This is a genomic window from Polyangium sp. 15x6, assembly GCF_029960785.1.
Classification (GTDB): Bacteria; Myxococcota_A; Polyangia; order Polyangiales; family Polyangiaceae; genus Polyangium.
This window is the reverse complement of the sequence record NZ_JASBQE010000017.1, coordinates 57,672-165,575: the sequence shown is the minus strand read 5'-3', so window position 1 is coordinate 165,575 and position 107,904 is coordinate 57,672. Positions and strand designations below refer to the sequence as shown.

General features: G+C 68.5%; 102 protein-coding genes and 1 tRNA gene (1 of these 103 cut by a window edge). 46 read left to right on the top strand and 57 right to left on the bottom strand.

Features of this window, described 5'->3' with window-relative positions:
• The 3 genes from QHF83_RS15495 to QHF83_RS15485 all read left to right on the top strand — a co-directional run.
• Window positions 1-634 (top strand): FHA domain-containing protein (locus tag QHF83_RS15495; protein WP_282418603.1); only part of this gene is annotated, 634 nt, incomplete at its 5' end.
• A gap of 19 nt (window positions 635-653) precedes the next feature.
• A complete protein-coding gene (locus tag QHF83_RS15490) occupies window positions 654-1,970 on the top strand; it encodes a L,D-transpeptidase (RefSeq protein WP_282418602.1) in 1,317 nt (438 codons plus the stop codon).
• A gap of 28 nt (window positions 1,971-1,998) precedes the next feature.
• Window positions 1,999-3,717 carry an AarF/ABC1/UbiB kinase family protein gene (locus QHF83_RS15485; RefSeq protein WP_282418601.1) on the top strand — a complete coding sequence of 573 codons (1,719 nt, stop codon included), beginning with the start codon at window positions 1,999-2,001 and terminating at the stop codon, window positions 3,715-3,717.
• Window positions 3,718-3,822: 105 nt separating this feature from the next.
• On the opposite strand, the gene QHF83_RS15480 is transcribed toward QHF83_RS15485, so the two are convergent.
• The 8 genes from QHF83_RS15480 to QHF83_RS15445 form a co-directional block, all read right to left on the bottom strand.
• Window positions 3,823-4,164 (bottom strand): ATP synthase F0 subunit C, encoded by a 342-nt coding sequence (locus QHF83_RS15480; RefSeq protein ID WP_136928778.1) that lies wholly within the window; start codon window positions 4,162-4,164, stop codon window positions 3,823-3,825.
• 208 nt (window positions 4,165-4,372) lie between these two features.
• A complete protein-coding gene (gene atpB / locus QHF83_RS15475; RefSeq protein ID WP_282418600.1) occupies window positions 4,373-5,146 on the bottom strand; it encodes a F0F1 ATP synthase subunit A in 774 nt (257 codons plus the stop codon).
• A gap of 54 nt (window positions 5,147-5,200) precedes the next feature.
• Window positions 5,201-5,722 carry an ATP synthase subunit I gene (locus QHF83_RS15470; RefSeq protein ID WP_282418599.1) on the bottom strand — a complete coding sequence of 174 codons (522 nt, stop codon included), beginning with the start codon at window positions 5,720-5,722 and terminating at the stop codon, window positions 5,201-5,203.
• Entirely contained in the window at window positions 5,719-6,075 is a 357-nt protein-coding gene (locus QHF83_RS15465) for an AtpZ/AtpI family protein (RefSeq protein WP_282418598.1), read from the bottom strand. Before QHF83_RS15465 ends, QHF83_RS15470 begins: the two co-directional genes overlap by 4 nt.
• Window positions 6,072-6,737 (bottom strand): RdgB/HAM1 family non-canonical purine NTP pyrophosphatase, encoded by a 666-nt coding sequence (rdgB, locus tag QHF83_RS15460; RefSeq protein ID WP_282418597.1) that lies wholly within the window; start codon window positions 6,735-6,737, stop codon window positions 6,072-6,074. Before rdgB ends, QHF83_RS15465 begins: the two co-directional genes overlap by 4 nt.
• Window positions 6,734-7,498, bottom strand: a complete 765-nt coding sequence (gene rph, locus QHF83_RS15455) for a ribonuclease PH (protein WP_282418596.1) — start codon at window positions 7,496-7,498, stop codon at window positions 6,734-6,736. Before rph ends, rdgB begins: the two co-directional genes overlap by 4 nt.
• A gap of 96 nt (window positions 7,499-7,594) precedes the next feature.
• Window positions 7,595-8,311 (bottom strand): hypothetical protein, encoded by a 717-nt coding sequence (locus tag QHF83_RS15450; protein ID WP_282418595.1) that lies wholly within the window; start codon window positions 8,309-8,311, stop codon window positions 7,595-7,597.
• Between the two features lie 33 nt (window positions 8,312-8,344).
• Entirely contained in the window at window positions 8,345-8,899 is a 555-nt protein-coding gene (locus tag QHF83_RS15445) for a helix-hairpin-helix domain-containing protein (protein WP_282418594.1), read from the bottom strand.
• A gap of 107 nt (window positions 8,900-9,006) precedes the next feature.
• Between QHF83_RS15445 and QHF83_RS15440 the strand changes: the two genes are divergently transcribed.
• Window positions 9,007-10,158 (top strand): DUF362 domain-containing protein, encoded by a 1,152-nt coding sequence (locus QHF83_RS15440; protein ID WP_282418593.1) that lies wholly within the window; start codon window positions 9,007-9,009, stop codon window positions 10,156-10,158.
• Between the two features lie 318 nt (window positions 10,159-10,476).
• Here QHF83_RS15440 and QHF83_RS15435 read toward each other — a convergent pair whose 3' ends face one another.
• The gene (locus tag QHF83_RS15435; protein WP_282418592.1) at window positions 10,477-11,292 is read right to left on the bottom strand and encodes a hypothetical protein; all 816 of its coding nucleotides are present in this window, start codon (window positions 11,290-11,292) and stop codon (window positions 10,477-10,479) included.
• A 316-nt stretch (window positions 11,293-11,608) separates the two neighbouring features.
• Here QHF83_RS15435 and QHF83_RS15430 point away from each other — a divergent pair, with 316 nt between their 5' ends.
• On the top strand, window positions 11,609-13,177 hold the full coding sequence (locus tag QHF83_RS15430; protein ID WP_282418591.1) for a hypothetical protein: 1,569 nt from the start codon (window positions 11,609-11,611) through the stop codon (window positions 13,175-13,177).
• A 4-nt stretch (window positions 13,178-13,181) separates the two neighbouring features.
• Here the strand turns inward: QHF83_RS15430 and QHF83_RS15425 are convergent, their stop codons facing one another.
• The gene (locus QHF83_RS15425) at window positions 13,182-14,369 is read right to left on the bottom strand and encodes a hypothetical protein (protein ID WP_282418590.1); all 1,188 of its coding nucleotides are present in this window, start codon (window positions 14,367-14,369) and stop codon (window positions 13,182-13,184) included.
• 81 nt (window positions 14,370-14,450) lie between these two features.
• On the opposite strand from QHF83_RS15425, the gene QHF83_RS15420 reads away from it, so the two are divergent.
• The 7 genes from QHF83_RS15420 (at window position 14,451) to QHF83_RS15390 (ending at window position 20,211) form a co-directional block, all read left to right on the top strand.
• Entirely contained in the window at window positions 14,451-15,338 is an 888-nt protein-coding gene (locus QHF83_RS15420) for a hypothetical protein (RefSeq protein WP_282418589.1), read from the top strand.
• A 21-nt stretch (window positions 15,339-15,359) separates the two neighbouring features.
• Complete coding sequence (tssI, locus tag QHF83_RS15415) at window positions 15,360-17,435, top strand: type VI secretion system tip protein TssI/VgrG (protein ID WP_282418588.1); 2,076 nt, start codon at window positions 15,360-15,362, stop codon at window positions 17,433-17,435.
• A 3-nt stretch (window positions 17,436-17,438) separates the two neighbouring features.
• A complete protein-coding gene (locus tag QHF83_RS15410; protein ID WP_136928789.1) occupies window positions 17,439-17,807 on the top strand; it encodes a PAAR domain-containing protein in 369 nt (122 codons plus the stop codon).
• Complete coding sequence (locus tag QHF83_RS15405; protein ID WP_282418587.1) at window positions 17,804-18,646, top strand: DUF4123 domain-containing protein; 843 nt, start codon at window positions 17,804-17,806, stop codon at window positions 18,644-18,646. Before QHF83_RS15410 ends, QHF83_RS15405 begins: the two co-directional genes overlap by 4 nt.
• A gap of 4 nt (window positions 18,647-18,650) precedes the next feature.
• Entirely contained in the window at window positions 18,651-19,025 is a 375-nt protein-coding gene (locus QHF83_RS15400; protein WP_282418586.1) for a hypothetical protein, read from the top strand.
• A gap of 185 nt (window positions 19,026-19,210) precedes the next feature.
• Window positions 19,211-20,059, top strand: coding sequence for a hypothetical protein (locus QHF83_RS15395; protein ID WP_282418585.1), 849 nt, complete (start codon window positions 19,211-19,213; stop codon window positions 20,057-20,059).
• Complete coding sequence (locus tag QHF83_RS15390) at window positions 20,041-20,211, top strand: hypothetical protein (RefSeq protein WP_282418584.1); 171 nt, start codon at window positions 20,041-20,043, stop codon at window positions 20,209-20,211. The genes QHF83_RS15395 and QHF83_RS15390 overlap by 19 nt, the downstream gene beginning before the upstream one ends.
• Window positions 20,212-20,227: 16 nt before the next feature.
• Here the strand turns inward: QHF83_RS15390 and QHF83_RS15385 are convergent, their stop codons facing one another.
• Window positions 20,228-22,516 carry a DUF2169 domain-containing protein gene (locus tag QHF83_RS15385; protein ID WP_282418583.1) on the bottom strand — a complete coding sequence of 763 codons (2,289 nt, stop codon included), beginning with the start codon at window positions 22,514-22,516 and terminating at the stop codon, window positions 20,228-20,230.
• A 15-nt stretch (window positions 22,517-22,531) separates the two neighbouring features.
• Entirely contained in the window at window positions 22,532-23,860 is a 1,329-nt protein-coding gene (locus QHF83_RS15380; RefSeq protein WP_282418582.1) for a serine/threonine-protein kinase, read from the bottom strand.
• A 111-nt stretch (window positions 23,861-23,971) separates the two neighbouring features.
• On the opposite strand from QHF83_RS15380, the gene QHF83_RS15375 reads away from it, so the two are divergent.
• Both QHF83_RS15375 and QHF83_RS15370 read left to right on the top strand, forming a co-directional pair.
• On the top strand, window positions 23,972-24,850 hold the full coding sequence (locus QHF83_RS15375) for a Uma2 family endonuclease (RefSeq protein WP_282418581.1): 879 nt from the start codon (window positions 23,972-23,974) through the stop codon (window positions 24,848-24,850).
• 161 nt (window positions 24,851-25,011) lie between these two features.
• A complete protein-coding gene (locus QHF83_RS15370; RefSeq protein WP_282418580.1) occupies window positions 25,012-25,812 on the top strand; it encodes a hypothetical protein in 801 nt (266 codons plus the stop codon).
• Window positions 25,813-25,815: 3 nt separating this feature from the next.
• On the opposite strand, the gene QHF83_RS15365 is transcribed toward QHF83_RS15370, so the two are convergent.
• A complete protein-coding gene (locus QHF83_RS15365) occupies window positions 25,816-26,067 on the bottom strand; it encodes a hypothetical protein (protein WP_282418579.1) in 252 nt (83 codons plus the stop codon).
• A 233-nt stretch (window positions 26,068-26,300) separates the two neighbouring features.
• Here QHF83_RS15365 and QHF83_RS15360 point away from each other — a divergent pair, with 233 nt between their 5' ends.
• From QHF83_RS15360 to QHF83_RS15345, 4 genes are all read left to right on the top strand, one after another.
• Window positions 26,301-28,166 carry a SpoIVB peptidase S55 domain-containing protein gene (locus QHF83_RS15360; RefSeq protein WP_282418578.1) on the top strand — a complete coding sequence of 622 codons (1,866 nt, stop codon included), beginning with the start codon at window positions 26,301-26,303 and terminating at the stop codon, window positions 28,164-28,166.
• 46 nt (window positions 28,167-28,212) lie between these two features.
• On the top strand, window positions 28,213-30,282 hold the full coding sequence (locus QHF83_RS15355; protein ID WP_282418577.1) for a hypothetical protein: 2,070 nt from the start codon (window positions 28,213-28,215) through the stop codon (window positions 30,280-30,282).
• 277 nt (window positions 30,283-30,559) lie between these two features.
• Window positions 30,560-31,435, top strand: coding sequence for a hypothetical protein (locus tag QHF83_RS15350; RefSeq protein WP_282418576.1), 876 nt, complete (start codon window positions 30,560-30,562; stop codon window positions 31,433-31,435).
• Window positions 31,436-31,492: 57 nt separating this feature from the next.
• Entirely contained in the window at window positions 31,493-32,677 is a 1,185-nt protein-coding gene (locus QHF83_RS15345; protein WP_282418575.1) for a metallophosphoesterase, read from the top strand.
• On the opposite strand, the gene QHF83_RS15340 is transcribed toward QHF83_RS15345, so the two are convergent.
• A complete protein-coding gene (locus QHF83_RS15340) occupies window positions 32,640-33,383 on the bottom strand; it encodes a response regulator (RefSeq protein ID WP_282418574.1) in 744 nt (247 codons plus the stop codon). The two genes, QHF83_RS15345 and QHF83_RS15340, sit on opposite strands and share 38 nt — an antisense overlap.
• A 129-nt stretch (window positions 33,384-33,512) precedes the next feature.
• Between QHF83_RS15340 and QHF83_RS15335 the strand changes: the two genes are divergently transcribed.
• The 4 genes from QHF83_RS15335 to QHF83_RS15320 all read left to right on the top strand — a co-directional run bounded on the left by QHF83_RS15335 (window position 33,513) and on the right by QHF83_RS15320 (window position 36,427).
• Window positions 33,513-34,577 carry a thioredoxin domain-containing protein gene (locus QHF83_RS15335; protein WP_282418573.1) on the top strand — a complete coding sequence of 355 codons (1,065 nt, stop codon included), beginning with the start codon at window positions 33,513-33,515 and terminating at the stop codon, window positions 34,575-34,577.
• Window positions 34,574-35,317 carry a 3'-5' exonuclease gene (locus QHF83_RS15330; RefSeq protein ID WP_282418572.1) on the top strand — a complete coding sequence of 248 codons (744 nt, stop codon included), beginning with the start codon at window positions 34,574-34,576 and terminating at the stop codon, window positions 35,315-35,317. Before QHF83_RS15335 ends, QHF83_RS15330 begins: the two co-directional genes overlap by 4 nt.
• Complete coding sequence (locus tag QHF83_RS15325) at window positions 35,318-35,863, top strand: hypothetical protein (RefSeq protein ID WP_282418571.1); 546 nt, start codon at window positions 35,318-35,320, stop codon at window positions 35,861-35,863.
• A 150-nt stretch (window positions 35,864-36,013) separates the two neighbouring features.
• Window positions 36,014-36,427: a hypothetical protein gene (locus QHF83_RS15320; RefSeq protein ID WP_282418570.1), complete on the top strand. Its 414-nt coding sequence runs from the start codon at window positions 36,014-36,016 to the stop codon at window positions 36,425-36,427.
• A gap of 2 nt (window positions 36,428-36,429) precedes the next feature.
• Here QHF83_RS15320 and QHF83_RS15315 read toward each other — a convergent pair whose 3' ends face one another.
• Entirely contained in the window at window positions 36,430-37,644 is a 1,215-nt protein-coding gene (locus QHF83_RS15315; protein ID WP_282418569.1) for a hypothetical protein, read from the bottom strand.
• Window positions 37,645-37,841: 197 nt separating this feature from the next.
• Between QHF83_RS15315 and QHF83_RS15310 the strand changes: the two genes are divergently transcribed.
• Complete coding sequence (locus tag QHF83_RS15310; protein ID WP_282418568.1) at window positions 37,842-38,546, top strand: hypothetical protein; 705 nt, start codon at window positions 37,842-37,844, stop codon at window positions 38,544-38,546.
• A complete protein-coding gene (locus tag QHF83_RS15305; protein ID WP_282418567.1) occupies window positions 38,438-38,761 on the top strand; it encodes a helix-turn-helix domain-containing protein in 324 nt (107 codons plus the stop codon). Before QHF83_RS15310 ends, QHF83_RS15305 begins: the two co-directional genes overlap by 109 nt.
• 24 nt (window positions 38,762-38,785) lie before the next feature.
• On the opposite strand, the gene QHF83_RS15300 is transcribed toward QHF83_RS15305, so the two are convergent.
• The 5 genes from QHF83_RS15300 to QHF83_RS15280 form a co-directional block, all read right to left on the bottom strand.
• A complete protein-coding gene (locus tag QHF83_RS15300) occupies window positions 38,786-39,757 on the bottom strand; it encodes a hypothetical protein (RefSeq protein ID WP_282418566.1) in 972 nt (323 codons plus the stop codon).
• A 122-nt stretch (window positions 39,758-39,879) separates the two neighbouring features.
• Window positions 39,880-41,511 (bottom strand): multiheme c-type cytochrome, encoded by a 1,632-nt coding sequence (locus QHF83_RS15295; RefSeq protein WP_282418565.1) that lies wholly within the window; start codon window positions 41,509-41,511, stop codon window positions 39,880-39,882.
• A gap of 56 nt (window positions 41,512-41,567) precedes the next feature.
• Window positions 41,568-42,632, bottom strand: coding sequence for a hypothetical protein (locus QHF83_RS15290; protein ID WP_282418564.1), 1,065 nt, complete (start codon window positions 42,630-42,632; stop codon window positions 41,568-41,570).
• A gap of 287 nt (window positions 42,633-42,919) precedes the next feature.
• On the bottom strand, window positions 42,920-43,360 hold the full coding sequence (locus QHF83_RS15285) for a hypothetical protein (protein WP_282418563.1): 441 nt from the start codon (window positions 43,358-43,360) through the stop codon (window positions 42,920-42,922).
• Between the two features lie 180 nt (window positions 43,361-43,540).
• Window positions 43,541-45,007 (bottom strand): MlaD family protein, encoded by a 1,467-nt coding sequence (locus tag QHF83_RS15280; RefSeq protein ID WP_282418562.1) that lies wholly within the window; start codon window positions 45,005-45,007, stop codon window positions 43,541-43,543.
• A gap of 108 nt (window positions 45,008-45,115) precedes the next feature.
• Here QHF83_RS15280 and QHF83_RS15275 point away from each other — a divergent pair, with 108 nt between their 5' ends.
• Both QHF83_RS15275 and QHF83_RS15270 read left to right on the top strand, forming a co-directional pair.
• Entirely contained in the window at window positions 45,116-46,426 is a 1,311-nt protein-coding gene (locus tag QHF83_RS15275; protein WP_282418561.1) for a tetratricopeptide repeat protein, read from the top strand.
• 19 nt (window positions 46,427-46,445) lie between these two features.
• Window positions 46,446-47,654, top strand: coding sequence for a CAP domain-containing protein (locus tag QHF83_RS15270; RefSeq protein WP_282418560.1), 1,209 nt, complete (start codon window positions 46,446-46,448; stop codon window positions 47,652-47,654).
• A 3-nt stretch (window positions 47,655-47,657) separates the two neighbouring features.
• Here the strand turns inward: QHF83_RS15270 and QHF83_RS15265 are convergent, their stop codons facing one another.
• Window positions 47,658-48,749: a cation diffusion facilitator family transporter gene (locus QHF83_RS15265; RefSeq protein ID WP_282418559.1), complete on the bottom strand. Its 1,092-nt coding sequence runs from the start codon at window positions 48,747-48,749 to the stop codon at window positions 47,658-47,660.
• Between the two features lie 134 nt (window positions 48,750-48,883).
• Here QHF83_RS15265 and orn point away from each other — a divergent pair, with 134 nt between their 5' ends.
• Window positions 48,884-49,438, top strand: coding sequence for an oligoribonuclease (gene orn, locus QHF83_RS15260; RefSeq protein ID WP_282418558.1), 555 nt, complete (start codon window positions 48,884-48,886; stop codon window positions 49,436-49,438).
• Window positions 49,439-49,507: 69 nt separating this feature from the next.
• On the top strand, window positions 49,508-50,392 hold the full coding sequence (locus QHF83_RS15255) for a hypothetical protein (RefSeq protein ID WP_282418557.1): 885 nt from the start codon (window positions 49,508-49,510) through the stop codon (window positions 50,390-50,392).
• Window position 50,393: 1 nt separating this feature from the next.
• Here QHF83_RS15255 and QHF83_RS15250 read toward each other — a convergent pair whose 3' ends face one another.
• Genes QHF83_RS15250 through QHF83_RS15240 form a run of 3 tightly spaced genes read right to left on the bottom strand, consistent with a single transcriptional unit; the run spans window position 50,394 to window position 52,556 of the window.
• On the bottom strand, window positions 50,394-51,092 hold the full coding sequence (locus QHF83_RS15250) for a hypothetical protein (protein ID WP_282418556.1): 699 nt from the start codon (window positions 51,090-51,092) through the stop codon (window positions 50,394-50,396).
• Window positions 51,089-52,033 (bottom strand): ABC transporter permease subunit, encoded by a 945-nt coding sequence (locus QHF83_RS15245; RefSeq protein ID WP_282418555.1) that lies wholly within the window; start codon window positions 52,031-52,033, stop codon window positions 51,089-51,091. Before QHF83_RS15245 ends, QHF83_RS15250 begins: the two co-directional genes overlap by 4 nt.
• Before the next feature lie 31 nt (window positions 52,034-52,064).
• Window positions 52,065-52,556 (bottom strand): hypothetical protein, encoded by a 492-nt coding sequence (locus QHF83_RS15240; protein WP_282418554.1) that lies wholly within the window; start codon window positions 52,554-52,556, stop codon window positions 52,065-52,067.
• A 416-nt stretch (window positions 52,557-52,972) separates the two neighbouring features.
• On the opposite strand from QHF83_RS15240, the gene QHF83_RS15235 reads away from it, so the two are divergent.
• Window positions 52,973-53,746, top strand: a complete 774-nt coding sequence (locus tag QHF83_RS15235; protein ID WP_282418553.1) for an alpha/beta fold hydrolase — start codon at window positions 52,973-52,975, stop codon at window positions 53,744-53,746.
• The gene (locus tag QHF83_RS15230; protein WP_282418552.1) at window positions 53,743-54,621 is read left to right on the top strand and encodes a 1-acyl-sn-glycerol-3-phosphate acyltransferase; all 879 of its coding nucleotides are present in this window, start codon (window positions 53,743-53,745) and stop codon (window positions 54,619-54,621) included. Before QHF83_RS15235 ends, QHF83_RS15230 begins: the two co-directional genes overlap by 4 nt.
• Window positions 54,622-54,626: 5 nt before the next feature.
• Here QHF83_RS15230 and QHF83_RS15225 read toward each other — a convergent pair whose 3' ends face one another.
• Complete coding sequence (locus QHF83_RS15225; RefSeq protein WP_282418551.1) at window positions 54,627-55,181, bottom strand: GNAT family protein; 555 nt, start codon at window positions 55,179-55,181, stop codon at window positions 54,627-54,629.
• Window positions 55,182-55,350: 169 nt separating this feature from the next.
• On the opposite strand from QHF83_RS15225, the gene QHF83_RS15220 reads away from it, so the two are divergent.
• The gene (locus QHF83_RS15220; protein WP_282418550.1) at window positions 55,351-56,532 is read left to right on the top strand and encodes a hypothetical protein; all 1,182 of its coding nucleotides are present in this window, start codon (window positions 55,351-55,353) and stop codon (window positions 56,530-56,532) included.
• A gap of 71 nt (window positions 56,533-56,603) precedes the next feature.
• Here QHF83_RS15220 and QHF83_RS15215 read toward each other — a convergent pair whose 3' ends face one another.
• Complete coding sequence (locus QHF83_RS15215) at window positions 56,604-60,527, bottom strand: MYXO-CTERM sorting domain-containing protein (protein ID WP_282418549.1); 3,924 nt, start codon at window positions 60,525-60,527, stop codon at window positions 56,604-56,606.
• A 209-nt stretch (window positions 60,528-60,736) separates the two neighbouring features.
• Between QHF83_RS15215 and QHF83_RS15210 the strand changes: the two genes are divergently transcribed.
• Window positions 60,737-61,360 carry a histidine phosphatase family protein gene (locus tag QHF83_RS15210; protein WP_282418548.1) on the top strand — a complete coding sequence of 208 codons (624 nt, stop codon included), beginning with the start codon at window positions 60,737-60,739 and terminating at the stop codon, window positions 61,358-61,360.
• Window positions 61,361-61,425: 65 nt separating this feature from the next.
• On the opposite strand, the gene QHF83_RS15205 is transcribed toward QHF83_RS15210, so the two are convergent.
• The 3 genes from QHF83_RS15205 to QHF83_RS15195 all read right to left on the bottom strand — a co-directional run bounded on the left by QHF83_RS15205 (window position 61,426) and on the right by QHF83_RS15195 (window position 64,522).
• Complete coding sequence (locus QHF83_RS15205) at window positions 61,426-62,061, bottom strand: DUF4360 domain-containing protein (protein ID WP_282418547.1); 636 nt, start codon at window positions 62,059-62,061, stop codon at window positions 61,426-61,428.
• 292 nt (window positions 62,062-62,353) lie between these two features.
• A tRNA-Ala gene (locus tag QHF83_RS15200) sits at window positions 62,354-62,429 on the bottom strand.
• Between the two features lie 77 nt (window positions 62,430-62,506).
• On the bottom strand, window positions 62,507-64,522 hold the full coding sequence (locus tag QHF83_RS15195) for an HTTM domain-containing protein (protein WP_282418546.1): 2,016 nt from the start codon (window positions 64,520-64,522) through the stop codon (window positions 62,507-62,509).
• A gap of 118 nt (window positions 64,523-64,640) precedes the next feature.
• Between QHF83_RS15195 and QHF83_RS15190 the strand changes: the two genes are divergently transcribed.
• Window positions 64,641-64,919 carry a hypothetical protein gene (locus QHF83_RS15190; protein ID WP_282418545.1) on the top strand — a complete coding sequence of 93 codons (279 nt, stop codon included), beginning with the start codon at window positions 64,641-64,643 and terminating at the stop codon, window positions 64,917-64,919.
• A 34-nt stretch (window positions 64,920-64,953) separates the two neighbouring features.
• Here the strand turns inward: QHF83_RS15190 and QHF83_RS15185 are convergent, their stop codons facing one another.
• The 4 genes from QHF83_RS15185 to QHF83_RS15170 are packed head-to-tail and all read right to left on the bottom strand — an operon-like array spanning window position 64,954 to window position 68,084.
• A complete protein-coding gene (locus QHF83_RS15185) occupies window positions 64,954-65,487 on the bottom strand; it encodes a hypothetical protein (RefSeq protein ID WP_282418544.1) in 534 nt (177 codons plus the stop codon).
• Between the two features lie 11 nt (window positions 65,488-65,498).
• A complete protein-coding gene (locus QHF83_RS15180; protein WP_282418543.1) occupies window positions 65,499-66,629 on the bottom strand; it encodes a hypothetical protein in 1,131 nt (376 codons plus the stop codon).
• Window position 66,630: 1 nt separating this feature from the next.
• Window positions 66,631-67,290, bottom strand: coding sequence for a hypothetical protein (locus tag QHF83_RS15175; protein WP_282418542.1), 660 nt, complete (start codon window positions 67,288-67,290; stop codon window positions 66,631-66,633).
• Between the two features lie 53 nt (window positions 67,291-67,343).
• Window positions 67,344-68,084, bottom strand: a complete 741-nt coding sequence (locus tag QHF83_RS15170) for a hypothetical protein (protein WP_282418541.1) — start codon at window positions 68,082-68,084, stop codon at window positions 67,344-67,346.
• 370 nt (window positions 68,085-68,454) lie between these two features.
• Between QHF83_RS15170 and QHF83_RS15165 the strand changes: the two genes are divergently transcribed.
• The 3 genes from QHF83_RS15165 (at window position 68,455) to QHF83_RS15155 (ending at window position 70,939) form a co-directional block, all read left to right on the top strand.
• Entirely contained in the window at window positions 68,455-69,018 is a 564-nt protein-coding gene (locus QHF83_RS15165; protein WP_282418540.1) for a hypothetical protein, read from the top strand.
• A gap of 317 nt (window positions 69,019-69,335) precedes the next feature.
• Window positions 69,336-69,938, top strand: coding sequence for a hypothetical protein (locus QHF83_RS15160; RefSeq protein WP_282418539.1), 603 nt, complete (start codon window positions 69,336-69,338; stop codon window positions 69,936-69,938).
• A gap of 212 nt (window positions 69,939-70,150) precedes the next feature.
• Window positions 70,151-70,939 carry a hypothetical protein gene (locus QHF83_RS15155; protein WP_282418538.1) on the top strand — a complete coding sequence of 263 codons (789 nt, stop codon included), beginning with the start codon at window positions 70,151-70,153 and terminating at the stop codon, window positions 70,937-70,939.
• 2 nt (window positions 70,940-70,941) lie between these two features.
• Here the strand turns inward: QHF83_RS15155 and QHF83_RS15150 are convergent, their stop codons facing one another.
• Entirely contained in the window at window positions 70,942-71,229 is a 288-nt protein-coding gene (locus tag QHF83_RS15150; protein ID WP_282418537.1) for a hypothetical protein, read from the bottom strand.
• 1,479 nt (window positions 71,230-72,708) lie between these two features.
• On the opposite strand from QHF83_RS15150, the gene QHF83_RS15145 reads away from it, so the two are divergent.
• The 5 genes from QHF83_RS15145 to QHF83_RS15125 all read left to right on the top strand — a co-directional run bounded on the left by QHF83_RS15145 (window position 72,709) and on the right by QHF83_RS15125 (window position 77,170).
• Window positions 72,709-72,987 carry a hypothetical protein gene (locus tag QHF83_RS15145; protein ID WP_282418536.1) on the top strand — a complete coding sequence of 93 codons (279 nt, stop codon included), beginning with the start codon at window positions 72,709-72,711 and terminating at the stop codon, window positions 72,985-72,987.
• A 284-nt stretch (window positions 72,988-73,271) separates the two neighbouring features.
• Window positions 73,272-74,420, top strand: a complete 1,149-nt coding sequence (locus tag QHF83_RS15140; protein WP_282418535.1) for a hypothetical protein — start codon at window positions 73,272-73,274, stop codon at window positions 74,418-74,420.
• 380 nt (window positions 74,421-74,800) lie between these two features.
• The gene (locus QHF83_RS15135; RefSeq protein WP_282418534.1) at window positions 74,801-75,511 is read left to right on the top strand and encodes a hypothetical protein; all 711 of its coding nucleotides are present in this window, start codon (window positions 74,801-74,803) and stop codon (window positions 75,509-75,511) included.
• A 44-nt stretch (window positions 75,512-75,555) separates the two neighbouring features.
• Window positions 75,556-76,680 carry a sigma-70 family RNA polymerase sigma factor gene (locus QHF83_RS15130; RefSeq protein WP_282418533.1) on the top strand — a complete coding sequence of 375 codons (1,125 nt, stop codon included), beginning with the start codon at window positions 75,556-75,558 and terminating at the stop codon, window positions 76,678-76,680.
• A gap of 85 nt (window positions 76,681-76,765) precedes the next feature.
• Window positions 76,766-77,170 (top strand): hypothetical protein, encoded by a 405-nt coding sequence (locus QHF83_RS15125; RefSeq protein WP_282418532.1) that lies wholly within the window; start codon window positions 76,766-76,768, stop codon window positions 77,168-77,170.
• Window positions 77,171-77,308: 138 nt separating this feature from the next.
• Here QHF83_RS15125 and QHF83_RS15120 read toward each other — a convergent pair whose 3' ends face one another.
• The 3 genes from QHF83_RS15120 to QHF83_RS15110 all read right to left on the bottom strand — a co-directional run bounded on the left by QHF83_RS15120 (window position 77,309) and on the right by QHF83_RS15110 (window position 81,920).
• Complete coding sequence (locus tag QHF83_RS15120; RefSeq protein ID WP_282418604.1) at window positions 77,309-80,461, bottom strand: amino acid adenylation domain-containing protein; 3,153 nt, start codon at window positions 80,459-80,461, stop codon at window positions 77,309-77,311.
• Window positions 80,462-80,526: 65 nt separating this feature from the next.
• Window positions 80,527-81,474, bottom strand: coding sequence for an STAS domain-containing protein (locus QHF83_RS15115; protein WP_282418531.1), 948 nt, complete (start codon window positions 81,472-81,474; stop codon window positions 80,527-80,529).
• The gene (locus tag QHF83_RS15110) at window positions 81,471-81,920 is read right to left on the bottom strand and encodes a hypothetical protein (protein WP_282418530.1); all 450 of its coding nucleotides are present in this window, start codon (window positions 81,918-81,920) and stop codon (window positions 81,471-81,473) included. The genes QHF83_RS15115 and QHF83_RS15110 overlap by 4 nt, the downstream gene beginning before the upstream one ends.
• A gap of 867 nt (window positions 81,921-82,787) precedes the next feature.
• Here QHF83_RS15110 and QHF83_RS15105 point away from each other — a divergent pair.
• Window positions 82,788-83,867 (top strand): polysaccharide deacetylase family protein, encoded by a 1,080-nt coding sequence (locus tag QHF83_RS15105; RefSeq protein WP_282418529.1) that lies wholly within the window; start codon window positions 82,788-82,790, stop codon window positions 83,865-83,867.
• A gap of 46 nt (window positions 83,868-83,913) precedes the next feature.
• On the opposite strand, the gene QHF83_RS15100 is transcribed toward QHF83_RS15105, so the two are convergent.
• On the bottom strand, window positions 83,914-85,224 hold the full coding sequence (locus tag QHF83_RS15100) for a hypothetical protein (RefSeq protein WP_282418528.1): 1,311 nt from the start codon (window positions 85,222-85,224) through the stop codon (window positions 83,914-83,916).
• Between the two features lie 397 nt (window positions 85,225-85,621).
• Here QHF83_RS15100 and QHF83_RS15095 point away from each other — a divergent pair, with 397 nt between their 5' ends.
• Window positions 85,622-86,029 (top strand): GFA family protein, encoded by a 408-nt coding sequence (locus QHF83_RS15095; protein ID WP_282418527.1) that lies wholly within the window; start codon window positions 85,622-85,624, stop codon window positions 86,027-86,029.
• A gap of 595 nt (window positions 86,030-86,624) precedes the next feature.
• Entirely contained in the window at window positions 86,625-87,143 is a 519-nt protein-coding gene (locus tag QHF83_RS15090; protein ID WP_282418526.1) for an N-acetyltransferase, read from the top strand.
• A gap of 33 nt (window positions 87,144-87,176) precedes the next feature.
• On the opposite strand, the gene QHF83_RS15085 is transcribed toward QHF83_RS15090, so the two are convergent.
• The 8 genes from QHF83_RS15085 to QHF83_RS15050 all read right to left on the bottom strand — a co-directional run bounded on the left by QHF83_RS15085 (window position 87,177) and on the right by QHF83_RS15050 (window position 95,445).
• Window positions 87,177-87,440 (bottom strand): alpha/beta hydrolase, encoded by a 264-nt coding sequence (locus tag QHF83_RS15085; protein ID WP_282418525.1) that lies wholly within the window; start codon window positions 87,438-87,440, stop codon window positions 87,177-87,179.
• A gap of 1,048 nt (window positions 87,441-88,488) precedes the next feature.
• Window positions 88,489-88,842, bottom strand: coding sequence for a hypothetical protein (locus QHF83_RS15080; protein WP_282418524.1), 354 nt, complete (start codon window positions 88,840-88,842; stop codon window positions 88,489-88,491).
• A 484-nt stretch (window positions 88,843-89,326) separates the two neighbouring features.
• Window positions 89,327-90,121 carry an OmpA family protein gene (locus tag QHF83_RS15075; RefSeq protein WP_282418523.1) on the bottom strand — a complete coding sequence of 265 codons (795 nt, stop codon included), beginning with the start codon at window positions 90,119-90,121 and terminating at the stop codon, window positions 89,327-89,329.
• 996 nt (window positions 90,122-91,117) lie between these two features.
• Entirely contained in the window at window positions 91,118-91,660 is a 543-nt protein-coding gene (locus tag QHF83_RS15070) for a hypothetical protein (protein ID WP_282418522.1), read from the bottom strand.
• Window positions 91,657-92,241 (bottom strand): hypothetical protein, encoded by a 585-nt coding sequence (locus tag QHF83_RS15065; protein ID WP_282418521.1) that lies wholly within the window; start codon window positions 92,239-92,241, stop codon window positions 91,657-91,659. The genes QHF83_RS15070 and QHF83_RS15065 overlap by 4 nt, the downstream gene beginning before the upstream one ends.
• Window positions 92,238-94,436, bottom strand: coding sequence for a DUF3570 domain-containing protein (locus QHF83_RS15060; protein WP_282418520.1), 2,199 nt, complete (start codon window positions 94,434-94,436; stop codon window positions 92,238-92,240). The genes QHF83_RS15065 and QHF83_RS15060 overlap by 4 nt, the downstream gene beginning before the upstream one ends.
• A 74-nt stretch (window positions 94,437-94,510) precedes the next feature.
• The gene (locus QHF83_RS15055; RefSeq protein WP_282418519.1) at window positions 94,511-94,765 is read right to left on the bottom strand and encodes a DUF4266 domain-containing protein; all 255 of its coding nucleotides are present in this window, start codon (window positions 94,763-94,765) and stop codon (window positions 94,511-94,513) included.
• Window positions 94,766-94,845: 80 nt separating this feature from the next.
• The gene (locus QHF83_RS15050) at window positions 94,846-95,445 is read right to left on the bottom strand and encodes a hypothetical protein (RefSeq protein WP_282418518.1); all 600 of its coding nucleotides are present in this window, start codon (window positions 95,443-95,445) and stop codon (window positions 94,846-94,848) included.
• A 171-nt stretch (window positions 95,446-95,616) separates the two neighbouring features.
• Here QHF83_RS15050 and QHF83_RS15045 point away from each other — a divergent pair, with 171 nt between their 5' ends.
• Window positions 95,617-96,186, top strand: a complete 570-nt coding sequence (locus tag QHF83_RS15045; protein WP_282418517.1) for a TlpA disulfide reductase family protein — start codon at window positions 95,617-95,619, stop codon at window positions 96,184-96,186.
• Here the strand turns inward: QHF83_RS15045 and otsB are convergent.
• A complete protein-coding gene (gene otsB / locus QHF83_RS15040) occupies window positions 96,164-96,970 on the bottom strand; it encodes a trehalose-phosphatase (protein WP_282418516.1) in 807 nt (268 codons plus the stop codon). The genes QHF83_RS15045 and otsB overlap by 23 nt on opposite strands.
• 77 nt (window positions 96,971-97,047) lie before the next feature.
• On the opposite strand from otsB, the gene QHF83_RS15035 reads away from it, so the two are divergent.
• On the top strand, window positions 97,048-99,294 hold the full coding sequence (locus QHF83_RS15035) for a carboxypeptidase-like regulatory domain-containing protein (protein WP_282418515.1): 2,247 nt from the start codon (window positions 97,048-97,050) through the stop codon (window positions 99,292-99,294).
• Here the strand turns inward: QHF83_RS15035 and QHF83_RS15030 are convergent.
• From QHF83_RS15030 to QHF83_RS14985, 10 genes are all read right to left on the bottom strand, one after another.
• Window positions 99,281-100,624, bottom strand: coding sequence for an RCC1 domain-containing protein (locus QHF83_RS15030; protein ID WP_282418514.1), 1,344 nt, complete (start codon window positions 100,622-100,624; stop codon window positions 99,281-99,283). The genes QHF83_RS15035 and QHF83_RS15030 overlap by 14 nt on opposite strands.
• Before the next feature lie 106 nt (window positions 100,625-100,730).
• Window positions 100,731-100,880 carry a hypothetical protein gene (locus QHF83_RS15025; RefSeq protein ID WP_153823572.1) on the bottom strand — a complete coding sequence of 50 codons (150 nt, stop codon included), beginning with the start codon at window positions 100,878-100,880 and terminating at the stop codon, window positions 100,731-100,733.
• Between the two features lie 176 nt (window positions 100,881-101,056).
• On the bottom strand, window positions 101,057-101,494 hold the full coding sequence (locus QHF83_RS15020) for an NUDIX domain-containing protein (RefSeq protein WP_282418513.1): 438 nt from the start codon (window positions 101,492-101,494) through the stop codon (window positions 101,057-101,059).
• A complete protein-coding gene (locus tag QHF83_RS15015; RefSeq protein ID WP_282418512.1) occupies window positions 101,491-103,062 on the bottom strand; it encodes a transglutaminase-like domain-containing protein in 1,572 nt (523 codons plus the stop codon). The genes QHF83_RS15020 and QHF83_RS15015 overlap by 4 nt, the downstream gene beginning before the upstream one ends.
• A gap of 130 nt (window positions 103,063-103,192) precedes the next feature.
• On the bottom strand, window positions 103,193-103,648 hold the full coding sequence (locus tag QHF83_RS15010) for a nuclear transport factor 2 family protein (protein ID WP_282418511.1): 456 nt from the start codon (window positions 103,646-103,648) through the stop codon (window positions 103,193-103,195).
• Between the two features lie 47 nt (window positions 103,649-103,695).
• Window positions 103,696-105,006: a CCA tRNA nucleotidyltransferase gene (locus tag QHF83_RS15005; RefSeq protein WP_282418510.1), complete on the bottom strand. Its 1,311-nt coding sequence runs from the start codon at window positions 105,004-105,006 to the stop codon at window positions 103,696-103,698.
• A gap of 140 nt (window positions 105,007-105,146) precedes the next feature.
• Complete coding sequence (locus QHF83_RS15000; protein WP_282418509.1) at window positions 105,147-106,079, bottom strand: serine/threonine-protein kinase; 933 nt, start codon at window positions 106,077-106,079, stop codon at window positions 105,147-105,149.
• A 56-nt stretch (window positions 106,080-106,135) separates the two neighbouring features.
• Window positions 106,136-107,092 carry a tRNA glutamyl-Q(34) synthetase GluQRS gene (gene gluQRS, locus QHF83_RS14995; RefSeq protein WP_282418508.1) on the bottom strand — a complete coding sequence of 319 codons (957 nt, stop codon included), beginning with the start codon at window positions 107,090-107,092 and terminating at the stop codon, window positions 106,136-106,138.
• Between the two features lie 101 nt (window positions 107,093-107,193).
• Window positions 107,194-107,448: a hypothetical protein gene (locus tag QHF83_RS14990; protein WP_282418507.1), complete on the bottom strand. Its 255-nt coding sequence runs from the start codon at window positions 107,446-107,448 to the stop codon at window positions 107,194-107,196.
• 62 nt (window positions 107,449-107,510) lie between these two features.
• A protein-coding gene (locus QHF83_RS14985) for a hypothetical protein (RefSeq protein ID WP_282418506.1) crosses the window boundary here: on the bottom strand, window positions 107,511-107,904 show its 3' portion. 146 nt of this gene lie beyond the right edge of the window; 394 of the gene's 540 nt are visible here — the last part of the coding sequence; its start codon lies off the right edge, out of view — the gene reads right to left on this strand; it ends in the stop codon at window positions 107,511-107,513.

The window sequence follows — 107,904 nt, the reverse complement described above, 5'->3', positions numbered from 1 at the left end:
CGCGCGCTCGGTGCCGCCCCCGGCCACGCCGGTGCCTCCGATGGCCACGGGCGCCCCGCCCCCGCCGCCGGCTCCGCCGTCGCTCGGCGCGCCGCCGCCTCCGCCGCCGGGTTCGATGATGGGCGCGCCTCCGCCGCCCCCGCCGGGCCCGATGATGGGTGCGCCGCCGCCTCCGCCGCCGGGACCTCCGATGATGGGTGCGCCGCCGCCTCCGCCGCCGGGACCTCCCTCGGCGATTGGCTTCGGGGCTCCGCCGCCGCCGCCTCCGCCGCAGTACGGCAACATGGCGCCTCCGGGACCGCCTCCGGCTCCGCCTGCGCCTGCGCCCTCCGCGGCCGGCGGCATCCCGGGCGCGATCCCGCTCTTCGCGTACTACGCGGGCGAGCGGAGCGTCGTGAACAAGGACCGCTTCATCATCGGCCGCGGCAAGCAGTCGAGCGACCTGACGATCAAGGACCCGAACGTCTCGCGCCAGCACGCGATGGTCGAGTACCTGAACGGCCAGTACTACATGGTCGACATGGGCTCGACGAACGGCGTCGAGTTCAACGGCCAGCGCATCACGCGCAAGGCGATCGGCGAAGGCGACTCGTTCCGGATCTGCGACCACGAGGTCCGGTTCTCCTTCCGCTGACGCGTTGATGGGGACGGTCATGGGTGGCTCGCGTGGACAAACCCTGCGAGCCACCCGCCACGCCCCACCTTTCCTCTCCTTCACGCTCGCCGCGCTCCTCGTCACGGGACACGCCCGCGCCTCGAACGAGCCGCCCTGGGTCGCGCCCGAGACCGAGCCGTTGCCTCAGGGCATCGTCAGCGCGCGCATCCTCAAGGCCGATCAGCCGATCCTCGCCTCGCCGTGGGAAGGTGCACAGCGCCGTGGATCGGCCGCGCTCGACGTGCACCTGCCGATCTTTGCCGTCCGCCGCGGCCCGGGCTGCAAGGGACGATTCCTCTCGATCGGCCCGCTCGCGTGGGTCTGCGAGGACGCCGTCGAGCTCGCGGAGACGCCCTTCGTCAACGCCGCCTACCGCGCGATCCGCGAGACCCCGGATGGCTTGCCCTTCCGGTACTACTTCGTCGGCCCCGACGGATCGTTTGCGTACAAAAAGCTTCACGCGGTCGACATCGGCGCGCCCGACATGCAGCTCGAACCTGGGTTCGCCGTCGCGATCGTGGAGGAGCGCGTGGTCGAGGGCGCTCGTTACGGACGCAGCCACAACGAGCTCTGGATCCCGATGCGGGACCTCGGCCCCGCGCGGCCGCTCGCCTTCCGCGGCGAGGAGATCAAGCCCGACGCGCCCGCGGACGTCTTGCCCTTCGCGTGGATCCTCGTCGACAAGGCGAAGGTTTTTTCGTCGCCCAGCGCGCTCGGCAAAACGGAGTCGAGCCGCGCGCGCTTCGAACGTGTGCCCTTCTTCGAGGAGAAACACGTGGGCGGCGCGCGCTTCTCGCGCATCGGCGAGAGCGCGTGGGTCCGCTCCTCGGATCTCCGCCACCCCACGATCGCGCCGCCGCCGCCCGAGGTCGACGTCGCCGCGGGCGAGAAGTGGATCGACGTCGAGCTCGAGAGCCAGACGCTCGTGGCCTACGAAGGCAAACGGCCCGTCTTCGCGACGCTCGTCTCGACGGGCAAGGGACGTGAAGGCACGGCGACGGCGACGCCGCGCGGGACCTCGCGGATCTGGGCGAAGCTCTTCACCTCGAACATGGACAACCTCGAGGACGAGGGCGCGACGCGGTACTACCGGATGGAGGACGTGCCCTGGGTGCAGTTCTTCGCGAAGGGCGTGGGCCTGCACGGCGCGTTCTGGCATCGATCGTTCGGCACCGTGCGCAGCCACGGCTGCGTCAACCTCGCGCCGCTCGACGCGCAGAGGCTCTTCTTCTGGACCACGCCGCGCGTGCCCGCCGGATGGACCGCCGCCTTGCCGAGCACACACGACGTGGGCACGGTCGTGCGAGTACGCTAGAAGCCCTCACGCGAGAGAGCGCTCACCCATGGTCTCGATCGTCAACGCTGTCCGTGATCTCGGCCGACTACGCCAGATCTACGTCGTGCTCGTTCGTCACGGCTTCGGCGAGCTCGCGCAAAGGCTCGGCCTCGGCGGCCGCTCGCGCACGCAGGCCATGCCCGAGCTGCCCGCGGGCGTCGACGCGAGCGAAGCGCTCGTCGAGGCGCCCGAGTCCGACGCGAAGCGCGGCGAGGAGGAGCGACGTCGCATCTCGCTGCCCGAGCGCGTGCGGCTCGTGTGCATGGATCTCGGCCCCTCGTTCGTGAAGCTCGGCCAGATCGCCTCCACGCGCCCCGACGTCCTGCCGAACGACTGGATCATCGAGCTGAAGAAGCTCCAGGACGAGGTGAACCCGCTGCCGTGGAGCGACATCAAGGCCGCGGTCGAGACCTCGCTCGGCGCGCCGATCGAGGACATCTACGAGCGGTTCGAGGAAAAACCTCTCGCCGCGGCCTCGATCGGCCAGGTGCATCGCGCGGTGCTCAAGCACGCGGACGGCCCGCAAGAGGTCGTCGTGAAGGTGCAGCGGCCCGGCGTGCGCACGACCGTCGCGCGCGACCTCGAGCTCTTGCACGCGCTCGCGAAGCTCATCGAGCGCACGATCCCCGAATCGTCCTTGTACCAACCATCGGCGCTCGTCGATCAGTTCGATCGCGCGATCACGAGCGAGCTCGACTTCGGACTCGAGGCCGAGCACGCCGAGAAGTTCGCGCGCCACTTCGCGGGCCACCCGCACGCGCGTTTCCCGCGCGTCTACCGCGAAGCCTCATCGAAGACCGTGCTCACGCTGGAGCTCCTGCCCGGCGGCAAGGTCTACGACGAGATCCGCGACCACGGGCACAAGGGCCCCGCGATCGCGCAGGCCGCGGTCGGCATCGTCGTGAAGATGATCTTCGAGGACGGCTTCTTCCACGCGGACCCGCATCCCGGGAACATCTTGATCTCCGGCGATCCGGACAGCCCCACGATCGGCCTCATCGACCTCGGCATGGTCGGCCGTTTGTCGCCGGAGATGCGCGACAAGACCCTCGACCTGATGATCGCCGCGGTTCGTCAGGACCACCTCGGCGTCGCGGACGCGCTCTACGCGATCGGCACGCCGACGAAGAAGGTCGACATGCGCGCTTATCGCGCCGAGGTCAGCGTCCTGGCGGAGAAGTACCTCGGCCGTCCGCTCAAGGAGATCGACGTCGCCGCGATGATCAGCGACCTCATGCGCGGCGCGAGCAAGTACGGCATCGAGATCCCGCCGGACTTCTTGCTCGTCGGCAAGGCGATCATGACGATCGAGGGCGTCGGCAAGGAGATCGACCCGGACCTCGACGTCTTCGGCGTCGCGCGTCCGTTCTTCCTCGATCTCCTGCGCAAACGTTACTCGCCCGAGCGCGTCGGGATGGAGCTCTGGCGCGGCGTCGAGCGCCTTTCCGGCGCTGCCTACGACTTGCCGCAACAGCTCCGCGAGGTCCTCGACGACCTGCGCCTCGGGCGGCTGACCTTACGCACCGCCGATCCGACCCTCCCGCGCACGGTCGATCGCCTCGGACGGCGCCTCTTCGCGGGCCTCGTCGTGGCGACCTTCGTCTTCGCGGGGACGTGGCTGCTTCAAACGGATCGAAGGGATCCGCTCGGCATCACGCTCCTCGTCTTCGGCGTGCTCGTGATGCTCGGGCACGTCGTCCTCGACGTGCTCCGCCATCTCCGTTAACAACCGCCACGGACCGCCACTGACCACCACATGCGCAGAGCAGGGCGCCGAGCTACCTCGACGCCCTGCTTCGCGGCCCGGTGAATCCGCGCGTGGCCTGTGCGATCAGAGCTGCGGGATCTTGCCCTGGAGCAAGAACGCGATGATCAGCGCGAAGAGCACGAGCGACTCGATGAGCGCCAGGCCGAGAATCATCGGCGTCTGGATACGAGCCGCGGCGCCCGGGTTGCGCGAGATGCCCTCGAGGGCGGCCGCGGCGGCGCGGCCCTGACCGAGCGTACCGCCGAGGGCGGCGATGCCGATCGCGAGGCCGGCGGCCAGCGCGATCATGCCGCTCGTGTCGAACTTGTTCGAAGCAGCAGCATCCTGCGCGAACGCCATGCTGGGAACGAGGGCCAGCGCGGTGGCGACCAGCGTGGACAGGGTGAGCTTGCTCTTGAGAGACATCCGGTTCTGCTCCTTTCAGGCCACGCGCCCCCATGGGGGGCTGCATGCATCATTCGATACGACCCGCGGGGTTCGGGGGGACCGACTGTTGGTCCCAGCCCGCCGAGGGCTCGGGGGCTTCGCTTCGGGCGGCCCCGCTCTAATCCGAATCTACGAGTTTGGCTAGCGACTTTTTGAGGATCCCACCGCGATCTTTCGCGGAGGCGCCTCAGTGGTGTTCTGCGTGGTGGTGCTCCGTGGCGAGGCCGATGTAGATGCTGCTGAGCAGGCAGAACACCAGCGTCTGCACGACGATCACGATGAGCCCGAGCATCATCACGGGCAGCGGCAGGAAGATCGCCACGAGACCGAAGAAGACCGAGGCGATGAGGTGGTCGACCGCGATGTTGACCATCAGACGCACGCTGAGCGTGATCGGACGGACGCAGGTCGAGATGACCTCGATCGGGAAGATGAGCGGCGCGAGGTACCACTTCGGCCCCGCGAGGTGCGCGATGTAGCTCCAGCCGTTTTCCTTGATGCCCCAGATGTTGAAGGAGAGGAAAACGAGCAGCGCGCAGCCGAGCGTGACGTTCAGGCTCGACGTGGGCGGCGAGAAGCCGGGGATCAGGCCCGAGACGTTCGAGAAGAAGATGAAGCCCGCGGCGCCGCCGATCAGCGGGAAGTACCGCTTGGCGTTCTCGGCCCCCATCACGTCCTTGGCCATGTTGTAGAAGTAGCCGAAGAACGCCTCGAAGAACGTGCGCAGGTTGAGCCGATCGTCCGGAACGACCGACTCGTCGAGCCGCCGGAACTTCGAGCGCACCGACATCGCCATCGCGATGAACACCACGATGATGAGCAGGCTCGAGAAGATCGGCTCGACCGAGTGGTAGCTCATCGGCTCGTGACCGATGAAGGTGTGGCCAAGGTTCTTCGCGTTCTCACGAAGACCAGGGAGGTGGGCCAGGAGGAAGGTCAGAAAACCAGTATGCTCGGGCATGACCGTCGTCGCTCCGTCACGAGGAGCGCTCCAATCTTGAGCTCGATCTCGATCTCAGGGCTCGTTCGAGGGGTCCCCCTCGTCGGCGGGCCTCGCCTTTAGCACATCTTCACGCGGCGCGTCCTCGAAAGATCTTCGCGAAGTTTGTGAAGCAGACCCCGGCGTCCGTCGCCCGTCCCCCTCCGGGACATCCTCCGGGGGCTTCGGGCCAAACAGCGTCCCCACCGTGATCCCGATGGGCAGCGCCCCATAGCCCACGATGAGGGAGAGGCCCGACGCGATCCCGCTGCGCAGGATGAGCCAAACCCCACCCAGCAAGAGCGCGAGCTTGATCGTCGCGATGACCGCCCAGGGCGCGGTGTTTCCCCGCCGGGACAGAAACGCCTCGCCCACCTGCGCGAAGACCCAGAGGTTCACCGGCGCGAGCGCCCCGCCGATCGCCACGCCGAGCCCGAACCGCGGCCCGCCGAACGCGAACGCGCCGAGCGAAAGGACAACCCCCGTTCCGATCACCCCGAGGAGCGCCGCGCGCATCTGCGCGTCGAGCTTGGAAGGCTTCTGCGCGTCGTCGCTCATCCGCCTCCCCTCCCCTCGCCTTCATCGTCCGCCTTCGTGATCGGCGGTTCGTCCTTGCGCTCGTCGGGCGTGTCGTAACGCGGCCGCGGATTGCCTTGCTCGCGCTCCTCGCGCTCGGCCTGGGCCTTCATCTCGCGCGAGGCGCGCAGGAAGGCCTTCACCGCCGCGCCGCAGCCGAAGAAGAAGCCGAGGACCGAGAGGTACGGCTCGGTGCCGAATTTACCGTCGAGCCAGCGCCCGCCGAAGAAACCGAAGGCGATCGAGAGGACGATCTCGAGGCCGATCGTCCCGAGGCTCCCGACGCCGCGCCACTCCTCGACCTTCGGCGGCCGCTTGCGCTCCTTGGCGTTCACCGCTCGCCCGCCACGCGCGCCACCGTCGCGCGCCTGTTCTCGATCAACGCCTCGAGCACGGGCCGCATCGAGCGCGCCGCTTCGGCGCGGTGGCTGATGCGGTTCTTCTCGTCGTCGCCGAGCTCGGCCATCGTGCGGCCGTCGCCCTTGACGATGAAGAGCGGGTCGTAGCCGAAGCCGCCCGCGCCGCGCGCCTGCTGCGCGATCGTCCCCTCGCATCGGCCCTCGCAGATGACCTCGGGCTCGACCTCGTTCCACGGATCGAGCAGCACCATCGTGCAGCGGAAGCGCGCCGTGCGGTGCTCGTCGTCGATCTCCTCGAGCGCCGCGAGCAGCGCCGCGTTGTTCTCCGAGTCGGTCGCGCCTTCCTTCGCGAAGCGCGCCGAGCGCACGCCGGGCCGACCCGCGAGCGCGTCGACCTCGAGCCCCGCGTCCTCCGCGAGCGTCACCATCATCGCGGCCTCGGACGCCGTGCGTGCCTTGATGAGCGCGTTGTCCACGAACGTCGCGCCGTCCTCGATGATCGGCGGCAAGTCGGGCAGCACCTGCGAGAGCGGCAAGAGCTTGATGGGCAGGTCGGAGAAGATCGCCCCGAGCTCCGCCAGCTTGCCGCGGTTCGTCGTGGCGACGAGGATCGACAGCGGCAGGTTCGACTCGCTCACGAGAATCTCCCCGGCTGGAAGAGGGACGCGAGCTCGACGCCCGCGGACGCGAGCGCGCTTCGTTGCATCGCCACGAGCTTCGCGACGCCCACGAGGCCGACGTCGATCATGGCGTCGAGGTCGCGCCGCTCGATCGCCTCGCCTTCGGCCGTGGCTTGCACCTCGACGATCGATCCGCGCGCCGTACCCACGACGTTGAGGTCCACGCGCGCGCGGCTGTCCTCTTCGTACACGAGGTCGAGGAGCGCATCGCCGCCGAGGTGGCCCACGCTGATCGCGGCCACCTGATCGCGCAGCACCGGCGCGATCTGTCCCGCCGTGCGCAGCTTCGCGAGCGCGAGCACCGCGGCCACGAAGCCGCCGGTGATCGACGCCGTCCGCGTCCCGCCGTCGGCCTCCAGCACATCGCAGTCGATCACGATCGTGCGCTCGCCGGTCGCGTCGAGGTCGATCGCGCTGCGGAGCGCGCGCCCGATGAGCCGCTGGATCTCCTGCGTCCGACCGCTCGGCGACTTGCCGCGCCCCTCGCGCGCTTCCCTGCGCGCGGGGTTCGCGCGCGGATGCATCTGGTACTCGGCCGTCAACCAGCCTTTGCCTTTGCCTGACATCCATGCGGGTACGCCGACGTCGATCGACGCGGTGCAAAGCACGACCGTGCCGCCCGCGCGGTAGAGCACGGAGCCCTCCGCGTTGCGGTGGAAGTGCGGGACAATCTCGACGGGGCGGGGTTCGGCGGGGCTACGGCCATCGGGGCGGGACACGCCGCGTCCTTAGCACAGGCGAAGAGCCGCGCAGTGCATCCTCACACCGGACGCATGCACTCCTCGTCCGGCCTGCGCGCCCGCTGGTCGCTTCCGTCACCAGCTCACGGGATACGCCGTCGCGTAGAGCCCATCGGCCGATCCGCCTCGCGTCGAGGCGCGCTGGACGAGATAAAGCTCCTGCTTTGGTCCCTGACAGACGAACGCGCCTCCCTCGGACGCGACGTACACCTGAAGCCCGACGGTCCTCATGGTGAACGCCTCCGGCCACGTCTCGCGCTTCTTCAAGTACTCGAGCGCGGAGTTCGACCGCGGAGGCACGTCGGACCGCTCGAGGGTGCGGATGAGCCGGTCCGCCTGGGAAAACGCCGCGCCGTCCTCCTTGGCGATGTCGGCGATGCCGACTTTCGCGGGCAGCTGCCCCGGGCCCACCTCGTTCGCGGGCACGCGGCGCGACCGGACGATGGTGAACTCGTCGGTCGTCTTCGCGCCCTCGACACGGTGGCCCCGGCCGATCCATCGACCGTCGCCGGAAGGGACGACCGCGTTCCAAGGCTTGCACGAACCGAAGGCGTTCAGCACCGCGCACGGGCCGCTCTTCGCGTCGGCCGCGCACTTGAGCGTCTTCTTGAGCGCGGCGACGTCGAGATCGTCGGGCGCGGCCACAGCCTCGGGCGTCGTCGTGGGCGGCGGCGCGGCGGACGGAGGCGTGGGCGCCCCGGTGCGCACGGGGGCCGCGGAGTCCCCGGCGGGCTCCTGGGAACACGCGGCGACGGCGATCGAGACGAGGACGACGAAGGGGCGCGTTCGCATGGGCGCGCAGTCTGGCACGCCCTCGTTCGTCCGCTACGGCGGGTCGATCAGGAGCTTCGGCCGGAGCCGCCCGAGCGACTTCCGCCCGATCCCTTTCACGCGGAGGAGATCCTCCGGCCGCTTGAACCGCCCGAGCTTCGCCCGCAGCGCGAGGATCGCCTTGGCCTTCGTGGCCCCGACGCCCGGTAGCTTCCGCAGATCCTCCTCCGTCGCGAGGTTCAGGATCACGCGTCCATCCGGCGTCACCGCCGCGATCGGCGCGCCCGCATCCGCCGCTGCGCCCGCATCCGCGCCCGCTCCCGCATCCGCGCCCGCTCCCGCGTCCGCCGACGCGACCGCCGTGGGCACGGGCGCCGCCGCGCTCGTGCTCGTCGCCGGCGGACCGAGGTAAGCCCCGACGCGACGCGGCATCAAATCCGCGGCCGCCCCGGATCCCACGAACGCGAGCGCCAGGAATCCGAGCGCCCCGAGCGCGACTTTCCCCGCGAGCGGCATCCATGCCGATCCCCGCAGTCGCGCCGCGATCGACCCGAAAAACGCCCGCACGCGAGCTCCAACCTGCTTCTCGTCCTCTGCCGAACGTTCCACCGAGAGCCTCCTCGGCGGCCTCTTCGGCGATCTTCGTGCCAGCAAACGGGACGCGGGAACACGCGGGCATTTTGGGTGCAAAGGGTCCACGCGGGGGTGGCGCCGCCATGGCGGAGGGGTGGCGACGCCATCGGGACCTCTTCGCCGTCCTGCGCTACGATGCCTGCGAGCAGGTGACCATGTCCGACCCGCGTTTTTCCCCGTACCCCGAGGCCTTCTCGCGACGCACCTTCCTCGGCGCTGCCCTCACCGGCGCGGCGCTGCTCGGCGCCGATCACGCGCTCGCCGCGGGCTCGGGGCTCGCGGCCAAGCCGCCCGCGGGCTTCGTGCCCCTCTCGATCCCCGGCAAGGTCGCGAAGGTCGCGAAGTCGAACGTGATGCAGCCGAACGGCCTCTGGCCCACCGAGGGCGCCGCGAAGCTCATGCTCGAGCGCGTGATGGCCGAGCTCACGGGCAAGAGCGATCTCGGCGAGGCCTTCGCCAAGTTCGTCCACAAGGACGACAAGGTCGCCATCAAGCCGAACGGCATCGCAGGCCAGAAGGGCGCGTCGATGGCCACGAACCGCGAGCTCATCCTCGAAGTCGTGCGCGGCGTCATGGCCGCCGGCGTGCCCGCGAGCCAGATCATGATCTTCGAGCAGTACCCGAAGTTCTTGGAAGGCACGCGCATCTGGGATCGCCACAAGGGTCCGGACCCGGCACTTCCCGCGGGCATCGCGACCGCCGTGCACGAGAACGAGGACGCGACGATGCCCGAGCTCAAGGTGATGGGCATCCCGACGAAGTTCGTCCGGCCCTTCACGGAGGCGACGGCCGTGATCAACGTCGGCCTGATCAAGGATCACTCGATCTGCGGCTACACGGGTTGCCTCAAGAACATCACGCACGGCGCGACGATCAACCCGCACGCCTTCCACCAGCACAACGCGAGCCCGCAGATCGCCGAGCTCTACGCGCAGGACGTCGTGAAGAGCCGCGTGCGCTTGCACATCATCGACGGCTTCAAGCTCATCTACGACGAGGGTCCGCTCGACAAGAACAAGAAGCGCCGCGTGCTGCACGAGGCCGTCTACGCAACGACAGACCCCGTGGCGATGGACACGCTCGGCTGGGGCATCATCGAGCAGTGGCGCAAGGACAACGGCCTGCCAACGCTCAAAGACGCCGGCCGCGAACCCACGTACATCCGCATCGCAAGCGAGCTCGGGCTCGGCGTCTTCGACAAGAACCGCATCTCCTTGCGCGAAGTCACCCTCTGAGGGCGCGGAGCGGGGCTTTGCCCCGCACCCCAGCAGGGGGCTGTCCGCCCCCTGCACCCCGGACCAGCGCAAGCGCTGGACTCGGGGTCGATGAACTGCGCGATGCGCAGTTCATCGAACAGACCGTGGCAAGACCACGAGCCGACTCGCCAGTCGAGACAGCAGCACTGCCCTGCTTGCTAGCAACGCCCTCCCTGTCGACAGCGCGCATCGCGCGCTGTCGCCCTGGGTCCAGCGCTTGCGCTGGTCCGGGTGCAGGGGCGGATAGCCCCTGCTCGGGTCCGGGGTGAAACCCCGGCGCTACGCTGTGGAACCCCCTCAGGCGGGGCTCGTCGTGAGCGCCGGTGCGTCGTTCACGATGGGAGCCTGCAAGGGCTCGCCTGTCTCGGGATCCACGTCGTCGGCCGCTCGCCGCGCGCGCAGGGCGTGCCCGATGGCCTCGTTTTGCTGCACGATGGGGCCGAGCATGGCCATGCGGGAAGCTTGATCCTCCGGCGCCTCCGACGGGTATCGCCCGACGATCATGGCCACGAGTTGAAGCATTCGCCGCTGCCCCTCGGCGCGCGCGGCCTTCACCTCGAGAAACGTGATCCGCTTCGGCAAAGGCAGCTCGAGCGCGGTGCGATATTGCTTTGCCAGATCGACGAGCCGCGCGACATACCGCGAGAGCCCGAGCTCCTGCACCGTGGATACGCGCATCGGATCTTGGAGCACGCCGAGGATCCGCTCCACCTCGCAGAGCTCCTCCACGTAGGGGAGAGACGTCACGGCGAAGAGACCGCGCGGAAAGATCTCCTTCAAGAGCGCGGAGCCGCTCGTGGCGAGGGGATCGCCCTGCGCCGACGCCTCGACTTGCCGCTCGGCGGTATCACGAATCGCGACGAGCACGCCGTCGACGGCGAGATCGATCGGCTTTGCCTCGGGCGCGAACGCAGGGGCCTTTTCGTCCTGCGCCGCCCACTTCGCCTCGAGCGTGCGCAATGCCTCGTCGTGATCGATGCAGGAAGTCGCGAACACCGCGAAGTCCAGGTCGCCCGCAGCGAGCGCAGCCTTGCGCACCTGCCCAATCGCGAAAAGACGACGGCCGGGAGTGAACGTGTACAGACGGAAGAGCGTGTCGAGCGAGGTATCCATGCAGAGCCTCCTTCGGGGCATGCCGGAAGATTCGGTCGGGGCGGTAGACGCCAAACGGAGGGCTCGCCACGCAATCGGAGCAGCATTTCGGCGAAAAGGAGCGCGGACCGGATTCGCTGGGGGTCGACCCGCGGCGAAGCAGGGCGCGGACCGGATTCGCTGGGGGTCGACCCGCGGCGAAGCAGGGCGCGGACCGGGTTCGCTGGGGGTCGACCCGCGGCGAAGCAGGGCGCGGACCGGGTTCGACGAAGAGCGAGCATAGGGAGAAGGGCCGCATGCTCTTGACGCGCGTTCGAGACTCGACTCTACCGCGGCCATGAGCGGCGCGACGAACCAGGGGACTTCGGCCCCTCGGACATCCAGCCTCGGCAAGGCAGCGGTCCTCCTCGGGATCCTCGGATCGGTGAACGGCTGTGGCAGCATGCTCCGAATGGGGGGCGGCGAGACGACGGGGGCCGGCACATACGAGGGCGAGGAGTGCCGTCGCGTCTATTACGATCTCGATGACCACGACCCTGAGAGCGATTACAACCACAACGAGAAGAAGTTCCCGATTGGGGAGGACACATCCCCCGAGGCGCAGCTCCTCCTCGCGACGTGCGCGCGGCACATGAAGAAGGGGCGGCTCGGGCACGAGACCCGCCAATGGAACCGGATCAAGCCGCTCGACCCCGAGAAGGTGTACCGCTCCCTCGACGATCGCGACCTGGATATCGTCTCGGCCGCGCTCAGCGCGGTGATCATCGGGAACGACGAGGTCGCCGCGCGCTTCCAGCACGAGCGGCACTACAAGGACGCGCGGTATCAGGGCCTCGTGCTTTTTTATGCGTCGCTGATCCGTCGCGACGATCTGTCGGCCGCGCTCTCGCGTCTCGCCGTGCCCGCGGAGGTCAGGACGACGTTCCTCGCGCAATTCGACGGCGCGGCCCAGAGGGCCCGCGCGGCGGGGCTCGCGCCCGAGGAGATGACGGTGTACGTGAAGATCCCCCTCGACGTGCATGCGTCGCGGAGCAAGCACTACGAGGCGTACGCCGAGCTTTACGACGAGCTCGATGCGCTGCTCGCGAAGTCCGAGAAGGCTCGCGGCAGCGCGGAGGCGGCCGCGGCGCTCGCGCCCTCGTTCGTGGATCTCCGGAGCCGCTTCGTGGCGAAATGCGGGACGCTCGATTGCAGGGGCCGGCCGCTCTGGGCCCACACGACGCGCGAGCTTGCGCTCCTCGCGGTGGCGGAGGGCAAGAGGCTCGACGCGCACGTGGAGTCGCACATGCACGAAAGGGAAGGCAGCTACGTCGGCGGCTTCGTGCAAGCCATCACGGCGGCGCAATACGCCGAGCTCAGCCGGATGCGCGAGGCGTCCGCCAAGTACCAGAAGGCAAAGGAGAACGGCATCGACGAGCAGACGGCGCGGACCCTTTCGGGAGGTACGACCGGATTTCGCTTCAAAGACCGTGCGTTCTTCCATGTCGATTTGCGCCTGCCGGGGTACGCGAAGGCGCTCGACGGGAACGGAAGCGGATCCCCGCGCGTCGGCGCGTTCCCCGTGGGGAGCGTGCAGCCCGCCGCCGGGGGCAAGGGCGTGAAGATCACGTTCGAGAAGGACCGCCACCAATCGCAGGAGGCGTACAACTGCCGAACCACGAACCGGATCTCCCGCATTCACAGGGACGGCAGGCTCGAATACGAGGAGGTCTGCAACTGGCGGCCGGTGACCGTCGAGTCGGAGCGGCACAAGCCGGTCACGGTCCCGGCGGCGGAAGCAAAAAGCGTTCAGCGCGGCGATGTCGTCACGTTCCTCGCGCTCGGCGAGGAGGCCCGGATCATCGAGGTCAAGCGGGGCGACGTGGTGGTGCAGCTCCGCGGGGATGCCGTGCGGGAGCCGAACTGACCGCTCACGGCGGCGACAGGACGAGCGCCTGGAGCCGCCCGTTCTCGCACGCCGTGTTCGTCTCGCACTCGATCCAGTAAAGCGCCTCGTCGTCGACGGTGAAATGGAACGGCCCGGTCGGCCGCGCCACGATCTCGGCCGCCTGGGTCCCCCAGTTCGGGCCGCCCACCGGCAGCCGCGCGATCGCCTTGCCACCGTCGAACGTCGAGGCGCCGAAATAAACCCAATCGCCATTCACCTCGATCGGCGGCAGGACCGCGAGCGAGAAGTCCGTCGCCGCATTCGAGAAGATGAGCTCGCCGCTCGCCGGCACGAACGACTCCACCGCCCCGCCGGCCTTCGGGACGCGGTTCAAAAGCGCGTTGTTCTGCGCGAAGAAAAACACGTATTCATCCGAGACGTCGAGGCTCGACGCGAAATTGACGCCCTTCGCGAGCGCCTTCTCCTCCACGCCCACGCCCACCGACGGATCGATCGAGTACACCGCGCCGGTCAAGGCCTGCTCGCCGTCGTCGCACGAGTTCGGCACGTCGTCGCCCAGCGCGAAGCGCGTGAAATAGAGCCGGCCGTCGCTGTAGCGGATGTCGTAGAGCAGCGAGGCCGCCGTTCCCTCCTTGTATTCCGGGTCGATCCAGAGCGCCTCGTACGAGGTCGATCCCTTCGCCACCCGGCCCACGAGCCCGTCCGTGAGCATGTAATAGAGGTATTCGCCTCCGAGGGTGATCCCGGCGAGCTTCTCGAACTCCGGTTGCTCGCCGAGCACGGGGATCACGTCGGGATCGCAGTTCCTCGGGTCGCACCAGGAGAGATTCGACCCGAGGCAGGTCGACTCGTTGCCGCGCTGGGTCCAGGCGATGAAATCGTGCGAGACCACGGCCCATTCGACCCGCAGGCCCCCGACGTCCAGGAGCGGCGCCGAGCATCCGGGCTTCGGCAGGCGGCGAACCGAGCCGGGCGTCGCATATTGCCGGACGACGATGGACTCGGCGTCCGAGGTCAGCGACCCCATGACGACGTTCGGCTCGATGAGGAACGGCTCGCACGCCTCCCCGCTGCCTCCGCACGGAATCGAGGCGCACGCGAGGTTCGGCGGGGGCTTCGGCGCATACTCGTCGTAACCATCGTCGACGCAGCTCGACACGAGCAGGGCCGTGAGGCCCATCGAAGCGGCACGAAGCAGCGATCCATTCATGCGCGGATCTTACAACGCCCGCGAACGTGCTTGCCAGCGCCGAGGAGATCCGGTTTGCTTCTCCCCCGGAGCGAGCGTTCCATGCCCAGCGCCACCGGCACGCAGAAGTTTCTCGAACACGGGGCCCTCGAATTCACGAGGACGCGGCCCATCGTGGCGAACGCCCTCCTCACGCTGAATGACGAGAACGCCGAGCGCATGCCGGACGAGCAGCGCCACAAGATCCGGCGCAGCCGCCGCCTTCACGCGGCCAAGCTCGTCAAGACGAACAATCCCACGGTCGACCGAAACCTCGCCTACGAGCTCGTCCTCGAACGTTACGAGCCCGGGACGCCGCGCCCCGCCGACAGCTTTCTCACCTGGTACTTGCCCTGGAACCCCGGCGGCGGGCAGGTCACGATGCACATCCCCGACGGCGAGGTCCTCGACGACAGGGGCGCGAACGTCAATCCGCCCGTCTTCTTCACCGCCGAGCTCACGGGCTGCTCGGTCTTCATTCGCGGCGACCGGCGGCGACCGGAGGTCTTTCATTCGGGCGCCCATGCTGCGAGCTGGCAGGGCAGCGCCGGCACGCACTGGCGCGCGCTCTTCGCCAGGAGCCGCCCGCGGACCTTCGCGCGCGAGAGCTACGTCGAGGTCAACAAGCACCATTACATGGGCGGCGAGCTGCTCGGGCAGCCGTACGTGCCGCCGCTCGTGAAGGAATACATCCAGAAGGTCACGGACGAGGAGGCGCGGGCGGGCAGGGCCTTCGACCTCGTCGATTGCACCGGATTCGGCTGCGTGTTCGGCCTGCGCGACGAGGCCGGCCTCTGGTCGTTCTACCTGCAGGAGAACGTCCGCGTCTTTTATCGCCGCGGCCCCGGCGGCCCGCTCTTCCAGTGCGCGAACCGCACCTTGCGCGTCTCGCGGGTCTACCCCGATCGCGCGGTCCTCTCCCGCAACGAAGAACCGAAGCCGCTCCCCTGAGCGGACCGAAGAGGGACACGTATGCCGATCCTCGAACTCACGTTATCGGGCGGAGCGAAGCTCTCCGTGCACAATTTCTCCGTGCAGGAGGCTCTCTCCGAGCTCTTCCACGTGTCCGTCGTGGCGCGGGCGCAGCGGCCCGACCTCGACCTCGAGGCGATCGTCGGCAAGCCCGCCTCGCTCCACATCGTGGCCGGCTGGACCTACGTGAAAGACCAGGGCGCGCGCACCTGGAAAGGCGTCTGCAGCTACATCGAGCAATCCCAGGCGCAGACCGAGGAGACCGGGCTCTCGACCTATTACCTGCACATCGTGCCCGACCTGTGGCTGCTCACCCAGCGCACGAACCACCGCATCTTCCAGCACCTCTCCCTTCCCGACATCGCCGACGTGCTGCTCCGCGAGTGGGGCGTCGAGCCGACCTGGCAGATCGATCGAGGGCTCTACCCGAAGCTCGAATTCAAGGTCCAGTACGGCGAGAGCGATTATACCTTCCTCTGCCGCCTGCTCGAAGAGGCTGGCATCACGTTCTGGTTTTCGGACCGGGGCGGCGCGGGCTCCGTGCTCACGTTCGGCGACAAGCTGCACGCGGCGGCGCCGCGCCCGCCCATTCTTTTCGTCGACAACCCGAACCAGGCCGCGCAGCGCGAGTTTCTCTCGCTCGTCCGCCTCGGCCACGAGGTCCGGCCGGGCGCGCACGTCATGCGCGACCATGATTTCCGCAATCCCTCCTTCCCGCTCCTCGGGAGCGCCGCCCCTCCGGCGACGGGCCCCGAGAGCAAATACGAGCAATACACCTACAACCCGGGCGCGTTCCTCGTGGAGGGCACGATGGGCGGCGGGGGCACGCCGGTGGCGGACGATCAGGCCATCGCCCGGCACGACCCCAAATACGGGACCGACCTCGCCACGCGCCGCCTGCAATCGCTCCGCGCCGACAAACGCCGGGTCACGTTCAACACGAACACCCTCGATCTTTTCCCGGGCGCGGTCTTCACGATCGAGGACCATTTGCACCCGTCGCTCGGGCCGAGCCAGCGATTGCTCGTTTCGTCGTTCTCCGTGGAAGGCACGCCGGGCGACGAATGGACCATGACCGGCGCCGCGGTCTTCGCCGACCCCGCCGCGCCCTACCGCCCGCCGATCAAGACGCCGCGCCCGCGGGTCTTCGGCGTGCAGAGCGCGACCGTGGTGGGCCCGCCGGGCAAGGAGATCCATACCGACGAGTTCGGCCGCGTGCGCGTGCAATTCCCCTGGGATCGCGAGGGCAACTACGACGACCGGACCTCGTGCTGGATGCGCGTGAGCCAGGGCTGGGCCGGCACGGCGTACGGGATGATCACGATTCCGCGCGTCGGCCAGGAGGTGCTCGTCACGTTCCTCGACGGCGATCCGGATCGGCCGGTCGTGACGGGCCGCGTCTACAATGCGATCGAGCAGGTGCCCTACAAGCTCCCGGACGACATGACCGTGAGCACGTGGAAGAGCCAATCCTCTCCGGCCACGGGCGGCTACAACGAGATCAAATTCGACGACAAGGCCGGATCGGAGCGCGTCTACGTGCAGGCCGAGCGAGATTTGCACAAGCTCGTCAAGAACGACGAGGTGCTCCGCACGCAGCACGACAAGATGGAGACGGTGGACGGCGCGTCGGACCTCGTGGTGAAGGGCGTGCGCAAGCAGCTCATCGAATCGGCGGACCATTTGCACGTGTTGCTCGACCAGCGCAGCCAGGTCGACGGCGGGGTCTCGCTGACCGTGAAGATGGGCAAGCAGGAGAAGGTGGGGACCGATTACGCGCTCGACGCGGGCCAGGAGATTCACCTCAAGGCGGGCATGACGCTCGTGCTCGAAGCCGGGCTGCGGCTGACCATCAAGGGACCGGCAGGCTTCATCGATTTCCACCCGATGGGCATCGATATCGTGGGGCTCCTCGTCAACATCAACAGCGGCGGTTTTCCGGCCTTCGGCAAGGGCGCCTCCCCCGACGCGCCCGAGGACGCGATGGAGGCCGAGCCCCGCGACAGGCCGCCCGGCGCGCCGGCGGGGAATTCGAGCACGGGCACCGGCGGTACGTCCGGCCAAGGTGGGAGCTAGGCCATGCCCCTCGCTGCCCGTATCGACGACGAGCTGACGTGCGAGGTCCACGGCGCGGGCATCATCACGGAAGGGTGCCCGACGGTGATCATCGGCTTTCAGCCGGCCGCGCGGGTCGAGGACGAGATCCTTTGCCAGGAGGTGCCGAGCGAGATCGCCAAGGGTTGCGAGACGGTGTTCATCGGCGGAATGCCGGCCGCGCGCGTCGACGATGTGGCCGTGGACGGCGCGGTGATCAGCACCGGATTTGCCACGGTGAACATCGGCACGACGCCGCAGATCCAGGTGCTGCTCCTGGCCGCGGCGCTGGGTTTGCCCTTCTGCGAGGAATGCGAGCCGAGCTCGCTCGCCGGGCCGAGCGGGGAGCCATGAAAGCCGTTCTTCACATCGTCACGGGGCGATCGTCGGGGGAGCGGGTGCGGCTCCCGGTGGGGCAGCCATTTTGCGTGGGGCGCGGCGGGCGGGCGGATCTGATCCTGGCGCACGACGAGAAGATGGCCCTGGCGCATTTCGAGCTCGAATGGGACGGCGCCACGTGCCGCCTGCGCGACCGGAGCCGGCAAGGGACGGAGCTCGATGGCAAGCACGTGGACGAGGCCGAGCTGAAGAACGGCGCGTGGATCGGCGCGGGCGGGACGCGGTTTCTGTTCCGCATCCGCAGCGAGGATCTCCGGTCGGAGCTACCGCCGGCGCCGCCCGCGCCGTCGCCTTCGCCGGAACTGCTTTCGGCGCGCCGGGAGGCGCTCGTGGTGCTGTCGCGGGAGAAGCGTCTCTTCGCGATTCTGGATGCGGCCCGGGATCGGCGCGTCCGCGCCTTGCTCGCCGCATGCGACGAGGAATTTCGCTCGCTCTACGAAGGCCAGAAAGGCGAGGCCCTCGCCGAGGTGGCGCCGTACCTCGTGCAACTCCAGTCGGGTTCGCCGCTGCTCCCCGTGCTCGTGGAGGACGCGTGGGGCGAGAGCTGGGGCGTGTATCTGACGAGCGCGCGGCCCTTCAAGGAGGTCCGCCAAAGGCTGCGCCGATCGCTCATGGTGCAGGACGAGGAGACGGGCAAGCGGATGTATTTCCGCTTTTATGACCCGCGCGTCCTTCGGCTGTTCTGGCCGGCATGTACGCCGCGGCAAAAAAGCGAGATAGCCGGCACGGAGATCGAATCGTTTCTCGTCGAGGGCACCACGGGCGAGGTGCTGCGATTCGCCCGGGAGGGATGAGGCGATGCTGACGTTGCGCCGGGGGCAACGAAAGGCCTTCGAACCGCTGGTGGAGGACGCGCTCGTCGAGCGCATTTTCGTCTTCCTCCGCCAGCGTCCCGAACCCGAGATTCATCGCCTCGACGACGCGCACCTCCGCGCGGCCATCCGCGCGGGCGTGGCGCAGGGCCGGGCGTTTGGGCTCACGTGGCAATCGTCGCTCGGCGCGTTCGTGGGGCTCTCGATCGTCGTGGGGCCGAGGTTTCACGAGCACCCGGCCGTGCGCGCCATTCTGACGGACGAGACGATCCCGCCGGACGAGCGAATCGCCGCGCTCCGCGACAGGCTCACCGAGGAGGAATGGCGCGAGGCTTCGGGCCCGGAGGTGACGACGCGATGATGCCCCCCGATCCCCGGACCACCACGACCACCACGTCGACCACCACGTCGACGACCTCGACGGCGGCGACGAGCATGATCGACGCTGCCTCTGTCGCGCTCCCCTCGACGCCGCCCAGCGCGAGCGTCGCATGTGCCGCGGGCAAGGTCGCCGAGCCGTCGTCGAGCGCACCCGCGAAGAAGATAATGTCCCCCGAGGAGATCAGGGAGTACGCGGGCAAGCTCGATAAGATGGTGCAAGAGGCCGTCAACTTCCAGCAAAAAATCTTGACCGACACCGACGACATCGCGGAGCTTTATCTAGCCCTGGAAAGGATAAAGAAGGCGCCCGACCCGGATGTTTCGTCGAAGTGGACCGCGTTTTGGCGGACCTGGGGGAAGAGCGCGATCGTCCCGCTCAAGCAATTCGTCGACGCCGAGAACAACAAGCAGAACGAGCAGAACAAGCGGAACGAGCAGAAGCTGGAAAACCAGCAGAAAATGGCGAAGGGCCTCGAGTGGAAGAAGGAGCAGGACGCGGCCAAGAAGAAGGAACGGGAGAGGCTCGCTCAGAAGCACAAGCAAGAAAAGGCGGCGCTCGCGAAGGCTCACAGGCGCCACTTCAGCAATCCCGATGTGCTGAAGTCCATCAACGAAAAACTGAAGTCCGTCGTCAACGAAAAACCCAACGAAAAACCCACGCTCTGCACGGCGGTCGTCGTCGTGGAAGGCACGGAACCGACGATGGCGTTCGGGACCAGCTCCGTGGGAAACCACTCCCCCTTTCAGGCCTTCTATCGGGACAAGGACGGGATTATCCGCTGCACGAAAGCCGCGGAGGTTCATGCCAAGGTGCTCGAACCGCTGCGCGCGACGCTCGCTGGCATCCAGAAGGTCGAGGACTGGGAAGTCTACGTCTGCGCAGAGGTCGACGCGGCAGTTCAGCTCTTGCTGCGCGGAAAGCGCCTGGAGCAGATCAAGACCTACGCCACGGACTTCGATCTCAACTACAAGGAGCGCTGCGCACACTGCACCCAGTGGGCGACGGAGTTCTGAGCCGGCAATCCCGAGATGCGCGTCACGGCATCCAGCTCACCTCGATCGTGCTCGCGTTCCTGGATTCGCTGACCAGGGTCACCCAAGCAAACGCCGGCGAAGGCGACCTCTCCGCCACGGACCTGCTCAGCACGCCTCCGAACAGCCCGTGAACGGCCCCGCCGCCCGTCAACGCTCGGGCATCCGCACGACCCGCCCGAGGGCCACGGCCCGCAGCGCGATCGGGAGCTTCTCCTCGGGGTCGACCGCGAAATGCACCTCGCCGAGGATCCGCGCCGGGAATTGCCCGAAGAGCGGCAGATCGTCCGCGATGACGGCCGGCAAATAGACCACCAGCGGGTGCCGCTCGCCCGGCGCACGCAGGAGCGCGCGCAGGTGGTTTCCGCCGAGGACCCGGCGCCGCTGGTAATGCCGGCCCTCGCAGAGCGCGCGCGCGACGAGCACGTCGAGGTCGTCCCCCCCGAGCCCGTGCGCGCCCAACGCATACGCCTCGCGGATGTTCCGGGTGAAGCGCTCCGCGAGGCCCGGCGCATTCTGATAGCCCGGCGAGCCGATGAACCCTTCGGCTTCCTGGATGGCTGCGGAGAGCGCCTCCTTTCCCGCCGCGAACGGCCTCGCCGTCGCCGCCGTCGTCTTCAAGGCCTCGATGGGATCAAACGGCAGCGAGAGCTCGCCCTCGCAGACCTCGAGGGGCGGAATCGCATGGGCCTTTTTCGCCGCCCGCATCGCCGCGTCGAGCAGCCCCTCGAAGCTCACGGCCGCAGCACGACCGAGGATCGCGTGCGCCTCTGCGCGGTCCTCCATCTCGGCCGGGTCCTTGAAGAGGGCCGGATCGTCGAACTCCGGATCGATCGGCTCCTCCTCCCGCTCGTCGAGGATCTCCTGCCACGCGCGCTTGCGCACGACGCGCGGCATGGTCTTGCGATCGAGCCACACGAGCAGCAGCGCATCGCTCGGCGACATGCCCCCGTTCGCCGACGGCGCGACCGCGAAGCCCGGCGCCGCGGCGGCCGACGGCGCGGGCGACGTCGGCGACGCACCCTCGACCACGACCTCGCCGATGGTCTTTCGAGCAGCAACGATCGGCTCCGACGCCCGCGCGTGCGGCGCGGTCCCCGGCGCGTCCGGCGCGGGCGTCTGCGGCACGCCGCTCGCCCACGGGCTCGGCGCGGAGGCCGGGGAGGGCGCGGGCGTCTCGAAGATCAACGCAGGCGGCTTCATCGCCGGAGCAGCAGCGCTCTCGTTCGCCTCCGGCGGCGATGCGGCGAAGGGCAACGCCGCGGCGGGGGAGAGAAGCTCGTCGTGCTCGATTGCCAGCGTCCGCTCCAAGGGAGGCCGATCGAGCGGCGCGCGCGACGGCGGCGGCGACGCGAACGTGACGACCGCGTCCGGCGAGGCCGCCTTGAATGGCAACGTGGCCGCGGGCGGCGCGTGCTCCTCACGGACGAACACCGTCGTCCGGCTCCTCTCCTCGGGCGCATCGGACGCTTTCCCTGGAGCGTCGAGCGTGACCACCACGCGCCCCTCTTCCTTCTCGCCGCGCAGCGGAATCTGCGCCCGCCACGTCACCATGCAGACCGCGCGCTCCGTATCGATCACCAGCGTATCGGCGCGCATCGGGATCCCGCGCGGCCCCCCTTCACGACCCGACAGCACGGCCTTCGGCTCGAGCCCTGGCAGGCTCGTCACGAGGTGCGCGTGTTTCGGGTGGAGGTTGTCGAGCACGATGCGCTCGTTGCTGCGCAGAGCGTCGACCTGCTGATCGGGCGGCGCGACCTGCCAGTACGCGAGCTCCACGTCCTCCGGCGCGGGCGCGCGCGCGAGATCCGCGGGGCTCCACCGGCCTGCGTTGCGACCGAGCTTCTGCTGCCGCGAGGGCCAGCGCGCCGCGATCGGACCAAAACCTACCGGCGTGAGCAGATCCCCCGGCCCACGCACCACCTTGTCGAGCGGCTGCAAATTGGGGACGGCGACGCGGCCTTGCCGATCGCGCGCATCGGGCCGCATGCCCGCGGGGTTCCAGGTGTCCGGCCCTCCGCCGGCGCGCTCGTAACGCAAGGACATTCGCGTGATGCGCGGCCCCTCTTGCAGCGCGCCGTCGAGGGTGAAGGCCCTGTCGCAGAACACCTCGATCGATTTGTCGACGTCGCCCACGATCATCCGCGCCACGAACGAGCGCGCGGGGCGCGCCTCGGGCGCGAAGGCCATGCCCACGAGCACGACGTCGGCGCGTTGCTTGAGCGGGGCCATGTCGCTCGCGGCGCGCAGGCTGCGCGTCTCGTCGTCGTCCCAGTGCTCGTCCTGCTCGACGATCGGATCCTGCTCGGGCGCGAGCTGCGCCTCGGTGGGCACGAGCAGGAACGTCGCTTTGCAGATCACCGTGAGCGCCCACGTGCCGGGGCGCGATTGCCAAAGGAGCGAGGCGACGGGGAGCGGGCCTTGAGCGACGACGTCCATGGCCCGCCGACGGTATCACCACGCGCGCAGGGCGAGCACCGCAGCGATCACGACGAGGGCGACCACGGCCACGACGACGCCGACGAGCCCACGCGAGCTCGACTTCGGCGCCTCGACGATGGGAGCGGGAGGCATCGGCGCGGGCTTCGGAATCACCACCGTCGCGCCGTTTCGCGCGTTCGGCTCCTCGGCGAGCGCCGCGGGTGCTGCGAGCGCGTGCGCGGGGGCGGGCGGCGCGGCGGGCACCTCGGGTGGAGGCGCTTTGGCCGGTTGTCGCAACGTCGTCGCGTTGTCCGACATCGAGACCTCGCCGAAGGCTTGCCACGCGGCCTGCTCCAGGGCCGCGCCCTTTTCGGTCCCCTCGACGATCGAGGGCGGGCGCGGCGGCGGCGCGACGCCTTGCAGGCGATGAATGCGCTCCACCGAAATGCGCCCCTCCTCGGAGGCGAACGGGAGCAGGAGCCGCGCGAGATCGGCGACCGACTGCGGGCGATCGTTCGGCTTTTTTTCGAGGCATTGCAGCACGACGGCTTCGAGCCCCGCGGGGATCTCGGACCTGTGCCAGCGCGGCGGGGCGGGCGGATCACCGCCGATCATCAGGAACAGCGCGTGCGTCGCCTCGGCCTCGAAGGGCCGCTTGCCCGTGAGGATCTGGTACAGGATGACGCCGAGGGCCCAGATGTCGGTGCGCGCGTCGAGCCCTTTGAGCCCGCGGATTTGCTCGGGTGACATGTAAAACGGCGAGCCGATGATCACGTTGGCCGCGGTCAGGCTCGTGTAAAGCGCGTCGGCCCTCGCCGCCTTGGCGAGGCCAAAATCGAGCACCTTCACGAGCGGCGATCCATCGGGCCGCGTGGCGACGAAGATGTTCGCGGGCTTGAGGTCGCGATGAATGATGCCGAGCACGTGCGCCTCGGCGATGGCCTCCGACGCTTGCAGCACCGCGTCGATCGCCTGCGCGACGGGCAAGGGCCCGCGCTGCCGCACGATCTCTTGCAGATCGGCGCCGGTGAGCAGCTCCATCACCATGTACGGCAAGCCGGACTCGAGCGTGCCGAGGTCCATCACGCGCGCGACGTGCTCGCTCTGGATCGACACGACGGCGCGGGCCTCGCGGAGAAATCGCTCCACGGCATCGCCCTGCTTGGCCGCTTCGGGCAGGAGGATCTTGATGGCGACGCGCTGAGGCAGCGTCGTGTGCTGGGCCTCGACCACGAGCCCCATGCCGCCTTTCCCGATCACGCGCTCGACGCGGTACTTGCCCGCGACGACGTCCCCCAGCGCGGGCACCTTCGGCTCGGCCGAGACGCCGACGGGGCTCTTGGAAGCGCTTTCGGTGCTCATGCGGGCGGAAAACTCGCTCTTGCGACGCTAACACACCCGCCTCCTGCGACGCACCCGCGGCGCGCGGCGCGCGCCGGCGATGGGCGAGACCCGACATGCTACGTTTTCCCCATGGCGCAGCCGCTCGCGTTCACCGTGGACCCCGAGGACCCGCGCGCTCCTTCCGAGGAGATCTGGGCGTCCATGTCGGACGAGGATCGGCGGCGCGTCGTCTCCATGCTCCCGTCCGAGGTCCCCATCGACGTCATGGCGCCCGAGGGCGACCCGCACCGCGAGGCCAAGGAGCGCACGCTCGACGCGCTCGGCCGCTTCTTCCGCCGCACCGGGCGCAGGGTTTACCTCTCGTCGGAGCTCGCGACCTATTACCCCGGCCGCCCGCGCGTCGTGCCCGACGTCCTGGCCGTCCTCGACGTCGACCCGCATCCGCGGAGCAAGTGGGTCGTCGCCGACGAAGGCAAGGGGCTCGACTTCGTGCTCGAAGTGCACGTCGAAGGCGACAAGCGCAAGGATCACGAGCGCAACGTCGCGCTCTACGCCGAGCTGGGCATTCCGGAGTATTTCATCTTCGACCGTGGCCGGCTGAGCTTGCGCGGGCACCGGCTCCCGTCCTCGGGGGCGCGCGTCTATCAGCCCATCGTGCCGCAAGGGGGGCGTTACGCGTCCGCGCTGCTGGGGCTCGAATTGATGCTCGTGGAGGGTCGCCTGCGGTTCGTGGTCGGAGGCACGCCGCTGCTGGAATCGGAAGAGATCATCGGCCAGCTCGAATCGATGGTGGACGGCCTCGTGCATCGACGCGAGGAGGACGAGCGCGCGCTGGAAGAGGCCCGGCGGCAGGTCGAGGAGGAGCGCAAGCGGGCCAAGGAGGAACGCAAGCGGGCCAAGGAGGAACGCAAGCGGGCCGAGGAGGAGCGCAAGCGGGCCGACGAAGCCGAACGGCGAGCGGCTGCGCTGCAGGCGGAGCTCGATCGGCTGCGTGGTGGCAAGTCATGAGCGCGTCCGCGAGGTCGCCTCATCTCGTCTGCAAGGTCCCCTGACCACGCCCGCGACATCTTCGACCACGCCCGCGACATTCCTGACGCCGCGCGCAACCTCCCATGATCCCGCGCGCCCCCCTGCGTGCTCTCCGCGCGACCTTCGTCTACCTGCTAGCCTTGAAGCTCGTTCACCCCGAGGGGCTCGCCATGTCGCTGCCGCGTTTGCTTCCTCTCCTTGCACTTCTGCTCGCTGCCGAGGGATGCGTCTCGCAGACGAACACGCAGACGCAGGATGCACCCAGCACGCCCGATGCCCCGAGCGCCTCCGGCGCACCCAGCGCACCCCCCCGCCCCCCGAGCCCCGAGTCCGTCACCCCGAAGAACCCCGGGGGCGACGCCGACGATCCCACGTTCGCCGCGCTCATGCGCCTCGCCACCGAGCCCTGGGTCAACAAATCGGACAACGCGAATACGATCCTCGTCCCCCTCGCCGACAAGAAAAACTGGCGCGGCCTCCGCATCTTCGGCCGCCCGACACGCGCCTCTTTTCGTTACGGCGATGCGTACTACGCCGCTGGCACCGTCCTCTACACGCCGATCGAGGGGCCGAACGACCCCGAAGCCTGCCTCGCCAAGACCTTCGACGAAGCCATGCCCTTGGCCGAGGCGAACGGCGTACGGATCGGCGGCCGGCAGCGCATCCGCATGAACCAAGTCGTCGGCGCCGAGGTTCGGCCCATGGTCATCGAGCTCATCGAGGGCCGCATCGACAACCTCCTCCACCGCGACGACTACATCGGTGGCCTCGCCGCTTACCAATCCTTCCCGGGCACGTGCCTCGTCCATGGCTTCGCCGTCGTCGCCACCGAGCACCCGGAGCTCGCCGCCAAGGTCCGCAGCCGATGGATCACCGAAGCCGCCCCGAAGCTCGCCTGGGCGAACAAGGTGAAGCAAGCGCCCGAATTCAAGGACCGCTGAGCTTCACGCAAACTGCGCGACGACCCGCGCCGCCACGTACGTGACGAGCGCGGCCACCCACAACACGGCGCCTTTTCGGAAACCTTGCCGATATCCCCAGATCGGCGCGAGCGGCGGCACGAAGAGCGCGAGCGCGCCGCGCAGGCGTGACGAGCCGCGGAGAATCAGCCTCCCCGCGAGCCACACGTGCGTGGTCACGAACGAGGCGAACCCCAGAATGAGGAGGGCGACGACGGCAACGTCCTTGCCGGACACGCGGCGAGCGTAGCGCGGGCGGAGGCGACTCGCCTCGACTTCGCGGACCCGAGGCGCCCTTTCCCACGAACCCGGCGCGATTGCCACGATCGATCCACGCTCGCGGCTCTGTCCCCGCAGCATTTTCACGCTAAGCTCTGCGCGTGCCGAGAAGCTCCATCCCCGTCCGCGACGCAGTTCACCCCGCCTCTCCTCGATCTTCATTCCTCGACCGCCTCCCCGGATCTCGCGTCGTGCCCGCGGGCCTCGCCCTCGGTGTGATCACGAGCGCCCTCGTGGGCGTGGGCGTCGCCGAGGCCGTCACGGACCCGCCCGATACGTTGCCCCTCTCCGAGGTCAAACCCGGCATGAAGGGCTACGGCCTCACCGTGTTCTCCGGGACGAACCCCGAGCGCTTCGACGTGGAGGTCATCTCCACCCTCAAGAATTTCCGGCCCAACCAGGATCTCATCCTGATCAAGACGCCGAACCACCCGCGCCTCGACGTCGCCCGCACCGTCGGCGGCATGAGCGGGAGCCCCATCTATCTGAACGGCAAGATGATCGGCGCCTATGCCTACGGCTGGCTCTTCGGCGTCGAGCCCATCGCCGGCGTCACGCCCATCAAATCGATGCTCGACGAGCTCGCGCGCCCCATGCCGAAGGCGATCATGCCCATCCCCGGCAAGGGCCCCCTGCCCTCGGTCGACGACGACGGCCGCGTCAAGCGCGACAAGCACGCCCGGTTGTTCCACGGCGCGCCCGAAAGTTATGACCTCCAAGGACACGCGACGCAGCTCGCCTCCCGCGCGGCGAGCCTCCTCGCGCCGCCCGAGGGCAGCGCGCTCGCCCGCGCCTCGACGCCCATCATGCTCGGCGGGCTCTCGGGGACGTCGCTCAAGATCGCGCAGAACCTGCTCGGCCCGATGGGTATGGAGCCGCTCCAGGCCGGCGGCGGGACGTCGACGAAGCCGCCGCCCGACGCGCCCACGAAGTTCGTCGACGGCGGCGCGATCGGCGTCGAGATGATCCGCGGCGACATCTCCGCGATGGGCCTCGGCACCGTCACGCGCGTGAGCGGCGACAAGCTCGTCGCCTTCGGTCACCCCATGCTCGGCGGCGGCGTCGAGGCCCTGCCCACGGCCGTCGCGCGCGTGCACTGGATCATGGCGAGCCAGAACCGGAGTTTCAAGATTGGCGAGGCCGTGCGCTCGGTCGGCGCGCTCGTGAATGATCGACAGGCCGCGATCGTCGTCGACTCGTCCGTCAAGGCGCCCATCTTCCCGATGAAGGTCACGATCAGCGCGCCCGGCGGCGTCCCGCACCCGACGTGGAACCTCGAGGTCGCGCAGGATCAGTTCCTCTCGCCCACGTTCGTCGCGATGGCGATCGGCAACGCGTTCGAGACCTCGGCCGCCGAGCGCAACGACCTCACCTACCGCGCCACGAGCAAGCTGAAGATCGGCCGCTGGGGCACGATCACGCTCACGGACTTCGGCGCCGGCAGCGGCAATCCCCCGGGCGCCGAGGACTTCGTGCGCGGCCGGCTCGTGCGCGCGATCGGCTCGCTCCTGAACAACCCCTGGGAGCCGATCTCGATCGAAGGCATCGACACCGAGGTCAAGGTCTCCTACGAGCGCGAGGTCGTGACCTTGCGCGGCGCGAAGATCCTCGAGCCCGAGATCGACGCGGGCGCGAAGGTGCACATCCAGCTCGAATTGCAGCGCTTCCAGGGCAAGACCGAGACGAAGATCATCGAGGTCGACGTGCCCACGGAGCTCGCGGGCCGCGAGGTCGAGATCGAACTCGCGCCCGGCTACGAGGTCGAGCGCCCGCTGCCCTCGCCCGAGAACGTGGCGCAGCTCGTGGCGAACCTGCCGAACCAGACCTTCGATCCGGAGAGCATCGTGGCCTCGTTCCGGCTGCGCGAGAACGGCGCAGCCTACAAGGGCAAGATCGCCTCGCGCCTGCCCGCCGGCGCGATCGACACGCTCCGCTCGAGCGTCGACTCCGACACGCCCGAGACCTTCGTCGCGCAAGTGCAGTCTGCCGTGCCGCTCAAGCAGTTCCTGGTCGGTCGCGACACCGTGCGCGTGAAGGTTCGCAACGTCCTGCGCTGATCCCCCCAAAAGAACGATTCCTCCCCGTCCGAAGAAAGCCCCACGCATGACATCCCTCTCCCCCGGAAAGCTCGCGCGCCTCGGCATCGGCGCGCTCGTCCTCGCTGCCGCCGTCGTTCCCGCGAAGACGGCCTCCGCCGTCGGCACCCGCACCTTCCAGCTCGACACGATCGACGAGCTCAAGGGCGGCGATCTGACCGGCGTCAGCGTCGACTCGAATGGCAACGTGCGCGCAGGCCTCACGCTCGGATCGCTCCCCGTGCAGGACGCGAGCAGCGTGTGGAGCTCGGTCGTGCTGCCCGACGGCTCGGTGCTGCTCGGCACCGGCAGTGACGGCAAGATCTTCAAAGTCTCGGGCGGCAAGGCCACGCTCGTCGCGACGACGGGCGCAATGGCCGTGAGCTCGATGGTCGTCGCGTGGAACGGCGATGTCATCGCGGGGACGTTCCCCGACGGCAAGCTCTATCGTTTGCCTGCAGGCGGCGGCAACGGCGGCCCCGCGGCGGCGTTCGGCGATCTGCCGGGCGCGGAGGACGTCTGGGCGCTCGCGTTCGACGCGAAGTCGAAGTCGCTCTACGCGGCGACGGGGCCCGAGGGGAAGGTCTTCCGCGTCGATCAAGCGGGCAAGTCGCAGGTGCATTTCGACAGCGACGAGGCGCACATCGTCTCGCTTGCGGTCGCCGACGACGGCACGGTCTACGCGGGCTCGAACGGCAAGGGCTTGCTCTACAAGATCACGGGCCCGGGCCGCGCGACGGTCGCGTACGACTTCGACGCCGACGAGGTGAAGGCGATCGCGTTCGGCAAGAACGGCTCGATGTTCGTGGTGGCGAACAAGATGGGCGAGAGCTTCGCGCCGCCGAAGCGCAACCGCACGGGCCCAGCCGGCCCGCAGTCGACGCGGCCTTCGAAGCCCGGCAAGGGCATGCTCTACCGCTTCGGCAAGGACGGCATCGCCGAGCAACTCCTCACGGACAACGAGGCGCACTACGTCTCGCTCGCGATCGACGACGCGGGCGCGCCGTACGTGGGCACGGGCGCCGAAGGGCGGCTCTACACGGTCGACGAGGCGCACGTCGCGAGCCTCGTCGCCGACACGGACGAGCGTCAGATCGGCGCGGTCGTGGTGAGCGGCAAGCAGCGCTTCCTCGCGACGACCGACCCCGTGGTGTTCCGCGAGATCAAGGGCACGGGCGGCGCCGACGCGGTGTGGACGAGCAAGGTGCTCGACGCGGGCCTGCGCGCGACGTTCGGTCGTCTCGCGTGGCGCTCGGAGGGCCAGCTCGAGCTCTCCACGCGAAGCGGCAACACCGAGACGCCCGACGCGACGTGGAGCGCGTGGTCGGCGGGCCTCGGCGCGCCCGGGGACGTGCAGAGCCCGCCGGGCCGTTACGTGCAGATCCGCGCGCGATGGAGCCGCGACCCGAAGGCGGTGCTGCGCGAGGTCACGCTCTACTTCGTCACCGACAACGCGCGCGCGGTGATCACCTCGATCGACGCGACGGCGAAGAACAGCGGCAGCAAGAGCGGCAAGATGGGCATCGTCTCCTCGGGCGGCGAGTCGCCGCGGCCGTCGAGCTCGGTCAAGCTCTCGTGGCGCGTCGACAACCCCGATCAGGACGACCTGCGTTACCGCGTCTCGTACCGGCTCGAAGGTCAGAACACCTGGCGCAGCGTGCAGAAGCCGGGCGAAAAGCTCACGCGGCCCGAGCTCGACTGGGACACGACGGGCCTGCCCGAGGGGCCGTACCGCATCCTCGTCGAGGCGACGGACGAGCTTTCGAACCCGCCCGACCGCGTGCAGAAGCACTCGCTCGAGTCGGCCACGGTCCTCGTCGACAACACGCCTCCCGTCTACAAGGCGCTCGCGATGCAGGGCCGCAAGCTGAAGGGCGAGGTCGTCGACGGCCTCGGCCCGATCGCCCGCATCGAGGTCTCGATCGCCGGCTCCGACGAGTGGCGCCCGCTCTTCCCGAGCGACGGCGTGCTCGACGAGCCCTCCGAGGCCTTCGACGTCGACATCGCCTCGATCGTGCCGCCCGGGGCGCACATCGTGGCCGTCCGCGTCTACGACAGCGCCGGCAACGTGGTCACGCGCGACGTCGAGGCGAAGTAGTCCGACGATTTCCTGACGCTCTCCCTGCTCCTTCCACGGGAGCGGGGAGGGTGCGCGGTCGATGTGCCTCGACCTCGCTCCGCGACACGGGCGTCATGCCTTGGCGCTCGAGGCTCCACGCATCCAGAGGACCCGCCGCGCCGTTCGCGCCGCATCTCTCGACGGAGGTGGATCCCGACGCGTCGTTCCCTTGCGCGAGCGACCTGCGGCACGGGACGTGAATGAGGCGTGGTGATAAACTCGAGCTCTCCTTCCCGCGCTCGCACCCCTTCTTGCCATGGCCTCTACGAAGCGCTTCCTCCACTCCTTTTTCGTGCTTTCCTCGCTCGCGGCCGCGTCTGTCCTCGGCGTCGCGTGCAACATCCAGATCAACGCCTCGACCTACGAGCGTTCGACGACGTTCGATGGCGAAGATCCCGGGTCCTCGGCCGGCAGCGAAGCGACGGGGCCGACCACGACCGACGGCGCCGGCGGGACCACGGGCATCGATTTTCCCCCGCCGAACCCGCCGCCCGACGGCAACACGTCGTACACGCACCTGTGCGGCAACGGGTGCATGTCGAGCGAGAGCGCGCTCGGGTGCGGCGTCGCGATGAACCCCGACGGCACGCCGCAGGTCGCGTGTCAGATCGTGCCGACCGCGAACGGCCCGTCGGCCCAGTGTTTGACGCCGGGTACGTTCCACACCGGCGACCCGTGCACGCGCGCGAGCGACTGCGCGCCGGGGCTCGGCTGCGCGCTCACCGGGTCGAGCGTGGGCTCGTGCAGGCCTTACTGCTGCGGCGCGGTCGAGGCTTGTCCCGAGAACACGTACTGCGCGCCCGCGCCGATGGCCGACGACACGGCGAACGACACGCCGTTCATCATCCCCGTGTGCATCCCCGCGACGGAGTGCACGCTGCTCGACGACACGTCGTGCCCCGAGGGTCTCACGTGCACGCTCGTGCGCGAGGACGGCACGACGAGCTGCGTGGCGCCCGGCGCGAGCGGGCTCGACGGCCCGTGCCCGTGCGCTGCGGGTTTCCTCTGCGTGGCCGCCTTCAAGAAGTGCCTCGCGCTCTGCCACACGGGCGGCAACGACTGCCCCGATGGCATGTTCTGCCAGGGCGGGGCGAACAGCTTCCCCGACGGGATCGGCGTCTGTGTGAAGTAGTGTGATCGAGCGGCCCGGACGGAGCGCCGCGCGTCCGCGCGTGGCATTCTTCCGCCCGTGCAGCGCTCCGTCCTCCAGTACGCGATCTTTCTCGCTGTCTTCGCCCTGCTCGTCTTCGCGATCCACTTCTACCTCTGGCACCGGCTGCTGCGCGCGCCGGCGTTGCATCAGCGCGTGCAGACCTGGGGCAAGCGCGTGCTCGTCGCGCTCGGCGTCGCGCTGCCCGTGTCGATGCTGGTCATGCGCCTCCTGCCGCGCTCGGCGGGCGCGCTCGTCTCGTTCGTCGTGTACACGTGGATGGGCGTGGCGGCGCTGCTCGTCTCGACGCTACTCGTCAGCGAGCCGATGCGCGCCGCGGTGCACGCGCTCTCGAAGCTCGCCTCGCGCCCGCTCGACGACGCGCGGCGCAAGTTCCTCTCCCGCACGATCGCCGGTTCGGCCGGCGTGGTCACGTTCGGCCTCGCGGGCTCGGGCGCGGCGGAGGCGCTCGGCGAGGTCGCGGTGCGCAAGGTGAACGTGGCGCTTGGCAGGTTGCCGAAGGAGCTCTCTGGCACGCGCATCGTGCAGCTCACGGACGTGCACGTGGGCCCGACGATCGGGCGCGCATGGCTCGCGGAGATCGTCGGCCGCGTGAACGCGCTCGATCCCGACGTCGTCGTCATCACGGGCGACCTCGTCGACGGCTCGGTCGAGGCGCTGCGCGAGCACGTCGCGCCGCTCGGGGATCTGCGCACGAAGCACGGCGTCTACTTCGTCACGGGGAACCACGAGTACTACTCGGGCGCCGAGGCGTGGATCGAGGAGCTCGGCCGCATCGGCGTGCGCGTGCTGCGCAACGAGCGCGTGTCGATCGGCGAGGGCGCGGCGAGCTTCGACCTCGCGGGCGTCGACGACTGGACCGGCGGCTCGTACGTGAAGGGGCACGGCCCGAACATGGCGAATGTCGTGGCGGGCCGTGATCCGAACCGCGAGCTCGTCCTGCTCGCGCACCAGCCGCGCCAGATCTTCGAGGCCGCCGCGCACGGCGTGGGCCTGCAGATCAGCGGCCACACGCACGGCGGGCAGATCTTCCCCGCGACGATGTTCGTGCGGCTGCAGCAGCCGTTCGTCGCGGGGCTCGATCGTCTCGGCGAGACGCAGATCTACGTGAGCCGCGGGACGGGCTACTGGGGCCCGCCGATGCGCGTGGGCGCGCCCGCGGAGATCACGCTCCTCGAGCTACGGTCCGGCGCAGCAAGCTGAAGATGCGCGCGCCGAGCTCGGGCGCGCGGAAGGGCTTGACGACATAGTCGTCGGCGCCGCTCGCGAACGCCTCGACCATGTCCTGGCTCGACGCGTTCGCCGTCAAGAACAGCACGGGCAGCGCGATGTTGAGGTCGCGCCGGATCATCCGACAGAGCTCGATGCCCGTCATCTTCGGCAGGTTCCAGTCGAGCACGAGCAGATCGAAGTGCTCGCGCTGCACGGTCTCCAGCGCTTCCTCCGCGCTCGTGCGCGTCGTGACGACGAGGCCCACGGCTTCGAGCATCGCGCTCACGACGTCGCGGATGTCGGGGTCGTCGTCGACGACGAGGATCTGCGCGCCTTCACCGGCGCGCGGCGGCCACGAGCGCGACAAGCTCGGGGGCAGCTCGATCTCGGGCTGCGAGGCGCGCGCCGGCGGCCGCGACGAGGGGCGATGGAACGCCTCGATCGCCGCGAAGTCCGCGAGCCTGCGCCAGTCGCGAGGTTCGAACGCGAGGAGAGGACCCTCGGGGCCGATCGAGGCGCGCGCCGCCGCGGACGTGGCCCGTCTCTCCGGACCGACGTCGAAGATGGCGAGCACCCACTCGCCGTCTTCCACCGATTCGCCGGAAGGAAGCCCGAGCTCGAGCTCGGAATCCCCGGCCGAACCGATCATCTGCTCGAACTGCCGAGGGTCGGGAAACCGATAGCAGATGCTCCGCACGCGCACACGCTACACCCAGTCGAGCGACGGGGCTACGCTCGGCAAACCGAGCGACGCCCCAAACCCCGGTCGCGCGACGGGGCTCCGGGGCTAGCGCCCCGCGAAGGGTCCGACTAAGCTCGCGCCGCGATGTCCCTACTGCGATGGTCGCCTCTCTTCTTGGCCCTCCTCGGGAGCGGCGGCGCCTGTCATGGTTCGTCCGACCGGAGCGAATCGAAGCCCGCCCCCTCCGCGGCGCCCGATCCGAGCATCCCGGGAATCGAGCTCGGTCAGCTCACGCCGCGGGAGCGGCGCGAGTGGACGGCGCAGGTCTCGACGTTACTCGCCCCTTGCGCCGAGACGCCGGTCCCGATCACCCAGTGCATCCAGGAAAACCGGCCCTGCAAGGCGTGTTTTCCCGCGGCGCAGTTTCTGCTCAAACAGGTGCAAGCCGGGCGCAGCAAGCAAGAGCGCGAGGAAGCGTACACGGCTCGCTTCGATCCCAAGAAGGTCCGGACGCTGGTGACCGACGGCTCGCCCGAGCTCGGTCCGCCCGACGCACCCGTGACGATCGTCGAGTGGGCCGACTTCGAGTGCCCCGCGTGCCGCGCGTTTTACCCGGTGGTCGACGACCTCGTGAAGCGGTTCCCGGGTCAGGTGCGCGCCGTCTACAAGTACTACCCGCTCTCCATCCATCCCCACGGCGAGATCTCGGCACGCGCGGCGAACGCAGCCTTCAAGCAAGGCAAGTTCTGGGAGATGCACCATCTCCTGTTCGACAACCAGGATCGCCTGGAGCAGTCGGACCTCGAGCGGTACGCGAAGAAGCTCGAGCTCGACGTCGCGAAGTTCCGCGCGGACATGGGCTCGGACGACACGATCGGCCGCATCGAGAAGGACAAGAAGCAAGCCGACGGCGTGGGCCTCGACGGCACGCCCACGGTCTTCATCAACGGCCGCGAGGTCGAGCTCGGCAAACTCACCGACCTCTACGGAGACCTCGAGGAGTGGATCAAGCTCGACCTCGAGCTCGCGGGCATCAAGCCCGCGCCGGCCCCCGCGAAGCCCGAAGGTTCGGCCGTGCCCGCGGCCAGTTCGGCGGCGCCCGCGGCTGGCTCGGCGATCCCCGCAGCCGGCTCCGCGGTGCCCGCGGCCGGTTCGGCCGTGCCCGCGGCCGGTTCGGCGGCTCCCTCGGCGGGCCCCGCGAAGAAATGAAGGTCGCCGATCCCTGCGGCTGCTTCCCGACCGGGAGGCACTACCCCGGCATCGCGCACCTGCTCAAGGTGCGCGCCGTCGGCGTCGCCTCCGAGCTCGACGCGAGCGCGCCGTGGATCGATCACCCCATCGCCTTCCTCGACGTCGAGACCACGGGCCGCAACGCCCAGCAGGATCGGCTCGTCGAGGTCGCCGTCGTCATCGGCATCCGCGGCGACGTGGTCGCGCGCCACAGCTGGCTCGTGAACCCCGGCCGCCCGATCCCCGCCGAGTCCACCGCGGTGCACGGCATCCGCGACGAGGACGTCGCCGGAAAGCCCGCGTTCTCCGAGATCGCCGGCGAGTTCCTCGCGACGCTCGGGGGCGCGATCCCCGCCGCCTACAACGCCGTCTTCGACCGCGGCTTCCTCCTCGCCGAGCTCGAGCGCGCCTCGGTTCGTCCCGAAAACCCGCCGCCCGCGATGCGCCGCGAGGTCGACTGGATCGATCCGCTCACGTTCGCGCGCGAGCTCTACAAGCACGAGGGCAGCCGCGCGCTCGGCGACATGGCCGCGCTGCTCGGTATCGATCTCGTCAACGCGCACCGCGCCACCGACGACGCCGAGGCGGCGCTGCGCGTGCTCTACGCGCTCGCCAAGGATTCGCGCGTCCCGCGCGCCTACGGCAGCTTGATCCAGGAGCAACGCCGGCTCCTCCGCATCCAGGACGAGGCCCGCGCGCGCTGGCGCAGGCCGAGCTAGGTGAGCACACCCGACAAGAAGCGACGCCTCCCGCTCGTGCAAGCGGGCCCGCCGCCGGACGAGCCGGACGCCGAGGATCGGCCGCCGTGGCACTGGTCCGGGATTGGCGCGGTCGCGACGTTCCTCGTCTGGCTGCCGCTCGCGGCGATCGCGGCGAAGCTCGGCGCGCGGATCGTCGATCGGGCCGAGCTCGGCGTCCCCGCGCCCGCGGACGCCAAAACGGCGGTGCCGCTCTCCGCGCAGCTCGCGTTCATCGGCTTGCAGCTCGCGGGGTTTTTGATCGCCTCGCTCGCGGGCGGATTCCTCGTGGGTCGGTTCGGCGGCAAGGCGGGGCCGAAGGAAGGCGCGGTGGGCGGGTTCGTCGCGGCCGCCCTCGCCTGGGCGCTCGCGGCGGCGACGCCCGCGCCGGGTCCCGGCGCCACGACCTGGGCGCTTCTCCTCGTCTTGCTCGGCGGGCTCGGCGCGATCTTCGGCTTTCTCGGCGCGCGCCTCGGGTATGCGCGCCGTCATCCGGCCGAAAAGCCGGCTCCGGACCGTGACGTTTAACCCGGCCAAACGCGTTTTTTCCTCGCCGGCAGAGTGATCGTACGGTCATTCTCCATTGGGGACGGAGCCGCGGTCCTCCCACGTCGTGGCCGTGCTGTACGCGGGGAAGGGCTTTTCCGACCCGGAAAGTCCGTGGTACCATGCCCCTCCATGAATGCGAGCGCCACCCGCGCGGCCGAGGTCGCGCATGCGATGTCCCAGTGCATGAACCTCCTCTTTCTGTTCGCAGCGCCCCGCGTGTTCGCCTCCGTCCGCTCGGCGAGCCCGGAGTCGCTCGCGTCGGCGACGGAGACGCTCCGCGCGTTCGTGCGCACGGCGGAGGGCATCCGGGCGCGCAGCGGCTCGGTCTCGGGGGACGTCCGCCGCGTGGTCGAGGCGGCGACGCTCGTCGAGGAGATCTGCGACGCGCTGCCCGGCGGCGCTCCCATCGAGGAGGAATTGCCGCCCGCGGTCGTGGAGCCGGCGCGCCGCACGCTCGCCGTGCTCGGCTTCCCCGGCCCGCGTGAAGGCTGGGACGAATTCGAAGGGTTCTTCGTGCCGACGCCGCCGATGCCGAAGGCCTGAGGTCAGAAGCCTCGTTGCTCCTCGGCCTCCTCGCGAGGCCGCAAAATTCCATTTTTCAAGCAACCCGCCACGTCGATTCGCCCGTCGTTGCGGAGCGGAATCGGCACGATGCCGGCCCGCACCACGAGCCCGGAGGCGTTCACGTCGCGGCGCGGGCAGATGGCGGTGATCCGGGTGATGTCGTCCGAGAGCTCGATCGACTCGCCGGCGCGGAGCGTGATCTCGGGCAATTTCAAGGCGCCCCCGAGGCGCACGGTCCAGCGCGTCGGTAGCACGTCGTCGGCCGGCCAGCATTGAAAACGGCTCCCTTTGGGGAAACGGCGGCCCGCCGCGCGTCCGTCCCGCGCCAGCGTGAATCCCATCAGCTCGCCGTCTTCATTGAAGGAGAGCACGTCCCGCCCGTTCACCCAGGTCCCGTCGATCTCCACCTCCGATTCGAATGCGCCGCGCAGGCTCGACAAACGGCCCGAGGGGGCGAACACGAGGCTCGCCCCCGGGCGGACCGTCCTCCCGAGCAGCGGAATCGGCCCGCCGAGCACCACCTCGTGCAGCCGGTCCTCCCGGCGCGGGTCGAGGAAGCGGTCTTCATTGAAATGGAAAATGGATCCCGGCGGCAGCTCGACCTCGCCGACGTACACGGGCGAGACCGAACGGACCCGCCGGAGCCGTCCGCGCTGGTCGCGAATGGCACGGACGAGGTCGAACGCGCCCATCTGCGGCCCCAGCCAGAAATTGCGCAGCTCCGGCGGTACCGGCGTACGGGACGCGGCCGCGCGCATGGATTCGAGCGCGGTGACGAGCCGCGCGTGCAGCCGAAAGAGGCGCGGCGGGCCGAAGCTGGGCCCGAACACGTCGGATTCGTTGTCGAAGCCGGGATCGGCGTACGGCTCGCGGATGACGAGGCCGTTCGGCCCCGCCGCGTCGAGGTCGTGGTGGATGTCGATGTCCGCGTCGAGCAAGGAATGCCGCCGGTGCACGGGGACGAGCCAGAACCGGTAGAGCGTCAGGCGAATGCCATCCGGACCAATCCGGATCGAATACCGACAGCCCGCGCACACGGTGACGACGATACCGAGGACCACGAGGCCCCAGGACGCAGGCAAGAAGACGAGCCCGAAACATCCCCCGAGCACGATCGCGCCGAGGCCGCCGAAGAGCGCGCCTGTCTCGTCGAAGCCCTCACAGTGCGTCGCGCCGTTGGTTGTCCAGACGAACATCGTTCCAGGGCAAACTATAGAAGCTACGGCCCGGTTTGACAACCTCCACGTTTGTCGGCGGGCGTGTTTTTTTCGTGGAACCCCCCGCGGGCAAACCCAGGGTACGTCCGGCCGAACCCGCCCGCGGCGCATGCGCGGCTCCCGGGGGCGGGCGGGCGGGCGTGGCGCGGGCCGCGGCGTCGCGATAAGCTCGGGGCATGATGCCCCCGTGGGAGCACCCCGACTGGTACGACCTGCACGACACCACCTTCACGGCCGGGCCCGAGCGAGAGCCCGAGCACTACCGCGAGCTCGTACTTTCGCTCCCCCCGCTCGACGTCGACGATCACCTCGTCGACGTCGGCGCCGGCACGGGCAAGCTCACGCGCCTCATCGCCTCGGCCTACCCCGCGCTCGGCCGCATCACGCTGGTCGAGCCGAACGTGCAGAAGATCATCCGCGCCGAACGTGCGCTCGCCGAGGCCCTCCACCGTGGCTCGACGCGCATCAAGTCGATCACGCAGGGGCTCGGCGAAGGCGGGCTCGCGATCGCGCCGCTCGCGACGGTCGTCACGGTGGGCAGCGTGCTCATGCCCGTGATGGAGCTGCGCGGTGGGACGCTGCGCGACGGGATCGCTTGGCTCGATCGAGCGCTGGAAGAGCTATCGGCCATGCTCTCGCCGAGCGGCTCCTTGTTCCTCGTCGAGACGCTCGGCGCGCCCTGGGCCCGCGGCGGCCTCGACGGACCCGTGCGCAGGCTTCAGCTCCCGGAGCTCGAAGAACGTCTCCATGCGGCGGGGCTCTCGTCGATCGAGTGCACGTACCGCTTTCGCGACCGCGTCGTGATCCGCGCCCAGCCGGGAGACGGCGAGGGCAATGCGACGCGGGTCATGATGAACGTCGTGCTGCCCCCGCGCGGCTGAACGCGAAGGCAAACCAGCGCCGAAACTGGATTTCGTCGGCCAGGCCTCCAACGGTCGGCCATGTCGACGCAATCGAGCGGCGGCGGATCGACGAGGCGCTCGTTCGATGTGCGGGCAACCAGACATGCGCCACGGGGATATTGGGGATCTCGCGGCGGACGCTGGTCGGGAGGTTATCGGCGTACGGAATGCCGCGACTGCGGCGGAAGGGGTGACGGCGCGCGAGGCGGGAACGGCGATCAATGGCCGTTCGTCGCGGCGATCCAGGCGGCGAGGTCCTGCGGGGAGAGGTCGAGGACGGCGTCGCCCACTCGATCGGGACCGTCGGCGCGGATGCGCGCGAGCAGCGTCGCGTGCTCGGGCTCGGTCAGCGCACGGCCGAGCCGGCGCTCGAAGAGGTGAACGAGCGGCCGGAGGCCCTCGTGGATGCCCTTCTCGATGCCCTTCTCGATGCCCTTCTCGATGCCCTTCTCGATGCCCTTCTCGATGCCCTTCGAGTACCCTTCCTCCAGCCCTTCCTTGTAGATCCAGTTCTGCATCACCAGCTCCCTCGGCAACAGCGATCGTACCACGTCTCGCAATCCCCGCTCGCGTTGATCCGCTTCCGCCAGGACGGCCATGGCCGTGCCGAGCTCGTCGAACGTCGCGGGCGGGACACGCGCGCGGAGCTCGCCGAGCACGCGTGCGACGCTCCGTTCGTCCGCGTCCACGGCGAGCGGCGCGAACGCGAGCCAGAAGCTGCCCCAGGCCGCGAGCTCGGCGATCGTCCGCTGATAGACCGGCTCGATGCGGAAATGCACGCCCGAAAACGGTGCGCCTCGCGGGGAAACCCTGTAGGTGCCATAGAGGGGCCACGGTTCCTCACGACCGCCCAGGAGGACGACGATGCTTTCGATGGGCGGCACCAGCTCCGGGCCGCTCTTGTTCTCTTCCGCGACCGCGAAGCCGAGCAGCGCCTGATACTCGTAGGTTCGATACGGCATGTTGGCGGGCATCGCGGTCTGCCATTCCACGTGGAGCAGCCTCCGCTCCCCGTCGATGCGTACGTCGAGCGTGCGATCGAGCTCGCGATGACGCGAGGTGACCTGGGTCTCGAGCACGGCGGCGGTGAGAGGCCCTTCGCATCCGAGGAGACCACGCGCGAGCTCGTCCGGGAACCGCTGCGAGATGTGGCGCAGGATCAAGTCGACGCTGTCGTCTTCGGGGGACACGCGCGCCCTGTACCGGTGGGGCGGGGTTCCGTCAAGTAAAACGTTTTACCGCGGAGCGAGGCACAGCTCGGCGCTCGCCGTCCGCGACGCCCCCCGAGAGGGCCACGAAATCGGCGAACGCCTTACTTCCCGTGCCCTGGCCCGAGCACGAGGTCCATCTTCGCCACCGGATCGAAGTTCTCGACGTGCGGCGGGTGATGGCATTGCGAGACGCACGATTGCGGGTCGGGCTTCAGGATGATGAGCCCCTTCGCATCCGGCTTCCTCGCGTGGAGCGACCCCGGCCCGTGGCACTCCTCGCATTGCACGTCCTTGAGTTTGTCCACGAACGTGACCGTCGAGCCGCCGGGTTTGTCGTAGCCCGTCACGTGGCAGCTCACGCAATCGAGGTTGAACTCCTTGAAGTCCTTCTCCAGCGTCTCGTACGCCTTCGCGTGCGCCGTGCCGTCGAAAACCTTGCGCTCCTCGTCATGACAAACCGTGCACGCCTCGATGCCGATGTAGCTCGCCTTCCCGGCCGGCGCGGCGGCGGGCTTGCGATCGGCGAACGCCGTGCGGTTGTGCTCGTTCACGCGCTTGTAGTAATCGACGAGCTTGGTCGCCATCGCCGGCTCGATGCCGAGCTTCTCGCGCACCTCGACGAGCTTGTACCGGAAGAAGCTGCCCTTCGGTGAAGGCATCGGCTCCTCGAGCTTCGCCTTCTCGGCGCGCAGCTTTTCGAGGTCGGCCTTGCGCGCGGCGAGATCCTCGGCCTTCACCTTGCCGCCCTTCTCCCACGACTGAATCCGCGTCTCGAGGTCGCGAATGCGGCCCGCGAGCACGACGAGCTCCTCGGCGCGCTCGATCCCGCTCGCGTCCGCGAACGAGAGCACCTCCGCGTCCCGCGCCCGTACGTAGAGATCCACGACGCCCACGGTTTGCAGGTGGTTCGACGTCTCCACGACCAGCGTCGACCCCACGCGCATCGGCGGCTTCGGCGCGTCGTTGTTGTGGTCCGTCTCCTGGGGCTTGCCGAGCACGAGCACCGTGAGCTCCGGGATCGCGTCCGCGAGCCGCAGCGCATCGCCGCGCGGGATCGCCGCGAGCCCCACGAGCACGCGCGCGCCCTGCTTTTTCGCCTCGAGGACCCCCGCCTTCATCGCGTCGAGCGCGGGCTTCGTGGTGATCCCGTCCGGCAGTTTTCCCGCGCGATCCCGCGGTTCCGCGACACCGATGATCCCCACCTTCACGCCCGACACCTCACGCACCACGACGCCCGTCACGCCTGGCACGCCCTCGACGTTGCCCGCGAGCAGCGCCGATCCCGCCGTCGAGACGTACTTCGTCAGCGCCTCGCCGCCGGCCGCCCAGTCGTTCAAGCCGGGCGCCCACGCCACGAGCCCGAGCTCCTTCGCCGCCGCGGCGAGCGTCTCGGCCTTCCACGACTGCTGCGTCACCTCGTCGGGCCTGAGCGTCGGCTCGCCGAAGAGCATCGGACCTGCGCCGAGGACCAGGCTCGAAGGCGCGGCGGCCGACTCCGCGCGGAGGAAGGCCGCGAGGTGATCGACGCCTCCGAGCTGATCCTTCGTGCAACCGCAAGGCTCGATCGCGCCGGCGACCGTGCTCAGGAGGTAGAGGCGTACGGTCGGCTGCGCGGAGGCTGCGTCCTCCTCGGCGGTGACGGCGGGAGGCGTACGGCAACCCTGACATGCGGCCACGGTGGCTCCGAGGACGAGGGACAGAATCAGAGCCGTGCTGGGGAGCGCGCGAGGCATCGGACGGCTTGTAGCACAGCGCGCGGCCCTCCGTACCCGCCCGGCCGCCTCGCCGCCTAGCTCCGCGAGCGCCGGGACGACTTCGGCGTGGCCGCGTATTCGTGGCCGAAGACCTTGCGATCAAGCGTGCGACCCCGGGCGTCTCGCAAAGAGATACGCCATCGGACGTGGACCCGCTCGCCGAGCTCGAGCGTCGGCCCCCAGACGGTATGCTCGGCGAGCACGCGCGCGGGAAGTCGAATACGCTGGCGACCGACGGCCACCGGTCCGTCGGGGACCACGACCACCTCGCCCTCCCCGAGCACCTCGTGGCTCGTGTCTTCGAGCGCGTAATGCAGAACCGTCGGCACGTGCGCGCGCCCTTCGATCGAATAACGCACCGTCGCCGAGAGCCGCGTCCCGGCCGCGACTCCAAGAATCGATCCGTTTCCAATGCCTGAGACAGCCTGGCAACGCGCGAGCGGAAAATCCCCCAATGGACCCATCCGCACGGGCAAATGGGTCGCATGCCACCGGCGCCGCAAAATGGCCTGCGACTCGTCGAGCGCCCGCATGTCCGAGATGTACTTCGCGCCCTGGAACTCCAGATCGCCGTCGGAGGTCTGCAGCGCTTCGAGCAGCGCGCCGGTGAACCGCGCCCGCCCCGCGCCCTCCGTGCCCGCGCCGATCCGGGTCGCCCGCGCCGCCGCCACACGCAGGCCTTTGCGTGCGCGCGCGACCGCCTCGACCCATGTCGGCACGACCTCTTCATCGGGAGCGGCGCCAACCACGAGGTCGAGGACGAACAGCACCGATTGCGCCGTCACACGCTCGAAATGACGTGCGAGCGCGTCGGCGCCGATGCAGCCATCCGCGACGTGCAGCCCTTTTTCGCTGGCCCGACCCGAGAAATACAGCACGAAAAACGGCGCGCTCTCGCGCGACGCCGCGTCGAACGCATTCTTCACGGCCTTTTTCGTGGCGTCCTCGCCGACGAGACACGTCGCGACCGTCCCGGGGGGCCCGAGGGCTCCGCTGAACAGGCGGAACACGTCGCGGGCATTGGTCTCTTCGCACCCGAGCTCCGGGACGCCGGGCACTCCGAGGCAAACGACACGATGACTGGCGCTGGGCGGAGCCATGACGAGATCCCTGGCGCGCGCGAGCAGGCCCGAGCAGCACGTCCGGGCGAGGCGCGACCTGGGCCGGATACTGAACGAAGTTTCAGTCCATGTCAACGGGGCTCTCGATCCAGGTTTGGCGCAGGATCCACCGGGAAAAAACCGCTGTGGTTTCAGGCGGACGAACGGGCACAACGTTTGACAGGATACGTTGTCCTAGCCGCCTCGACCGGCGTGTACAGGGTGCGGTTGTTCAGTAGTACAGCGAAGGCTTCCGGTCGAGGCGGGCGTGAGGGGCGGGAGGCGGATCAGGCGGCCTTGCCGGGCTTCTTGGCGTGGTCGCGGCCCTTCTTGTGGCCGCCCGGCTTGAGGCCCTTCGCGAGCTTGCGGACCTCCTTGGCCTCCTCCTTCGTGACCGTGCCGTCCTGCGCGACGCGCTTGGCGGCGGCGCGGACCTCGGTGGCGCTCGCGTCGAAGGCCTTGCGGCGCGCGACGCGGTCGGCCTCGGGGAGGTTTTTCGCCTTCATGTGGCTCTCCATGCGACCGCGTGCCTTCTCGATGCGCTTTTCCATGTGCTTCGTGAACTGATCGGCCGGGATCGGGAAGGCGACGCGCTTCTTCTTGCCCGCCTCGGCCTTGGCGCCGGCCGGGGCGCTGCCCTCACCCGCGAAAGCGACCGTGGGCGCGGCGGCGAAAGCGAGGCAAAGGGCGACGGCGAGGGGGCGGAAGAACGAGGGGACGTGCGTCATGGCTGGCTCCTTGGGACAGCGCCTTGTCGCGGCGCTCGCGAGGAGGAATTGCACGGGCCATGCCGAGGTCGTTCGCGGCCCGGATCCGCGATTTGCGCGGGAAATCGGCTGCGGAGCGATCGCCGCGCCCCTCGCCTGCGGAGTGATCGGTGCGACGCGGGCTCCGCACCCTGCGCGATCTCAGAACACGGGCGGCGCGAACGGCAGGATCGTCTTCAGATCCTTGTCGTTGAAGCGGAGCTGAAGGCCGATGAAGTAATCACGGCGGTCGGCGTTCAGGATGTCGTCGACGCCGCCGAGCAGCCACAGCTTGCGAATGAACTCGTACGCGAGCGCGACGCGCCAGCGCGGGGAGATCTGCTCGCCGAAGCCGAAGAGGTCCTGCCGGAGCTCGAATCGATCGTCGAGCAGATGCAGATCGAGGCCGATGCCGCCGGTCGACTCCTTGATGCCGAATCGGCCCGTGAAGGGGCCGAAGCGCTTGGCGAACTGGAACGAGAAGCGGAACGCGTTCGTCGTGACCGTGCGGATTTCACGGTAATGCGGCGGGTCGTTCGGGTTCGTCGTGTCGACGTCGATCTGCTCGAACGTGGTGAGGCCGCGCGGGTCGTTCACGAGCTCGATGAGGTAGTATTTGTCCTCGGACGGCTGCAGGCGCAGCTCGACGTAGCTCTTGATGGTGTTCGCGAGGAAGTTGTAATCGGTCCGCAGGCCGACGATGGTCTGCAATCGGCCCATGCCGCCGACGAGCTCGCCCACGTCGCCGACGGCGCTCTCGACCTCGTTGATGAGCGTCTCGTCCTTCGTGAGCTTGCCGAGCGTCCCCTCGCCCCGATCGATCCGCGCCGCGACGTTGTCCGCATGCGAAAGCGCGCTCTCGAGCGACGTCGTCGCCTTGTCGATGCGCGCCGCCGCGCTCCGGAGCTCGCCCGCCTTGCCGTCCCCGCCGTTGGCGCTCGTCATCTTGCGGACGTCGCCCGTCACCTGCCGCAGGTTGTCGAGGATCGCGTTGATGTTCGGCTGCGAGTTCTGGGTGATCGTGTTGATGTTGTTGATCGTGTCGCGGACCGCCGTGCGGTTCTCCCGGACGGTCTCGTTCAGCGCCTCGGTGACCTCGGCGAGGTTCTTCAGGATCTTTTCGAGCTGATCCTTGCCCGTGTCGCTGCCGACGGTGCCCTTCAAGGACTCGGTCACCGTCTTGACGTCCTTCAGGATCTCGGAGACCTGCCCCTGCAAGGACTGGATCGAGGGCTCCTCGATGTAGTGCGTGATCTGTCCCTGATCCGGGATGCGTGGATAACCTTCCGTCCCGGGCGCGAGCACGATGTAGTATTCGCCGATCAGGCTCGTCGCGCGCTTGCCAATGGCCGCGTTGTCGTAGAGCGGGGCCGTCGGGAACATCTTGATGTCGACGCGCGCTTTGCCGCCGTCGAGCCAGATGCGGTCCACGGTGCCAACCTGGATGCCCTGGATCATCACGCGCGAGTGCGGCGCCACGCCGGTCACGTCGGGCAAGTACGCCCAGACGCGATAACCGTTCTCCGTGCCCGCATCGGGCGAGATGAAGCGATACGCGCCGAACGCCGCAGCCGCGAGCGCGACGGTCATCAAGCCGACCTTGGCGCCTTTATTGACCTCGATGCCCAAGCAAACCGAGCGTACCACGGAAATGCCGAAGAGACGCGCCCCTTTCTTGCAGCCGGGGCGTGGTCACCGGGGGTGTCAGGCGCGCCGAAATTTGCTACCACCTGAAGCATGCGTGGCGTAGCTCCGGCAGCGCTCGTGACGTTCGCGCTCGGCGCCACGGGCTGCGCCGGCGCCGCGCCGATGACGCCCGCCCCCACAGCCCCGGCCGCAGAAACGCCGGGGAGCGGCGATAGGCCGGCGTGGCTCCCCGCGTACACCGCGGCGCAGCGCGCCCTGCTCGCCCCGGTCGAGACGCCGATTCAGGTGCCCGCGGCGCGCGTCTATCCAGACCTGCAGCGCTTCCAGTACGCGGGCCCCGCGCGCCTCGACGATCTGCGGAGGACGGTCCGGTTCTCGACGCTGATCGTCACGGTGATCGACAAATCGCCGCGCCTGTACGCGCTCGACGACGCGGCGCCGGAGCTCGCGAACCTGGTGGCGCAGTACGGTCCGCCCGCGGCCGCAGAGCCGGACCCCTGGCAAACGGCGGAGGTGGCTCGCAAGGACCGCGCGCTCACGCTGACCACGGTAAAGCTGTCGGACGAGGCGAAGGCGTCGCTCGCGACGGCCCGATCGAAGCGCGATGCCGGCGACACGAAGGCCGCCGCCGAGGCGTTCCGCGCGGCGCTCGGGTTCACGCGGGCCGCGGGGATTGCCCTCGAGCTCGGGGAGATGCTCGTCGCGCAAAACCAGCCGAAGGAAGCACGCGAGGCGTTCGACGAGGCGATCCGCATCGACCCGACGCTCGCGACGGCGCACCTCCGGCTCGCCGAGCTCGCCGAGAAACGTAGCGATCGGGAGGAAGCGCGCCGCAAGGTCGCCGAGGCCATCGCCTTCTGGCCCGCCTCGCGCCGCGCGCTCGATCTGGCCGACCGGCTCTCGAACGGCCTCGTTTCGTCGCGCCACACACGCCTGCCCCTCTTCCGCGTCTTCCTCGACGTCGACAACGTGGGCGCGATCCACGTCGGCTCCTCGGGCGGCGATCCCGCGCGGATCTACGCCGGCTGTCGCGCCGTGATGCGCTACGAGCCCGAGATCCGCGCTCGGATCTTCGAGCAGCCCGAGGACGTGCCCTACCACCTCACGATGATGGAAGAGCTCATCTGCATGGAGTCGGCCATCGGGGCGTACGTCGCCGCGCGGATGTCCAAGGACGGCGCGGCGGTCGATCCGGCGATGGAGGCGCTGCTCGAGGTCGCCCACGAGGAAGGGCTCGGCGGGTATGTCATGACCGAGATCCTGGGCCGGCACCGTCCCGAGCGGGCGCGGAGCGCGCCACGCGAGGTGCATGAGGCCATGGTGCGTTACGTCGAACGCACGATGCTCGGCACGCCGCTCGTCGCCGACCCCGCGCAAGGGGTGTACACGGCGGCGCGTTGACCCCACCCGGAGATCGTCGATGAACGCTCATTCGCGTCGATTGCACCGAGGTCCGTCCCTCCTCCACGCGCTCGTTTGCTCGCTGCCCGCCCTCGCCGCCCTCGCGCTGCCGCTCGTCGCGTCCGCCGAGGCCGGCGCGCTGCGCGTCACCTGGAAGCCCACCGTTTCGTCCCCTCGCCCCGCCCCGAAGACCGGTCCGCGCGAGGCCCCGCTGCTCGGCCTCTGCGGGCCCGCAGACAGCGCGCTCATGGAGGTCGCGGCGATCGTGGCGCGGCGCCAGCTCGACGGGGCGAGCGCGCTCACGGCCGACGAGCTCGCCTTCTCGCTGCGCGCCGCGGGAGACCCGCACGTTTGGCCGAAGGCGTGGTCGCTCTCCGGGGTGAACCTCGACGACGCGGACACGGGGACGCGCTTCAAAGGGTGGATCGGCGGGCTTCGTTCGCTCGGCGCGCGTCGGTGCGGGGTGGCGAAGCTCGACGGCGAAGGCGGGGCGTCGGTCGCGACGGTGATCACGTTCGACGCGCTCGCGGACATGGCGCCGGTGACGACGACGGCGCGCGTGGGGCAGTGGATCACGCTGGAAGGAACGATGCTCGTGCCGGCCTCGGGCGTGCAGGTCGTGCTGCTCGGGCCACGCGCGGCGCCGCGCACGGTGCCGAGCTCGCTGTCGGGCGGGAAGATCCGGTCGACGTTCTCGGTGGACCAGCCCGGCGCGTGGCTCGTGCAGGTGCTCGCGACGGTGTCGACGGGACCGCGGCCGGTGCTGGAAACGACGATCTACGCAGGGCAAAAGCCGCCGAGCGAGTTCGTTCGAGCCGCGGTGCCGGGCGAGGAGGCCGCGGCGGGGGCGAAGGACGACGCGGACGCGATGCTGCGCATGATCAACGCGGCGCGTATCGCCGAAGGTCGCAAGCCGCTCGTGCGGGACGCGGCGCTCGACAAGGTGGCGCGGGCCCACTCCGAGGAGATGATGAAGACGCGGCTCGTGGGCCACGACGTGGGCGGGGGCGATCCACGAAAGCGCATCGAGGCAGCGGGGATCCAGGCGGCGATCGCCGGGGAAAACGTGGCGAGCGCGAGCTCGCTGCCGAACGCGCACAGAGCGCTCTGGGCGAGCCCGTCGCACCGAGGGAATTTGCTGCTGGAGAAGTTCACCCGCGTGGGGGTGGCGGTGTCGCGCGGGGCGGATGGGTCGTACTGGGTGACGGAGCTGTTCTCGGGGTCGTGACGTTCAGGCTTTCCCTTCGTTTGAGGTCGAAGGGTTTCCTTCCTGAGACTTGCGGCGAAGGGGGACGAGCTGAGGCTCGGAGGAGGGCTCGGGCTGGATGGTGCAGTGCTCGAGCCCGTGGGCCTCGCGCATGCGCGCGGCGACGGCCTGGACGACGTCGGTGCCGTGGAAGCCGCGGGCGATGACGATGTGCACCGTGAGCACGTCGAAGCCCTCCGAGATCGACCAGACGTGCAGGTCGTGGAAGCCCACGACGCCGGGGACCTTGAGGAGCGTCTCCTCCACGTGCGCGATGTCGATCTCGATGGGGCTGCCCTCCATGAGCACGTGCGAGGTGTCGCGCACGAGCTTGAAGCCGCCCCAGCAGATCAAGAGCGCGATGACGCCGCTGATGATCGGGTCGGCCCGGGTCCAGCCGAGCGAGAGGACGAGCACGCCGCCCACGATCGCGCCGACGGAGCCGAGCGCGTCGGACAGGACGTGCGCGAGCGCGGCGCGCGTGTTGATGTTGTGCCCCTTGTCGCCGAACGAGAGCACCGCCGCGGCGATGAGGTTGACGACGAGGCCGGCCGCCGCGGTCGCCGTCATGGCCGTGCCATCGATCGCGCGCGGCTCGTTGAACCGATGCACGGCCTCGCCGAAGATCCACACGGCCGTCAGCGCGAGCGCGACGCCGTTCGCGAAGGCCGCGAGCACCTCGGCGCGGCGATAGCCGTACGTGCGGGCGCGCGTGCGCTGCTGCGACGCGATGCGCTGCGCGATCATGGCGAGCGCGAGCGCGGCCGCATCCGCGAGCATGTGGCCCGCGTCCGCGAGGAGCGCGAGGCTGCCCGACAAGAAGCCGACGATCGCCTCGACGACCATGAAGCCGGCGGTGATCGTGAACGCCAGGACGAGCCGCCGGATCGGCGTGCGCCGTAGCTCGCTCAAGCCGTGCGCGTGGCCGTGGTCGTGGTCGTGGTGCGCGTGGCCCTTCGCGCGTTCGTCGTGCGCGTGGTCGTGCTCGTCGTGGTCGTGATCGTGGTCGTGATCGTGACCGTCGTGATGCGCGTGGTCGTGATGCGCGTGTTCATCGGGGTGCGCCGCACGGGCCATGGCCGGGAGGGTAGTCCATCCGGGAGCGGGCGAAGGCACCGATCGACGCGCTCGGGCGCGAGGACGCGCACGCGGGCGAGCCGAGCGGGTCAAAACTTGGCGGGGGGCGGGCTTCGTTGACTATGCTCCGCCCCATGGCCGAACCGTCGGACCGCCTCGTGTGGGTGGACCTCGAGATGACAGGGCTCGATCCACAGCGCTGCGCGATCGTCGAGATCGCGACGATCATCACGGACTGTAACCTTCGCGTCGTGGAGGAAGGGCCGAACCTCGTCATCCATCAGCCGCCCGAGGTGCTCGCCACGATGAACGACTTCGTCCGCGAGCTGCACGCGCGCTCGGGGCTGCTCGAACGGATCCCGACCTCGAAGGTCACCCTCGACGACGCCGCCGCGCAGACGCTCGCCTTCGTGCAGAAGCACGTGACGAAGGGGACGGCGCCGCTCTGCGGCAACTCCGTCTGGAAGGACCGCGAGTTCCTCGACCGCTACATGCCCGCGTTCGTGGCGCACCTGCATTACCGCATGATCGACGTGTCCACGCTGAAGGAGCTCGTGAAGCGGTGGTGTCCAGAGCGGCAGGCGCCGAAGAAAAAGGAGACGCACCGCGCGCTCGACGACATCCGCGAATCGATCGAGGAGCTCGCCCATTACCAGAAGCTGCTCTTCGCGCCCCTCGCGCGCGCCTGACGATCGCCGTGTAAGGCGAAGGCGGCGATCCCGTTCCCATGCACACGCCACGGAGAACGGATACCCGCCATGATCGCCCCGACCCGCCTCGCCTCGATAGTAGCCCCCGTCCTCGCCTCGATCGCCCTTCTCGCCGGCTGCGGCGGCGCGCCGTCGCCCGTGGCCGAGCCCCAGGCCTACGCCGCCGCGCGGCCCGAAATGGTCGCGCCCACCGCGCCCGCGCTCCAGCGCTCGTACTTCACGAAGGACGTGACCGGCGCGCTCACCGAGCAGGACCTGCAAACCGTGCTCGAAGCGCCGATCGATCTGCAGCTCCCGGCGCGCATTGGCGTGATTCCCCTGGCCGAACCCTTTGATCCCAAAGGATCGCCGTCCCTCGGCCTCCGCAACACGGCGTCGCACCATTTCGCCAAGGCGCTCGCGGGAAATCCGCATTTCTCGCAGGTCACGGACATCTCGACGGACCTGCCGAACGTGGGCGGAATCGAGGGGCTGCGCGTGATCGCCGCCCGCTACCGGCTGCGGTATCTCGTGCTTTATTCGGAGCGCTTCGAGGACAGCACGCACCTGAACGGCTGGGCGTGGCTCTATCCGACCGTGCTCGGCATGTTCTTCGCGCCGGGCGTGACCGTCGAGAGCCAGGGGATCGCCCAGGCCGATTTCCTCGACGTACGCACGGGGACGATCCTGTTTTCGGTGACCGAGCCGCTGCGCGTGTCGAAGAAGGAGCAGATGATCGGCGCGGCGCGCTCGCACAAGGAGGAGCAAGGGAAGATCGCCGCCGATGGGGCGCGCTCGCTCGCCAAGCGCGTGCACGTGCAGACGAACGCGCTCGTGGCCTTCGCCGACGCCACGCACGGCGCGCAGCCGCGGCCGAAGCTCCTGCCCTCGCCCGTCGTCGCGTCCTCGCCCGTGACGGGCGCGCCCGCGGAGATAAGCCTCGCCAAACCCTGAATCAAGCGCGCCAGAGCGCGAGCACCCACAAGAGCACGCCGGCCAGCGCGACGAACACGCCCGCCCGCGCCCGCGCGAGGTCGATGCCGTCCGGAGAGGCGCTCGAACGGCGCACGGCCCACGCCGCGCCGCCCGCCCACGCGACGAACGCGACGAGCAGGAGGACGACCCACGGCGTGCGCGGAGCCTCGTCACGGAGCAGCGCCGCGAGCTGCTTTTCTTCGATGCGCTGCGGCGGCTCGGTCCGCGTGCCCGGCGGACGCGGCGCCGCGGCCTCGATCCGCGCGATGGCCAGGTTCGCGCGGTCGAGGTCCTCCTTGTGCGGCACGAGCAGCCAGCGCGTCTCGATCGCCGCCGTGCGGACGCCGCGCCAGGCGAGGAGCGCGAGATCCCGATCGCCGAGACCTTCCGCCGTCGTGGCAATCGACGCGAGCCGCTCGTAGGCGACCCGCACGTGCGGCGCGCCCGGCGCATACCAGCCCGCGGCCCTCCGCGCCCGCACCGTGGCCTCGTACGCATCGCCGCGCCGCAAAGCCGCCGTGCTCTCGGCGATCTCCGACTCGCCCGACCACACGACGCGCGCCGTCACCGCGCCGACGAGGAGCCCGACGATCGCCGCGGCCCCGAGCGCGCGCACGACGCGCGTGACGAAGCGCGCGCGCTCGGGAGAAATCGAAGTCGTGGGGGCCGCGTCGCTCACAGGAAATCACGCTCGTTGAAGACGAGCGCAGCCACGGCCAAAAGCCCCACCGACCAGCCGAGCGACGTGAGCGAGGCCATGCCGAGGTACGAAGACAACTTCACGTCGATCGCCGCGCCCACGAGCAGCGGCCGCGGCGGCACGAAGATTTGCAGGTTCGGGACGATCTTCGAAAGCACGACACCCATGTCGTGTATTTGCTGTCCGAATTGCTTCACGGGCAGCCTCGAAAGGCTGTCGGCCTGCCGGCCCACGATCCACACGCCGAGCGTCAAGAGCGCCGACAGAAACGGCGTGGAGAACGAGGCGAAGAGCGTGGCCGCCGCGGCGACGATGGCGATCTCGAGGAGCGTGAGCACGCTCGACGCGAGCACGACGCGCCGCTCGTCCGGCGCGACACCCGAGAGGACCACGCCGAGCACGAGCATGCCCGCGGCCCACGGAATCACGCCGTAGGTGCGCATCTCCGGGATTCGCCATCCGACGAGGCCCATGAGCACGAGCCAGCCGAGCCCGCCGCCCGCGATGCGAGAGAGGTGCGCGGCCGAGTCGCCCGCGCCGAGGCCCGCGCTGAGCAGGAGCACGAGGCCCGCGTCGGCCATGACGAAGACCGCGATCGTGAGCAGCGTGCCGAGGTATTTGCCGACGAGGTACTCGCTGCGGCGGATCGGCCGGGCCAGGATCGGAAAGAGCGTCTTCTGTTCGAGCTCGCGGTAGAGCGAGGTCGCGCCGATGACGATCGCCACGAGCAAGCTGAAGATCGAGATCGACGCCGCGCCGAGGTCACTCACGACGCGCGGCGCGTTCTTCAGCGTGAAGGCGCCGACCACGAGCGAGTAGAGCGACACGAAGAAGGCCACGACCGCGAGCCCGAGCAGGATGCGCGCGCGCACCGACTCGCGGTACGTGTTCAGGGCGATGACGCCGATCCGGCCGAACATGGCGCGGAACGTATCACGAAGCGATCGGTTGTCAGACCTTGCGCACGCAGCCGCCGCCCACGTCGAGGAAGCGACCACGCTGCAGCGCCGACTCGAGCGCGGCGTCGAGGCCCGTCAAGATCGAGCCGCCACGCTGCAAACGCGCAAAGGAGAGACCCGTGTTCGACGCCGCCCAGTACGCGGCGAAGCGCAAGGCCGCGTCACGATCGGTCGGCTCGCGGTCGAGCGCGTTCATCAGGCAGAGCGTCCAATCCTCGGACGAATAGTCCTTCGCATCGGGACGAATGGCCCGGATCTGGCCGCGCTTCGGCCGATCGAAGCGCCCCGCGCGCAGGCCGTTGTCGATCGCCCGCTCCACGGCGACGCGCGCTTTGGCCTTCTTCGCTTCGTCTTCCTCGTCGGCGAGGCCGAGCAAGACGAGCCCGTCGAGCACCTGCCCGACCGCATCGTCCCTGTCGAGCGCGCCCTTGCCGAACAGGATCTCGAAGACCCAATCGACCTGCGCGTCGCGGCTAGCGAGCACGAAGCCCGGCTCGCCGTGGTTTTCCGATTCCACCCGAGGAGAGGCCAACCGTCGGCGATTTCGAGGAGGTGTCATCTTGCCCGTTCCAGCCCCGGATCGAGGCCGAGCGAGCGGCGTATGTACTTCCATGTGGCCGCGCCGTCGAGCCCCCACGTGCATCCTCGAAAAAGCTTTCCTTCGTGTGCTTGCGTGATGTGGGCAATATTTCACGGGTTCGGCGCGGCGCGTGACCCGACCCGGACGCGTCATGCCGAATGGTTTCGCTCGACGTCGCCCGGCTCGTCAGTACCCTCCGCCCCGTGGTCGTAACGGGTGGTCAGGGTCAGGGGCGTTCGCAGTCGTTTCCGTTCCCTACGCGCTTCGCCGCGCTCCGGCGTGGGAGCGTCGCTTACTTCGACGCAGGAGAGGGAGAAGGCGTGGTGTTCGTCCACGGACTCGTGGGTGATTTCACGCACTTCGAGCATGTCGTGAAGCCCTTCGAGGGGCGATTTCGCCTCGCTGGGCTCGATCTTCCGGGCTGCGGGCTCTCGTACAAACCGACGACGCGGAACACGATCGACGGCTACGCCGACACGCTCCTGGAATGGCTGGATGAGCGTGGGATGCGCCGGGTGACGCTCGTCGGGCACTCGGCCGGGGGGCAGGTCGTGGCGCAGGCGGCGCTCCGTGCGCCCGATCGGGTCGAGCGGCTCGTCCTCATCGGCTCGGCGGGGATGCGCAGGTACCCGTCGTTCACCCCGTGGCTCGCCGAGACGCTGCTTCAGCCGTGGCTCCTGTCGCGCACGCTCGACCGCCTGGCGATGCCGATGCTCGAACACGTGTTCGTCGCTCGAAACACGTATACCGAGAAATTCGTGAGGGACTCTCTCGACCGGCCCATTCAACCGACCATGGACGAAATGGCGAAGGTGTTTCACGACCTGGCGAGAGATCTGGTGTCCCCGACGATCCTGGAAAATGCGCATCTCTTCCGTATGCCAGTCCTGGTCGTATGGGGAGAGCGAGACCGATTGATTCCGCGGGAGAGCGCGGCCGAGGTGGCAGCCAAGCTACCGAGGGTTATAATGAGAGTCATTCCTGGGTGCGGCCACTTGCCCATGATCGAATGCCCGGACGAGGTCGTCCGGACGATCGAGGGTTTCTTCGGCTCCGTGATCGTGCCCGAGGTGACCAGGACGATTCCCGCATGAAATCCGAAGTCGCGCAGCATTCGAGCGCGCCCCGCACCTCCCGAAAATACGGCCATACCGTTCCCGAGATCCGGACCGAGGTCGTCCAGCGCTCGCACCGCATCATCTCGCGGATCGTGAAATCGTATTTCCGTAGCGAGATTCGAGGCGCCGAGCGACTCCCGTCGTCCCAGACGATCATCGTCTCCCATCACGATGGCGGCGTGCTGCCGATCAATGGTCTCTGCCTCGGGGTCCACTGGTACGACCATTTCGGTTTCGACCGTCCGCTCTACGTCCTCACGCACGATCTCCTGCATAGCCTGTGGGATCCGTTCTCCAAGCTGCTCGCGGATTCGGGGCTGCTCCGCGCCGACCGCAAGGCCATGGACGCCGTGCTCGAGCGCGGGCAATCCGTCCTGATTTTCCCCGGCGCCGCCCGCGAGTCGTTCCGCCCCTTCTGGCACCGCGCGAACATCGACCTCGGCGGACGCAAAGGCTTCATCGCGCAGGCAATCCGCTGGAACCTGCCCATCACGCCCGTGGTCTCCGCCGGCTCGCACGAGACCGTCGTCGTCCTCTCCGGCGGACACGAGTTCGCGAAGGCGATCGGAATCCCGAAGATCGTGCGCTCCGCCGACATCTGGCCGATCCTCGCGGGGCTGCCGTGGGGCATCTGGGCGCTGCCGTTCCTGCCGCAAATCCCGCTGCCCGCGAAGATCACGACCGAGGTCCTGCCCCCGATCCACCTCTCCGAGGCGCTTGGAAGGGATCTCTCGCCGCACCATGCCTCCGATCCGGAGATCGTGCAGGCCGGCTTCGACCTCGTCGTCGGCCGCATGCGCAAGCGCCTCGGCGAGCTCTACGACGAGCGCAAGTACCCCGTCATCGGCTGACGAGCTCAGCGCTTGCGCGGCGAACTCCACTCGCGGCGGAGCAGGCCGTACACGCACTGATCCACGCGGCGGCCGTGGATCATGAAATGCTCGCGCAGCGTGCCCTCGAGTACGAAGCCGAGCTTCTCCGCGAGCCTGCGCGAGGGGCGGTTCGGCTCGCTGATGTAGGCGTAGAGCCGCGCGAGGTCGGTCTGCTCGAAGACACGATCGACGAGCGCCGCCACCGCCTGCGTGGCGATTCCTCGGCGATGGTAGGCCTGCGCGACGTGGTAGCTGAGCTCGGCGTGGCCGAGGCGGAAGCTCGGCCGCAGGATCGAGACGATCCCCACGCACTCTTCCTGCCACTGCACCATCCAGCGGTGCTCCTGCTTCTCCGGGTCCGAGAGGTCCGGCGTCGATGCGACGAGGCGGCGGCGCAGCGCGTCGACCGACCAGGGCTCGATCGGCATGTGCCTTTGGGCGTGCGCCTCGCTACGCCAGCCGAACCAGAGCTGCGCATGAGCCGCGCGAGGCGGCACGAGCTGGACCTGGAAAGGACGCGGAACCGCAGACAAGGCCATCGTCATCGAGAAAAAAACGCGCGGGGGGTCCGCGAGGCCCGCGATGCTAAGGGCAGTCGTCCCCTCGCGCAATGGATGCAGTAGGGCGCGCGACGATCCTTCTCGAATCCCACGTTTCACGGTATCTCTCGGGGTCGTTCGAATCCTTCGGAAACCCGGGAGCTTAACCATGTTCACCCGCGTTCGGCCTCGTCGCACATTGCGTCTCTCCATCGTCGCCTCCACCGCCCTCGCAGGCGGCGCGCTCACCCTGCTCGGCGCCTCGCTCTTCGGATGCGGCACCGATACGTCCGACGTGTTCCAGACCGGCGGGAGCGCCGGCGCAGGGAACACCACGAACGCGGGCCCCGGCGGCTCCGGCGGACCAGGCGGCGGCGGACCAGGCGGCGGCGGACCAGGCGGCGGCGGACAAGGCGGCGCGGGCGCCGGGATGAGCGGGACCGAGGACTGCCTCGACGGCGCGGACAACGACGGCGACGGCGATGTCGACTGCGCGGACGCCGATTGCACGGAGGGTTTTACCTGCGTGGATGACGCACCGGCGGGGTGGTCGTACGCGTGGACCGCGGAAGGAGACGCGACGCCCGCGTCCTGCGAACCCGGCTTCGTGCCCGAGGAGCTCTTCACGGATCCCGCGGGCGCGGCCGAGTGTTCGGCGTGTACGTGCGGGGATCTGCAAGGCGCGGCGTGCTCGACGCCGGGGCTGCAGTGTCATCCGAACTCGACCGGTTGCTTCGGCGGCGGCCAGAACTGGACCGGCGCGTTCCAGAACGGGGCCTGCGCCAAACCGACGGACCTGCTCGGCTTCGCCATCAACCTCTCGTGCCGCCTGAACGGGTCCGCGATGGTGACCGAGCCCGGGAGTTGTCCGCCCTCCGTGAGCGAGTTCCAGAACAAGGAGCCCTTCGCCGGCAAGATCACGGTGTGCGACGCCAAGACCTCGAACGGCGGCTGCGGCGCCGGCTCGGCGTGCGCGCCGAAGCCCACGTCCACGGAGAGCCTCTGCCTCCGTCAGGAGGGCGAGCACGCATGCCCCGCCGGCTTCACGCAGGTCGTGAGTTACAAGAGCGCCACGGACACGCGCGCGTGCTCTGCGTGCGCGTGCGAGCCCGACACGACGTGCATGGGCGGGCAATACCGCTTCTTCGACTACGACGAGTGCATGGCCGGCGGCGACAATCCGATCGCCGTGGACAGCGGCACGTGCAGGAACGTGAGCGCGCCGCTCGACTCGAGCACGTGGTCGATCCAGCAAGTCGCGGCCACGCCGAGCGGCTCCTGCGCCCCGACGGGCGGCGCGCCGACAGGAGAGCTCACGCCCGAAGGCGCGGTGACCTTCTGCTGCAAGTGAGCTCGGGTTTGGAGAGATGAACGGGGGAAGGAGGGGCTCGGCGCGAAAGGCCGAGCCCCTTTTTCATGGCCTCAAGCGCGCCGGCGGCGGCGGCCGAAGGCGAGGAGCGCCGCGCCGAGCGCCGCGAGCAGGCCACGCGAGGCGTCGTCATCGGTCGCGACCGTGCATCCCGCGCAACCACCGCTGAGCGCGATGCCGTCGGCCGTGTCGCTGCCGCCCGCGCCGCCCGCCGCACCGCCGCCGCCGCCTGCGCCACCCTCACCGCCTGCGCCGCCCACGCCCGTCGGATCGACGCACTGCCCGATGCTGCTGTCCATCGAGGTGCACTCGAGCCCCGTCGGGCAACCGTTGCCGCCGCTGCCGCGGCAACCCTCGACGCAAGCGTTGCTCTCGTTGCAGACCATGCCGCTCGTCGAGCCGCCGCAATCGGCGTCCGTGTTGCACTCGACGTCGTCGCTCGGGTTCGTTGGATCGGTCTCGCCGGCATCGACCGCGCCGTTGCCGTTCGCGTCCTCGACGCCGTCGGGGATGCCGCCGTTGTCCGTATCCGCATCGATCGGGCTCGTCGTCGTGGCGCCGCCGTCCGCGTCGGGCTTGCAGATGTTCGCCGCCGCATCCGTCGCCGGGTTCGAGCAGTCGAGACCGAGCTCGAGACCATCGGGCAGGCCGTCGTTGTCGCTGTCCGGATCGACGACGTTCTTGATGCCGTCGCCGTCCGAGTCGTCGCTCGGGTTCGGCTCCTTGCCGTCGATCACGCCGTCGTCGTCCGTGTCCGCGTCGTTCGGATCCGAGCCGAGGAAGTCCTCGAGATCATCGCCGAGCCCGTCGCCGTCCGTGTCGACGATGGTGTTGTCGTCGCCGGGGTTGTTCGGATCGCCCTCGCCCGGATCGACGACGCCGTTGAGGTTCCAGTCCTCGGAGCCGTCGGAGATGCCGCCGTTGTCCGTGTCCGCGTCGAGCGGGTTCGTCTTCGTCGCGCCCATGTCGCCGTCGGGCACGCAGCGACCGGCGTTCGGATCGGTCGCGGGACTGTCGCAGCCGAGGCCGAGCTCGGTGCCGTCGAAGAGACCGTCGTTGTCGCTGTCGGCGTCGGAGATGTTCGGCACGCCGTCGCCGTCCGTGTCGAACGACGGGTTCGGCTCGGCGCCGTCGGGCACGCCGTCGTCGTCCGTGTCCGCGTCGTTCGGATCCGAGCCGAGGTGCTCCTCGAGGTCATCGGAGAGGCCGTCGCCGTCCGAGTCGATGATGATGCTGTCGTCGCTCGGATCGTTCGGATCCTTCTCGCCTGGATCGATCTGGCCGTTGAGGTTCGTGTCCTCCGAGCCGTCCTTCACGCCGCCGCCGTCCGTGTCGGCGTCGATCGGGCTCGTCTTCGTCGCGCCCATGTCGGCGTCGGGCACGCAGAAGACCTCGTTCGTGCCGGGTGCCTTGCAGTCGTAGCCGAGCTCGGTGCCGTCGAGCAGGCCGTCGTTGTCGCTGTCCGGATCGAGCGCGTTGATGAGGCCGTCGCCGTCCGAGTCCTCGGCGGGGTTCGGCTCTTGCCCGTCGGGCACGCCGTCGTCGTCCGTGTCCGCGTCGTTCGGATCGGTGCCGAGCGTGCCTTCGACGATGTCGGAGAGGCCGTCGCCATCCGTGTCGGCGATGGTGCTGTCGTCGGCCGGGTTGTTCGGATCTCCCTCGCCCGGATCGATCTGGCCGTTGAGGTTTCCGTCCTCCGAACCATCGGACACGCCGCCGTCATCGGTGTCTGCGTCGATCGGGCTCGTCGTCGTCGCGCCGCTGTCCGCGTCCGGCTTGCAGGTGCCGGCGCTCGCGTCGGTCGCGGGGTTCGAACAGTCGAACCCGAGCTCGGTGCCGTCGAACAGGCCGTCGTTGTCGCTGTCGGCGTCGAGCACGTTGGCCACGCCGTCGCCGTCGGTGTCGATCGACGGGTTTGGCTCCTGGCCGTCGATCACGCCGTCGTCGTCGCTGTCGGCGTCGTTCGGATCCGAGCCGAGCACGAGCTCGACGTTGTCGGAGAGGCCGTCGCCGTCGGTGTCGTTGATCGTGCTGTCGTCGCTGGGATCAAGGGGGTTGCCCTCGCCCTGATCGATCTTGCCGTCGAGGTTTGCGTCCTCGGAGCCGTCGCCGATGCCGCCGTTGTCGGTGTCGGCGTCGAGCGGATCGGTCGTCGTCGCGCCCATGTCCGCGTCCGGGCGGCACGCGCCGGCCGAGACGTTCGTCGCGGGATCGTCGCAGCCGAGGCCGAGCTCGGTGCCGTCGAGCAGGCCGTCGTTGTCGCTGTCGGGATCGAGCGCGTTGATGAGCCCGTCGCCGTCGGAGTCGATGTCCCACTGCGGCTCGTTGCCGTCGACCACGCCGTCGTCGTCCGAGTCGGCGTCGTTCGGATCGGTGCCGGCGGCGTTCTCGTCGTCGTTCGAAAGGCCGTCGCCGTCCGAGTCGACGATGACCACGGTGGGAGGCGCGCCGGGGTCGCCGCCGTTGCCGTCGGTCGGCGTGTCCTCGGGGGGCGCGCCCTGCGTGCCGCCCGCGTTGATGATGGCCTGGTTGATGATGCTGCCGCCGACGCCGGGATTCACCGTGACGCGGAAGCGGATCGTGGTCGTCTCGCCGACGTTGAGCGTGCCGCCCACGGTGGCGTTGGCGTTCGTGCCGAGACGAACGATCACCGTGCTCGTGGCCGCGTCGAACTCGCCTTGATCGTCGGCCGTCGTGTCCGTCTTCACGCCCATGTTCGGGCCCGTGACGACCTCGAGCGAGCCCGGGACGTAGGTCACCTCGACGGGTAGTTTGTCGCTGAGAACCGTCTCCTTCGAGGTGTCGTCGCCCGTGTTGCTGACGACGATCGTGTACTCGAGCTCGTCGCCGGGGGTGATCACGCCGCCGTTGAGATCGGTGACGCTCTTCGCGGACGAGGTGAAGTTCGGCTTGAGCGTGGAGATCGCGGTGATGAAGCCGCCGAGGATGTAGCCGTCGCTCGACGTCTTCGCGACGAGCTCGGCCGAGGTCGAGCCGGGCGTGACGATGCTCGTGATGTCGAGGATGTCGAGATCGATGCCGCTCATGCTCCGCGCGCCGCCCGTGAGCTGCGGCAGATCCCCCATCACCGAGACGGGCGCGCCAAGGCGCGAGCGCGTGCCGTTGAAGAAGTTGTTGACGGGGTTGGTGGCGTCAAAAAGTGGAACCGCGTCCCAGCTCAGGCTGTCGCCGCCTTGCTGATCATCGCCCTCGTACGCGACGACGCCGAGCTTCGCGTTATAGGCCGCGAGCGGGATGGCGAAGCCGGAGATTGTCGCCGCGATGCCGTCCTGGTTTTCGCTGCTGACCTCGTCGAAGCCGTCGAAGAGCGTGATGTTGCGCGGCGGCTCGCTCTGGAGCTCGTAGACGACGACCATCCACCAGCCGGCGAACACCGAGTTGTTGTTGAGGTTGTTCAGCGCCACCGTGTCGACGCCGCTCACGCGGTAGGGGCCCGTGCGGTACTGCTGCACGTACGCCGTGATGTCGGCGACCGACTGGTAGTACCCGCTGATGGTCGAGAGCGGATCCCCGAGCACGGAGTCGATCGCCGTGATGTTGTGGGAGAAGTCGCCCAGAGGATGATCGAGGGTCACTTCGAGATCGGCCACCCCGGTCGGACTGCGCGCAGCCCAGTAGAGGTACGCATGCGTCACGTTGGCGCCGACCGGCAGGGTCAGTTGCGCGGTCGTCCTCGCGGAACTCGCGCCCACCATCGTGCTAGCGGAGGCCTGCGCGTCCGCTTGCCAGTACACGTCGGGCGCCGAGTCGTTCGTGTTCGTGCCGCAGGCGCCGACGCTTCCGGCGATCGGCGCGGGGACTCCAGGACCGCAGTCGTGCGCGAGCGTGTTGCCGATCAAAATGAAGTCACCCCGCTGGGTGACCTGGAAACGCTGCGCCGGTTCTGCGCTCACGGTCCCCGCCGCCCCGCAAATGAGCGTGGCGACGATACCGCTGAGGGCCGTTCTTCTTCTCATGCGTCCTCTCCAAGCAATCGGATGCAACCGCGGTTTACCATCAAGTTCCGTACCAGCAGTCGATCCGCGCGTCACCCCGACAAGAGCCGCGATCCTGCTGCATGAAGAAGAATTCATCTCGATGCCTGCAGGCATCAATGCGTGCGGCTCGTGGTCCTCACCCCTTGCGGACGCGTTATGCTGAGCACGAGCGCAGCCGCTCTCACACCATGCACATCGAACTCATCATCGTTCGCCACGGTCAGTCGGAAGGGAACCGCGATCGTGTCTTCACGGGGCACGGCCCCTCACCCCTCACCGAGCGCGGACGCCGCGAAGCCGAGGCCGTGGCCCGGCGGATCATGGAGAAGCCAGTCACCGCGATCTACGCGAGTGATCTGCCGCGGGCCCTGGAAACGGCAGCGCCCCTCGTCGAAAAATCAGGCGTTCCGCTCGTCGCGGACCCGGCCCTGCGCGAACGCAATTTCGGCGACCTGACCGGCACTTCGTTCGCCGACATCGAGGCGCGCCACCCCGACGTGTGGCGCGCGCTCCTCGCGCGCGACCCGCTCTTCCGTCCCCCGGGCGGCGAGTCGAACGTCGACTGCAGGACCCGGATCGCGGGCTTCGTCGAGGGCCTCTTCGCCCGCGGCGTCGAGGGCCGGATCGTGCTCGTCAGCCACGGCGTGGCCATCAACCAGCTCCTCTACCACCTGCTCGGCGTGCCCTCGGAGCAGCCGCCGCCGGTCGTCTTCCGCGTGGACAACTGCTCGGTCCAGCGCGTCGAGCGCCACGAGGACACCGTGCGCATCCTCTGCATCAACGACCGCGGCCACCTCGAAGGTTTGACCTGAAAACGATCGCGGGCCCCCGGACGAACACACGTCCGGAGGCCCGCCGTTCGTTCACGAAGATCGCGTCAGCACCTGCGCCACGCGATGCCGTACGTCTGCCGCACGACGAGGCTCACCGAGTCGACGGTCATGAGGCCGCTGCCCGAGCGGTTCGCGAGCGTCGAGACGGCCGCCTGCGTGCTGATGTTGAGCGGACGGGTCGCGCCGCACGGCGACCACACCGCGGCCTCGAGGGTGAGGTTGTCGCGGCGGAAGTAGTTCTCCGAGAAGGGACCGACGAGCCTGGTGCGGAAGGTGCGCCCGAAGCCGCCGGTGAAGTAGTAACTCGACGTCTGCGTGCCGACGACGGCCGCCTCGAGGTCGGCGAAGCCGCGGTAGTCGGCCGAGACGAGCGAGAAGCTGTAGCCCTGCGGGAAGGCCATATCGACGGTGAGCTGACAGAACTTGCGCGCCTCGCTCGGCAAGCCGATCGGGCTCGCCTCGGCGGTGAAGGCCCCGAAGATGAGCTCGAGGGCCTTGCGGTCCTCGGAGAGGGTGCCGGCGACCGAGCTCTGCGGGCAGCCGGTGCCGTTGTACACGAGCCCGCGGATCTCGACGCCCTCGGGCGGTTCGACGAGGTCGTAGGGCTGTGCATCGGCTCGCTCCGAGATGCCGAGGACGGCCGAACCAGCCGCGACGAACGCAACGAAGAGCTTCTTCATGATGATGTCCCCCCAGATCGCTCGCGGGTGATGGCCCGCGGCGGTGTATGGGCACGACGAAGGCGCAGGGGTCCGCCCAGACCGCCCCCTTCGTGCCGTCCGATCGCGAACCTGAGGAGACGAGCAGGCGGTCGCAAGCCTCGGACGGCGCTCTTCGCGCGCTTCCTTTCCCGCGTTTTCGAACGCGCCAGCGTGCCGCCCGGGAGGAGCGCGCGGAAGCGACGTATGGAAAACGAAAAACGCCGTGTTCCAGCTCGGAACACGGCGCTTTTTTTTCGCTGCGGGTTTTTCTTGGTGGACCTGACAGGGATCGAACCTGCGACCTCTAGAGTGCGATTCTAGCGCTCTCCCAACTGAGCTACAGGCCCGTCAGCGACTCGCGGGACTCTACTGATTGAGCCTCCCGAGTCAAGACGAAAGTTTCGCTTTCGACGGCCGGCTCGCCTCACGGCTTCGGCTGGCTGCGGGTGGCGGGGTTTTCGAAGGAGAACAGCTTGTTCTTCTCCAGCTTGTACGACGCCGTCTTGCCGAAGGGCGGGTTCATGTCCTGGATCCAGTACACGTCCCCCGAGACGATCGCGTCCTCCGGGCGCCCCGTGCGCTCCGGGTAGCGGAAGATGAAGTCCCGCATCGCGTCCCGGTACGCGGAGTTCGCCGGCAGGTGGATGCGGTTGAAGTAGTCGCTCCAGATCTGGTTGTACCGGAGGCTCTGCGCCTTCGTGAGGTCGAACTCCGGCGGCTTGCCGGTGAACGGATCGATCGAGCGGCCGTCGATGGTCTTCGCGTCGACGATGATCGTGCCGTCGTCCATCACGGGGTTCGGCGAGAACATGAACCAGCCCTGGAGGTACCGCATCTTCTGCGCGAGCACGCGCAAAGGCTCGGGGTGCGGGACCTTCACGCGGCGGTTGACGACCCAGAGCTCGACGAGCGCCTGGTTCACCGCGCCCGCGAGCATCGCGACGACCGCGAGCTCGCGCAGCGTCACGACGAACCGGCCGACCTTGCGACGAAGCGGCGAGGGCTCGGTGAGGGTCACGGGGCCCGGCGCGCGCGGGACACGCAGGCCGAAGATCCGCGAGACGTCACGCGCGGTGACGGCGCTGCAGATCGCGTCGACGAGGTGCGAGAGGCCAGGGACGCGCAAGAGCCAGGCGATCGTGGGGCCGAGCGGCAAGGCCGCGACGATGTCGGCGAGCGCGGCGCTCTGCTCGAGGCGCGCGTGGTCCTTCGGTCTCTCGGCGGCGATGCCACGCGTGAGGCCCTCCGCGGCGCGGAACGTGAGCAGCTCGTAACGGTCGAGGCGCTTGAGGACGCGGCAGAGCCAGAGCGAGGCGCCGGACGAGGGGTCGAAGAGGACGACACGCGCGCGGTGCGTGCGGCGCATCGTGCGGGCGGCGAGCTCCCAGTCGTCGGTGGTGAAGAGCAGCGTGGAGAAGACGCACATCGCCCAGGCGAAGGGGCCGAGGACGAAGGTCGCGCCGAAGCCGATGTGCAGGATGCACATGAGCGAGATGGCGAGCCGGCGGGCCCAGGAGCGGCCGAGCGGCGAGGCGACGCAGATCGGGATCGTGGCCTCGGCCATCAGGACGAACTTCGTGGCGACGATGATGAGCGCGGGCGGGACGAGGCCACGCACGGCCGCCACGAGGGGCGTGACCATGCGGTCGACCCAGAGCACGTAATGGACCGCCGTGCCGTTTTTCCAGGCCGTCCCGGTCTTGTGAACGACGTTGAAGTAATAAATGGCGGCGATCTGGAGGAGGACGACGCCGGCCACGAGCGAGACGTGCGGCGCGAGCTTGCGCGGCTCGATGAGGTTCGTGCGGTCGTTGAGCTCGTCCGCGTTTGCCTCTTTGCGGCGGCGCATCGAGTCGAGCAGGGCGTCGACGGAGAAGCGGTCCCCCATCGGGAGGAACGCGGTCCACATCACGAGGAGGTTGAAAACGACGTATCCGCCATTCTCGATGAGGAGGATGCGGCCATTCATGCTGGCCACGAAGATCGCGGCGAGCGCGTGGGCGATCCGCGTCTTGTAGCCGACGAGGACGCAGGTGAACGTGACGAGGAGGACCGCCCAGAGGGCCCAGAGCTCGGGGGCGGTGGAGAAGGCATTGAAGAGGGTGAACGCGCCCCAGGCCTGAGGCCGGAAGAGGTTCAGGTGCGTCGGCAGGACCCCCTTGTCCGAGTACATGTGGAGCCAGTCCGGCGTGCGCCGGAAGAGGTCCGTGACGAGGAGGAAGCCGAGCATGATCCGGGCGAAGCCGAGGGTCCGCCGGTCGATCGAGAGGTAGACGTCGCGGATGATCGTCCAGTAGCCCTGGAGGTGCCACGAGAGCCACCCGAGGCCTTTGGGCGTCTCGGCGGCGGCGGCGGGCGCGGCCTGGGAGGCCTCTTCTGGCGCTTCGTCGAGGGCCTCGGGGCTTGCGTCGATGGGCGGCTGGCCGGTGGCGGAGCTCATGGGGCGTTCCCCCATTAGCGCGAATTTCGAGCCGCCGCACGCCTTCACTTCCCTTCCCCGCACGCGGGAAATTTGCGTTAGGCTCGGCCCGATCCCGCGTATCGAGCGGGGCTATCGCATGCTTACCGCTACGGAACGGAAGACCCTGGCCTGGTGCACGTTCATCGCAGGGGTGTTATGTCTGATCCCCGGGGAGACGCCGCGCGGGCCGAGGATATGGGACTACGCACGGCAGGTCCTCCTCGACCGGCTGCTGGAGCATCGGGCGACGCAGATCGCATGGGTGATCGCCGCGGTCATCGTGATCCATCACGTGTGGAAATCCCGGAGCGAAGCGGCATCGACGCCGGGAGATGCCTCGTCGCCCGCGGAGAGCGCTCGAACGGGCGGGGCGTAGCAGGGCCGCTCTCGGTTGGGCCTTGACAAGTCGCTCAGAAGGAAAACCTGCCGGAGACGGCCGGCTCCACGCTGGCGCCGGTCCACGCGAGCGTGCGGAGGACGCGCACGCCACAGGCCGCGACGAGGGCCAGGTGCTTCGCGAGCGTGTAGGCGATCCCGAGATGGATGGCGGGAAAGAAGCCGAGATATCGCGAGCAGAGGCCCCACGCGTTGCAGACCGGGACGCGGCCGAAATCGAGGTGCGCGGCGAGCTCGAAGGACAATGGGGCGCGGGATGGTTGAAGGCTGGCGCTCAGGAGGGGGCCTCCGAGGATGCCCATCCAGGCCGCGTCACGAAAGAGGCCGAACGCGCCGAGATTGGCGCCGAGGCCGAGGGATACGTTTTCGCGTAGGGCAAAGGTGCGGCGGGCGGAGAGGGATGGCATGAGGCCGCCGGTCGAGCGCTGGGCGTGGTCGCCGAGGACGACGTAGGAAGCTTTTACGTCGAATTGCCACGGGTGGGGATCGGCGTGGGCTGTGCGGGAGTGGAGAAGTGCGGCGAGAAGTGGCCCGCAAAGCGTGACCATGGCGCGGGGATTCATAATCTCTGGGGCTTCGGTAGAACTTCGCGGACCTTGCGGATCGCGGCGAGCCAGGCTTCCGAGGAGCGCGGAGGCGCCTTTCGTGTGCATGCCGCATGCACGGCGAGGACCGCCGCTAGCGTCTCTTGCTCGGGTTCGTCGAAATGATCGATCATTCGATCGCCGACCCAATAGAACTCCTCCGGGAGGCGGCGGTTCTCGATCGCGCTCTCGTCCACAGGGACGCCGTCGGTCTCGCAATATGCGTGATAGGCGAGCTCGGCGGCGATCCGCGTCCGAATGGGACGTAGCTTTCGGAGCATGCGGGGCTCGGGCCCTCTGTGGGCCTGAGCCCACGCCACGTCCTCCTCGGGGACGGGATCTTGTTTGGCCCGGCGATCGAGCTCGAAGAGCTCGGCGAGGAGAGCTCTCTGCTCGGCACGGTCGACCGTGCAATAAAGCTCCCTCGCGAGCTCAGCCTCACGTGCGGCTGAGGGGCCCGGCGCCAGGGGAACGAACGTGATCTCGGCCCGCCTCATTCGGAGCTCCCGCAATCGCTCCCTCGTACCCGGAGGGACAACCGATCCTTTCACGGGTTCGAGCGGCACTTTCGAGGCGAGATCCTTCCTATGCGCCCATTTCGTTCGAACGTCCCCGGCTGCCGCGCGCCAGTGCTCCGACGGCGCCGGCGCCGGCTGCCCCGCGCGGCTTCCAAATGCGGCCAAGGCTGCGGCCAGGGTCTCCTCTTCGCTCTCGCCTTCGGGGGCGCCCGCCACGCGGTCACCGAAGTCGTACCAGGGCTCGTGATCGAACGCGGGGCTCCTCCATGGCGGCATGCTTCGCCCCTCGAACGTGCCGCCCGTGCTCGCGAGGTACCCTTCGTACGCCCATTCTCCAGCGTTGCACCGCCGCGGCCCTAACAGGTTCAACACTTTTCGTTTGCGGTGAAGCCGCGCCCACTCCATGTCCTCTTCCGGAACGGGATCACGAAACGCTCGGAGGAGGAGCTTGGCGAGCTCCATTGAGATCGCCTCCTTTCCTGCGTGGTCCTCCATGTGCCAGTACTCCAGCCTGAGCTCGCCCTCGAGCGCGGCGCTCGGACCCGGCGCAATGGGCTTGCTGGGTTCGGCGGTTGGATGCGGCTTCACGTCAACCACCTCCCTCCGTCGGCGGATCCGTTTCGGTGACCGGATCGCTCGGGCACCCCCACCCGGGCCCGGCGCCGAGTGGACAAAGCAGGGGCGCGAGCTCGGGCGCGATGAAGCCGGGCGGCGGCGAGGGGAGCCTGACCAGGAAGTCGATCATGTCGTCGAACGAGATCGATTCTGCCTTCCAGATGTCCTCCGGGAGCTTCTCGAGCTCGTACCGCTCATCGTACTCGAACCGGCACTCCACGTCCTTGCCGGGGCTCTGCTGCGCCATGATGTCGCCCTTCTTCAACGAAGTCTCCTCGTACAAAAACTTATCCTTGCAATCGAGGAAGGTTACGTAAAAGGGAATCTCTCTGAGGCACTGGAGGACGTCGTAGACCATCCAGGCCTTATCGGGCTCGTCCCTCCAATCTTGCCACTGCCCGTCGACATACTCGCGGCACTGGAGCTTCCCCACCTGATTGTTGGTGGGCTCCTCTTCGAAATAGAGGATCGCCTTCCCGTTCATGGTCCCTTTCGTCAACTGGAGGATGTCGTTCGGCACCATCCCGGCGAGGCGATCACGCAGCGCCTGGCGATCGTCGGGATCCATGATCGAACAGCTCGGCAAAACGAGGGCGATCAGCCCGATCGCCACAGCGCGGAGGAGCGGGTTCATGCGGTCATGCTCTCACGGGTTTGACCAGGAAATCAACCCGCTCCCCCCAAGCCTCAACCTTCCGGCGCTTGCTTCGCCTTCGCCGCTCGCTTCGCGCGCCTCCTCGCCGTCGCCTTCTCCGCCGCCGCGAGCAATGGGGCGCGAATGGCGTCCACCATCGCAGCGGGCGCGACCGATTCGTCGAGGTTCGCGAGAATCGTCCCGGCGACCTTCGCCCATGCGCGCATCCGTTTGCGGACCTCGGCCGGCGCAATGGCATTCTTCTGCGCCTCGGCGGCGGCTTGCGGCTTCTGATTCTCGACGGCGCCGAGCTGCTTTCCCGTATCGCCGAGCTGCATGGCGACGTCCTTCGCGGACGTGTCCTTGTCGACGTGAATCGCCCCGAGCACGGGGGCGAGCTCGCCCTCGGCGAGCTTCGCGATCTGCGCGGCATTGCCCGCTTCCGCCTGGTACGAGGCCGAGACGATGTTGAGGCGCTCGGGGAAGAGCGCCTCCCGCGCGCTCTCGATGACCTCCGCCTTCGCTTCATTGGGCACATGCTTCCCGAGCTCGTAATGCTGGGCCGCGAGCATTGAATAGAAGAGAGCGCGCGAGAGGTGGTCGTGCCGATCGTCGAGGGACTCGGCCTCGTCGCCGAGGGCGCGGAGCGTGGACGCCGAAGAGTCGCCGTCCCGCGCTGCGACGAGGCCCGCATGCACGGTCTCGACGCGCCCGATGAGCGGCGCGACCTCCGGGATGGAGAGGAACAAGGGCTTGTGCTGGGGATCAAGCCAGTGCGCAGATACACTGATCATCTCCCCGATTTGTAGGTCACGGACGGACGCTGTCATGGTTGGGCACTGTACAGCTCGCTCGGGATGGCTGGCAAGGGGGGACGGACAGTACGGCGGACCTCGAAGGTGACCTCGGAGTACGGTCCCATCGCCCCTGACCCGGCGTGACCCGCGAGAAGGAGCGTGCGACCCGAACCGGTACAGCTTTCGCAAGGCGCCCGAGCATGGGACAGAAGCGCCCAGAGGAGCTCGGCTGTCCATCACGCTCGAAGGAGAATGGCAACCTTGCGGCAGCCGTAGCCAGCCCGGCGTGTGTGGGAATGGGGGTTCCGCCGGCGACCTCTTGGTCAGGACACAATCTGTTCGAGGCGTTCCACGAGAGGGGGCAACCATGGCAACCGCGCAGCAGGCAGCCGATCAGCAAAGCCTGTTCACCGATGATTTGTTCTACTTCATCCTGAGGCTCCGAAAGTCCCGTATCCGATCGGTCGCGGAGCGCGTGCGGCGCATGTATCCGGACGAGTCGCCCGAGCAGCAGGCGCGTCGTCTCATTGCATCGACCTCGGCGATCTCGTTCGCCGCGGGCGGCCTCGTTCATGCGCCCGCCGCCATCCCTGGGTTCGGCATCGTATACGAAGGCCTGGGATTCGTCGCCGGCGCATCGATCCTTACCAGGATGCACCTGTACCTCATCCTCGAGATAGCGCTGCTCTTCGGGAAGGACATCGACCAATCCGAGCGCGTGACGGAGCTCGTGGCCGTGGTGGCGGCTTGCGCCGCCAGCGCCGCCGCTCCGGTGGCTGTCGCGATGACCTTGAACCCGGCCTTCGCCGTACCTGCGGGGGCGCTCGCTGCGACGGCCGCCACCCAGGCGATCGGGGAATCGGCGATTCGCCGTTACAAGCGCTCGACAGCGCCCGAGGCGGCCGCCGTCTCCGCGCCGGCGAAGGGATAGCGCGGCTCTCGGGCATTCCCGGTCGGAAAGCGCGTCGACGGCCCCCTCTCGCGCAGCTCACCTCACGCCGGCCACACACCCGACCCGAGGCAAAGAATCAGCGCCCGGAGGCATCATTGCTTCTGCACGACGCGGAAGAGGGGGGCGCCGTCCGCCGGCGCGAAGAGCTCGAAGTACTCGGCCTGCGGCGGCGTCCCCGCCTACATCTGGCGCCGGCCGATGAAATTCGGGGGGGGCATGCAGAATGTCTGCGACGAACGGATCCCCCGAGCATCTTCGGTACGGCGCCACGGATGGATGGCGCTCAGGAGGTCTTGATGGTCCGCTCTTCGTCGCTTGTTTTTGGTGTGCTCGTGTCGACGCTCCTCGTTGCGTTCGTGGCCTGTGGGGGGGAGGGCGACGCTGACTCCGGGCCCACCGGCGGCACGGATCCCCAGCAGGGCTTCACGTCGTGCGGCAGTTTCCCCGACATGATCGCGAAGTCGTGTCAGCCGGGCCAACATTGCGCGGACGCGACGTTCTCCGATTGCAAGGCCGGGTGCCTCTCGAACGTGAACTGCGCCTCGGACCAGACGTGCCAAAAGGCGGCGGGGGAGACCACGGGGGCGTGCCAGAACAACGCGACCACCACGTCGAGCTCGAGCGCGAGCTCGAGCGGCGGAGGCGGGGGCAATAACCTGGCGAGGTGCCAAGACGCCTGCAAGAAGATGCTACAATGCGGGCTCCTGGACGCCACGGACGGCGCCCAGTGCACGAATGATTGTAGCGAGGCTTCGGACGTGGAGCAAAAGACCATCGCGGATTGCGTCGAGCCGTGGACGTGCAACGCGCCGATCCCTGGGTGCCTCGATCCGATCGTGTGCGGGCCGAGTTATCCCTGCCCCGCCGGTCAGGATTGCCTCGCCCATACCTGCCTGTGAACCTCGAATGAAGCGATCGGGTTGACGCGCTCGCGAAGGCAGACGCGAGCGCGCGGCGTCGACGACGACGGTCCGCTCTTTTTCGAGCGCCGCCTCCTCGCCGCACCGAGCAGCGCCGCAGACGCCGCGAGCAGGCCAAAGCTGCCCTCCGCGCCGCCGACGAGCGAAGGTGGGCGGCGCTGCGACCGGGCGGCGGCTCTCGCCCGCACGCGGTGAGCGCGAGCATCCCCAAACAAAGCACGCCGCGCCGTCTCCTCCGCACGATCGGCGCGAGCGAAGGCCCGGCGATCCGCGACTGGCTGTTCGTGCGGCTCGGCACCGGTGGCGGAGACGCCGGAGGATTGATAGGCTGCGCGCTCGCGAAGGGGAGCGCAATGGACCGTCGGCAACTGATCTTGGGAATGGGCGGCCTGGTGGCGCTCGGCGCGTGCCGGGCGGCGGACGGCAAGCCGCGGCAATCGGCGGCGCGCGCCGATCTCTACCGGTGCGAGGGCTGCGAGGGCGTGTTCGAGCGGCAGCCGACCGCTTCGAGCGCGCGGATCGCGCCGCCGGGCGAGCCGGGCGAACCGCTGGTGCTGGCGGGAACGGTGATCGCGCTCGACGGCAGGGTTGCGGCCGGCGTGACGATCTACGCCTATCACACCAATTCAGCGGGCTTTTATGCCAACGGCACGCCCGAGACCGAGTGGAGCCGCCGCCACGGCCGGCTGCGCGGCTGGGCGAAGACCGGAGCCGACGGGCGCTACCGCTTCGAGACGATCAAGCCCGCGCCCTATCCTGACCGAAGCCTGCCCGCGCATGTCCATCTGACCGTGCTCGAGCCCGGGCGGCGGCCCTACTGGATCGACGACATCGTTTTCGACGACGATGCGCTGGTCGATGCCGCCTATCGCCGGCGGATGGAGAATCGCGGGGGCGACGGGATTGTCCGGCTGGCCCGCGAGCCCGACGGGCGGCTGCTGGCGGTGCGCGACATCCTGCTCGAGCGGCACCCAGCCTAGGGCTACGCGCGGGGATCACTGGGGGGGGTGGACGGGAGGGGGGGGCGGCAGACGCAGATCCACAGGGGGAGGAGTCCCCAGCAGACGCCGGATTGGCTCCCCATGCTCTTGCAGTAAGCGTCGCACGCGGCATCACCGCCTCGGAGGCAAGGCCAGGGATCGTCCGAGGCGGCGGTGGCGACCAGGGCTTCATCCGCCTGCGCCGCCGGATCCTCCACGCTCGCCACGCATCCGAAGGCCACGGGTGCGACGGCGACTGCAATGAGCGCCGCGATCTTCGAGAGCTTCATGACGACCTCCCTTGTTTTTGCCGTCGGCCCTCGTCGCGCCGCAAGAGGAGCCCATTGCAACCCGCACCGCGTCGATCTTCATCCGACCAGCTACAATCATCTCCTGGTACGGTTCGGACGAATGTCGAGTGGACCTGCCGGCGTATCCATCGCCTCGTGGACCTGACCGGCGTCACGGTCGTTCGCGCGTGAGCGCCCTCGATCCCCGCCCCTCGGGGATGAACGTCGGATGACCGTCGAAGTGGTCGGACATCAACCTGGAGCTCGTCGTCGTCGTGCTCGACGTAAACAAGACGGACGAACCCCGTGCGCGGGCACTGTCGCCCGGAGTGGCTGCTGCGTTGCGCGCGTGGCGAGATGATTGCGCCGCAAGAGGCTTGCGCGTGTCAGGGGACGCGCTCGTCTTCGTGTACGACGATGGGCAGCGGAAGGGACAAGGACCTACTGTAAGGGAGACTCCCATCCGGTTCCGTCAACATCTGGAGTTGGCAGGCATCCGCCGGCCGGAGTTGTTCGCGCGGACGGAGGCGTGGGTACAAGACCGAACGGGGCACGAGTCAAGCGCCATGATCAACCGCTACCGGCGTACCACACGCGAAATTCATCCAAGATCCGCGGGGTTGGCGACCCCGGGTCAGACCGGAACCGTACTCGGGGGTTGGCTTCGAGCGTCGCCCGGACCTCGAAGGTGACCTCGGAGGTTAGGTCCGAGCTCCGCGCGAAGCTCGAAGATGACCTCGGAGGTTGGTTCCGAGCTCCGCGCGAAGCTCGAAGGTGACCTCGGAGGTTGGTTCCGAGCTCCGCGCGGACCTCGAAGGTAACCTCGGAGGTCGGTTCGGGGCTCCGCGCGGACCTCGAAGGTGACCTCGGAGGTCGGTTCGGGGCTCCGCGCGGACCTCGAAGGTAACCTCGGAGGTCGGTTCCGAGCTCCGCGCGGACCTCGAAGGTGACCTCGGAGGTTGGTTCCGAGCTCCGCGCGGACCTCGAAGGTGACCTCGGAGGTTGTGCAACTGGAATCTTGGGTGACACTTCAGACCGGGACCTCGGGTGACACTTTTTCGCTTCTCGAGAGGTCGACCCATCACCTCGGGTGGCACAACCCGGGGACTCCGGGACGTGGACCGTGACCATGGGTTACACGGCCCGGCAGGGCAGGTACGGAGACCACCAGCCTCCGCGACGTGGTCCGGCAGGTTGATTCTCACGGACCGGTCAAAATCAAATCATCGTCTCGCGGCCCCGACGGTCATCCGACGGTCATCCCCGAGGGGCGGGGATCGAGGGCGCTCACGCGAACGACCGTGACGCCGGTCAGGTCCACGAGGCGATGGATACGCCGGCAGGTCCACTCGACATTCGTCCGAACCGTACCAGGAGATGATTGTAGCTGGTCGGATGCAGATCGACGCGCGGTGTGGGTTGCAATGCGCGCCTCTTGCGGCGCGACGAGGGCCGACGGCGAAAACAAGGGAGGTCGTCATGAAGCTCTCGAAGATCGCGGCGCTCATTGCAGTCGCCGTCGCACCCGTGGCCTTCGGATGCGTGGCGAGCGTGGAGGATCCGGCGGCGCAGGCGGATGAAGCCCTGGTCGCCACCCGCGCCTCGGAGGATCCCGCGCTGGCTTGCCTCCGAGGCGGTGATCCCGCGTGCATCGCTACCTGCAAGAGCTTGGGGAGCCAATCCGGCTTCTGCATAGGAACCGGCTTCGGGTGGGTCTGCTTCTGCAACCCCCCCGTCCCGTCCACCCCCCCCCAGTGATCCCCGCGCGTAGCCGGGCCGGGGTGCACGACGGCGGATGTCCGGGCAGCGCCGGACCGGGGAAGCCACCTCGGGTCCACTCGACATTCGTCCTTCTACGCCCAGTTCACCGTTGAACGAGGACCGCGAGAAGGCCCGCGCGTGAATCTGCCCCTGAGCCCCAAAGGGCGGCAACGTCCGAAGTGGCACCACCACGCGCCAGCGGGGCGGCCGAAACTGTTGATGTCCGGCGAATGGCCGTAGGCGGAAGCCTGGGTTCGTCCGGGCGGGCTCCCTGGTTCGTCATGACCGAACCGTGCGCCGGGCCTCTTGTCTTTTCCGGTCGCTTCCTGGTAGACAAAGGTTCGTCCACGGATTCGATGCGCTACCCGGGTATCAACCTGCTCACTGCCTCGGTCGTCACGTTTGCGGCGCCTGCGATGGCTGACGACGCGCTGGTGGACCAGCGGCTCGCGTTTCGGCTGGAGTATGTCGTTCCCGCGGACGTTCGGTGTCCCACGGAGGCGGCCCTTGCCGAGTTGACGAGCGCGAAGTTCCGCTACGACGTCTTCCCGGAATCGGCGCGTGCGTCCCTCTCCGTCACGGTGCGGCGTGCCGGGGGGCAACTGGAGGCCGTGCTCAGCGCGCGAGATGAGCAGGGGACGGTCCAATGGGAGGAAACGGCGACACCCCGAGGGAAGTGCAATGATCTCGTCGAGGACGTCGCGCTCATGGTGGCGGTGCGGTTCGTGACCGTGAAGGGGGAGAAGCCGGAGGCGTGGGCACTCCTGGTCCCGCCGGCGCCTCCGGAGGCACCCAATCCCCCGCCGCCGAGCATGCCCCTACCGCAGCTCCGTCGGCGGGCTTATGAGGAGCCCCTGTTCCCGCCCTCAACGCCCTCAACGCCCTCAACGCCCTCAACACCCTCGGCTCCCGACGCTCCGCCGTTCCGGACCGAGCTGTCCGCGGCCGCCGTGTTCGCGCCGTTCGACACTCCGAACGTCGCCTTCGGCGGAGCCATTCAGGTGTCGCTGCGTTGGCCGTGGGCAAGCCTCGGCGTCGAGTTTCGCGGTGTGGGCGATGCTCTGGGTGAGGTGGCCGAGGTCCCGGTACGCACGTGGCTCCTGACGGCGGTAGGGCTTCCGTGCCTTGTCATCTGGGAGCGTGCGCGCGTCTGCATGCCGATCTCGGGCGGCTTTTATCAAGCTACCGTGGGCAGCCAAGCGAAAACGGGACAAGGCGGTGCCCAACCATTCGTCGGAGTGGGGCTGCGGGTTTCGTACGATTTCCCGATTGCAGCCCGCATAAAGCTTCGGGGATATGCGGAGGTCATGGCCGCAGGTACCAGGGGTGAAATCGAATTGGTTCGCCCTGGGGCACGAGACACCGAACAAATTTGGAGTATGCCGTTCATTTTACCATCGATCGGAGTAGGAGCCATATGGGAGCCCTAGCCATCGTCCGTAATTTGTTATTCATTGCATTGGTGTTTTGCTCCGCAGCCTGCTACGTGGGCGCCATAACCATCTACGAGATAGGCGATGCCGGACCGGATGCCGATGACGCCGGAACGAACGATGGCGGCGAGGAAGACGGGGGCGGCGGCGGCACCGAGGCCAAATCATGCGAGGCGCGGGGCGGGCAGTGCGTCCCTTTGCGGCCCATCGGATGGAGCGACCCTATCCTCATCGCGAAGTCGCCGGGTCACTCTCTCGAATGTCCCCCGGAGGCGCCCGTACACCATTTCACCAAGTACGCTGACCTGATCGCCGGGCCGCTCGACTGCGCTTGCGCCTGCAAGCCATCCACCGGGACGTGCATCCTTCCCGCGACGATGACCGCGCAAAACGCTGCGTGCGGCGCGCCGGGGGCCACCGTGACGTCGTTCGATCCTCCGACCGAGTGGGATGGTGCCTGCTCGAACACGAGCGCAATCGCCGCCGGCAAACAATGCGGCGGCAAGGCGTGCGTCGAGTCTCTCACGATTGGACCGATGCAAGCCGTGGACGTCGGCTGCGAGGTGGAGAAGGAGCCCATCCTCACGGGAACCTCCGACGTGCCGAGGTGGGGGCTGACGGTCATCGGCTGCGAGGGGTTCCCGGAAGGTGGGGAGGTGGGGTGCGGCTCCGCGGCGAAGTGTGCCCCCGCGCCCGCGCCCCCGCCCGAGTTCCAGATCTGTGTGTATCAGGACGGGGATGTCCCCTGCGAAGGCGAAAGTTATACCGATCGTTTCGTCATTTATGCCGGCTACGACGACAAACGGACCTGCACGGATTGCACGTGCTCGCCCGAGGTCGTCGGCAGTCTGTGCACGGCGACCGCCTCGATCTACTCGGACGCCATGTGTCTGACGCCACTGGTTTCGGGGTACCCGATCTCGTCGCTGAAAGAGGTGTGTTTGGACCTGTCACCACCAGGACCGGCGCTCGGGGGCAAGGCCCTGTCGGACGTCAAGTACCACCCGGGCACGTGTCAGCCGATCGGCGGTGCGTCCACCGGCGAGGTGGAGCGCCTCCGCCCGTCGACGATTTGCTGTCGCCCGTAGGATTTTGGTGTCCCTCTCGGGGGGTCGACCCAATCCCCGAAGATGTGACCCAAGAACGAACCTCGAACACGTCGACGCGTGACCAGCTCGTGCAGTTCTCGCGCCGCGTCCCGATCTGGCTGGCCCGTCTCACACCCCCCTGGGGGCCCGTCGCGGACGAGCACATCCCGGACCTCACGCAGGAGGTGCTGCTCGCGGCCATTGCAGGGTTGTCGAGGTACGACCCGGCCAAGGGTTCGCTGGGCCTCTGGCTGTACGTGATCACGAGGCGGATGGCGCGCGATCATCGCCTGCGCGAGGACTATCGAAGCGATTTCACCGACGAGCAAGACGTGACCATCCTGCCGGTGGGCGCGCAAAACCCCGAGGAAGCCATGGCGTCAGCGCAGTATGAGCGGCTCGTTCACGAGACCATCGGGGAAATGGACGAGGATCTGCGCGAGGTGCTCACGGCCGTGGAGCTCGCGGAGCTGAGCTACGAGGAGACGGCGCAGCTCATCGGGGGCTCGAAACGAACGGTCAAGGATCGGCTGGAACGAGCGCGGCAGGACTTTTCCCGGCGAATCAAGAGGAAGATGCGCGACCGCGGGCTCGTGGTCCTGCCGTTCGCGGTGGACGGGCTGTTCGCGTTCATTCGCGCCCGTACGGAGCAGGTGCCGGAGGCCCAGCTCGCGCAGTTCCGCGCCATCGTCGAGCAGAGCCTCGCGTCGGGGGCCGAGCCAGCGGTTCCCGATGCTGTGCCCAATGCCGAGGCGGCCACGTCTGTCGCTTCGAACGTCGGCTCGTTCGTCGGCGGAAACTTCACGGGCGGGATCGTGGGCGCGGTCATCGTTTATCTCCTCATGCAGACCGCGCCGGCCCCGGTGCCGGTGGCCGCACGCGCCTACACGGACGAGCGCGTCCCGCACGTCCCTGTCGTGGAACCGACGCCCGCGCAGCCAACCACGCCGCCAGCGGCGCCACCGCGGAATCTCACTGCGGGGCATCAACCGGCGGATCCCCTGCTCGAGGCGCGCGCCTTGCTGGATCGCGCCCGAGGCGCCTTGGAGCGGGGGGATCTCGCGGATGCCCGCGCGGTTCTTGCTCGCTACGATCGCCGTTTCCCTGCGAACCCCTTCCCCAACCTGAGGGCAGCGGTCCTCGGGAAAATCGTGAAGGCCGCGCGCTGAGTGAATTTTTCGGTGTCCCTTCGCCGCGGCCGAACCAATCCCTCTAAGTAGGTCCGTCACAACGACGGGCCGAAGGAAACGTCCCATGCCCAGGAAGCTCAGCAAGAGAATGGTCCCCCACGCTCCCGAGCCGTCCGAACCTGCGGAGCTGGCCACGGAGCTCGCGCTCGCCAGCGACGGCAAGCTTTATTTCCAGCTCGAGGACGAGCCGCCTTCGGGGCGTCCGGTGTTCGTCGGCTACGCATTGCATGCCGAAGAAGCCATGAAGCTCAGCGCGGCGGACTTGCTCGCGTGGGCCATGCTCCACAAGCTCGCGCTCGGGAGTGATGGCTGCATCTACGTGGAGGAGGGGGCCATCGACGCGGAAGGCCGGGACGTGTTCCGCGGCTTTGCTGCGACCGCGGAGGAAGCAGTCCGCGCGGCCGAGGCAGTGCACCGCGCCGCGTTCAACATCACGGTGGAGGTGTTCGCGCGGAAGCGCGCGGCATAGCACCAGCGCGGCGTTCCAAAGGGTGGCCACTGGATCTGAAGTGGCACCACCACGCGTCAACGCGACGGATCCGTCGTCAGCCGGATTGGGATCGAGCGGGTTACGCCGGGTCAGGGGTGATAAAACCGTTCTCGGAGGTCACCTCGAGGGTCGGTTCGGGGCTCGGCGCGGACCTCGAAGGGAACCTCGGAGCTTAGGTCGGAGCTCCGCGCGAGGCTCGAAGGTGACCTCGGAGGTCGGTTCCTTCACCACGCTCGATCCGCGTCGCGCCCCTCGGTGGCGCGTGCGACCGCCTAGATATGCCAGGTTGACGCGCAGCAACCTGGCGTCAAGCGGTGGACATGATAACGAGGTATGCGCGAGCGCCTGGCGCGTGTTCGTGTCATCGAAGACCGGCATGCCTTCGTAGAGCTCCCATCGCGTGAGCCCCTCGTGCACCTTTTCCGTCAACATCGGGATGAGCGGAAGGAGCGGGCTGCTCAGAGAGCGCCCGGCCGAATCGACCACGCATTCGAGCCAAGACGCAAACGGGAGCCTCCGGAGCGCATGTCCGGCGCCGCGCAGGAGTTCGAAGAAGCCCTGCAGATCGGGCGACTCGGCCACCGGCGGCACGAGATGGTACGTCCGGCCCAGGTTTGCAGGGTTCAGCGAGATGCGCGTGACGGCGGCGCTCACGTAATCGACAGGGACGAAGTCCTTGCGTTGGCGCGGCAGGTCGGGATAACAGCCCGCATGTATGCAACCCTTGATCAACCGGCAGACGAAATCGTCCACGTTGGCGGCGCCCGTCGTCGTGTCGCCCATGATGAACCCCGGTCGGAAGATGCTCGTGGCGAGCCCACGCGAGCGCGCCGTGGAGACGAGTTGCTCGGCGACCCACTTGCTCTGTGAGTAGCCCATGTCCGTATCGAGGTAGGGCGCGCCGTGCGCGAGATTATCGGTCTCGTACACGACGCTCACGCCCTTGAAATAACCCACATGGCCGACGATACCGATCGATGATAGGTAATGCACCGGCTTCTGCCGGATCGCGCACGCCAGCCGGAGGACCTCACACGTCCCCGAGACGTTCGCGCCCCTGAGCGCGTGGTAGGGCTTGACATAATTGACCTCGGCGGCGGAATGGTAAATCGTGTCGACCTGCCCGGCTAGGGCGTGGAATTGGGGTGCATCGAGCCCGAGGAGCGGCTGCCTCAGATCGCCAGGAATGGGCAGAATGCGTGCCTCGTGCTGCGGCTGCCACAGTCCGTACATCGTGAGCGCCGCGCGAATACGCTCCATGCCCGCCTGCGTATCCTCCGCGCGCACGAGGCAGCAGATCTCCGCGCGTGTATGTCGAAGGAGATCGCGCAGGAGGAAGGCGCCGAGAAAGCCGGTGGCGCCGGTCAAGAAGATATGCCGGGGAGGGCCGCTCGGGCGGGTCGCAGTACCTGGGCGGATGCTCGGATCGAGCTCGACGTCGTCGTGGAACGACGCGATCGTGCTCGACGCGACGTCATTGCAGACGCAGCGTCGAGCATCGTCGATATTCTGCGCAAGGCGCGCGAGCGACGGCGCGTTGAAGAGATATCGCGCGGGCAAGTCAACCCGAAAATCCTGGCGGATACGGACGATGAGCCGCGCGGCAAGGATAGAATCACCTCCTAGGTCGAAGAAGGAGTCCTCCCGGTGGATGCCCTCCATGCGGAGGATATCATTAAAGATTCGTGCGAGGTGCGTCTCGGTGCTCGTGGAAGGAGGCGACGCCTCGTCGAACTCGGCCCGTGCACGCACGTCCCGTGGCGACGGAAGGGCGGAGACGTCGAGTTTTCCATTGCACGAGAGGGGGAGCGCGGGTAAGAGTACGGTGTGTGAGGGGAGGAGGTGGCTTGGTAAGCGTGCCTCGAGGTAGGCGCCGATCTGCTTCGTGTCGACGCTCGCGTAGGCGACGACATAAGCCACGATGCGCTTGTCGCCGGGGACGTCCTCCCGCACGACCACGGAGGCCTCTTTGACGAGGGGACAGGCGCAGAGCGCCACCTCGATCTCCCCGAGTTCGATGCGAAAGCCGCGGATCTTGACTTGACGATCTCGTCGCCCGAGGAAGTCAATGGTGCCGTCCTGTAGATAACGAGCAAAGTCCCCGGTACGGTAGAGCCGCGCCCCAGGCTTGCTCGAAAACGGATCCGCAATGAAACGATCGGCCGTGAGCTCGGGCTGGCGAAGATACCCGATGGCGAGCCCGTCGCCGCCGACATAAAGCTCGCCAGGTACACCCGCGGCAACGGGCGAGAGGTCCGGATCGAGCACGTAGGCGGTGGATTTTGCGATGGGCCGACCGATCGCGATGCTCGAGGTGTCATCGGGCTCATCACGGACGAGATGCGTCGTGGAGAATGTCGTATTCTCGGTCGGACCATACCCGTTGATCAGTCGTCTCACGCCGCCGGTACGCAGCACGGCACGAGCCCATTTCGGGTCGAGCGTCTCCCCGCCGACGACGAGATATTCGAGGCCCGAGAAGACGTCGGGATCGGCGCTCGCCAAATGATGAAAGATCGAGGTCGTCACGAACATCACGGTGATGCCGGCGCGGTCCTTGGCGGCGCGGAGAGCGGCAGGCGACAACAACGTGTCTTGCGGGACGAGGACGAGGCGCGCGCCGTTGAGCAGCGCGCCCCATATCTCGAACGTGGACGCGTCGAAGGACAAGCTCGCAGCGTGCATGACGCGATCGGAGCGACAAAACTCGATGTAATTGGTCTGCACGACGAGCCGGACGATCGCGCGATGGGGCACGACGACGCCCTTCGGGCGGCCCGTCGAGCCGGACGTGAACATCACGTACGCCGGGGCCTCGGATGTGAGATTTTGCAACGGATCGCCCGATGGAAGGTAGGCATCTCCGTTCGCCTTGTCATCATCGGGCGGGACGACGTCGCCCTGGAATCCGAGCTGACGCGCGTGATCCGGCTGCGCGACGAGCACCGGTGCCTCGGTCTCGTGAAGCATCCATCGCAGGCGCTCCTTGGGGTATGTGGGGTCCATGGGAACATAAGCGCCCCCCGCCTTGAGAACGCCGAGAATGCCCACGAGCATCGGAAGTGACCGGGCCACGGATATGCCGACGAGCACGCCCGGTCCCACCCCGCACCGCCGCAATCTGCGTGCGAGCCGTCCGGCGCTGCGATCGAGCGCGCCATAGGTGAGTGTTCGCCCCTCGTGCACGGCCACTATCATGTCTGGTGCCGCTCGGGCCTGCTCCTCGAAGAGAGAGTGAACCGTTCTGTCACGAGGCGCATCCGTGCTCATCATCGTTGTTAGCGTCACGCTTTCCCCCTTGCCAACAGAATTACGCGGTAGGAACTGGCTGAGCCTCAGCGCCGACCGCGCGATAGCGCATACGCGATCCCGCTCTGGAGCGTTCCGCGTGTGACGATGCCTGAAAGCTCGGCTCCGATTTCGACGAGAGTCTTCGCGACGGCGGGGCTGATGCCGGTCATCAACATTTCAACGCCGAGCAGCCGGGCTGCCTTCGCGGCGCTCACCAGCGCATCTGCAATCTCGGCATCCATGAGCTTCACGCCTGTGATGTCGAGGATGGCGACCCGTGCGTGGTGCGAAGCGATGCCGTCGATGAGCGCCCTTTGGATCTCCGCTGCGCGCGCGTCGTCGATATCTCCGACGAGGGGCATGGCCACGACACCGTCGGCGATAGGCAAGAGCGGAGTCCCGAGCGCGCGGAGGGCCCGCTGCTGGGTCTTGACCAGCTCGGTTTGGAGCTTGAGCTGGAGGCGCTCGGCCGTGCTCGTCGTGACATCCCGGAAAAATCCGGCCATTCCCGTGGGCGCCCCCGCGGCGTCTCTGATGAGGAAGGCGGAGGTCTGTCCCAGCCATTCACTGCCATTCGGACGCTTGATTCGAAGGATGCCGCTCCATGCGCCCGTGTTAAAGAGCACAGGGACGACTTCAGCCTGGAGCCTTGCATAATTCTCGGGATCGTAGAACTCCTCGAGAGTGCGGCCGACGGCGCTCTCTCCAAACCCGCTCATTGCCTTGAAGCTCGCGTTCGCATAAATAACGCGGCCGTCGAGGGACGTGAGCGTGATGCCATCGAGGGCGTAATTGACGAGCGCCTGAGCAACACCAAGCTGCTCGATCATGGAGGTCTGCGACTTCACGACAGCCCTCAGCGTGCGCACTTCCTCCTCAGCGCACGCGAGACCATTGCAATGTAAATATGTCTCCGGACCGAGTGCATCCGCGCGATTCGACGGGGACGTATCGTCGAGTGCTTGTGGTTCCACGCCGGTGAGCGTATTCATGATATTCCACCTCCCCCAAGGATTCTAGGATGGATGCACGCCGACGCGCCACCCTGAATGCGGGACATTCGCAACGGGCTGGACAGCCGCCAGGGCAAGGGCGCACCGTCCCCATCAGAATGCGTACGCCCGTACCCGAGGCGCACGGAGGATGGACCGTGATCGGTATCGAGCGAGAGCAGCGCGTTCGGCACTTCGATCATGAAGGCGGGGGAGGATGTCCCGTCTGTACCGGCGGCTATTAACTTGCGGCTCGCCTCGCACATGTCGGCGCAGATCCGCCGGCTCATGCACACGAGCATGGCCTCGCCTTCCATGACCACGAGGCGCGCCTCGAAGTGCTCCACGAGATCACTGGCAATACGCGCGATACGCGGGTCCGCGCCGGCGAGCGCTTCAAGGGCCGCCCACTTCGTCCCTCGGTGAACCGCTCCGAAGATGAACAATAGCTTCCCGGTTCTTCAGGCGCTTCCCCGTTTTTTTACCTAACCCGGACGGGCAGGTCGTCGTCGACGGATCTTCCCCCGCTCCCGTGGACAAACCGACGATGCCGATCGATCTGGGACAGAACGGTCGTGACTCCCAGACCGCCCAAGTGCTACCAGCGTCGGCGAAATGAAACTTCATCCTGTAGCCGTGCTGGGAGTTTTCCTCGTCGCGTGTGGCGGTTCGGAGCCGAGCCCCGTGGCCGCCCCGACCCCCGCGCCCACCTCGGCCTCGACAAGCATGCCCATCGAGGAGGCGCGCCCGGCGCCGGTGAGCACCGAGCCAGTCGCCGAGTGCACAATGACGAAGGGCCTGTCCGCGTCCTGTGCTCCGTGCGTGAAGTCTCGTTGCTGTTCTCCGCCTGTGGCCTTTACCGCCAGCGCGGCCCAGGCGCTCGGGTGCCGCATGGGATGCCGCAAGCCGCTTCCCGCCGGGATGCCCGTGCTCGGAGACAGCGACCGTGCTGCAATGATCACGACCTGCCTCGCCAGGTGCGGCGAGTCATTCGAGCCCTCCGACGAGGCCACTCGACTCGACGGTTGCATTGCCGAGCGTTGCAATCCCGAGTGCCTCGCCGGTGGGTGAGGCGCGGGGTCCCGGAGCAGACCCGGCGTCGAACAGGAAGACGGGAAGACAGGAAGGAACTCCCCCGGTGGCGGCGTTCGCTCCGGGGGGCCTGGGAACGGCTGTTACTTCTTCATCATGGCGGCGAGGGGGTTTCCTACCGCTTCGTGCGCGGTTCACGCGGATGGCCCGTCGAGCGCGCGGGTATGGGGGCGCATCGCGGGATCGGCCTGCACTGGTATGGCCGGTGCTTACGAAGAGGCATGCGCATTCGTCTCCTCGTCGGCACCATCGCCATCACCCTCGTGCATACGTGCATTGCCGGATGCGGCGACGCTCCTCGGGAGAACGCCGACGTGACCCAGGGCACGCACGCTGTGACCGTGGCGCGGCCTCCGCAATTCGTGATCCTCGCCTTCGACGGGTCGAAGAGCCTCTCGTTCTGGCGCGAGTCGCGCGCCTTCGCCGCCGCGAACGACCTGAAGTTCACGTACTTCATCAGCGGCGTGTATTTCATCCCGAACGCGGCCAGGCGACGGTACGATCCTCCGCGGCACGCCCCGGGTACGTCGGCGATCGGGTGGGGAGGGACGATTGACGAGATCGCGGAGCGCTTCGAGGAGGTGAAGAAGGCCGCGGCCGAGGGCCACGAGATCGCCTCGCACGCCAACGGCCACTTCGACGGGAGCTCGTGGAGCGAGGCCGACTGGGAGAGCGAGTTCGAGCAATTCGACGAGTTCATCTTCGAGGGCGTCGGGTTGACGGCCCCCGATCTCGGCTTCGGCCCGCGCGACGTCGTGGGCTTCCGCGCGCCGCTGCTCGCCCACAGCCCCGGCCTCTTCAGGACGCTGGCGAAGAGGGGCTACACGTACGACACGAGCAGGACGAGCGCCGCGAACTACTGGCCCGAGAAGATCGCGGGCATCTGGAATTTCCCGCTGGCGCAGCTCCGCATCGTCGGCTCCGGCAAAGCAACGCTGTCGATGGACTACAACTTCTACGTCGCCGATTCGGGCGCCAGGCCGAACCCCGCCGGCAAAGAGACGTACAAAAAGCAGATGATCGATACCTACATGGCCTACTTCGAATCGAACTACTTTGGCAACCGCGCCCCCCTCCACATCGGCCACCACTTCTCGAAGTGGAACGGCGGCGCATACTGGGAGGCCATGCAGGCGTTCGCGCAGGCCGTGTGTGGTCTGCCCGAGGTGACGTGCGGCACGTACAAGGACCTCGTGAAGTTCGTCGAGGAGCACGAGGACGAGCGGAGCGATCTCCAGGCCGGCAACTTCGCCCGCATGCCTCGTTCGTCGGAATTCACCAGGGCGGCCGACGTGCCCTGACCACGCCCGCCCGAGGCCCCCCTCGGGCGGGCTATCTCGGCCTCCATCAGCGCTTCGGCTCGAAGGCACCGTTCACGAACACGTAGCGGCGCTTCGGTGGTTTTTCCCAAGGGGTGACGACGGGGTGGATGGTGCCGCCGAGTGGCGCCTCGGTGAATTTCGATTCGCTGAGGCGCCAGGGTTTTTCGGCGCTGATTTCGATCGTCCTGGGGCTGATGGCGACCACGTCGCGAATGTGCGGCGGCGCGTTCGCCTCGCTCCCGCAGCAGAGATAGACGGAGACTTCGTGTTCGAAGATCGGCACGAGGGGCGCGCCGGAGACGACGGGGACGACCTCCATCACGAGGTGCTCGGCCTTGTCCCGCGTTCGCCAATAGCGGAGGACCAAGTCGTCCTTGTCATCACGCGTGATGCGTTGGGCGTCCGCGCCCTCGACGCGCGTCTCGCCGGTGAAGGTGCGGGTCTCGCAATGCGCGTCGACCGTGTTCTTGGGCTCGCACACGGTGATCTGATTGCCGAGCTTACCGACGCGCTCGAGCTTGGAGTCGCCGGTCACGTCGACGGCGATCGGGTCGTCCGCGCCGGCCTGGAACCATGATCGCGTCGCGTGAGGCCAGAGACGCTGGGCGATCGGATCGAGGCTTGCGAGGAGGACCTGCTCGAACGGCATTGGACAGAGTTCTTCTACCGCGTCGCCCCTTCCAATGACCGCGCGCTCGTGACCGTCGCGCTCGTACACGAGCGCGGCGCGGATCCCGACGCGGGAGCGGGCAGCCGGTGCGAGCGCGGTCCACGGGATGCGGGCTTCGAGCGTCGTCTCGTCACCCGAGATTTGGAATCGCGCGCTCGCGTCGGACACGACAGTCGGGGGCGGGCCTCCCGGCTCGCGCACAGTGACGGCGCCGCTCGCTGCCACCGAGACCACCCAGGGCGCGCTGCTCGTGCCGCGGTCGAGGAAGCGAAGCCGGAGCTTCACGGTCGCGCCGTCGCGAGCAGGATGGATGCGCGCTGCGATGTAGAGGGCCGCGTCGTCCGCGCCGAGCGTGGCAGCGAAGGTGTCCGGCGAGTCGGGCACCACGCTCGCGCCGGAGACGAGATTGCGCCATTCGTCGAGCTTGCCGTCGATCTCGACGCGCTTGGCAGCGTCGAAGCGGAGGCGTGATGCGAAGAGCGGAGGCGGGGAGCCGACAGCGGGGCCCTGCTCGGGCTCGCGCTGCGCAGCCGAGGTGGACGGCGTCGGGGACGGCGGGGCACTCGGGGGCGCTTCGAGCGAATCGGACCCGTTCTTCGATGGCGCGGAGCCGCACGCGGCGAGCACGACGAACGAGAAAAGCGCACGCACGAAGATTCGCTTCATGATTGGGTCGATTGTGCACGCTGCGGGCACTGTCGTGATCGCGCCCGAGGGTAGGCAATACGAAGGACTTTGTCCACCCGCCGCCGAGGCCGGGGCTTCGAGCGCCACCTGCCCCAACGGGGCCCAGAGGCGCATTCCCTCGGCGCATGGTGAAACCGCGACGTCGAAGCGCGTTGCCGTGACATGGGGGCGCGAGCTCCCTGAAATTGCCTTCAATGACGGAGCGCGGGGAGCCCCAGGGCAAGAAACGGGCGCTCCACATGGGTGTGCAAGGACACGGTTGCCTGCCGCACGGGAAGCGTGCTAGGCGCCGGGGAGAAGGAATCCCGGTTCGTTTGCACGATGCACTCACCGACTTTCTAGCCTGTCACCCTACCCACCGCACGGAGCCATCCCCATGTCCCTTGAAAAACACGGTAGCTGCCTCTGTGGTGCTACCAAGATCAGCGTCACCCTGGAAAATGCCAGCGTCAGCGCCTGCCACTGCAGCATGTGCCGCAAGTGGGCCGGTGGCCCGCTGCTGGTGGTGCACAGCACCCAACAGGTACGTTACAGCGGTCGCGAGCCGAGCATCTACGATTCCTCCGACTGGGCCCAGCGCGGCTTCTGCGGCCAGTGCGGCACCCACCTGTTCTATCGTTTGAAGGCCGGCGGCTTCGAAGCGGTGCCGGTCGGCGTGCTCGACGGCGATACCCAGTGGGTCTTCGACCTGCAGGTCTACATCGACGAGAAACCGGCCTATTACTGCTTCGCCAACCAGACCCGGGAAATGACCGGCCAGCAGGTGATGGAGCAGTTCAGCTAGGCCCGCGTGGCGCGTTCCATGGAGTTTGCGATGGTGGCGGCGACCAGGTCGCCGGAAAAGGCGGCAGTCACCTCCCCTTGAACGAGCACAGCGAGAAGGTCCTTGCGTGGGTCGGCTCCGGAGCCCCAGGGAGATCATGCTAGCAAGCGCTCGCCACCGGTGTCGTCATCTACGCGTGGTGCCACTCGCTATTTTCGATGATGGACCACAGCGCAGAACTTTACGGCAGCGTGTATAACAAAAAAGTCGTGAACGCGAGTGGAATTCGCATGAGGAACTACGCTGTCGAATCGAGAGCGTTGTGGCTCAGCAACCTCAAAGTCGCGCAACTCGTGACCGATTGGTACAGTTGGGTCCCTTGAGGCGTCGATGGCACTCGCCTGCTTTCTTGCTCGGGGGGCCATCCCGCGCCGGAACGCATGGCGCCCCCTTCCCGCGCCGTCTCGCCCCGCTCCGCGGGTCGCTGACGGGCCTGCGGACCGGGCTGCCGCTTCGCGCAATAGCGGCCAGAGGGACGCGGCGAACGGGAGGTCGTTCCACCCTAGGATCGACCGAACGGTTGCGCGAAATGGGCGTTACGTGGTAACGGGGCGTCATGGGCTCGGACGCGCCTTCAATTCGAAACGCACGACCGGAGGACGCTCCGCGGCTCGCGGCGGCCGAGCGCGCGATCGCGCGCGTGCCAGGGATGCTCGCGCCGAGGCCCGACGAGATCGACGATGACGCCGTTCGAAGGATGATCGTCGACCTCGAAGAGCGCGGCCGCGGCATCTATCTCGTCGCCGAACGCGCGGGCACGAGCGTCGGGCATGCGCTCTTGGAGCCGCTCCCGCTCGCGGTGACGTCGCACGTCGTCCGGCTGACGATCGCCGTTCATGAAGGGCATCAAGGCCAGGGCATCGGAAGGGCCCTCATGAACGAGCTCTTGCGCTGGGCGCGGTCGAACCCGCGCGTCGAAAAAGTCGAGCTTCAGGTGCGCTCGTCGAACGATCGCGCGATCGCGCTGTATCGATCGCTCGGGTTCGTCGAAGAGGGGCGCAAGACGCGGCGGTTGAAGATCGGCCCGAACGTGTACATCGACGACGTCTACATGGCGCTGTGGGTCGGTCCGTAGCGGAATGGCTCCGAGCAGGAGGACGCCCCCGGCTCAGTCGAACAGCGGGAGGCCGGAAGCCTGGCAAGCAGGGATTCGCTCGGACAGCCAGTCAACGATGACAGCGTTCGTCTCCGGCGCGTTCGTATGGAGCATGAACGAATGCCCGGCGTCAGGGACGACATGGAGCGCCTTGTCCCCCGACAAGGCGAAGAGGGCCAGTTCCAGCTCGCCCACGGGCACCCCCAAAACGTCCGGGGGGAAGAGAATGTCCTTCTCCGCGAGGACCAGCAACACAGGCGCGGTGATGAGGGCCATGACCAGCCGCGAGGGCTGTGAGCTGATGGTGAGAATCTCGCCCCGAGGGGGTGAGCTCGGCCATTGCCGTGTCGATGGCAATCACGTCCGGATCCGCCATGGAGACATTGTACATGTACTCGGTCCGCTGCTCCGGCGTGCCACCGAAGTACTCCCGATCGGACAGAGCGGCGCGCACGGTGTCCCCGGTGGTGAAGTCCGTCAAAATGCGCGGCGTGGGAACGTGCGTGTACCCCGTGGCGACGAGCACGTCGACACCGCCGAAGAGAGCGGCCGTAAGCTCGGCGATCTCGGTGCCTGCCGAATGGCCCATGAGCCCGACCCGCGAGAACGCAATGGGCAAGGACGGCAAGGGCGTCTGTACAGGCCGGTCCGGAGCTGCGTCACGATCTGCGACGTCATCGCCGCGTAGGACTCCACCGTGAGGGTGTAGCCGTTCGGGCGATCCGACGCGCCATAACCCAGCTTGTCGATGGCGACGGCCGGGAAGCTCGAGACGCGAGGGCGCGCGCAACCGAGTAGGTGTCCGGCTCGAGCGGGAAGTCCCAAGCCCAGGCGCCGTACGAGAGCCCCGGAATGAGGAGCATCACCGACTTCCGACACAGGGTGGCGTTGGCGGGGAGATAAAGCGTACCTCGCACCGTCCGGAGCACACCGAGCTCCAGTGGATTCGTAACGGTGAAGGACACCGACCGCACGGCCACCGAGGGGGTGGCAAGCGCAGGCGCAGGCGCGGCAGTCAGCACAACCAAGGATGGGATGAGGAGGAGAATGCGCATGACGAGCTCCTGATCGTGAGAATGGATGGACCTCCGATACGGACGAGCACCGTGAACGGCTCGAATGGCGCGACGCGGCATGGAGCGAACGATCCAGGCTCGCACCATGAAACCAACAGAATAGTCGATTTGCCGAAGGCCGAAAAGGGGGGCGCGAGGTGGCAGGGCGCGCCGCGGGAGAGAAATCATGCGAAAGCAACAGCGCTCCCCGACGCGTCAACCTTCCGGCGTTCCGGCCCTCTGCTTCCCCTTCAAGCGTGAATGCGCTGCTACGGCTGCTGGACGAAGGATCGGGGCGCGAGCCCCCAGCGCGGGTCTGCGGCCAGCGACGCGCGGCACGCGGGGAAGTTTTCGGCTTGCGTGTTCCGCGCGAACGCAGCTTCGGCGCCTTCGATTTGCCGATTCACGCACTGCGCGAGCGCGCACATCGCATACGCGAAGTCGTCGCCGCCAAACGGCTCCTTCACCGGCATGCCCTCGAAGCCGTTGTCCGCCCAGTTCGTGCCGTGAATCTTTCCGTCGTCCAGGTCGATCCCGTTGGGACGACCGGCGAACCGTTCGAATGCGATTCCCCAGTTCGTGTCGAGGTTGGCCTGTTTTTGATTCTCGGGAAAAGCAAGCACGCCGGGACGATGTGGGTCTGGACCCGCATGGCGAGATCGCTCGGCGACAAACCGCGATGCCACGCGGCACGGGCGCGCGCGACGACGAGCCAAAGCTTGTTCGAGGTCGTTTCCAGATCGGTGAAGCGGGCGCGCGCGATGTCCGTGCCGCTCGAAGCCTCCTGCCACGTGCTGGCGTTGGGATCGAATGACCAGTTCCCGAGCGTCCCCATGGGCGGTGCCAGGCGCCTGGCCGCCAAGCAGCAAGACCTCCGCGTGCGCGGAGTCCCACACGAGATTCATCTCGACAATGGTTCCGAAAGGATCGCCGGGGCGCCCGGGGCATCGTGTTGCGCTCCCGCGGGATCCGTGCCGCAGTATCAGGCAGGGAAAGCGAGGGGGCGTTCCACACGAAGTGGTCGCGGCGAACGCCCCATGTGTGCCGCGCGGACCTCGAAGGTGACCGGCGACCGAGCCAAAGGAGCCGCTCCGCGGCTCCGAGCGCTCACTCCTTGGTGTGGGTGAGCTTGGTGAGATCGATCATTTCGTCGACGTCGGGCACGACGATGAGATCGCAGCGCCGATTCTTCTGCTGCCCGTCCTTGTTGCCGTTGTTGGCCACCGGGTCGGTATCGGCGAAGCCCGCGGCGCTCCAGTGCGAGCGCGGCAGCGCCCCGCCCTTGCCCACCAGGAACAGCAGCACCGAGCGGGCGCGCATCAGCGACAGGCCCCAGTTGTCCTGGTACGGGCCGCCATTGAGGGGCTGGTTATCGGTGTGACCGGCGACCTGGTAATCACGATCGACCAGGGATTTGTCGGCCTTGATGACCTGGGCGACCTTCTTGAGGATGTCCTCGCCTTCCTTCTTCAGCTCGACCTTGCCCGTATCGAAGAGCACGTCGCCCGGGAGCGAGATGACCATGCGGTTTCTGCGGATGCTGACCGCGAGGCCGAGCTTCGTCAGCTCGTCGAGCTTCTTGCGCAGGAGGTCGAAGCGCGCCTTGATGGCCTCGAGCTGCTTGGCGCGGGCCTTGTACTCGGCGAGGGCCTTTTCCTGGTCCTCGAGCGTCGAGCTCATCTTCTTCACGTCCGCGCCGGCGTCCTGAAGCTGCTTCTCGAGGTCGGCGACGCGCTGCTTGGCTTCGGCGAGCTGCTTCTCCAGCTCGGCCTTTTTTGCTTCGCTGGAGTCCTGGAGCTCGTTGTACTTGGCGAGCTGCGCTCTCCACTCGTCCTCGGAATGACCGCAGCCACCGACGAGCGAGGCCAGAAGGAACGGGACCACCAGAAGGCATCGGTTCATGAGCACGGTCTCCATGCCTCGTGAGAGGCGGAATGGCCGGAGCCACCAGGCCCGACCGCAGGGTGTCTGGAGGACAGCCTCTCTCAGGTGGGCGATGGAATCCAGTGCTTTGAAGCCAGAAAGCACGCTCTGGGCGGCGAAAAAGTGGCAGGCGCGTCGCCTTGCTAACGGCGACGCCACACCCGCGTGAAAAAATTCGAGTCAGATCACCCTGGTTTTTCCAGGTCCTCGTTCCGGACGGAAGAGCGAGGGGATCGGGAATGGGGTCGGGTGGACGGGGACGACCACGCCTGTCAACGGGGCAGGCGGCAGCCCGCCGGCGCAGCTATTGACAAAGGCCGCTTACGCAGGTCTTCCCGGAGGGACAGTGCTTGTTGCAACGGCACTGCGGATACGGACCGAAGTCAGCGGCGCAGGTACCGTTGGAACACCTCTTGGAGACGCCGCAATCGCAATCGCTGCTGCAAGGCGTCTTCGGCGCCTGGCAGGTGCCATAGGTTCCCCCATTGAAGACACAGGTCTCGGAACCCGAACATTGGCATGTGGCTGCGCAAGGGGGGGTCGGCGGGGGCGGGCTGAAAACAGGGATCGTCGTGCATACCTTCTGACCGGATGCATTCGCCCTGCAGGCCGTGCCCAGCTCGCATTGACAGTCCTTGAAGCACGGGCTGCCCGCTGGCAGCAGCGCGCTGCTCGCCTCGTCGGTGTCCGCCTCGACATTCTCCTGCGGGTCGGGGCCCCCCATGAGACATGCGGCCGGGGCAGCGCCAAAGAGCACGAGCGCGGCCAACGGCTTGATCAACATTGCAAATCGACGAAGCATCTTGAACCTCCTCATAAATCTGCGAGGCGGCGACTGTGGCATCCGCGGGACGGGTAAGCAACGACAGTCTTCATGCCAACGGCCTGGCGCCGTCGAGTTCCTCCGAAGCAGGATGGGCCCATTGCGCGACTCGCGCGAGATGCGCGGCTGCGGTCGCGAGCAACCACGGGCCGCTAAGGATGCCCGAGCTCGACCTCACACTGCGTCGTATCGGTATTGCCCGTCAGCCAGTTGGTCATGCACACGTCGCCGGGGTCGCCCTTGTTCCACAAGAGCCCGCCCTTGTGTTTCTCGCGCAATCGTGCCTTCCGCACGATCGACAGCACCTCGGGGTCCGCGGTCTTCGCGAATACCTTCGCCGCGAGCTCCGGCTCGAGCGCCAGGATCGAGCGGTAGTTGTCCTCGAGCTCGGCGAGCGTCGTGGGCTCCTTGCCGCCGGAATAGTATTCGTCGTAGTTCTCGACGTTCGGCGAGGTTCGCTCCTCGAACCGGCGCAATCCGTATTGCCCGTAAAGCCTGAGCGGCCGCGCCATGTGGCCGTGGCAATCGAGCGTGCCGCAACGGCGCTCGAGGACCGCGGAGACCGCGCGGAACGAGCCCGGGTCGAACGGCGGCGCCACGATCTCGTTCACGGCGGGGCCGAGGTCGCCGCAACCAGCGGCGGCGAGGAGCGTCACGCCGAAGCAAAGGAGGCTCACCTTGCGTCGTGTGTTCATTTCGGAGCTCCCGGGCAGGCGGACTCTTGCGGCGGGAACGGCGGCTCCGTCTCGGCCTCGGCGCACGTCACCCACCCGGGCGAGCCCTGGTTCCGCGTGCCCGCGTGGCAACCCGCGCAGGATCCGTCGCGGCTGATGCGCGTCGACATGACCACGCGCTTCGTGCTCTCCAGCGCCCCCGGCACGGGGTACTCCATCTCGGCGCGCAGCGGAAAGGCCGGGTCCCACTTCTCCGCTTCGATGAAGAAGTTGCCCGCGCAGTTCGTGGTGACCTCGTACTGATCGCCGAACGAGTCGGTCAGCTTGACCTTCACGCCCTTGACGGGCAGCGGCTTCTGCTCCGCCGTCTGCGTCGGATACGCGTAGATCGTCCCGCCGACGCTCATGATCGGGTTCTCCCGCAAGTACTCGCCATGGCAGAGCACGCAGGGCTGTCCGGGGCGATGGAACTCGCCGACGGGGACGTTCGGGTCCTCTTCGCCGAGCGCGGCGATGCGCTCGTCGACGGCGCGGTTGCCGCAGCCGACGAACATGCCGAGCGCAAGGAGCGACGAGGCGAGGGCGGTCCTCAGCGTCATCATTCGACGTCGACCTCCAGCGTGAGCGCGCCGAAGTAACCAAAGCGCTGCAAGATGAAGAGCGTGTTCATGAAGCGCGTGTAGATGACGTCGCCGCTCGCGATGAGGCCCCAGTTCTTGGCCTCGCCGAACGCGATGCGCGTGCCGAGCCCGCCGGTCACGCCGAGCAGCGGCCCGAGCTCGCGGTCGCCGGTGCGCAGCGCGGGGACCTGCAGGCCCGTCGGCGTCTTTTCAGCCACGTACGCGAGTTGCCAGAACGCCGCGCCCGTCTGCGCGTGGAAGCGGAAATGCGGCCAGATACGCACGCTCTTGCCGACGTCGTAGAGGAAGCGCATGTCCGTCGTCGTGGCCTTGAGGCCCCAGCTGTCCGCGTAGAGGCGCTCTTCGAGGCGCAACGTGCTCGCGGAGAAGCGACGCGCGTAGCGGCCGGCGAGCGCGAAGCGCTGGCGGGAGAGCGGGAGCTGCTCGAGGATGCGCTCGGGGTTTCTGTAGAAGTTCACCGTCGCGAGCGACTGTCCCGGCAAGACGCGCGGGGCGATGTCCGGCGCGAACGTCGGGATGTAGCGGTAGGGCTTGGAGCTGTCGCCCGACTCGATCACCAAGCTGAAGTTGGTGGTCAGCACGGAGTTCTTGTCGAGCACGAACGAAGAAGCGAGGTCGAGCGCGTGGCGCTGGATGCGCCGCGAGAAGACCTCGTAGCTCGTGCCCGATCGACCCGCGATGTCGTACGAGAAGTCGTAGCTCAGGCTCGGCGTGACCGTCTTCTGCCGGAGGTCGATCGCGACCGTGGTGCCGGCGCTCGTCGCCAGGTAGTCGGGCTCGATCGACATCGCCGCGTGCAGGTTCACGTCGACGTCGCCGAACTTCTTGTGTCCGCCGAGCGCGGGCACGTAGCGCTGCTCGGTCCAGCGCGGCGAGGCCGTGGCCACGATGTCCGTCGAGGCGGCCGTCACCACGTCCACGAGGAACGAGCCACCAAAACCCCAGCCGCTCGTGGGGTTCTCGACGTTGAAGAAGAACGTCGGGCTCACGACGTCGACCTTGTCGGAGTCGTGATACGCGGAGAACTCGAGGCCGAACTTGAGGTTCAGCGGGAGCTTCCTGTTCTTCGAGATGCACTCGTCGAACTCGTCCTGCGTCTGCGCGTTCTGCATGCACTGGACGAGGGCGCGGTCGATCGCCTTGCCCTTCGGCCGGAGCTTGATCTCGACCGTCGCCGTCTCGCCCTCGCCGACGTTCACGCTCTGCTCGAAGGACTGCTCGGCGCCGTTCACCTTGCCCGTCGCGATGATCGTGCGCTCGCCGGGGTTGACGAGGATCTCGCTGCCGAGCTGATCGTCTTCGAGCGTGACGCCGTTCAAGCGGACCTTGAGGTCGGTCGCGCCCGAGGGCTTCTGGATGACGATCTTCGGAATTTTTCCGCGCAGCTCATCGGCGCGGCTGCGCGCCTGCGCGGTCATCTGGCGGATGTTCTTGCGCTCCGCGGCCTCGGCGGTGGCCTCGTAGTCGGAGACGGCCTCGACCCAGAGGCCGGCGCGGGCCTCGCACGAGGCGACGAGGAAGAGCGTCGAGGTGCGATCCTCGGCCTCGTACGATGCCCTGCCGTACGTGGCGCAGTCGAGCCACTCGCTCTGCTTCTCCGCCTTGATCGCTTGGTCGTAGTAGAACCAGCCCTCGCCGGTGCGCCAGCCGCGCCCGGGGGCCTGGCCCTCGTAGGTGGCCTTGAGCTTCTTCGATCCGCCCGACGCGGCGGCCGCGGCCTTGACCTCTTTCGTCTCCTGGTTGCCGCCGCTCGGCGAGCCCGCGTTCCGTGCCTCGCTCCACGCCTTCTGGATCTCGGGCGAGGTGAAGTCGGGGAAGAGCGCGACGGTCGGGTCTTCCTTGATCGCCGTGGCGAACGCGGCCTTCGCGTCGCTCGGCTTCTTCATGCCGCCGGCGAGCACGGTGCCGAGCGCGACGTAGAGCTTGGCGCGGACCTTGGGGCTACACGCGCTCTTCTTCGCGCACGCTTGCTTCGCGAGGTTCAGCGTGTCGAGCGCTTCCTTGTAGTTACCTTCTTTGTAGCTCGCCTCGAGCACCGTCTGAACGAGGGTCTCGACCTCCTCGTCGTTGGGCGCGGCGCTCGCGGGCGCGGGTGCGAAGGTGATCGCGGCGGCGACGAGCGGGGCGAGGAGGGCTTGTGCGAGGCGGCGAATCACGCGGTAGCCACGATAGCCCCGTCCCCGGAAAAAAGGATCCGACAAGATGGCGACCTTCGGCTGGGGGGAGGAGATCAGTTGCAGCCGCAACCGCTGCCGGTGCCGCCGCTGCCCCCGACCGCGCCCTCGGTGATGGCGCGCAGGTGCCCTTCGCCGAACCCGGCCATGTCCGCAGCCGTCATCGTCGGGTGCGCGAGCTTGCCGCGCTCGTACGGCGCGACCGGCGCGCAGCCGGTGCTCGCGAGCAGGCCTCCGCCGAGCACGAGGACCACGAGGAGCGCGCGACCGGCGCGCACGACGAGCGAGGCAGAGGTGTCTTCGTTCAGCATCGCGGGAAGCTCCGGTTTTCTCTCGTATAACGGGGTTTTTCTCGCCCCGCGTCAAGATTCTTCCGGAGGTCGCCCGCGGTTCAGGGACCGGCGTCGCTGCCGCCGCCCATCCGCCGCAGGCCGCAGAGGGCCCACTGCTCGATGATGGCGTAGTCGGCGTCCGACAGGCCGCTCGGGGGCGGCATCGGCGCGCCGCCGCCCGGCGTGCCCTGGAGGTTGCAGAGGATCCAGGAGCGCGAGGGGTCTTCCTCGTTGATGTACGGATACCCCTGCGCGCCCGCGTAGCCCTTGAGCTCGTCGTAGAACGCGTCGGAGCTGTCGGGCGAGAGGAAGATGCCACGCGCGCCCGGGGCCGCGCCGTGGCAGCCGCCGATCGTGCAGCCCGCCGAGGGGCCGCGGAGGATCTCGTAGACCTCGGTCCAGCTCGGGGCCGTGGTGCATTCCGAGGGGTCGAGGATCGTGAGCTCGGGGCAGCCAGTCTCGCGGACCTTGGGGCCTCCGGGCGGGCCGTAAGGGCAAGCGTCGTCCTTGTCGTTGACGATGGACTGCTCGGTGCACGCCTGGTCACCGACGCTGATTTGACAGCCTGCAAACGCGGCGAGCGCGAGGACGGCGATCGAGGCGAGGGCGGCGCGGAGGGTGCGTCGCGACCGGACCCTGGGCGAGGTTCTCGCGGTCATGGGCCCGCATGGTGCCCTTGGTTCGTCACAAAGTCGACTGGGCGGGTTTGGGCTGAGGTAAGCTCGCGCCGTGCGCGCGGTTCGAGGACCGGTCGTGCTCGCGCGATCGAGGCCCGAAGCCGCAGTTTCCGAGCGCAAAGAGCGCCGTCTTAGCAAAACCAGGAGACCTGAATGAGCTCGAGATCGTCGATTGTCCGCACCCTCAGCGCGCTCGTCATGGGCGCGGCCCTCTCGCTCACCCTCGCCGCGTGCGGCGGCGGCGCCGCGTCGGGCGGCGGTGCAGAGACCGGAGGCGCCGAGGGCGGCCTCGTCGGGAAGCCGGCGCCCGAGTTCACCGCAGAGGCGGTCACCGGCGAGGGCCCGAAGAGCGTGAAGGAAGCGAACGGGAAGGTGACCATCATCGACTTCTGGGCGACGTACTGCGGACCGTGCAAGAAGTCGTTCCCGAAGTACCAGGAGCTCGTCGATCAGTTCGGCGGCGACCTCAGCGTCATCGCGGTGAGCGTCGACGAGGAGGACACGGACAAGGCCAAGCTCGAGGAGTTCGTCAAGGCGACGGGCGTGAAGTTCTCGGTCGTCTGGGACAAGGACAAGAGCGCCGCGAAGGCCTACAGCCCGCCCAAGATGCCGACCGCGTTCATCGTCGACAAGACGGGCACGATCCGCCACATGCACGCCGGCTACGGCGAGGGCGAAGAAGAGAAGATCGCCGAGGAGATCAAGGCCCTCCTCGGGCAGTGATCGCAGCGCGGGCCTCCGCGATGCGCGCGAGCAGCTCGGCCCACGCGCGTGGGCCGGGCAGCACGAGGTCCGCCTCGACGTTCGGCGTCGGCCGCTCCGCCGAGGCCACGTAAATCCCCGCCCCATCATGCTGTCGCGCGAGGGCGATCGCGCCCTCGTCGGTGGTGTCGTCGCCGGCGTAGATCAGGAACGTCTTCTGGGAAAACTCCCAGAGGAGCTGATTCAGCGCGTCCTCCTTCGAGGCCGAAGGATCGCGCGCCTCGACCACCTGCCGGCCCTCCATCACCGCGAGCCCCTCGGCCGCGGCGACCTGGCGAAACGCGGCGAGCACCTCCGCCGCAGCGTCGCGAAACGCTGGCTCGACCTCGCGCACGTGCAGGGCCGCGCCCCTCACCTTGCGCTCGGCGCGCATCCCGGGCACGCGCGCGGCCATGGCCTCGGCGCGACGCGCGACACGATCGATGACCTCGTGCGACATCACGCCGTGCACCGATCGGATGACGCTGCCGTCGGGCTCCTCGATGAAGGCTCCGTGCTCGGCGATGCGGTAGATCCGTCCGAGCATGGCCGTCCGCGCGCGCAGGCTCTCCATGTCGCGCCCCGAGACGACGGCCACGTCCACGGCGGGCATGGACGCGAGCTTGGACAGCGCGGCGAACGCGTCGTTCCTTCCGTACGCGTTGTCCGGCTCGCGCACGATGTCGGCGATCGTGCCGTCGAAGTCCGTCGCGACGAGGAGCGACGGGGCGCGCGCCGCCCGCGCGATCAGCACATCTTCATCCATGGCCCGAGCCTCCCCCGAAGGCGCGCCGAGCGCAAACGAGCGAGCGTGGTGGTAGCGTCTCCTGCATGTGGCGCCCCGTGAAACACGCACGTCTCGCCGCGGCCTCGATCGTGGTCGCGGCCACGACCAGGATGCTCTCCGGCTGCGGGGAAGACGCACCCGCGGGTGCAGGCGGCGCGGGCGGCGCGGCGACGAACGTGTCGTCCTCGTCGTCGTCTTCGGCGTCGGTCGGTCCGACGACGGGCGCGGGAGGCGCGTTGCCCGAGGTCTTCACCGTGACGGGGGTGGTGACGGACGGCGCTTCGCCCCTCGCCGGCGCGATCGTGATGCAAGGCGGCGGCGCGCCCGCGCTCGTGACGGGGGACGATGGTGCGTTTTCGATCGAGCTCTCCGCGTCGATCCCGGGCGCGCCCACGGTGGTCGCGGCAAAGGTGGGCTACCGGAGCGCCGGGATCGAGTTCGACGCGGTGCCCGAGGGGCCGATCGAGCTCGTGCTGCACGAGGTGGCGCCGCCCGACAATGCGGACGGCTACAAGTTCGGACCGCCGGGCGTGGGCGACGAGAACCTCGACGCGACGACGGCGGTTTGCGGGCACTGTCACACGACGCTCGTGGCGCAATTTCAGCAATCGGCGCACGCGAAGGCGACGCGCGACCCGCTCGTGCAGGATCTTTACGCGGGAACTTCGCGCGCGCACGCGGACGCGGCGTCGTGCACGGCGGCGGGCGGGGAATGGCGGACGGGGCGGGTGCCGGGCACGATGATGGAGGCCGGGCCGCGTTGTTATCTCGGCGGCGGGGTCTTGCCGGATCTCAATGGGTGCGGCGCGAAGGGCGCGCTCGCCTGTGATGATCCGGCGTTACCGGCCGCGGAAAAACCGACCTCGTTCGGCGCGTGCGCCGATTGCCATGCGGCGGGGCTCGATGGAAAGGCGGGCGGCCGTGATTTGCTGGAGGCGACGGGCATCGCGTTCGACCATGGGAACCATTGCGACACGTGCCACAAGGTGCGGGACATCGACCTCGCGAAACCACCGGGGACGGCGGGACGGCTGCTCATGCAGCGGCCGAGCGAGAAGGTGTCCGACGTGCCGCTCGGAAAACTCCGCCAGGTGATGTTCGGCCCGCTGCCCGACGTGCCGAACGAGTTCATGGGCGGGAGTTATCAGCCGAAATTCTCCGAGGCGACCTTCTGCGCGGGCTGCCACGAGCAGGCGCAGCCGGCCTTGCTCCCGGGACAAACGGTCGATCCGACGCGTTTTCCCGGCGGCCTGCCCGTGCATTCGACGTTCGCGGAGTGGTCGGCGAGCCCGTGGGCCGAGGTCTCCGCGCCTTGCCAGCATTGCCACATGCCGCCGAACGAGGGGCTCTGGAACACGCTGGACAAGACGACCCCGAAGAACGGTGGCATCACGTTCGGATTCGTGCGGCCGCCCGAACAGATTCGATCCCACGCGTTTCGAGGCCCGCTCACGGGGACGCCGCGCCTGCTGGATCTGGCGCTCGGGATGTGGATGACGGCGAAGGCGACGGGAGGCGTGGTCGACGTGGCGGTGACGCTGTCGAACCAGGGATGCGGGCACGCATTGCCGACGGGCGAGCCGATGCGATCGCTCGTGCTCGTGATCCGCGCCGATGCCTGCGGCGAGGTGCTCGTGGCGAGCGCGGGGCCGACGGTGCCGGACGTGGGCGGCGCGTGGGCGGAGGGCGTGATCGGGCAGGGCGTGGCGGTCACGGGGACGCAATGGTCCTGGCCGGAAGGCGCGATCCGCGCGAAGCCGGGGCAGGTCTTGCGGGTGGTGCGGGAGACGGGGAACTGGCTGGACTATCCGGGCGTCGGCATCTTCGCGGATCCGGCGCTCTCCCCGGCGGAGAAAGGAATTCCGATTCGCGTGCAGGTCGCCGAATCGAAGGTCGTCTCCGCGGCGAACGGGCAAATCGTGGCGGAGGGCGTGGCGGAGGTGATGCCGGGGGATCGGGTCTTCCTCGGCGATGCGCTCGCGGCCGAGGTGATGGACGGATCGGGCGCGGCGGCGCTCGCGGGCGCGGCGGGGCAGGCGTTCGCGCGGGTGCTCGTGGACGCGGAGGGAAACCGGTTCGTCCCGCATTACCGCGCGGTGGACATGGCCAGTGACAACCGGCTCCTGCCGTTCACACAGGTCACGAGCAACCATTCGTTCGTGCTCCCGGCGGGTTGTCCGGGCGTAACGGTGACGGCGACGGCGCTTTATCGGCCCGTGCCGGTGGGGATGGCCAAAGAGCGAGGCTGGGAGGCCCTGGATTGGGTGGCGGCGGCGCGGAAGGAGAGCGTCAGCGCGAACTAGGAGAAGCGCCCGCCCCTTTCGCCACGGGAAACGCCTGCATGCGCGGCTCGCCGCCGCTCTTCGCGTCCATTCCCCACATCACGATGACGCCGTCCCGCCGCACCGCCCACGTCCGCCCGGGCAATGCCTCGATCGCGACGGCCTCCTCGATTTCGTCGATCTTCACCGGCACCGGATGCCCCTCGTGCAAGTCTTCGGGCATCACGCAGCCCGGGACACGTTTCCGGATGGGCTTCACGGCCTCCCGCGCCCGCTCCGGCGTCCAGCCGAGCCGCCCGCACGGGTCGTCCTGGCGGGGGTCCGGATTCTCGGGCGATCGGCATGGAGGATTTTTCGCCGCCCTGTCCCGCGCCTCTTCGGTGGCGGCCTCGTCGATCGGGCAAACAAGGACCTCCGCGGTCGCCTCCTTGCCCGCCTCGCCCGTCTCTCCGTCTTTCGAGCGGCCCCAGCACCACACGCCGCCCTCTTCATCGATTGCACAGGCGTGCTGGCCCGAGGTCGCAACGTCGACGACGCGCGGCAATCCGATCACACGCACGGGCTGGTCGTGACGCTCGCGCGTGCCGTCGCCGAGCTGGCCGAATTCGTTCGGACCCCAGCACCACACGCTCGCGTCGTCCCGCACGAGACAGCCCACGATATGATTGAACCCGAGGTCCGCGATCTCCGCCCGCGCCACCCGATCGAGCAGGAGCGGCGATCGATTCGGGTAATTGTGGATCTGCGGCCCTCCGAGGACGAACCGGCCATCTTCGAGCAGCGCCGCCCTGCCCTGCGCATACAGATTCCGGATGCGGCCGAACGCCTCGAATTCCCCGTAGATCGCCTTCATGTCCCGCGGACAGCGGACCTCACCATCCCCCGTCACGCAGACGAGCGCCCACTCCCGCCCCGTGACCTCGACGAGGCGCTTCCCGCCTTTCGCCTCGAATCCGGACCGATCCGCGCTGAAATCGTCGTACGGTCGTTCGGGCCCCACCCTCGTCCCCTCGAAATACCGGAGCGCCACCCGGCCATCCGAATGGAGGAGCACGATCGAGCCGTCGCTGCGGCACAAAAAATCGACGACCGGCACCTCGGACACCCACGTCCCATCCAGGATGATCCGGTCCGCCCCATATCCGATCGACGCCACCGCCACCCGCCCGTCCGCGAGGCGCAAGCAGCGCCGATCCGACCAGACCCGCGGCGGCTCGCGATACCCCGCGGCGATCGGCGCAGGCACCCCCGGCACCGCCGGCCCCGGGCCCACCGCCCCGCAAGCCGTGGAGAGCGCGGCGAGCGTCGCTACACCCGCGATCGTTGGAAAGGTTCGGCGCGCGTTCGTCATGGGCTTTGCCGCGAGGAGACTACCACGCCCGCTTCGGCGCCGGAAACGGAAGAGCCTGCCCTCCGGGCAGGCTCTTCTGGGGCCTCTTCTCGACTTCCACTCGTCTTCATGACTCGCCGATATTTACCTCCGCGAAGAGCTCACCGCCCCACCGCCAGAAGGCCACGGTGCGGCTGAATAGCAGGACCACTTCGAGGCCCAGGCCGCTGTCGAATTCGACGCGCCAGCGACCGGGGTCGACTTCGAGGATGCGCACGCAGGTCAGGGGTGCAATCGATGGGCCACGGTGCCCCGGCGTGGCGCGCGGATTCCCACGTCCCTCACATGCAATTCATCCGTCCCAGGCGAAGGACCGGCTTCCCGATGCGCGGCCCTTGCACGGGCATTGCGCAGGCCTCTGGCACCACGCGCGGACGATTTCGCCATTCGACCTCATTGCAAGACGAGCGCCCGGGTCACGACGCGCCGAACGGCCTCCGTCACCCCGAGACGGCCGAGGTCGTCCACACGCGCCAGAATCGCCTCGCTCGCGTCGTCCCCCGCCCGTAGGTCGCCTCCCGTCCGGAGACAGGCATAATCGAGGATCACGTAATGGTAGGGAGGATCGACGACCTCGACGACCTCGACGAGCGGACCCACCGATACGACGAGCCCCGACTCCTCCAGGACCTCCCGAGCGACCGCGACCTCCAGCCGCTCGCCCGGTTCCACACGTCCCCCCGGGAGCGACCACGTCCCCGCCATCGGCGCACGCGCGCGGCGGACGAGCAAGATGCGCGGCTCGGCCTCCCCACGATCGATCACGGCCGCCCCGACGGCGAGGCGGGGCGCGCCCTCGACGAATCTCGAAGGCGCGCCTGGCACGTTCACTTCGTCTCCCCTGCCCCGCATCGCGCGCCGCCCGGCGTGCGCAGGACGAGCTCGTACTCGCCGAGCGAGAGCTCGCGCGGAATCACGACGGGCCCGTTGTACGCGCCTCGATCGTCGGTGGAGAGCGAGCCGACGACGATGCCCTCGGGCGCGTGCGTGCTGCGCAGAACCACGTCGACGCGCACGTTCGGGCAAGCGCTGCCGCCGCTCTTCACCTCGCCGCGCAGGATGACCGGCAGGCCTCGACGCACGTCACGGCCGACCTCGCCCACCGTGATCTCCGCGGGCGGCGCGTTCGGATCGACGGCCTCCGAGGCGCTCGGCGCGGGCTCGGGCGGGGTCGTGCTGGACGACGTCGTCGCGCTCGGCGAAGGCGCGCTGCCGTTCGTGCCGCCGTTCTGCGCGTTGCCGCTCTGACCGCCGCTGTTCCGCGCGCGGTCGGCCATCTCTTGCCCGGAGTCCTGGTTCTCCGGCCACGCGTAGGGATCGGGCGGCGGCTGGTGCGCGGGCCGCTCGTCCTGCTGCGACTCCATGTTCAACGCGGCGCCGCCGAGGTCGATGCGATGCCAGAGGTTCCCATCGAACGCCTCGACCCACGCGTGCGCCTCGTTGACGACCATGCGCGCGGGCAGGCCGATGTTGAGGGCCGTGACGAGGAACGCGAACGAGCGATGTCGGCAGACACCTTTCCGCGTGAGCGCGAGGTCGAGGTAGATGTCCTCGCGGCCGCGCGGCGGATCGTCGGAGGGCTCGAACGAGCGGAAGTAGCCGACCATCTTCTCGAGCGCGTCGCGCGGGCGCATCGCGCGCGAGATGCCGATCGCGTCGGCGACCTGGGCGAACGCGGCGCGGTGCGTGGTGGGCTGCGGCGGGACGAGGCGCTCGAGCTCGCTCCAGCCGACGTCGGCGAACGCGCTGCCGAACGTGGCGCGCGGGATGCCGAGCTGGACCACGAGGCGCACTTCTTTCCGATCGTGCCCGCGGACGAACCAGTTGTCCGCGCCGTCGCGAAGAACCTCGATGCGCGTCTCGGGGTTCGAGCTCAGCCGGAGCAGGCGCGTGCCGGGACCGACGTTCGGGATGCGCACGGGCTGGTCGGGGACGAGGCCGACGGAGAAGTCGCCGTAGAAGGTCTCTTCCCCGGGCGCGGCCGTGCCGCCGATGGGCACGGGGCGGAGGGTCTTGTCGCGGACGGCGAGGGTGTAGTCGTCGAGGACGGCGTCGAAGGCGCGCAGGCGCTTGAAGGGCGCGGTCGAGGGCGTGAAGGGATCTTCGTAGTTCTCGACGTTGGGGCGGCGCGTGTCCCGGTCGGGCTCGTAGGTGGACTCGGGGGTGTCGTCGGTGGTGGAGCCGCCGTAGAGGTTGCGCGCGTCGGGCGGCCTTCGCGGATCGGGCGCGGTGGCGACGCCGCTCGGCGTCTCCATGGCGGCGGGCAAGTCACCGTCGATGGTCGTGGTGTTGAACTTGAGGTTCTCCTGCGGATCGGGCGGGAGAAACTCGTGCAGGATCGTGCTCTGCGCGTCGACCGTGCCCGAGAGGGCGATCGTCGCCGCGAGGACGAAGGGCACGAACGGTAAGCGCGCAAGGGCGCGGCGAAGTCGCGAGCGGGCGGGAACGGTAGGTGATGCCTCGCGCATGACGTTCCACCAGTGAACCACGAAGGGCGCGGAAGTTCCACGCGAGGCGCGCGCGATCGCGTCAGGGGGAAGAAAAGCGGACGATGAGCGAGGCGAACTTCCAGGCGCCTCCTACGCGACGGTACTTTTCCTCGTAGCTGCCGAAGTACGCGACCCGCGCGGCGTCCTTCGGCTCGCGCGGGACGCTGTGCGCGACGAACGACCACGTGCCCTCCGCGGTGTCGCCGTCGACCGAGAGGATCGGGTTCAGGGCGTGGTGGGCGGCCCAGCGCGAGTTCGCGGGCAGCACCTCGGTGAAGGCGTGGACGATGGCCTCCTTGCCGGAGAACTTGCCCAAGAAGCCGTAGTCGGTCGTGGCGTCGTCGGTGAACAGCTCCGCGAGAGCGCGCGCGTGCTCGACGCTCGGCGTGATGAGGCAACGGTCGGCGTGGACGACGTACTGCGCCTTGAGCGCGCGGAGCGCTTCGAGCGATTCGAGCCGATCGATACGCGAGAGCAGGTCGTTCGAGCTTTTCACCGCGGGGTCCTCCTCACCCCCAGGGGATGGGGGGTGAGGGAATCCTACTACCGCCGCCCGCGATGCGACGGATGAGGCCGCTCGCGATGGGGGTGATGCGGCAGGGACGTCGACGGCGCGGCGCCGCGGAATCGTTCGAGCATGGCCGTCGGCTCGCCGCGGGCCGAGAGGTCGGCGAAGGCGACCTCCAGGGCCGCCTGGAACAGCTCGGTGCGGGCGAAGCGACCGGCGCGGCCGGCGGAGAGGCGCGGCATGACGCCGATGATGCGGCGGATGCCGTCGGCGTACCTGCGCGAGAGCGCGAGCCGCTCGATGAGCGGGTCGAGGAAATCGGCCACGGCGGCGCCTCGATCACGCGCGCCGTCGCACGCCTCCTTGAGCGGCTCGAGCAAGAGCAAGGTCCAGAGCACGGTGTCGTCGAGCGGTCCCGACTCCGCAGTGCGCCGATCGATGTACTCGAGCAAGCGCCACTGCCGCGCGCCTGGACCGTCCTCGCGCTCCTCGTCGTAGAGCAGCGAGGAGAGCTCGGGCAGGAGCACGTCGAGCACGCCGGTCTCCCAGGCGAGGTAGATCGTCCGGCGCGCCTGACCGCCGCGGAGCAGGCGCAGGATCTCCTCCGACAGACGCGGGCGCGCCGCGAGCGCGAGCGCTTCGCGGCAGAAGACGATGGCGTCGTAGACGTCGGGCGTGATCGCGAAGCCGAGCCTGCCGGCGAACTTGAGCGCGCGCAGGATGCGCACCGGGTCTTCGCGGAAGCGCGTCTCGGGGTCGCCGATCGTGTGCACCACGCGGCGCTCGACGTCGGCCATGCCGCCCACCCAGTCGAGGATTTGACGCGCATCGATGTCGTAGAACAGCGCGTTCATGGTGAAGTCGCGCCGCATGGCGTCTTCGCTGGCGACGCCGAACGCGTTGTCGCTGCGGATGAGCAGCTCCGTCGAGTCGTCCGCGTCGTCCTTGGGGTTCCGACGGAACGTGGCGACCTCGATGACCTTGCCGCCCTGGAAGAGGACGTGCACGAGGCGGAAGCGACGGCCGATGATGCGGGAGTTGCGGAAGAGCTCGCGCACCTCCTCGGGCCGCGCGCTCGTCGCGACGTCGAAGTCCTTGGGGCTCCGATCGAGCAGGAGGTCACGGACGCAGCCGCCGACGAGGTACGCTTCGTGGCCGTGCCGCGTCAGGCGCCGGAGCACCTTCTGCACGTCCGGGTCGATGCGCGCCTCGTCGAAGGAAACGTCGTAACGACGCGCGGGTTCGGACGGCGGGAGCGGCGCCGGGCCGACGGTGTAGCTCGGCTCGATGTCGGCCTCGGCGAAATCGGGGAGGGGATTCAGAGGAGAGGGGGTCGTTCGCCCCATGGCTTCCATGCGGCTCGTGGGAGTGTTGCTCGGCTCGTCCGAGCGCTTTGCACGGCCTGGGCCGCCCTTCGAGAGGATTCAGGGCGTCTAGCAGGGGACGGCCCCGGGGGCAAACGTCCAGCGCAGGGTCGTGCGAAATCTTACCGCAAAGCCCGTCCCTCGGGGGTGTCGCGCAGGGCCTCGGCCACGGCGGCGGCCGAGCCGTAGCGGCGGAGCGGGTCCTTCTCGAGCGAGCGGACGACCACGGCTTCGAGCGCGGTGGAGGCTTCGAGCGCGGCGTTCACCGCGCGGAGCTGGGGCGGTCGCTCGGTCGCGTGCTTCTCGGCGACGACCGCGGGCGGCCCTGTGAAGGGCGGCCGACCCGCGAGCATCTCGAAGAGCACGACACCGAGCGCATAGATGTCCGCGGTCGGATGCGCGAGCTCGCCTGCCGCTTGCTCCGCGGGCATGTACTCGGGCGTGCCGACGGCGCCGCGTCGCGTGGTGAGGCGGAACGAGTCCTTTTCGGCGCCCTGCGCCCCCGTGCTGCCCGGATCGCCGTCGATCCAGGCGAAGCCGAAGTCGAGCAGCTTGACGAGCTCGCGACCGTCCGGCGCGTGCACGAGGAAGATGTTCTCCGGTTTGACGTCGCGATGCACGACGCCCGACGCGTGCGCGGCGGCGAGGGCGAAGGCCGTGTCGAGGGCGATGCGCGTGGCGCGGACCGGAGAGAGCGCATGCGCGTAGGAGAGCGTGTCGGCGAGGTCGAGGCCGACGAGGAGCTCGGCGACGAAGTAGGGCAAGCCGCTCGGCAAGGTGCCGCAGTCGTGGATCTGGAGGACGCGCGGATCGACGATGCGGGTCGCGGCGGCGACCTCGCGCTGGAAGCGCGCGAGGAGCGACTCGTTCGACTGATGCTCGGGGCGGAGCACCTTCACGGTGACGCGAGGTCCGCTCCGCGCGCCGCGCACGAGACCTTCGGCGACGTAGACGTGACCGACGCCGCCGCTGCCGAGGTACTGGATGACGCGGAAGCGCTTGTCGATGACGGCTCCGATGAGCGCGTCGGACGTGGCGGAGCTCTCGCGGTGCATCGGCGATCCATCCTACCGCAGGCGACGCGCGTCGGGGCGACGCATCGCGCGTCGCATCACGCGTGTGCGAGGATCGCCGACACGCGCACGGACGCGCGCGGCAAGCGAGACCAGTCGAGCGTCTCGGCGAGGGCATCGAGCGGCGCGTCGGTGTCGCCGAGGTCGTGTCCGTACGCGCGGGCGATGGCGCGCACGAGCGCGCGCGGGTCGCTCCCTGCGGCGCGGTGATCACGGAGCGCCATGAGCTTGTCGCGCTTGGCGAGGCGGCTGCCGTCGTCGGCGACGAGCAAGGGGACGTGCGCGAACGTGGGGGGTGTTCCGCGAAGGAGTTTTGCGAGGAGGATCTGCCGCGCGGAGGAGCTCGCCAGGTCGGCGCCGCGGACGACGTCGGTGATCTGCATGTGGAGGTCGTCGACGACGACGGCGAGCTGATACGCGAAGACGCCGTCGCCGCGACGAAGGACGAAGTCGCCGGTCACCGCGCCGACGTGCTCGGTGTACGTGCCGAGCACGCGGTCGTGGATGGTGACGATCGCGCGGTCGTCGTCGGGCACGGCGAGGCGAACGGCGGGCGGGCGGCGGAAGTCACGCTGCTGCATGCCGAAGGGCCTGCACGTGCCGGGATACCGCGGGCCTTCCTCGCCGGCGTGCGGGGCGCTGGCCACGCGGGCGATCTCGGCGCGGGAGCAATCGCAGTAGTAGACGAGTCCGCGCGCGGCGAGGTCGTCGATCGCGGCTTCGTAGAGGGCGAGGCGCTCGGATTGGACGTACGGCGCGAAGGGGCCGCCGAGCTCGGCGGATTCGTCCCAGCGAAGGCCGAGCCAGGCGAGGTCGTCGAGGATGGCCTCGGCCGCGCCGGGGACGACACGCGGGCGGTCGATGTCTTCCATGCGGAGGACGAGGGTGCCGCCTTCTCGTCTGACGGCGGCGGCGCAGAAGAGGGCGGCGGCGGCGCTGCCGAGGTGGAGGGCGCCGGTGGGAGATGGGGCGAAGCGGCCGCGGTAGGCGGGCATGGGGCGAGAGGGACTGAACCACCCGCGAGGCGGGTCGTCGAGGGTTCGAGGCGTCTCGAACCACCTGAAAGCCGGGTCGGCGGCGGTTCGAAGGGGTTCGACTAGGCCTTTTCGGGGACGTTGGCGGCGGAGGCGCTCCTCGCGCGCGCGTCGGCCTTCTTCTCCGCGTCGCGGAGCGGTCCGAAGACGAGCGCCTCGGTGGCGGGCGCGAGCTCGGCGAGCTCCCCGTCGGCGACGAAGGCATTGACGACCCGGATCCATCGATTGCGCGCTTTCACGAGCGACGCTCCGGAGGCGAGCTCGGATTGCTCGGCGAGAAGGCCATGGAGAATGGCCCGGACGGTATCATGGTGCACAACGCCAAGGCACGAGGAGCGTGGCGTGGCCTACGAGGGGCCGGCACACCCGCGCCCGCCGGTCAACCCTGGCCGATCGGCCCGCCCGCCTTCTTCACCATGTCGAGGACGCTCGCCTGGAGGCGCTCCCGGTACGCGCTGAGCTCCTCCACGAAGAGCCGAACTTCGCGCTCCACGTCCCTGAGCATCTCCGTCTTCTCCAACCCCTCGCGCATCCGCACGATGTCCTCGTGCCGGACGTCGAGTCCCCCCTCCTCCATGAGGGAATCGAAGAGCTCCGGTTGCGAGGCGAGCTCGTCCAGGACCTCCTTCATCTGCTCCGATCGCGCTTCGCTCATGGGCTTCATCCGCCCGCGCTCCTCCGGCGTGAGTCGCCTCCGGAGCAGCGGGAGCATCTCCATGAGCTCCTGCAAATGCCGCTGGCCCTGCTCGAGGTCGAGCGTGGGCCTCGGCCCA

Excerpts from the sequence above, each read along its gene's own strand:
- QHF83_RS15490 (WP_282418602.1), top strand. The coding sequence starts at position 654 with ATGGGTGGCTCGCGTGGACAAACCCTGCGAGCCACCCGCCACGCCCCA.
- QHF83_RS15485 (WP_282418601.1), top strand. The coding sequence starts at position 1,999 with ATGGTCTCGATCGTCAACGCTGTCCGTGATCTCGGCCGACTACGCCAG.
- QHF83_RS15480 (WP_136928778.1), bottom strand. The coding sequence starts at position 4,164 with ATGTCTCTCAAGAGCAAGCTCACCCTGTCCACGCTGGTCGCCACCGCG.
- atpB (WP_282418600.1), bottom strand. The coding sequence starts at position 5,146 with ATGCCCGAGCATACTGGTTTTCTGACCTTCCTCCTGGCCCACCTCCCT.
- QHF83_RS15470 (WP_282418599.1), bottom strand. The coding sequence starts at position 5,722 with ATGAGCGACGACGCGCAGAAGCCTTCCAAGCTCGACGCGCAGATGCGC.
- QHF83_RS15450 (WP_282418595.1), bottom strand. The coding sequence starts at position 8,311 with ATGCGAACGCGCCCCTTCGTCGTCCTCGTCTCGATCGCCGTCGCCGCG.
- QHF83_RS15440 (WP_282418593.1), top strand. The coding sequence starts at position 9,007 with ATGGCGGAGGGGTGGCGACGCCATCGGGACCTCTTCGCCGTCCTGCGC.
- QHF83_RS15435 (WP_282418592.1), bottom strand. The coding sequence starts at position 11,292 with ATGGATACCTCGCTCGACACGCTCTTCCGTCTGTACACGTTCACTCCC.
- QHF83_RS15430 (WP_282418591.1), top strand. The coding sequence starts at position 11,609 with ATGAGCGGCGCGACGAACCAGGGGACTTCGGCCCCTCGGACATCCAGC.
- QHF83_RS15425 (WP_282418590.1), bottom strand. The coding sequence starts at position 14,369 with ATGAATGGATCGCTGCTTCGTGCCGCTTCGATGGGCCTCACGGCCCTG.
- QHF83_RS15420 (WP_282418589.1), top strand. The coding sequence starts at position 14,451 with ATGCCCAGCGCCACCGGCACGCAGAAGTTTCTCGAACACGGGGCCCTC.
- tssI (WP_282418588.1), top strand. The coding sequence starts at position 15,360 with ATGCCGATCCTCGAACTCACGTTATCGGGCGGAGCGAAGCTCTCCGTG.
- QHF83_RS15410 (WP_136928789.1), top strand. The coding sequence starts at position 17,439 with ATGCCCCTCGCTGCCCGTATCGACGACGAGCTGACGTGCGAGGTCCAC.
- QHF83_RS15405 (WP_282418587.1), top strand. The coding sequence starts at position 17,804 with ATGAAAGCCGTTCTTCACATCGTCACGGGGCGATCGTCGGGGGAGCGG.
- QHF83_RS15400 (WP_282418586.1), top strand. The coding sequence starts at position 18,651 with ATGCTGACGTTGCGCCGGGGGCAACGAAAGGCCTTCGAACCGCTGGTG.
- QHF83_RS15395 (WP_282418585.1), top strand. The coding sequence starts at position 19,211 with ATGTCCCCCGAGGAGATCAGGGAGTACGCGGGCAAGCTCGATAAGATG.
- QHF83_RS15385 (WP_282418583.1), bottom strand. The coding sequence starts at position 22,516 with ATGGACGTCGTCGCTCAAGGCCCGCTCCCCGTCGCCTCGCTCCTTTGG.
- QHF83_RS15380 (WP_282418582.1), bottom strand. The coding sequence starts at position 23,860 with ATGAGCACCGAAAGCGCTTCCAAGAGCCCCGTCGGCGTCTCGGCCGAG.
- QHF83_RS15375 (WP_282418581.1), top strand. The coding sequence starts at position 23,972 with ATGGCGCAGCCGCTCGCGTTCACCGTGGACCCCGAGGACCCGCGCGCT.
- QHF83_RS15355 (WP_282418577.1), top strand. The coding sequence starts at position 28,213 with ATGACATCCCTCTCCCCCGGAAAGCTCGCGCGCCTCGGCATCGGCGCG.
- QHF83_RS15350 (WP_282418576.1), top strand. The coding sequence starts at position 30,560 with ATGGCCTCTACGAAGCGCTTCCTCCACTCCTTTTTCGTGCTTTCCTCG.
- QHF83_RS15335 (WP_282418573.1), top strand. The coding sequence starts at position 33,513 with ATGTCCCTACTGCGATGGTCGCCTCTCTTCTTGGCCCTCCTCGGGAGC.
- QHF83_RS15330 (WP_282418572.1), top strand. The coding sequence starts at position 34,574 with ATGAAGGTCGCCGATCCCTGCGGCTGCTTCCCGACCGGGAGGCACTAC.
- QHF83_RS15320 (WP_282418570.1), top strand. The coding sequence starts at position 36,014 with ATGAATGCGAGCGCCACCCGCGCGGCCGAGGTCGCGCATGCGATGTCC.
- QHF83_RS15315 (WP_282418569.1), bottom strand. The coding sequence starts at position 37,644 with ATGTTCGTCTGGACAACCAACGGCGCGACGCACTGTGAGGGCTTCGAC.
- QHF83_RS15310 (WP_282418568.1), top strand. The coding sequence starts at position 37,842 with ATGATGCCCCCGTGGGAGCACCCCGACTGGTACGACCTGCACGACACC.
- QHF83_RS15295 (WP_282418565.1), bottom strand. The coding sequence starts at position 41,511 with ATGCCTCGCGCGCTCCCCAGCACGGCTCTGATTCTGTCCCTCGTCCTC.
- QHF83_RS15290 (WP_282418564.1), bottom strand. The coding sequence starts at position 42,632 with ATGGCTCCGCCCAGCGCCAGTCATCGTGTCGTTTGCCTCGGAGTGCCC.
- QHF83_RS15285 (WP_282418563.1), bottom strand. The coding sequence starts at position 43,360 with ATGACGCACGTCCCCTCGTTCTTCCGCCCCCTCGCCGTCGCCCTTTGC.
- QHF83_RS15275 (WP_282418561.1), top strand. The coding sequence starts at position 45,116 with ATGCGTGGCGTAGCTCCGGCAGCGCTCGTGACGTTCGCGCTCGGCGCC.
- QHF83_RS15270 (WP_282418560.1), top strand. The coding sequence starts at position 46,446 with ATGAACGCTCATTCGCGTCGATTGCACCGAGGTCCGTCCCTCCTCCAC.
- QHF83_RS15265 (WP_282418559.1), bottom strand. The coding sequence starts at position 48,749 with ATGGCCCGTGCGGCGCACCCCGATGAACACGCGCATCACGACCACGCG.
- orn (WP_282418558.1), top strand. The coding sequence starts at position 48,884 with ATGGCCGAACCGTCGGACCGCCTCGTGTGGGTGGACCTCGAGATGACA.
- QHF83_RS15255 (WP_282418557.1), top strand. The coding sequence starts at position 49,508 with ATGATCGCCCCGACCCGCCTCGCCTCGATAGTAGCCCCCGTCCTCGCC.
- QHF83_RS15245 (WP_282418555.1), bottom strand. The coding sequence starts at position 52,033 with ATGTTCGGCCGGATCGGCGTCATCGCCCTGAACACGTACCGCGAGTCG.
- QHF83_RS15230 (WP_282418552.1), top strand. The coding sequence starts at position 53,743 with ATGAAATCCGAAGTCGCGCAGCATTCGAGCGCGCCCCGCACCTCCCGA.
- QHF83_RS15225 (WP_282418551.1), bottom strand. The coding sequence starts at position 55,181 with ATGGCCTTGTCTGCGGTTCCGCGTCCTTTCCAGGTCCAGCTCGTGCCG.
- QHF83_RS15220 (WP_282418550.1), top strand. The coding sequence starts at position 55,351 with ATGTTCACCCGCGTTCGGCCTCGTCGCACATTGCGTCTCTCCATCGTC.
- QHF83_RS15215 (WP_282418549.1), bottom strand. The coding sequence starts at position 60,527 with ATGAGAAGAAGAACGGCCCTCAGCGGTATCGTCGCCACGCTCATTTGC.
- QHF83_RS15210 (WP_282418548.1), top strand. The coding sequence starts at position 60,737 with ATGCACATCGAACTCATCATCGTTCGCCACGGTCAGTCGGAAGGGAAC.
- QHF83_RS15205 (WP_282418547.1), bottom strand. The coding sequence starts at position 62,061 with ATGAAGAAGCTCTTCGTTGCGTTCGTCGCGGCTGGTTCGGCCGTCCTC.
- QHF83_RS15195 (WP_282418546.1), bottom strand. The coding sequence starts at position 64,522 with ATGAGCTCCGCCACCGGCCAGCCGCCCATCGACGCAAGCCCCGAGGCC.
- QHF83_RS15190 (WP_282418545.1), top strand. The coding sequence starts at position 64,641 with ATGCTTACCGCTACGGAACGGAAGACCCTGGCCTGGTGCACGTTCATC.
- QHF83_RS15185 (WP_282418544.1), bottom strand. The coding sequence starts at position 65,487 with ATGGTCACGCTTTGCGGGCCACTTCTCGCCGCACTTCTCCACTCCCGC.
- QHF83_RS15175 (WP_282418542.1), bottom strand. The coding sequence starts at position 67,290 with ATGAACCCGCTCCTCCGCGCTGTGGCGATCGGGCTGATCGCCCTCGTT.
- QHF83_RS15170 (WP_282418541.1), bottom strand. The coding sequence starts at position 68,084 with ATGATCAGTGTATCTGCGCACTGGCTTGATCCCCAGCACAAGCCCTTG.
- QHF83_RS15165 (WP_282418540.1), top strand. The coding sequence starts at position 68,455 with ATGGCAACCGCGCAGCAGGCAGCCGATCAGCAAAGCCTGTTCACCGAT.
- QHF83_RS15160 (WP_282418539.1), top strand. The coding sequence starts at position 69,336 with ATGGTCCGCTCTTCGTCGCTTGTTTTTGGTGTGCTCGTGTCGACGCTC.
- QHF83_RS15150 (WP_282418537.1), bottom strand. The coding sequence starts at position 71,229 with ATGAAGCTCTCGAAGATCGCGGCGCTCATTGCAGTCGCCGTCGCACCC.
- QHF83_RS15145 (WP_282418536.1), top strand. The coding sequence starts at position 72,709 with ATGAAGCTCTCGAAGATCGCGGCGCTCATTGCAGTCGCCGTCGCACCC.
- QHF83_RS15140 (WP_282418535.1), top strand. The coding sequence starts at position 73,272 with ATGACCGAACCGTGCGCCGGGCCTCTTGTCTTTTCCGGTCGCTTCCTG.
- QHF83_RS15135 (WP_282418534.1), top strand. The coding sequence starts at position 74,801 with ATGACCGCGCAAAACGCTGCGTGCGGCGCGCCGGGGGCCACCGTGACG.
- QHF83_RS15125 (WP_282418532.1), top strand. The coding sequence starts at position 76,766 with ATGCCCAGGAAGCTCAGCAAGAGAATGGTCCCCCACGCTCCCGAGCCG.
- QHF83_RS15120 (WP_282418604.1), bottom strand. The coding sequence starts at position 80,461 with ATGAGCACGGATGCGCCTCGTGACAGAACGGTTCACTCTCTCTTCGAG.
- QHF83_RS15115 (WP_282418531.1), bottom strand. The coding sequence starts at position 81,474 with ATGAATACGCTCACCGGCGTGGAACCACAAGCACTCGACGATACGTCC.
- QHF83_RS15105 (WP_282418529.1), top strand. The coding sequence starts at position 82,788 with ATGCGCATTCGTCTCCTCGTCGGCACCATCGCCATCACCCTCGTGCAT.
- QHF83_RS15100 (WP_282418528.1), bottom strand. The coding sequence starts at position 85,224 with ATGAAGCGAATCTTCGTGCGTGCGCTTTTCTCGTTCGTCGTGCTCGCC.
- QHF83_RS15095 (WP_282418527.1), top strand. The coding sequence starts at position 85,622 with ATGTCCCTTGAAAAACACGGTAGCTGCCTCTGTGGTGCTACCAAGATC.
- QHF83_RS15090 (WP_282418526.1), top strand. The coding sequence starts at position 86,625 with ATGGGCTCGGACGCGCCTTCAATTCGAAACGCACGACCGGAGGACGCT.
- QHF83_RS15085 (WP_282418525.1), bottom strand. The coding sequence starts at position 87,440 with ATGGCCCTCATCACCGCGCCTGTGTTGCTGGTCCTCGCGGAGAAGGAC.
- QHF83_RS15075 (WP_282418523.1), bottom strand. The coding sequence starts at position 90,121 with ATGAACCGATGCCTTCTGGTGGTCCCGTTCCTTCTGGCCTCGCTCGTC.
- QHF83_RS15070 (WP_282418522.1), bottom strand. The coding sequence starts at position 91,660 with ATGAACACACGACGCAAGGTGAGCCTCCTTTGCTTCGGCGTGACGCTC.
- QHF83_RS15065 (WP_282418521.1), bottom strand. The coding sequence starts at position 92,241 with ATGATGACGCTGAGGACCGCCCTCGCCTCGTCGCTCCTTGCGCTCGGC.
- QHF83_RS15055 (WP_282418519.1), bottom strand. The coding sequence starts at position 94,765 with ATGCTGAACGAAGACACCTCTGCCTCGCTCGTCGTGCGCGCCGGTCGC.
- QHF83_RS15050 (WP_282418518.1), bottom strand. The coding sequence starts at position 95,445 with ATGACCGCGAGAACCTCGCCCAGGGTCCGGTCGCGACGCACCCTCCGC.
- QHF83_RS15045 (WP_282418517.1), top strand. The coding sequence starts at position 95,617 with ATGAGCTCGAGATCGTCGATTGTCCGCACCCTCAGCGCGCTCGTCATG.
- otsB (WP_282418516.1), bottom strand. The coding sequence starts at position 96,970 with ATGGATGAAGATGTGCTGATCGCGCGGGCGGCGCGCGCCCCGTCGCTC.
- QHF83_RS15030 (WP_282418514.1), bottom strand. The coding sequence starts at position 100,624 with ATGACGAACGCGCGCCGAACCTTTCCAACGATCGCGGGTGTAGCGACG.
- QHF83_RS15005 (WP_282418510.1), bottom strand. The coding sequence starts at position 105,006 with ATGGGGCGAACGACCCCCTCTCCTCTGAATCCCCTCCCCGATTTCGCC.
- QHF83_RS15000 (WP_282418509.1), bottom strand. The coding sequence starts at position 106,079 with ATGCACCGCGAGAGCTCCGCCACGTCCGACGCGCTCATCGGAGCCGTC.
- gluQRS (WP_282418508.1), bottom strand. The coding sequence starts at position 107,092 with ATGCCCGCCTACCGCGGCCGCTTCGCCCCATCTCCCACCGGCGCCCTC.